Genomic DNA, 84,050 nt, shown 5'->3' on the forward strand with positions numbered 1-84,050 from the left:
CGGTTGAGTGGCCGGATGACCGTGGAATCAGTGGTCGGATACGCGTGGAATGGGTGGCCGGATCACCGTGGAATCGGTGGTCAGATGCTTATGGAATGGGTGGCCAGATGACCGTGGAATCCGCAATCAGTTGGGACGTACGCCGAGCGACGATGATAAAGCGCTGATCATCAAGTTTCTCCAGACCCTCACCGGCCAATGGGAGGGTAAACCGCTATGAGGTTGAACGCTCGGCGCAGTCTGCTGCTGTTGGCTGCGTGCGCCATATTGCTGGCTTCCGTGCTGGTCTACCTGTACTGGATGTCCAGGTCCGATGAGAGTGGCGACTACGCTCAGGCGCGCGATCTGATACGCCAGATCAAGCAGTACGATGCACAGTGGGAGGGTGCAGTGCTCAAGGCGCGCACCACTACCAATTACAACTACGACCCGCTGGTGTTGCCGTTGATTGAAATGAAGCGCCTATGGCGGGAATTCGGCACGCTGGAAGGGCGTCATCAAAAAACGGAACTGCTCGCTTGGCAAAAGGCTTTTCGCGATTACCAACAGGCCTTTGACGACAAGGTCCTGCTGGTCTCGCGCTTCAAGACGCACAATGCAATCCTGCGAAATTCCCTGGCTTTTCTCCCGGCTGCGGCTGATGTAATACAGGTGCACCTCCGGCAATTGGTCGATGCCGATACACTGCGTCTGCGTAGAGTCACAAGCGATACCTACGACTTGATGCTGAGCAGCCTTGAGTTTGCCCAGACCACAACCGATGAAAAAGCTGCCGAAATCCTTGTCGGACTGAACAATCTTTCTGTCAACAAGGAGCGCTTGCCCGGCGATTTTCAGGTGCCCATCGATACCATCAGCAAACACATAGAGTTGATTCTTCGTGAGCAACCCAAAGTCGATCAACTGCTTGAAGCGATCGAGGCGGTTCCGATCGCCGAGTACCTGGACGCCATTGCCCTGATGCTGGACCACGACGAGCAAGCAGCAGTGCTGACGGCTCAGCGATACCATTTTTATATGTTGGTGTTTTCCACCCTGCTGGTTTTGCTATTACTGTACCTGGGGATGCGGCTAATGCGTAGCTACGCCGAAATAAACCGTGTAAACCGAGCGCTGGTGAGTGCCAACGACGAATTGGAACAGCGGGTCGAACGGCGTACCCAGGCACTTACCCAAGCCAGCGCAGCACTGCAGCGCGAGGTGGACGAACGCCGGTTGCTCGAGAACCAGTTGGTCCAGTCCGAAAAGCTCGCCTCGCTCGGTCAACTGGCAGCCGGCGTAGCCCATGAAGTCAACAACCCGATTGGTTTTGTCTCTTCCAACCTCGGTGCACTGGACGACTATTTCGGCCGTTTGCAGGACATGCTGAAGGCATATGCTGACGCGGAAAATACCCTGCTTCCGAACGCGCTCGGCGCGGAGCTGGCGAAGTTGCGCACGGAAATCGAGCTGGATTACTTGCTGGAGGATATTCCGGCGCTGATCCGCGAATCCAAGGACGGTATCAGCCGCGTTGCGCGGATCGTCAAGGACCTCAAGGACTTTTCGCGAGTAGAGAGCAGCCATGACTGGCAAGTGGCAGACCTGCAACAAGGCATAGAGTCAACGCTGAACATTGTTGCCAGCGAACTCAGGCACAAGGCGGACCTTGTCAAGGATTACAGCCCATTGCCGCCGGTCGAATGCCTGCCTTCACAGATCAATCAGGTAATCATGAATCTGCTGGTCAATGCCACCCAGGCGATGGGGGCCGAGCGTGGCAGAATTACCCTGCGAACCGGTGCCAGTGACAAGTGGGTATGGATCGAAGTCGCAGACAATGGTTGTGGCATTCCTGGCGAAAGCCTGCAAAAGATCTTCGATCCGTTCTACACGACGAAGCCCATCGGCCAGGGTACCGGGCTGGGATTGTCACTTTCGTACGGAATCATCAAGCGTCATGGTGGCGAGATCCGCGTAGACAGCGAGGTGGGAGTCGGTACGACATTCAGGGTCGAACTGCCCATCCATCAGGCCCGGTCGGCCTGAGCCCGCTCCGAGCACACCAGGGAAGTGGAATGCAAATTGCTATGACCCCTTGGTGCATCGTTCATGCGGAGTACGCAGAAATGACTCAGAATGACCGCTACTACATGATCTTCGTTGTGGTTGCTGTGCTGGTTCTGGATCTAGCAGCGACATTTGTGTTTCTGAAGGTCATCGCCTGACCCCCGTTTGTGGGTCCGGTTGTACCCGAAATCGGGGACATCGGCAGAGTGAACCCGGCCCAGGCTGGCCTGTCTGGCACTTTTCCACTGATCCATGAACGTAGGTTATCTTCGCAAGGAAAACCCGCCCGGAAGCCGATATAGCAAACAAGCCTATTGCCCGGCTAACGTCGAGCAGTACCATGAGCGAACAAAAACCAAAAAAAGGCATGCGGCTTGGCAACACTTTCCCAAGTTACTCGATGGGACAGCAGGAGCGTGTCGCGTGAAAAGTCCAAGATCGGTAGCAGGCGCAATACTGATGTCCACTTTCGCCACTCTGTTCATGGCAGGCTGCGCACATGACCCCGATGTGCGTCAGGGCCATGGGTATGCGGCCGGGGCCACTGAAAGAAGTACGTCGGCGTACCTGGGGTGCGTCAAAAGCGAACTTCAAGGTAATGTGAAAACGTACCAGGTTGATGGCGATAACTCGGTCAGGCTGTTCGTTGATAGCACCGACCCCGACACGGCGGGTGGCCTGGTCGAAGTGCGGGGCACGGGGACCCAGCGCCAGTTCGCGGCCTATCAACGTGATGCCTGGTACGACCATGGCAGGCTGCTGGATGCCGCGCTGATGTGTTCGAAAGCGTGATCATCTGACCCCTTATACAAAAGGCCCGCCCTCGAGAGCGGGCTTTTTGCATTTGCCGACCCCAGCCGCAATAATCCGCTCATTTGAAGGAGAACACCAAGTTGGAAGAAAGAAGCGTTGTTGCTGAGATGTTCATTGGGATGCCGACGCATTTCTGGGTGTTGCCCGTTGCCGGCCTGATCGCCTGGTTCGGCCTGAAATGGGCCGAACAATCCGGTAGCCGCGCCAGCACATTGCGGATCGTGACCTACCTTCTGCTCATTGCGTTGGCGGTATTGCCCAATGGTTTTTATGCGCTGTTTCCCCCTTCGTCCGACATGCCCGAGCTGTTGTTGAATCGTGAGCCGCTGCCCAACTACGAGGGGCGCTTTTACCTGGATGCGTTTTACGTGTTCAGTGGGTGGGCACTGAGCAAGGTGGCCAAACTCAAGTTCAACTAGAGCGAACACGAGATTCCATTTCCGATCAAGAAATCAATTGCGACTGGCGTTCTCGCCAAAGTTGGAGCGCTCCCAAGGCATTTTGCCCCGGATGGCAGCAGCATCAGCGGTACTGCCGAGCCGAACAGGCGGCAACCGGTTCCTGCGCGGCAAGGAAGTACTGCCGATCATCCCCGGCATGGTTGCCGAGGTGGATATCCTCAGCGGCAAGCGCAGCGTGCTCAATCACTTGCTGCGCCCGCTGATCAAGGCCCGTCTCTACTGAGCTGGAGCGTCAGGCCATCAGTACGGTTGCCAGTAGCTTTATTGCCGACGTGCGGTGATGGCCGGCACTGTAGGCCAACACTATGTCGCGGCAGTACCTTGGTTCTTCGGCCAGAACCAGGGCGTTTGGCGATTGCTCCAGCAATGACGGCCATTGCGGGACCAAGGAAACGCCTTGCCCCAGGGACACCAGCAGGCTGATGGCCTCGAGTGCATCCAGGTCGCAAGCCACGTTGGGTGCGAGGCCCAGATCGTCCAGATAGCGCTGGGTTATCAGGCCTCCCCAGGAGTCGACGGCATACCGGATATAGGGCCCAGTGGCCAGCATTGCGTGTGCTTCAGCGCGGGAGGCTGTGGCAGGTGCCAACAAGCACAGCGGTTCGCTGCGCAACGTGAGCATTCTCAACGATTTTGCTGTCTTGAAGGGGGGCGTAACCAGAATTGCCGCATCCAGTTCCTGATTGATCAGCTTGTCATGGAGCAATTTGGAGTCACCGGGCGTGATGGTGAGCTTGAGGTTGGGCGCGGAGGATGACAAATGCTCCAGTGCTGCCGGTACAAGGCCGGTGAGTGCAGTTGATATGGCGCCAATGCGCAGTTCCCCGGTCAGCGTGTCGGCGTTCAGGTCATTCCTGAGCTGACTGGCATGTTCGACAATGCAACGTATCCGTGGCATCAATACCAGCAGCTTGTCTGTCGGCCTGATCGCATGGGCCTCTCTATTGAAGAGTGCACAGCCCAGGTGTTTCTCCATATTGCGAATACGCAAACTTATTGCGGCGGCTGAAACATTTGCTTTCTTTGCCGCACCCGCAATGGAGCCGCATTCGACAACGGATATGAGGCTTTCCAGATTTTGAATGTCCATAAGTAATGCTTATGCTCAGGCCAAGTGTCAGTTGGTGTACATGGATGCCGGGCGGTGTGAGGATAGTGGCTCCGTTCGAGGAGTACCATCATGTTGACACCCTTTCATCTTGCTTATCATGTCAGCGATCTGGATGTGGCAAGAAAATTCTATAAAGAAGTTCTTGGTTGCGTCGAGGGACGTAGCACTGAGACCTGGGTAGACTTCGAGTTTTTTGGTCACCAGATATCTCTGCATGTGGGCAAGCCCTTTGAAACCAGTCGCACTGGCAAGGTCGGCCCGCACCTTGTATTGATGCCTCATATCGGAGTGATATTGCCTCTGGAGCGATGGCAGGCCTTGGCTAAGCGCCTTGAAATTCTGGGCGTGCAGTTCGAAATCCCGCCGGTTGTTCGTTTTGAAGGTGAGCCTGGCGAACAAAGGACAATGTTTTTCCTGGATCCCAGTGGTAACCCGATCGAGATCAAAGGGTTCAAGAACTTTCGTGCAATCTTTGCTTCCTAGGGTTTTATAAAAACAGAGATCAATCCCGTGAGAATAAAAATAAATCTAATCACGCAAATTGCAATTGGTCTGGCTTTCGGTATATGCGTTGGCCTGCTATTGAATCATTTTCCAGATTACAAGGGCTGGTGGATCGAGCAAGTGCTGCAACCGGCGGGTGATGCGTTCATAAAACTGATGAAAATGATCATCGTGCCGCTGGTGTTTTCCTGCATGGTGGTAGGCACAGCCGGCTCCGGCAAGCGCGCCCTGGGGCGGGTGGGAACAAAGAGCCTTGTCTATTTCTTTGCCGTGACCGGGGTCGCAATCATTTTCGGCTTGTTGGTCGGTAACGTGCTCCAGCCAGGCGCCGGTGCGGGGTTCGCCGTTACACCGGCGAGTGGGGCAGTGCCTGCTGTGCAAAATGCTTCGGCAGGGCTCGGCAAGGTACTGTTGGGCATCATTCCTGATAATGTAGTGGCGGCAATGGCGGAGGCTAAGCTGTTATCGGTACTGTTCTTCGCAATCTTGTTCGGGGTGGCACTGTCTACGCTGGATGAACCCAGGAAACAGCCGTTGGTTGCAGTGCTGCAGACGGTAGTGGATACCATGTTCAAGGTCACTCATATGGTCATGGCCTACTCACCGATCGGCATCTTTGCCCTGATAGCTGTCACGGTGTCGACCTTCGGGATTGATTCACTGCTGCCGTTGGCAAAACTGATAGCCATTACTTATGTGGCGGTACTGTTCTTTGCAATTGTCGTGCTGGGCCTTGTTGCCAGGGCTGTTGGCGAGAATATCTTCGAGATCATCCAGGCCTTCAAGGGTGAACTGATACTGGCGTTCAGCAGCGCGAGTTCTGCCACCGTCATGCCGCAATTGATGGCCAAGACCGAAGCACGGGGTGTACCGCGTACGATCACTTCGCTGGTGATCCCGTTGGGCTATTCATTCAACCTGGATGGCGCGTCGCTGTTTGCGGGCCTGGGTACGCTGTTTATCGCGCAGGCCTACAATATTGAACTGGCCTTGGCAGACCAGGTTATGTTGGTATTCATCATGGTATTGACGTCCAAAGGCGCTGCCGGAGTGCCCGGGTTCATGTTTGTCATTCTCACCGCAACCCTGACGGCGGCAGGTTTGCCTTTGGAAGGCGTGGCCTTGATTGCAGGGGTGTATCGATTGATGGACATGCCCGTTACGGCACTGAACGTACTCGGCAATGCGCTGGCGCCGATCGTGGTCGCAAAATGGGAAAGCCGCGCTGGAACATTACCGGCTGATGTCGTGGTTATGGAGCAATCATCTCGATAGCAGATGGGCAGGCTCGTTCAGCCAGGCGTTTGGAACGGGAATTGCTGCATCCCTGAAAACCTGCTCATTTGGGGATACGGCCATGTTTCCAGAAGATCTGTACTTCATGTTTCTCTACGCCGTTGCCGTGTTGGCTCTCGATGTGGCAGCCATCATGCTCTATCGGAGTGCCAAGCCCTGACCCGGGTTTGGGGACTTCCACCCTGAACCGGGTTTTGGTCTACAGTGCTGGGACGTCTTCCGTGTAAGGAAACAGCTATGGCAAAGCGTAGATGGGCAGTTATCGCTACCTCGATTGCGCTGGCAGTGGGGCCGGCGCTCACTTATGCCGACCAGGGTAATGGTAAAGGGCAGGGCCACGGCAAGGACAAGGGGCAGCATGGTCAAGGTCACGGGGGCTCGTATGGTGGGCCGTCGATAAACCGTGGCGATGTGCTTGGCATTCTTGACGGGCACCGCAGTTACTGGAGCGCAGGGCCGGCGCTGCCCCCGGGCATTCAGAAGAACCTGGCCCGTGGCAAACCACTGCCGCCGGGTATCGCCAAGAAGCTGGATGGCAGGCTGCTGGGGCAGTTGCCTCATTACGATGGCTATGAATGGATGCAGGCGGGTGCGGACCTGATCCTGGTGGCAGTTGCTACGGGGATCATCTACGAAGTGTTGAACGGCGCACTGGATTGACGTCAGGCGCAGGTGTCAGCGAGCGCCGTCAATTGTAGGAGCGGCCTTGTGTCGCGATGGGCTGCAAAGCAGCCCCCGGCAGGCGACGCGGTGGCACCGGCTGCGCCGGTGTTCGCGGGTAAACCCGCTCCCACAGGTACAGCGCATGCTTTCGGCAGGTGGGGTCCTTGTGGGAGCGGGCATGCCCGCGAAGCAGGCGACGCGGTGGTTGGCACCGGCTGCGCCGGTGTTCGCGGGTAAACCCGCTCCCACAGGTACAGCGCATGCTTTCGGCAGGTGGGGTCCTTGTGGGAGCGGGCATGCCCGCGAAGCAGGCGACGCGGTGGCTGGCAGCGGCTGCGCCGGTGTTCGCGGGCGCGCCCGCTCCCACAGGAACGGTGCATTCTTTCGGCTGATGGGGTCCCTGTGGGAGCGGGTTCACCCGCGAAGCAGGCGACGCGGTGGCTGATACCGGCTACGCCGGTGTTCTCGATAGCGCCCGTTCCTCCAGAATCAGGTGTTTTCCTGCACGTTCAGTACTGAACCCTTATCATCCGTCGCCAGCAAGCCGCTGGAGTGCATGCCCTTCGTTGGCAGTTCGGCGAGTGGCACATCTGTAGTACGGAAAATGCTGCGACCTTGTTCACCAACCCTCAGGGTGATCAGTTTTCCATTCTGATAGAAGAATTGCGTTCTGTTGGTGTTCTTTTGCATGGTGCGTGCTCCGAAGGCTATTGGCAGGGTTCACTTTCCCAGCCTTCACGCACCCAGGCTACTGGCAGAAATATCAGGTGGGCCTGTGCTGCGAGACTTTGGTTGATTGGTAAGCCAGTACAACCCCCGTTAGAATGCAGCGTATCCTTGATGGCTAATTGCAAATGTCTATGTTTCGTATCTTTCTCTTCGCCGTGCTGGTCACCGGTGTTGCCGGCTGCGCAACCCCTGGCAAACCCACTGCCAGCAAGCTGACTCACAAATCGCCCCAGCAATACGCCGCTTGCGTACTACCCAAATGGCAAGCACTGGCGCCTCAAGCCACGCAGAAATCGATCGCCCACGGCTACCGGCTGACGGCACCCAGCCCCGTGGCATCCGATGATGTGCTGGACGTAGTCGATTCCCACGAGGGCAGCCGCGCGACCTTCTACAAGGGCAGCTTCCTGTCTGGCGACAAATTGCGCCAGGCAGCAAGGGAATGCCTGGACTGACTCAGTAACCCGATCCGCTAGAGCCGCCCATGCTGGGCAGGCGGGCCCTGCGCTGAGCATTGCTCCACTCGGCGCAGGTCATGAAAGCGGTATTGTCCACTTTGCCGGTGCCGTCGAAACTTACGCTGTAGGGCTGCCGGTTGTCGGCCTTGGTCAGCATGTAGTCGAAACAGGTGCCGGGCACCACGGTGCGTTCGGTCTCGGCATCGGGCTTGCCGCCTACCTGCATGACTTGGTCTCTGCTCATGCCGTTGGTGACTTTCGCCACCAGCGGCTGATCGTGGTACAGCGTGGAATTGGACGAACAGGCAGACAGCGCTGCCAGTGCAAGGATCAGCGCGTGAAAGGGTTTGTTCATGGCAGTGCTCCGGTAGAGGACGCCGACCGGCGATATCAATTCGCTCGGCTTTCAATCATACGCCTGCACTGCCTCACCCGCAGTAACGTGCCCCCATGTGGGAGCGGCTTTAGCCGCGAACACCGGCGCAGCCGGTGCCATGCACCGCGTTGCATGCTTCGCGGCTAAAGCCGCTCCCACAGGGTCCGCGGACTGCTTGCGAATTCAGTTCTCTACGTGGAAGCGCAGCCCAAAGGGTTGGGCGATCTCCCACAGGGATCGAGCAGGGCTATTGCGTGTGCGATCAGCCTGCATCACCGCGCTTGTTCATCTGCTCACACTGCGTCTGCGCAGCCGTCCTGCTTGGATAACTGGGCTTGAGCCGCTCCTTCGCTTGGTTATCGTAGATGTCGAAACCTCCACATACGGTAGCGGCGTAATAGCGGCTACCCACGCGGAACGACTCCTTTTCGATCGGCACAGCGGGAACGATAACGAATCTTGGTTGCATTTTTCGTGCCTCCCCAGGCAGAGACTTAAGTATTAGTCTGACCATTGGCAAGCATCAAGGAGGCTCATGAATAAAACACGGTTTTCGTGATCGGCATGTCTACGCTCGTACTGTCATCAAATGAAAACCCTCTGTCGTCCGATGCGAAGCACCCCACACACCAAGGGCATACAGTCCAATTACCCAGAACTGACGCCATGCGTCCAGATCGATGATTGGAGAGACAAGCATGTCCAAAGTCGTACGTTTCCATCAGACCGGTGGCCCTGAGGTGCTGCGCTACGAGGACGCCGAGGTCGGCGAGCCCGGCCCGGGGCAGGTGCGTTTGCGCCAGGTGGCTGTGGGCCTGAACTACGCCGATACCTATTTCCGCAACGGCACCTACCCGATCCCGCTGCCCAACGGCATTGGCGTGGAAGCGGCCGGGGTGGTCGAGGCACTGGGCGAGGGTGTGACCCAGGTGGCAGTCGGTGACCGGGTCACCTACACCGGTTTCCTCAACACCTTGGGCGCCTATTGCACCGAGCGCCTGATCCCCGCGGCCGCGCTGATCAAGCTGCCCGATACCATCGCCTTCGAAACCGCCGCTGCCATGACCATGCGCGGCCTGACCGCGGCCTATCTGCTGCGTCGGCTGCATGACTTCAAACCCGGCGACAGCGTGCTGCTGCATGCCGCTGCTGGCGGGGTCGGCCTGATCGTCGCGCAGTGGGCGCAGCTGCTGGGGCTTAATGTGATCGGCACGGTGTCCACCGAGGCCAAGGCCGAAGTGGCGCGCGCCCATGGCTGCAACCACGTCATCAACTACAGCGTCGAGGACGTTGCCACGCGCGTGCGTGAGCTGACCGACGGGGTAGGGGTGAACGTGGTGTTCGACAGCGTTGGCAAGAACACCTTCATGGGCTCGCTCGATTCGCTCAAGCGCCGCGGCCTGATGGTGTGCGTCGGCACGGCGTCAGGCACGATCCCGCCGTTCGACCCGCAGTTGCTGGCGATCAAGGGCTCGCTGCAGCTCACCCGCCCGGCACTGGCCGACTTCATCGCCGACCCGGCGGAAAAGGCCGACCTGGCCGGTGAGCTGTTCGATCACGTCGGCAGCGGGCGCATCCGTATCGAGATCAACCAGCACTACGCACTGCAGGATGCCGTCCAGGCCCACCGTGACCTGGAAGCGCGCAAGACCACCGGCTCGTCGATCTTCGTCATCTGAAGAGGACAACAGCATGCACATCGAACAACTGACCTGCGCGATCGGTGCCGAGGTAAGTGGGGTCAACCTGGCCGACGCGATCCACGACGACGACCTGTTCGCCCAGCTTCGCGCGCAGTTGCTCCGGCACCGTGTGCTGTTCCTGCGCGACCAGCACTTCAGCCGCGCCGAACACGTGGCGTTCGCCCGCCGCTTCGGCGACCTGGAGGACCACCCGGTGGCCGGTAGCGACCCGGAGCATCCGGGCCTGGTACAGATCTACAAGCGCCCGGACCAGCCCAACGACCGCTATGAAAATGCCTGGCACACCGACGCCACCTGGCGCGAGGCCCCGCCGATGGGCTGTGTGCTGCGCTGCATCGAATGCCCGCCGGTGGGCGGTGACACGATGTGGGCGAACATGGTGCTGGCCTATGAAAACCTGCCAGGCGATGTGAAGGCCAAGATCGAAGGCCTGCGCGCCCGCCACAGCATCGAAGCGAGCTTTGGCGCCGCCATGCCGCTGGAAAAGCGCCTGGCGCTGAAGGCGCAGTTCCCCGATGCCGAGCACCCGGTTGTGCGCACCCACCCGGAAACCGGCGAGCAGGTGCTGTTCGTCAACGCCTTCACCACCCATTTCAGCAACTACCACACCCCGCAGCGGGTGCGCTTCGGCCAGGACGCCAACCCCGGCGCCAGCGACCTGCTGCGCTACCTCATCAGCCAGGCCTACCTGCCGGAGTACCAGGTGCGCTGGCGCTGGAAGCCCAACAGCGTGGCGATCTGGGACAACCGCAGCACACAGCATTACGCCGTCATGGACTACCCGCCGTGCCATCGCAAGATGGAGCGCGCCGGGATCAAGGGCAGCCCCACGTTCTGAGTTCGTCGCCGTCGCTGGCGGCAACCGCACAATAACAATAGCGAGGACTACAGCATGCAATTCTTCGACGATTCGTTGCACCCGGAAAACATGGAAAAGGTGGTGATCACCGTGGCCCCCTATGGCCCGGAGTGGATGCCCGAAGACTTCCCTGAAGACATTCCCCTGACCATGGACGAGCAGGTGCAGAAGGCTGTCGACTGCTTTGATGCAGGTGCCACCGTACTGCACCTGCACGTGCGCGAACTGGACGGCAAGGGCTCCAAGCGCCTGTCCAAGTTCAACGAGCTGATCGCCGGGGTGCGCGAAGCGGTGCCGGACATGATCATCCAGGTTGGCGGATCGATTTCCTTTGCCCCGGAAAGCGAGGGCGAGGCGGCCAAGTGGCTGTCGGACGACACCCGGCACATGCTCGCCGAGCTGACGCCACGCCCCGACCAGGTGACCGTGGCCATCAACACCACGCAGATGAACATCATGGAGTTGCTGTACCCCGAGTACCTGGAAGGCACCTCGCTGGCCAGCCCGGCGATTCATGCTGCCTACAGCGAAATGACCGTGCCGGCCGGCCCGGCCTGGGTCCGCGAGCACCTGCGCCGCCTGCAGGCCAGCAACATCCAGCCGCATTTCCAGCTGACCGGCATGCATGCCCTGGAGACGCTCGAGCGCATCGTGCGTCGCGGTGACTACATGGGCCCGCTGAACCTGACCTGGATCGGCATCGGCGGCGGTTTCGACGGCCCCAACCCGTTCAACTTCTTCAACTTCATTCACCGCGCGCCGGACGGCTGCACCCTGACCGCCGAATCGTTGCTGAAGAACGTGCTGCCGTTCAATACCATGGCCCTGGCCATGGGCTTGCACCCACGCTGCGGCAACGAAGACACCATCATCGACCAGCATGGCAAGCGCTTCACCTCGGTGCAGCAGATCCAGCAGACCGTGCGTGTGGCCCATGAACTGGGCCGCGAGATTGCCAGCGGCAAGGAAGCACGCGCCATTTATCGCATCGGGCAGCAGTACGACAGCATCGAGCAGACCCTCGAGGCCAACGGCATGGCGCCGAATCGCCAGCCGGGTGTGAAGGGCGTGCCGCAGCGCGGCTGATGCTGTTACGGCAGGCCCGGCCTCTTCGCGGGCATGCCCGCTCCCACAGGTGCGGCACTGGCCCAAAGGTCGACGCAGTCCCTGTGGGAGCGGGCGAGCCCGCGAAGAGGCCCGCAAAAGCAACATGAATGTTGGCTGTAGTCCATAACAACAAGAACAACCTCACGCCCCGCACCCAAGGAGGCAACATGGCCACCTATCTCGCCAGTGCCGAAGATTCCGGCACCGACACCGCCCACAGCGTCCCTCGGCGCTATGCCTGGGTGGTCTTCGCCCTGACCTTTGGCCTGTTGATCTCCGACTACATGTCGCGCCAGGTGCTCAATGCGGTTTTCCCGCTGCTCAAGGGCGAATGGGCATTGAGCGACAGCCAGCTCGGCCTGCTCAGCGGTATCGTCGCGCTGATGGTCGGCCTGCTGACCTTCCCGCTGTCGCTGCTGGCCGACCGCTTCGGCCGGGTGCGCAGCCTGGTGCTGATGGCAGTACTGTGGAGCCTGGCCACCCTCGGCTGCGCCCTGGCGGAAAACTACCCGCAAATGTTCATCGCGCGGTTTCTGGTCGGGGTAGGCGAGGCGGCCTACGGCAGTGTCGGCATCGCCGTGGTGGTCGCCGTGTTCCCCCGCGACATGCGCTCGACCCTGGCCGGCGCGTTCATGGCCGGTGGCATGTTCGGCTCGGTGCTGGGCATGGCCCTGGGCGGTGTACTGGCCCAGCACCTGGGTTGGCGCTGGGCATTTGCCGGCATGGCGCTGTTCGGCCTGGTGCTGGCGATGCTGTACCCGCTGTTCGTCAAGGAGGCGCGTATTGCGCCTCGGTGCGCGCAGCAGTCGCAAGGCAAGGCCGGGCGCCCGCTGCGCACCCTGTACGGCAGCCGTTCGGTCATCGCGGCCTACGTCGGCAGCGGGCTGCAGCTGTTCGTCGGCGGCACCGTGATCGTGTGGATGCCAAGCTACCTGAACCGCTATTACGCCATGGGCACCGACCGCGCCGGGGCGATTGCCGCAGTCATCGTGCTGTGCAGCGGCATCGGCATGATCCTCTGCGCCATGCTCTGCGACCGCCTCGGGCGGCAGCGCCCGGACCGCAAGATCAGCCTTGCCATCGCCTACTGCCTGGGCAGTTGCGCGCTGTTGTCCATCGCCTTCGCACTGCCGGCCGGCACCGCCCAACTGGTACTGATCTGCCTGGGCATGATGATCGCCGCCGGCACCAACGGCCCGTCCAGTGCCATGGTCGCCAACCTCACCCACGCCTCGGTGCACGGCACCGCGTTTGCCACCCTGACCCTGGCCAACAACCTGTTGGGCCTGGCGACCGGGCCGTTGATCACCGGGCGCGTTTCCGACCTGATCGGCTTGCATGCCGCCTTCCAGCTGGTACCGCTGATGAGCATCGGCGCGGCGGCGGTGTTTTTCCTCGCCAAACGTCATTACCACCGCGACATGGAGCGTCTGCATGCACCGGCAGGCGACGCTGCCGCACCCCGGGAGTTGAAACCGTGAAACAGCTGTTGTCCGTCGAAGTGTTCTTCGATTTCGTCTGCCCGTGGTGCCTGATTGGCCAGCGACACCTGCAGGCCGCGCTCTTGCACTTGCAGCGTGAACAACCGCAAGTGCAGGTACAACTGCAATGGCGAGGTGTGCAGTTGTTGCCGGGCTTGCCAGCCAGTGGCGTGCCGTTCCATGCCTTCTATCTGCAACGCCTGGGCAGCGAGGAAGCGGTACGTGAGCGCCAAGCCCAGGTGCGCGCCGCTGCCCGTGTGGTAGGCGAGGACATCGACTTCTCGCGTATTCGCCGCATGCCCAACACCGGCAATGCCCATCGGCTGCTGCAACGGGCTGCTCAGTTGCTCGAAGCAGCGCAACTGGAAGCCTTGCTGGCACAGCTGTTCATCGCCTATTTCCACCAGGGGCGCGACCTGGGGGATAGCCGCACCTTGCTCGACATCGCCCAATGTTGCGGGCTGGATGCCGCGCAGGTTGTCGACTGCCTGCGTGACGACGGCAGCCCGTTCCTCGATGGGGCAGGGCGCGCCGGCAGTGCAGTGCCTCGTTTTCGTTTCAATCAAGGGCCGCTCATGGCAGGTGCGCAGCCTGCCGAGGTGCTGTATGCGGCCATGACCGAAGCGCTGCAAGAGGTTGAGAGGGCATGACCCGGCGCATTGTATTGGCCCCCCATCAGGTGCCGGAGCGTGACGGCCGTGTGCTGTTAGCCTGCGAAGGGCGCAGCGTGGCGCTGTTCAACGTTGCCGACTCGCTCTATGCCATTGACGACAGCTGCCCGCACCAGGGCGCGTCGTTGTGTGGCGGCCGGCTGGAAGGCCGTGTCATCCAGTGCTGCGCGCACGGCCTGCGCTTTGACCTGGCCAGCGGCTACCTGGTCAATTCCAGGGCCTTGAAGGTTGCCAGCTACCCGGTCGAGCAGCAGGGCGGGCAGGTTTACATCGTGTTTGACTGTGAGGAAGCGGGGCAATGAATACACTGGCACTTGGCGCTACCCATCAGCGTATCCGCACCCTCGCCCCGGGGGTGGTGGTCAGCCTCATCGTCGGTGCGGCCGCCAGTTTCCTCAGTGAGCATTACGCAGCGCCGGTCATGCTGTTTGCCTTGTTACTGGGGATGGCGCTGAACTTTCTCGCGGTCGATGGCCCCTGCAAAGCCGGTATCGAGTTCACCGCCCGCACGGTACTGCGCCTGGGCGTGGCGCTACTTGGCATGCGCATCACCCTGGACCAGATTGCCAGCCTGGGCTGGAAGCCCGTGGCCCTGGTCGTGACCCTGGTGGTGGTGACCATCCTGGTTTCGGTGGTGGTGGCCAAGGCGCTGGGGTTTTCACGGCTGTTCGGCATGCTCACCGGCGGTGCCACGGCCATTTGCGGTGCCTCGGCGGCGCTGGCGCTGGCAGCTGCCTTGCCCCAGCACCCGCGCAAGGAGCATGCAACGCTGTTTACCGTGATCGGCGTGTCGGCGCTGTCGACCCTGGCGATGATCCTGTACCCGATGATTGCCCAGTGGCTGCACCTGTCCCCAGCGCAGGCCGGGGTGTTCCTCGGTGCGACCATCCACGACGTGGCGCAGGTGGTGGGCGCGGGCTACAGCATGTCTACCGAGACCGGCGACATCGCCACGGTGGTCAAGCTGATGCGGGTGGCCATGTTGTTGCCGGTCATTGTCTGCGCGGCCATGATCACCCGGCGCCAGGGCCTCGAGGCAGGCGGGCAGCGGCCGCCCTTGTTGCCATGGTTCGCGGTCGGCTTCCTGCTGCTGGCGTGCGTCAACAGCACAGGCTGGGTACCCGCCGCGGTGCAGGGCGGTATCAACGACCTGTCGCGCGGCTGCCTGGTGGTGGCGATCAGTGCCCTGGGCATGAAAACCCAACTCAAGGCGCTGGCCTCGGTCGGGGTGAAACCCATTGCGCTGATGGTGGGGGAGAGCGTGTTTCTTGTGCTTTTGGTTCTGGCGTTGATGCATTGGGTGGGTTCGGCTTGAGATGTGTGGCGCCTGTGAGATCGAGCGCCGCCCGCGCGGCGCTTCGCAGCACAAGGCTGCTCCTACATCTGTTTCGGGCCAATAACGCCTGTTCCAATGCACGCGACCGCCTTGTTTGCCCGGCACAATATCTAGGTGGGCACCAAGGGCCCGCGCGCGTCTGCCTCAGGAATAACTGGCCCGAAAACAGATGTAGGAGCAGCCTTGTGCTGCGAAGCGCCGCGCGGGCGGCGCTCGATCTCACAGGCGCCGCAAATCCAAGCTCAGGCGCCTGGCGGCCCTGACGCGATCTGATCAGAATTCTGTGCCCGCCAACTGGCCGGCGGCATGCCGAACTGGGCGATGAACCAGCGGGTGAACGAGCTGGGCATCGAATAACCCAGCATGTCGGCGATACGCCCCAGCGAATAGCCGGGGTTTTCCAGGTAGCGCATCACCAGGTCACGGCGCACGCTGTTGATCAGGTCCTTGAAGGTCAATCCGCTTTCTTCCAGGCGCCGCTGCAGGGTGCGCACGTTCATGCCCTGGGTCTGTGCCACCTGTTCGATGGTGGCGCGGCCCATGGGCAGCAGCAGGTAGATGGTCTTGCGCAACTCCAGCTCCAGGGACGGCGTGCCGCCCGCCGGCAGGCTGTCCAGATAGCGCTGCGCCAGGCGCGCCATGGCCTCGTTGGCCTGCGGGCTGGCGCTGTCGAGGTCGGCGGCCGGGCAGACGATACCGTTGAACTCGCTGCCGAACACCAGCGTGCAGCCGAAAATGCGCCGGTGGGTGGCCAGGTCGGCGGGAGGCGCGTGGGTGAAGTTGGCGCTGATCGGGTGCCAATGCGCACCTAGCAGCGCCGCGCACAGGCGCATCATCACGCCGATCGCCAGCTCGGTGGCCTGGCGGCTGCAGGGCGCGCGTTCGTTGATCACCTCCTCGCGAATGACCACGGTCTTGCCGGCTTCCTCGATATGAATGGCCAGGGCGTCATTGAGCAGGTGACGGTACTGCACGATCACCTGCAGCGCATCACGCAGGGTGCGCTGGTGGCTGAGCAACAGGCTTATTTCGCCGAAGTCCGACAGTTGCCGCAACTCGGCCATGCGCAGGCCGAAGCTTTCGCAGCGGGTGGCGCTGGCGGAGGCTTCCAGCAAGGCGATGACGCTGGCAACCGGAATACGCCGATTGGGGTCTTCGAGCAACGCGGCGCTGAGGCCAACCTGTGCCAACAGTGCATGGGGATTGAGGCCGAGGTGGCGGGACACCTCAAGGTAATTGGTCAAGCTGGCGGCACGGACTAGGGCAGGCATTTTTTGTTGTTATCCATGTTTTCCAGGCTATCTGCTGCTCCTACAAAAAGTGAGCGGCTGATTGATTTTATAGCCTGCGTGTCATGAATTGAAAAGCAAAGCCCTGTGTTGGCCATTGTCATCAAATGAAAAGCCCCTGACGCCCAATGTGAAGCACCCGGTGGGTGGGCTGTTTACTGTGAACCTCAAGAGCTACACCGCACACGAGGTTCACCGTGGAAAAACTGCAAACCACTGCCACCGTGCTGATCGTCCCCGGCCTGCGCGACAATGTCGCCGAACACTGGCAGACCCTGCTCGCAGGCCGCCTGGCCAAGGTGCGCAGCGTACCGCCGCTGCAGGTCGACGGCCTGAGCTGCACAGCCCGGGTCGAGGCGATCCAGCGCGAACTGGACCAGATCGATGGTGAAGTGATCCTGGTGGCGCACAGCGCCGGCGTGCTGATGGTCGCCCACTGGGCGGCGCGCTACCGGCGGCCGATCAAGGGTGCATTGCTGGCGGCGCCGCCCGACCTGAACGCGCCATGGCCGGCCCACTACCCAAGCCCGGCCAGCCTGGCCGAGCACGGCTGGTCGCCATTGCCCCAGGCGCCGCTGCCGTTCCCCAGCATTGTCGCGGCCAGCAGCAACGACCACCTGGCCAGCTTTGCCGCAGCCAGCGCGCTGGCCCATGGCTGGGGTAGTGAACTGGTCGCACTGGGGGCCGTCGGCCACCTCAACCCGGCCTCCGGCTTCGGCCCCTGGCCGCAGGCCGAGGCGTTCATCCAGCGACTGGACCAGCCCAACCTGCAATAGCGCATGGACGCCCCAGCCACGCTCGCAAAAGACGGGCGGCGAAAAAAACAATAACAATACGTGGAGCCATCGTAATGCCAGAACACCGCATTTACCGTGCTGTGAAACCACAGCGCTGCCTGCTCGCCTGCGCCATCGGCCTGCTCACGCTGCCCGCCGCCCAGGCGTTCGAAGTCGATACCGGCAATGAAAACTGGGCCGTGCGCTTCGACAACACCGTCAAGTACAACTACGGCGTGCGCACCGAAAGCGCCGACAAGCGCATGCTGGGCACGCCCAACAGCAACGACGGTGACTACAACTTCCGCAAGGCCGGCACCAACATCACCAACCGGGTAGACCTGCTGACCGAACTGGATGTGGTCTACCAGGGCAACACCGGGTTCCGCGTCAGCACCGCCAGCTGGTACGACAAGGCCTATGACAACACCGGCTCCAATAGCAACCCGTTCGTCAACGGCAATGGTGACCAGTCCGGCATCAACCCCAGCCTCAATGGCCTGCCCGGCACCGGTGTGCCGCTGGGCAGCCCGCACCTGAGCAACTACGCCCAGCGTTACTACAGCGGCCCGTCCGGTGAAGTGCTGGATGCCTTCGTGTTCTTCAGCCGTGAAGTCGGCGAGGCCTCGCAGGTCAGCGCCAAGCTGGGCCAGCACAACCTGTTCTGGGGTGAAACCCTGCTCAACCCGGTCCATTCGCTGAGCTACGGCCAGTCGGGCCTCGACCTGGCCAAGCTGGCCGCTTCGCCGGGCACCGAGGCCAAGGAGCTGTTCGTGCCGCGCAACCAGCTGTCGACCTCGTTCCTGGTCAACTCTGAACTGACCCTGGGCGCCCAGTACTTCTTCGACTGGGACGCCGCCCGCCTGCCCGAAGCCGGTACCTATTATGGCGGCTCGGACGTGGTAGGCGAGGGCGCCCAAAGCTTCCTGCTCGGCCACACCGGCACCCCGGGGCTGATCCCGGTGCGCGGTGCGCTGACCACCATCCGCCGTGGCCATGACCTGAACCCAGGCAAGAGCGGCGACTGGGGCATCATGGCCAAGTGGTCGCCCGAGTGGCTGGGCGGCACCCTCGGCTTCTACTACCGCAAGACCTCCGAGATCCTCCCGCAGGCCTGGCTCGACGCGCGCGGCATGACCGTCGCCAATGGCCCGTTCGGCAACCCGCCGGGCAGCCGCCAAGGCGCAGTCGGCAACCTGTACAACTCGCTGCAAAGCACTACCTACCAGTTCGCCTACTCCGACGACATCGACATCTATGGCCTGAGCCTGTCCAAGGATGTGGGCGGCATCAGTGTCGGCAGCGACCTGAACATCCGCCACAACATGCCGCTGGCGAGCATCCCGGCAATCGTCAGCGCCCCCGGCCAGGGTGGCCTGGGCGGCGGCTTCGGCCTGCTGCCGGCACGCCTGCCCAGCAGCGGGGTGATCTACGACGTGCCCAAGGATGGCGACGGCCTGAGCGCCACCGGCGACACCTTGCACTGGACCTTGAACGGCCTGATGACCATTGGCGATACGCCGCTGTTCGATTCGGCAACCCTGCTTGGCGAGCTGTTCTACAGCAACCTGCTCAAGCTCGATAGCCACAACGAGGCCTTGTACAAGGGCAAGAGCAGCTACCGCGGCATCGACAAGGCCACCCGCGACAACTGGGGCATCGCCGTCAACTTCACCCCCACCTGGTACCAGGTGCTGCCGGGCATGGACCTGAGCATGCCGCTGTCGGTCAACGTCGGCCTCGACGGCGTGTCGCCGGTGCAGGGCGGTGGCGCCGAGAACACCGGCAACTATGCGGTGGGCGTGAGCGCCGCGATCTACAACCAGTACTTCGTCGACCTCAAGTACGTCGACAGTTTCGGTGAGACCAAGGCCTGCAAGGACGGCCAGACCGACGGCAGCACCCCCAACGCCCTGGACGGCGAACAGGATTACACCTGCTACGGCGGCGGCTACGCCTCCTTCTCCGGCGGTGGTGCCACCACCGAGGACCGTGGCGCCCTGTACCTGACCGTCAAGACGACCTTCTGAGTCATGTTTCCTACAGCCTACACAGGAAGACAACCATCATGAATTTCGTACGTACCCTGCTGGCCTCGTGCCTGTCACTGGCCGCCCTGAACGCTGCCCAGGCCGCCGTTTCCACTGACCAAGCCGCGCGCCTGGGCACCAGCCTGACCGTCATCGGCGCGGAAAAGGCCGGCAACGCCGATGGCTCGATCCCGGCCTACCAAGGCGGCCTGCTGACGCCGCCAGCCAGCTACCAGAGAGGCGCCAGCATGCGCCCCGACCCGTTCGCCAGCGACAAGCCGCTGCTGGTCATCGATGGCAAGAACGCCGAGCAGTTCAAGGGCCAACTGACCGCCACCACCCTGGAACTGCTCAAACGCTACCCCAGCTACCGCGTCGATGTGTACCCGACCCACCGTAGCGTGGCGCTGCCGCAAGCGGTACTGGACAACACCCGCAAGAACGCCACTGCCGCCAACAGCAAGGAGGGCGGTACGGCGGTGGACAACGTGCTGCCGGGTATCCCGTTCCCCATTCCGCAGAACGGCGCCGAGGCCATGTGGAACTTCCTGCTGCGCTATCAGGGCGTGAGCATGACTGCCAAGTACGACTCTTGGAACGTCGACGCTGCCGGCAAGCCATCGCTGTCGACCACCGGCCAGGCCAATATCAGCTACCCGATCTACGAGGACATGGCCAAGCCGATCGGTGCCAAGGACACCTACTACCAGATGAAACTGGTGTACACCGGGCCCGCACGCCGTGCAGGCGAAGCGATGATGCTGCGCGATGCCGCCAACCCGCTGGTGCAGCCACGCAGTGCCTGGCAGTACCTGCCGGGCCAGCGCCGGGTCAAGCTGGCACCGAACCTCGCCTACGACACGCCCAACCCGGGCACTTCGGGTTCGGGTACCTACGATGACGTGTTCGTCTTCAACGGTGCGCTGGACCGCTACGACTGGACCCTGGTCGGCAAGCAGGAAATGTACGTGCCGTACAACACCTACCAGCTGACCTACAACACCGACGTCAAGCAGGTGATCACCCCCAATCACCTGGCGCCGCAGTTCGTGCGTTGGGAGAAGCACCGGGTGTGGGTGGTGGAAGGCAAGCTCAAGGACGGTGCGCGCCATATCTACCACAAGCGCCGCTTCTACCTCGACGAAGACAGCTGGATCGCCCTGGCCTCGGACCAGTACGACGCCCGTGGCCAGCTGTACCGCGGCTCGTTCGCCTTCCTCACCCAGAGCTATGACAAGCAGACCCCGGACGCCACGCCGTTCATGATCTACGACCTGATCGGCGGCACCTATAACCTCAATGGCGTGGTCGGTGCCTACGGCGGCATCCGCTATATCGACCCGCTGTCGAAAACCCAGTGGTCGCCCGAGTCGCTGGCCGGCAACGGCATTCGCTGAACGCACGGAGCAGAGGTGGCAATGTCTGTCTTCAAACGATGCAGCGTGGTGGTTCTGGCTTTGGCCGCGCTGCAGGGCGCGGCCCAGGCTGCGCCCTTCACCGATGTGCTGGACCTGCCCGCCAGGCCCAGCGCCCTGGTCGCCAGCAGCGCCTTGCGCGATGTCACCCTGGCCGGCCAGCGCCTGGTCGCGGTGGGCCCGCGAGGGCACATCCTGTACTCCGACGATCACGGCGCGCACTGGCAGCAGGCCCAGGTGCCGGTCAGCGCCGACCTGAATGCCGTGAGCTTCGCCACGCCCGAGCAGGGCTGGGCGGTTGGCCACGATGGCGTGGTGCTGCACAGCCGCGATGGTGGCGTGCACTGGCAAAAGCAGCTGGATGGCCGGGCACTGGCCGAACAACTGCCGGGCACGGGTAGCGACAATGCCTTGCTCGACGTGTGGTTCAGCGATGCCCGCAATGGCTATGCGGTCGGCGTGTTCAACCTGCTGTTGCGCACCGTTGATGGCGGCGAGCACTGGCAGCCCTGGCTCGACCACAGCGATAACCCGCAAGGCCTGCACCTGACCAGCCTCGCCGCGGTGGGTGACGAGCTGTACATCACCGGCGAGCAAGGCCTGCTGCTGAAGCAGGACGGTGAGCGCTTCAGCCGAGTCGAGACACCCTACGCCGGCACACTGTTCGGTGCTGTCGGCAAGCCTGGCGTACTGCTGGTCTACGGCCTGCGTGGGCATGCCTACCGCAGCACCGATGGCGGCCGGCAGTGGCAACCGGTCAGCACGGGTGTGAACACCAGCCTCACCGCCGCCGGTGTCGACCGTGACGGCCAGCTATGGCTGGCCAGCCAGGCTGGCGACCTGCTGCTCAGCCGGGATGATGGCGCCAGCTTCAGCCCGGTGCCGCAAAGCGCCCGTGGCCCGGTGACCGCGCTCGCCACCGATACCGGCAACGGCCTGGTACTGGTCGGCGAGCGGGGCGTGCGCAACCAGCCCGGTAACCCCACGCTGCACCCATAACAAGAGAAGACCCTGATGGCCGCTACCCGCCAAGACACCCTGCCGGTAATCCGCAACCTCGACGATTTCGACCCACGCTCGGGCAATTGCCTGGAGCGCCTGGTGTTCAACCATCGCCTGCCGTTCCTGCTGTGCATGCTATTGGCGACCCTGGTGCTGGGCTACATGGCGCTGACCCGCCTGGAGCTGCGCCCCAGTTTCGACAAGATGCTGCCGCAGAGCCACCCCTACATCCAGAACTACCTGGAAAACCGCCCATCACTGCGTGGCTTGGGCAACGCGGTGCGGGTGGTGGTGGAGAACACCCAGGGCGACATCTTCGACCCGGGCTACCTGCAGACCCTGCGCCACATCAACGACGAGCTGTTCCTCAGCCAGGGCGTGGACCGGGCCTGGGTGAAGTCGCTGTGGAGCCCGGCGGTGCGCTGGACCGAGGTGACCGAGGAGGGCTTCCAGGGCGGCCCGGTGATGCCCGACAGCTACCAGGGCGCTGCGGGTGACATCGAGCAGCTGCGGCAGAACATCGAGCGCGCCAACATTGTCGGCAGCCTGGTGGCGCGCGACTTCAAGTCGAGCATGCTGGTCGTGCCGCTGCTCGACCAGGATTCGGCTACCGGCAAAGGCCTCGACTACCACGCCTTCTCGCAGAAGCTCGAACAGCTGCGCAGCCAGTACCAGGCCAGCGGCCAGTACCGCATCCATGTGATCGGCTTCGCCAAGCTGATGGGCGACCTGATCGACGGGCTGATCCAGGTGATGGCGTTCTTCGCCCTGGCAGTGCTGACCAGCCTGCTGATCATCTACTGCTACACCCGTTGCGTGCGCAGCACCCTGCTGGTGGTGTTGTGTTCGCTGACCGCGGTGGTGTGGCAGCTGGGCATCGTCGCCTGGCTGGGCTATGCCATCGACCCGTATTCGATCCTGGTGCCATTCCTGATCTTTGCCATCGGCGTATCCCACGCGGCGCAGAAGATGAACGGCATCCTTCAGGACATCGGCCGTGGCACCCACCGCCAGGTGGCAGCGCGCTATACCTTCCGCCGCCTGTTCGTGGCCGGGGTGACTGCGTTGCTGGCCGATGCGGTGGGCTTTGCCGTGCTGATGCTGATCGACATCCCGGTGATCCAGGACCTGGCGATCACCGCCAGCATCGGCGTGGCGGTGTTGATTTTCACCTCGCTGCTGCTGATGCCGGTGGCGCTGTCTTATGTTGGTGTTGGCCGCAAGGCTGCCGAGCGGGCCCTGCATATCGACGCCCGCGCAGCCCAACACCGAGGTTTCGGCCGGCTGTGGGACCTGCTCGACCGCTTCACCGAACGCAAATGGGCCAGCGCCGCACTGCTGGTGGCCCTGGCCCTGGGCGCCCTCGGCATCTGGGGCAGCCTGCAACTGAAAATCGGCGACCTCGACAGCGGTGCCCCCGAGCTGCGCGCCGACTCCCGCTACAACCTCGACAACGCCTACATCACCCAGCACTACGCGCTGTCCAGCGACACCTTCGCGGTCATGGTCAAGACCGCGCCGGAAGGCTGCCTGCAATACCAGACACTGGTCCTTGCCGACCGCCTGGCCTGGGAGCTGCAGCAATTGCCGGGTGTGCAGACCACCGTGTCGCTGGCCAATGCCGTGCGCCAGATCACCGCCGGCACCTATGAAGGCAACCCGCGCCTGAACAGCCTGCAGCGCAACCAGGACGTGCTCAACTACGCCGCCCAGCAGGCCTCGGTCAACGCCCCCGAGTTGTTCAACAACGACTGCTCGCTGATGCCGGTAATCGCCTACCTCAAGGACCACCGCGCCGACACCCTGGCCCAGGTGGCCGCCGTGGCCGAGCGTTTTGCCCAGGCCAACAGCAGCGCCGAACAGCAGTTCCTGCTGGCCGCCGGCAGCGCCGGCATCGAGGCCGCCACCAACGTGGTGGTCCGCGAGGCCAACCACCGCATGCTGTTGCTGGTGTACCTGGCGGTCACGCTGTTCTGTCTGTTCACCTTCCGTAGCTGGCGCGCCACGCTGGTGGCGATCCTGCCGCTGATGCTCACTTCGGTGCTGTGCGAAGCGCTGATGGTAGCCATGGGCATTGGCGTCAAGGTCGCCACCTTGCCGGTGATCGCCCTGGGCGTAGGTATTGGCGTGGACTACGCGCTGTACCTGCTCAGCGTGCAACTGCACTACCAGCGCGCCGGGTTGAGCCTGGCCCAGGCCTACCAGAAAGCCGTGGCCTTCACCGGCCGGGTGGTCGGGCTGGTCGGCATTACCCTGGCGGCCGGTGTGGTCGGCTGGGCCTGGTCGCCGATCAAGTTCCAGGCCGACATGGGCCTGCTGCTGACCTTCATGTTCCTGTGGAACATGCTCGGTGCGCTGGTGTTGATCCCCGCGTTGTCGCATTTCCTCCTGCGTGGCCAGGCCGCCCCGGCACCTGCCGAGACCCAGGTCACGTCGCTTCCGCAAACCCAAGAAACCGAGTGTTCGCCTCATGTCTGATTACCTTCCGCCACTGCGCGACATGGATTTTCTGTTCAACGAAGTGTTCGACATCCCGGCCTGGTGGGCGCAAACGCCCGCGCTGGCCGAGCAGGTCGATGGCGACACAGCCCGGGCCGTGCTCGAACAGGCCGGCCGGCTGATTGCCGAGGTGGTGGCGCCGCTCAACCGCAGTGGCGACGAGCAAGGCTGCCGCTGGGAGGCCGGCCAGGTACACACCCCCGATGGCTTCGCCGATGCCTACCGGGCATTTGCCGCGGATGGCTGGGTGGGTGTGGCCGGTGCCCCGGAATATGGGGGCATGGGCATGCCGAAAGTGATCGGCGCCCAGCTCGAAGAAATGCTCAATGCCGCCAACCTGTCGTTCGGCCTGTACCCGATGCTGACCGCCGGGGCCTGCCTGGCGCTGCTCAACCATGCCAGCGAGCCGTTGAAGGCGCTGTACCTGCCGCCCATGTACCAAGGGCGCTGGACCGGTTCGATGTGCCTGACCGAGCCGCACGCTGGCACCGACCTTGGCCTGATTCGCACCCGCGCCGAGCCGGTTGCCGATGGCCACTACCGCATCAGCGGGACCAAGATCTTCATCACTGGCGGTGAGCAGGACCTGACCGAGAACATCATCCACCTGGTGCTGGCGCGGCTGCCGGATGCGCCCGCCGGGCCCAAGGGCATATCGCTGTTCCTGGTGCCCAAGGTGCTGGTTGACGCCGACGGCGTGCTGGGCGAGGCCAATGCGGTGAGTTGCGGGTCGATCGAGCACAAGATGGGCATCAAGGCCTCTGCCACCTGTGTGATGAACTTCGACGGTGCAATCGGCTACCTGGTCGGCGAGCCGAACAAGGGCCTCAACGCGATGTTCACCATGATGAACTACGAGCGCCTTGGCGTAGGTATCCAGGGCCTGGCCCTGGGCGAACGCTCGTACCAGGGCGCCATTGCCTAAGCCCGTGATCGCCAGCAGGGCCGTGCGCCGACGGGGGCCGAAGCGCCGGGGCAACCCGCTGACCCGATCGTCGTCCACCCGGATGTGCGGCGCATGCTGCTGACCATGAAAGCGCTGAACGAAGGCGGGCGGGCCTTCTCTACCTATGTGGCACTGCAGCTGGACCTGGCCAAATACAGCGAGGCCCCGGTCGCACGCGCCCAGGCCGAGGCCAAGGTGGCATTGCTCACGCCAGTGGCCAAGGCCTTCCTAACCGACATGGGGCTGGAAACCACCGTGCACGGCCAGCAGGTGCTGGGCGGTCATGGCTATATCCGCGAATGGGGCCAGGAGCAGTTGATCCGCGACTGCCGCATTACCCAGATCTACGAAGGCACCAATGGCATCCAGGCCCTCGACCTGGTGGGGCGTAAACTGTTTGCCGATGGCGGCCAGGCCTATCGCAGCGTGTCCGATGAAATTACTGCCTTTGTCGAGACGCTGCCCGCGGCGTGCGCCGAGTTCGGCGCGCCGCTGCTGGCTGCCGTGCGCAACCTCGACGAGCTGACCGCCTGGTTGCTCGATCGGGCCCAGGGCAACCCGCGTGAGCTGGGCGCGGCGGCGGTGGAATACCTGCAGGTGTTTGGCTACACCTTCTACGCCTACCTGTGGGCACGCATGGCCGTGGTATGCCAGTGTCATGCGGCTCCCGAGCCGTTTCACCTGAGCAAGCTGGGCACCGCGCGTTTCTACTTTGCCCGCCTGCTGCCACGCATTCATTCGCTGAGCGCCAGCGTCAGGGCCGGTAGCGACAGCATGTACCTGCTCGAGGCCGGGCAACTGTGAAGGCCGCCGACATGATCACCACTCGCATCATGCCTGCGGCCGAGCAGGCCTACGCCTATCCGCTGCTGATCAAGCGCCTGCTGCTGTCGGGCGTGCGCTACCAGCCCAACCAGGAAATCGTCTACGCCGACAAGCTGCGCTACACCTACACCACGCTGCTCGAACGCATCCAGCGGCTGGCCAATGTACTGACCGCCGCCGGGGTCAAGCCTGGCGACACCGTGGCCTTGCTCGACTGGGACAGCCATCGGGCCCTTGAATGCTTCTTCGCCGTACCGATGCTGGGTGCGGTGCTGCACACGGTAAACGTACGGCTGTCCACCGAGCAGGTGCGCTACACCATGAACCATGCCGAGGACCGCCTGGTACTGGTGCATGACGACTTCCTGCCATTGATGGCGCAACTGCGCGATGACTTGCCGACGGTCGAGGGTTTCATTCGCCTCGGCGAAGGCGGCCCGGCAACGCAAGATGTGCCGTTGCTGGGTGAGTACGAAGCGCTGCTGGCGGCTGCCGAGCCACAGTTCGACTTCGCCGATTTCGACGAGCACTCACTGGCCACGCTGTTCTACACCAGCGGTACCACCGGCAACCCCAAGGGCGTGTACTTCAGCCACCGGCAACTGGTGCTGCATACCCTGGTCGAGCAGGGCACCCTGGCTGCCTGCGGCGAGGTGCCGCTGCTGCGCAGCGGCGACGTGTACATGCCCATTACGCCGATGTTCCATGTGCATGCCTGGGGCGTGCCCTATGTGGCCACGGCACTGGGCATCAAGCAGGTCTACCCGGGGCGCTACGAGCCCAACCGCCTGGTGCGCCTGTACCGCGACGAGGGCGTGACGTTCTCCCATTGCGTGCCCACGGTGCTGCAGATGATGCTCGACAGCGAGGAAGGGCGCCGCGCCGACCTGAGCGGTTGGAAGATGCTGCTGGGCGGCAGCGCCCTGACCCTGGGCCTGGCGCAGCGTGCCAGCGAGCGCGGCATCAGCGTGCATTGTGGCTACGGCATGTCGGAAAGCTGCCCGCTGCTCAGCATCACCCACCTGAGCGCCGAGCTGCTGGCACTGCCCATGGCGCAACAACTGCCGCTACGTATCGATGCTGGCGTGCCGATCGCCCTGGTGGACCTGCGCATCGTCGACGCTGAAGGCATTGATGTGCCCCGCGACGGCGAGAGCCTGGGTGAAATCGTGGTGCGTGCCCCGTGGCTGACCCAGGGCTATCTGCACGAACCGGAGCAGGGTGCCGCGTTGTGGCTGGGGGGCTGGATGCATACTGGCGACCTGGCCTGCATCGACCCTGCGGGTGTGGTGCGCATTCGTGACCGGATCAAGGATGTGATCAAGACCGGAGGCGAGTGGGTCAGCTCGGTGGCGCTGGAAAACCTGATCAGCCAGCACCCGGCAGTCGCTTCGGTGGCAGTGATCGGCATCCCGGACCCGCAGTGGGGTGAGCAACCCTTGGCCTTGGTGGTCCGTTGTGACGGCATGCAGTTCGACCAGGCGGCATTGGCAGGGCATCTGCAGCCGTTTGTCGACAGCGGGCACCTGAACAAATGGGCGATACCGCGGCATTTGCGTTGCGTGGACGAGATCCCCAAGACCAGCGTTGGTAAGATCGACAAGAAGCAGATCCGGCAGGCATTTCTCTGAATGCTGGCAGCGCCGGCTGATGGCACCGGCTACGCCGGTGTTCGCGGGCGCGCCCGCTCCTACAGGTACGGCGCATTCCTTCAGCTGATGGGGTCCCTGTGGGAGCGGGCATGCTCGCGAAGCAGGCGACGCGGTGGATGGCACCGGCTACGCCGGTGTTCGCGGGTAAACCCGCTCCCACAGGTACAGCGTATTCCTTCAGCTGGTGGGGTCCCTGTGGGAGCGGGCATGCTCGCGAAGCAGGCGACGCGGTGGATGGCACCGGCTGCGCCGGTGTTCGCGGGTAAACCCGCTCCTACAGGTATGGCGTATTCCTTCAGCTGGTGGGGCCCCTGTGGGAGCGGGTTCACCCGCGAAGCAGGCGACGCGGTGGAGGGCATCTGGTCCGGGCAATATGCCAACGCCGATGTTCCGCTTGCGTGATTGCCTGAGCAAGAAAGCGGATGCAGGCAGAACTGGGGATGCGTACAGTAGGTTGATCGCAACCTGGCAGGGGCCTGCTTATGTCCAGCGCATTCACCTTCATGCAGTCACCCGTCGGCACCTTGACCCTGGTAGCCCGTGGCGAGTGCCTGACAGCCGTACTGTGGGAAGAGGAGCGGGAAAACCGCGTGCGCCTTGGCGCCCTGCACCGTGATGACCAGTGCCCGGTACTGCTGGAAACCGCTCGCCAGCTTGGCGAGTACTTTGCCGGCAAGCGCCAGCGCTTCGATCTGGCGCTGGATTTTGCCGGTACCGAATTCCAGCGTCAGGTGTGGGCTGCGCTGCTGGCGATACCGTTCGGTGAAACCCGCAGCTACAGCGACATCGCCCGGCAGATCGGCAACCCTAGCGCGGTGCGCGCGGTAGGCGCCGCCAATGGCCGCAACCCGATTTCGATCATCGCCCCGTGTCATCGGGTAATCGGTGCATCTGGCAGCCTGACCGGCTTTGCCGGTGGCCTTGCGGCAAAGCAGTACCTGCTGGCGCTGGAAGGCCGGCAAAGCCTGGCACTGGACCTGTAGGTGTCAGCAGAACCAGCTAGCGGCCAGGCAGACCAGCAGGGCCAACGCCGAGCCGGCCATCAGGGTGTACTGCCGATGGGCCCGGCGCGCATGTGGCTTGACTGCACGCAGATACTCGCCGGGTGTCGGCGCATCAGGCCGGTGGCGCAAACCCTCGGCTACATCGGCCAGTTGCCCATGGATGAGCAGCCCCGTCAGGTAATAGGTACAGGCGTAGCTCAGCAACGCCAGGAACAGATAGATCATGACGGGTGCGGGGCCAAGGGCACCGCCATGGCACTGGCGCTGGCGGTGTCCAGCACGATCAGCCCTTCGCTGTGGTCGTCCAGGCTGGCCAGCAAGCGCCCCTGGCTGTCCCAGGCCGCCGAGCCGCCAGCGCCGATGAAGGTGTCGGCCGGCCCCACGCAGTTGGCCAGCAACACTGGCATGCCCAGCTCTCGAGCCACCTCGGAGTAGTGCAGGTAACCCTCGCGAATGCCCTTGGCAGTTTTAGCCACACTGACCAGGTACAGGTCGGCGCCGTGTTCCCGCGCGGCTGTCGCATGCGCCATGAACATCGATTCGTAGCAGATCGCAGGCGCTACCCGGTGCGCGCCCACCTGCAGCAGCAAGGCTTGATCGCCTGGGGTGAACCAGGGCAGTTCATCATCATGCAGGCGTCGCTTGGCATAGGCCTGGCGCGGTACACCGGGGCTGAGGATTGGCATGCCGATACGAATGCCATCAGGGGTCGGCAGTGGCAGGCCCGCTGCGACAGTGATACCAAACCGGTCGCAGGCTGCCTGCAGCGGGTCCAGCCGTGCCGAACTGACTGGCAGGGCGGCCTGGCGCGCGAGGGTTGGCTCATAGCCGGTCAGCGACAGTTCGGGAAATACCACCAGTTCGGCACCAACGGCCGCGGCCTGTTCGATGCAGGCCAGGTGGCGTTCGAGGTTGGCTTGCACATCGCCCTTGAGCGACGCCAGTTGCACGGCGCACAACTTCATGAAAAACCCTTCCCTGGTACAGGTTGAAGGGCCGAGCATACTACCGGTACCAACGCCTGTACCAGTGAAGGGATTTTCAGGATGCCGGGCGGACGGCGAAACGCTGGCGGAACCAGTCGTCGAGCATGGCCTTTTCGGCATACAGGCGGTCGCTGCTGCTCGTGACCCGGCCCGGGCGGCTGAGGTACATCTTGTCGCTGACCCTTTCCTGCGCCTGCTGGTCGGGTTTGCCCGGTTGGCTGAGGGTGTAGCTGAGGTCGATGGTCGGCCAGGTGATTTCGCGCATGAAGCGTACATCGTAGGCCTGGCTGTGCCAGGGCTCGAAACGCCCGGCCAGGTCGATGTCGCGGATGTCGATGACCAGTTGCTGGCCAGGTTGCAGGTAGCGCTGGCCAAGCTTCTGCAGGTACTGGGTCAAGGTTTTCATCACATAGGCGTCGGCGCCACGCGCGTACCCGTGGCTGTCGAGGCTGGCATCGCGGAATTTTTCCGGATGGTCGAAACGTACCTCGACCTGCGCGGCCGGGGCACCTTGTGCCATGCTGTCCAGTGACAGCGCAATGAGCACGGCACACGCGAGGGCGGTACGCATGATGCACCTCCGGGGCAGATTGTGTGTGCCTCCATTTTACCCCTGGCATGGCGGCACCAGCAGAGGAAGATTGTAATGGCACGGTTTCGGCGTCTGATTGCCAACCTGCGGGGGCGTGACCTGGCGGTGGGCGATATCCATGGTCACTTCCAGCGCCTGCAGCAATGCCTGGATGGGGTGGGGTTCGATCCGGCCGTGGACCGCCTGTTCAGCGTTGGGGACCTGGTCGACCGTGGCCCGGACAGCGAGGCGGCGCTGGATTGGCTGGCGCAGCCCTGGTTCCATGCCGTGCAAGGTAATCATGAGGCCCTGGCGATTACCCGCGTGCGCGGCGGGCGGCTCGATCTGGACATGTACCGCGCCGCCGGGGGTGGCTGGTTTCTGGACCTGCCGAGGGCTCGGCAGTTACGTTTCGTCGAGCGCTTCGAGCAGCTGCCGATCGCGATAGAGGTTGAAAGCGCGGCCGGCCTGGTAGGCCTGCTGCATGCCGACAGCCCGTACGCCGACTGGACGGTGTTGAGGACCTGGCTGGAACTGGATGACGACCCGCAGGTACGGGAGGTGTGCCAATGGTCGCGGCGGCGCCTGAAGGTAGGCGATACCGCGCCCGTGCAGGGCCTGCGTGCCTTGTTGGTGGGCCACACACCGGTGCTGGAGGCCAAGCTGCTTGGCAACGTCTGGCACCTGGACACTGGCGGCTGGGCCAGTGGCCATTTCACCTTGATGGACATGCGCACCCTGCAACTGGTCAGCCCCAGGCCAGGTGAAACAACAGTGCCATAGCCAATAGCACCAGCATGGCCCCGGAGGCCCGTTCCAGCCAGGGCAGGCTGCGGGCGAAGCGCCGCAGCAATAGCGGGTTGCCGATGGCCACGGCAATCAGCAAGTCCCACAGCAGCACGATGCTGAACATCCACAGGGCACAGGTTGCCTTCCAGGCAATGCTGGCGCTGGCGACCATGCTGACCAGGCTGGCATAGAACAGCGCATTCTTGGGGTTGAGGATGCCGGACAGGAACCCCATGCCCAATCCCCGCCACCACCCTTGGGCGGTCTGCTTGCCAGCGACTGCGCCCAGGCTGGTTTGCCCGGCATGGCTCAGGAACAGGGTGCCGATGTACAGCAGGTAGCCGGCGCCGGCCAGTTGCAGGGCGGTGAACAGCAGGCTGCCTTCCTGCAGCACCGACAAGCCGGTGAAAGCCATGGCGATGAACACGCCATTGGCCAGGGCGATACCCAGGCAGGCGCCGCTCGCGACGCGCCAGCCGGCGTTGACCGAAGTGCGTGCGACCAGGAAGAAGTCCGGGCCGGGAGAGAGCAGGGCGAGGAAGTGGGCAAGGGCGATGATCAGGAACTGTTGCATTGGGGTGTGGCTGCTCTGGCGGAAAAGCCTGACTCTGCCCCTCAGCGCAAATGCCGTATTGAACAATATTGCAGGCCCCTGTAGGAGCGGCCTTGTGTCGCGATGGGGCGCGAAGCGGCCCCAGGTTTTCAGCTCCGCAGCACAGATTGCCGGGGCTGCTGCGCAGCCCTTTCGCGACACAAGGCCGCTCCTACAGAGACCGCGCAGGCCTTCAGTCTCCCCGATACTGCCCCGGCGTCACCCCCACATGGGCCTTGAACACTCGCTGGAAATGGCTTTGGTCGGCGAATCCGAGCTGATAGGCCACCTCCGCCAGTGGCTGCCCTTCACTCAACAATTGGCGCCCACGGTTGACCCGGGCATTGAGCAGGTAGGCATGCGGCGTAAAACCGGTAGCGGCGCGAAAGGCGCGAATCAACTGGTAGCGCCCAAGCCCGGCCTGCTGCGCCAGTACCGCCAGGCTCAGCTGCGCCGGGTCCTGACCTTCGATGTGCGCGATCAGCCCACTCAACGCGGTCGCCGCCAGTGCCGGTGCCGGCGCCAGCGGCGCGTGTCTGGCAAAGTCCATGTCACCCAGAAAGGCGATCAGCGCCGCATCCTTCTCGCCATTGCTGGCGCTGGAGAACAGCAGGCTGTTCAGTTCGCAGAACTGCCGATACACCTCCGGCACCTGGCAGATACGTGCCGGCTCGCCGGGCCCGGCACCATCCAGCCCGGACTCCAGGTGCAACTGTGCCAGCCAGTCGGCATCCACATGCAGCATCTGGTAGCTCCACGCCTGCCCGGGCTCGGGGTTGCAGGCATGTACCCGGCGGGCCGGGACCAGCACCAGAGTGCCAGGCGTCAGGCGTTGCTGGCCGTTGCCGGCACCGGTGAAATGACTGTGGCCGGCATCCACCACACCGATGGAAAACGTTGGGTGGCTGTGGGCCTTGTAGCAGGCGCGGCTATGGCAGGCGCGGCGGCTTTCGACATGCGGCAGGGCCGGGTCGCGCCACAGCGCGGCATGGGAACGGGGCATCACAGGGTCCTCGATATGCCCGGCAGCTTATCAGGCGCCGCGCACCCATACAGTTTTTTCCGCTGGCTGTAACTTGACCACCAGGCCAGCTAACCGCCGAAATAGGCGCCTGTTGCCAAAGGAAAACGATAATGGACCTTTCAAGCCTGCTGCTTTTCATCCCCGCCTGTTTCGCCCTGAACATGGCGCCGGGGCCGAACAACCTGCTGTCGCTGCACAATGCCAGCCGTTACGGCCTGCGTACGGCCTGCGTGGCCGGTGGCGGGCGCATCGTCGCCTTCAGCGGCATGATCGCCCTCGCGGCGATGGGCCTGGCAGTGGTGCTGCACACCAGCGAATACCTGTTCCTGGCCATCAAATTGGCGGGGGCGGCCTACCTGTTCTATATCGCCTGGCAACTGTGGCGGGCACCGGTGGGCGAGGCCGCGGTTGCAGGTGATCAGCCGCACGGCACCTGGCGTCTGGTACGCCAGGAGTTCTGGATGGCTGCTGGTAATCCGAAGGCTATCCTGATCTTCACCGCGTTCCTGCCGCAGTTCGTTTCGGTCGGCAGTACCACTCCGGTGAGCGAGCAGTTCCTCTGGCTGGGTACGTTGTTCCTGTTGCTGGAATGGGCCGCCATCGCCATCTACGCCGGCCTGGGGGCGTACATGCAGCGCTGGTTCAGCCAGCCCGGCCCACGCCGGTTGTTCAACCGGGTCAGCGCCTCACTGCTGGGCTGCGCCGGCCTCGGGCTGCTGGCTGCGCGGCGCGCTTAATCGCGGTAGAACGTCTGCACCAGGTGATAGCCGAACTTGCTCTTGATCGGCCCGTGCACCACGCGCAGGGGCTTCTTGAAAATCACTTGGTCGATGGCGCCGACCATCTGCCCTGGGCGGATTTCACCCAGGTCGCCGCCACGCTTGCCCGAAGGGCAGGTGGAGAACTTTTTTGCGAGCACGTCGAAAGCCTCGCCATTGGCGATGCGCTGCTTGAGCTTTTCGGCTTCGTCAGCGGTCTTGACCAGGATGTGGCGGGCTTGGGCTTTCATGGGGTACCTGTGCTTCGGGGGCGAAAAAGGTCGGCATTATGCCTGATCGAGTCGAGTGGAGGCCATTGTGGGAGCGGCCTTGCGTCGCGAAAGGGCCGCAAAGCGGCCCCAGAAATCTATGCTTCGCTGCTGAAATCCCGGGGCTGCTTTGCAGCCCTTTCGCGACGCAAGGCCGCTCCCACAATGACGGTGAATACCTTCATTACGGGGTGCGCAACTCCTCGCGATCCCGAAACTGCTCCAGCGCCTCGGGGTTGGCCAAAGCGTCGGTGTTCTTCACCGGCAAGCCATGCACCACATTGCGAATCGCCAACTCCACCAGCTTGCCGCTGATGGTACGCGGGATGTCATCGACCTGGGCGATCACCGCCGGTACATGGCGGGGCGTGGTGAACTGGCGGATCACCTGGCGGATGTGCTGGCGCAGGGCCTCATCCAGCTGCAGGCCGTCACGCAGGCGAACGAACAGCACCACCCGCACATCGCCTTGCCAGTCCTGGCCGATGGCCACGCTTTCCAGCACCTGCTCGACCTTTTCCACCTGGCGGTAGATCTCCGCCGTGCCAATGCGCACGCCACCGGGGTTGAGCACGGCATCGGAGCGGCCATGAATCACCAGTCCGCCGTCGGCACGCTGTTCGGCGTAGTCGCCCTGAGCCCACACTCCCGGAAACTGGCTGAAGTAGGCGTCGTGATAGCGGCTGCCGTCCGTGTCCTTCCAGAACCCCAGCGGCATGGACGGGAAGTTGCGCGTGCACACCAGCTCGCCTTTTTCGCCCAGCACCGGCTGGCCATGCTCGTTCCACACCTCCACCGCCATGCCCAGGCCCTTGCACTGGATCTCGCCACGGCGCACTGGAAGGGTCGGGTTGCCCAGCACGAAGCAAGAGACGATATCGGTACCGCCGGACATCGACGCCAGGCACAGGTCGGCCTTGATCTTGCGGTACACGTAGTCGTAGCTGTGTGGCGACAGTGGCGAGCCGGTGGACAGTAGCAGGCGCAAGCGCGCCAGGCGGTGGCTTGCCGCAGGCTCCAGGCCCGCCTGCTCCAGCGCCGCCAGGTACTTGGCGCTGGTACCGAATGCCTGGATATCCTCGGCGTCGATCAGGTCCAGCAGCCGCTCGGGGCCGGGATGGAAGGGCGAGCCGTCATACAGCACCAGCGTGGCGCCCACCGCCAGGCCGCTGACCAGCCAGTTCCACATCATCCAGCCGCAGGTGGTGTAGTAGAACAGTACGTCATCGGCTTTCAGGTCATTGTGCAGGCCATGTTCCTTCAGGTGCTGCAACAACACGCCGCCAGCGCGGTGGACAATGCACTTGGGCACGCCGGTGGTGCCGCTGGAATACAGGATGTACAGCGGGTGGTCGAAGGGCAGCGGGGTGAAGCGGGGCTCGCCGCCGGGCTGATAGAACTCGTCCCACAGGCTGACATTGGCGGCGTGGAATTCGTCGACACGCGTTCCGCTGCGGGTGTGGGGTACCACGATCAGCTGTTCCAGCCCGGGCAGCTGCGCGCACACCTGGTTGACCTTGTCCACTTGGTCGATGGCTTTGCCTGCGTACTGGTACCCGGCGCAGGCGATCAGCAGCTTGGGCTCGATCTGGCCGAAGCGGTCGATGATGCCGTGTACGCCAAACTCGGGCGAGGAGCTGGACCACACCGCACCGAGGCTGGTGCAGGCAAGCATGGCGACCAGTGTCTGCCAGGTATTGGGCATGATGGCGGCTACGCGGTCGCCGGGGACGATGCCGGTGGCCTTCAAGGCTGTTTGCAGGCCGGCCACCTGGGCGGCCAGCTGGGCATGGGTGAACAGCTGACGCTGGCCGTCTTCGCGCACGGCGACCAGGGCCGGGCGGTCGTCACGGCGGCGCAGCAGGTGTTCGGCAAAGTTGAGGGTGGCGTTGGCGAACCACTGGGCATCGGGCATCTGCGGCCCTTCGCTGAGCACCTGGCTTGGCGGGTTATGCCAGTGAACGTGGAAGTAGTCGGCAACGGTTTGCCAGAAGGCAGGGCGCTGCTCGATGCTCCAGCGGTGCAGCGCGTGGTAGTCGTCGAGTTGCAGGTTGTAACGCAGGTTGACCCGGCGGCGGAAGGCATCCATCCGGCTGGCCTCGATCTGCGCCGTGGAGGGGCGCCAGAGCACATCGTTCATGCCGAACCTCCTGTTGCCTGCAAGGGCCCCATCGCCGGCAAGCCAGCTCCCACAGGGACCTCACAGGTCTTGAGTGCAGTGACCAACCTGTGGGAGCCGGCTTGCCGGCGATGAAGGCATCATCAAGGCCAAAGGCTTGCGCTTTACTCTACTTTAGCCTTTTGCACGTCCTGCGACGCGGTCCAGACGCGGTAGCGCACTTCGACGTCCTTGGGTACATACACCACCACCGGCAGCTTGCTGTTGTAGCGCAGCATGAAGCCTTCACCGACCACTGGCACGAAGGCCTCGGTCTTCTTGCCATCGGGGCAGGCCATCAGTGTGCTGGCCGGGCCGCTGACCTTGTCCAGGCGGTAGTAGCTGTAGCCCCAGCCTTCCAGGGTACGTTCCTCCAGGCTGCCGCCCAGGCGCTGGCGATTGCAGTCCACCTTCAGGGTCTTGCCGGCGAGGATTTCCAGTTGATAGGCCGACTCATCAGCCTGGGCCGGCAGGTGGATGACCTGCCGGGTGAAGCCTTTTTCCGCCTCGGGGTAGGGCGCGACGTCCTTCAGGCTGGCTGCCATCGCGGGTGCGGCGGCAGCCAGGGTCAGGGCCAGAATCGCGGTCATCGGGGTTGGGCGCATAGGGCCTCCTTGCATATAAACGAATGCAAGACCGCCGCCAGGCCCAGGCCGCCCGTCACTGGGCCAACCAGCCACCATCGACGTTCCAGGCGGCACCGCGAACCTGGCTACCGGCCTCGCTGCACAGGAATAGTACCAGCTCACCCAGGTGCTCGGGGGTGACGAAGGCCAGCGATGGCTGTTTTTCTGCCAGCAGATCGTGCTGCGCTTGCAGCGGATCGCCACCGTTGGCAGCACGATCGTCGATCTGCTTCTGCACCAGCGGGGTCAACACCCAGCCAGGGCAGATGGCATTGCAGGTGACGTTGCTTGTGGCGGTTTCCAGGCCCACCACTTTGGTCAGGCCGACCACGCCGTGCTTGGCCGCTACATAGGCCGCCTTGCCGGTAGAGCCGACCAGGCCGTGCACGGAAGCGATGTTGATGATGCGCCCCCAATTGCGCGTGCGCATGCCGGGCAGGGCCAGTCGCGTAGCGTGGAACACGGCCGACAGGTTGAGGGCGATGATCTTGTCCCAGCTTTCCAGCGGGAACTGTTCCACTGGCGCCACGTGCTGGATACCGGCGTTGTTGACCAGGATGTCGACGTCGCCGAACTCGCGCACGGCCACGGCGAACAGCGCTTCGATCTGGGCTACGTCCGAGAGGTCGGCCGGGTGATGGACTACCTTCACCCCGTGCCGGGCGATCTCCGCCAACGCCGGTGCAGGGTCGCCGAAGCCGTTGAGCACGATGTTGGCGCCTGCGCGGGCCAGTACCTGGGCAATGCCCAGGCCGATGCCGCTGGTGGAACCGGTGACGAGTGCGGTCTTGCCTTTGAGGGTCATGCAAAGCTCCTTAGACGATGCCGGTGGCGTAGAACGTGGCGATGACCACGAACACCGCCAGGGTCTTGATCAGGGTAATACCGAAAATGTCCTTGTAGGCCTCGCGGTGGGTCAGCCCGGTCACGGCCAGCAGGGTGATGACCGCACCGTTGTGCGGCAGGGTGTCCATGCCACCGCTGGCCATGGCGGCCACGCGGTGCAGTACTTCGAGCGGGATGTTGGCGGCATTGGCGGCGGCGATGAAGGTGTCGCCCATGGCCGCCAGGGCGATGCTCATGCCGCCCGAGGCAGAGCCGGTGATGCCGGCCAGCAAGGTCACGGTAATCGCTTCGTTGACCAGTGGGTTGGGGATGCCGCGCAGGGCGTCGGCCAATACCAGGAAGCCCGGCAGCGAGGCGATCACCGCGCCAAAGCCGTATTCCGAGGCGGTGTTCATGGCCGCCAGCAAGGCGCCGCCCACGGCGCTTTTGGTGCCTTCGGCCAGGCGGGCACGGATGGCGCCGAAGGCACACACCAGCACCATCAGGATGCCCACCAGCAACGCTGCCTGCACCGCCCAGATGGCCGTGAGCTTGGCCACATCGCTTTGCACCGGTGCGCTCATGCCGGGCAGTTGCAGGCTGTGACTTGGGCCGTACCACTGCGGGATCCAGTGGGTGAACAGCAGGTTCATCACCCCCACCAGCAGCAGCGGTGACAGGGCCAGCCAAGGGTTGGGCAGCGCCAGGTCGGCAGCGGTCTCCGGTTCGTTGCGCAAATCGCTGCCATAGCCTTCACCGGCGCGCTGGGCCTTGTTGCGCTGGCGCTGCAGGTAGGCCATGCCGGCGCAGAACACGAACAATGTGCCGATCAGGCCCAGCCATGGCGCGGCCCAGGCGGTGGTGTTGAAGAAGGTGCTGGGGATGATGTTCTGGATCTGCGGGGTGCCGGGCAGGGCATCCATGGTGAACGAGAACGCGCCCAGGGCGATGGTTGCCGGAATCAGGCGTTTGGGGATATTGCTCTGGCGGAACATCTCGGCGGCGAACGGGTACACCGCGAACACCACCACGAACAGCGAAACGCCGCCGTAGGTGAGCAGCGCGCAGACCAGCACGATCACCAGCATCGCCTGGCGGGTGCCGAGCACGCGGATGGCGGCGGCGACGATCGAGCGCGAGAAACCGGACAGCTCGATCAGCTTGCCGAACACGGCGCCCAGCAGGAACACCGGGAAGTAGAGCTTGATGAAGCCGACCATTTTCTCCATGAACACCCCGGTGAATGCGGGGGCCACGGCGGACGGGTCGGTGAGCAGTACCGCACCGAGGGCGGCGATGGGGGCGAAGAGGATTACGCTGTAGCCGCGGTAGGCAGCCAGCATCAGCAGGGCCAGAGCGGCGAGGGCGATGAGCACGGTCATCGGGGTGGGTCTCCTGGGTGAGTCTTGTTTTTATCGGTGAGCAGGAGATAGCGGGAATCGTGCCAGTTTTTAACTCATTGATTTATATGGGTATTTTGTTTTCTTCTGAATTTTTGTCTCTGTCTTGAGATTTTGGGGCCGCTTTGCGGCCCATCGCGACACAAGGCCGCTCCTACAAGTGCACCGCGATCTCCTGTAGGAGCGGCCTTGTGTCGCGATCGAGGGCAAAGCCCTCGCGGCAATCTCGAAATGGAAACAAAAGTCTCCAATCAGAGACCAAGCGCTACCATCTTCTTGTACAAGGTCGATCGCCCCAACCCTAACGCTGCCGCAGTCTCTGGCACATTTCCCTCATGCTCAGCCAAGGCTTCGGCAATCAGCCTGCGTTCAAACTGCTCGCACGCTTCTCGGTAAGTCTGACGCCCGGGTTCTGCCGCCACCGGGCTCAACGGCCCCAATGCCGCCCGAAGATCCGCCACCCCCAGCCGCGGCTGATCCGCCAGCAACGTGGCCCGCTCCAGCACATTGCGCAGCTCGCGAATGTTCCCCGGCCATGCATGCCGCGCCAGTAGCTGCTGCGCTTCGGCCTCGAGCTCATACTGGCTGCCCAGTTCGCCCAGGATGGCCTCGCACAGCGCCGGCAGGTCCTCCAGCCGTTGCCGCAGTGGTGGCACCTCGATCGGCAGCACATTCAGCCGGTAATACAGATCGGCGCGGAATGCCCCGCGGGCGATGGCGCCCTGCAGGTCGACGGAAGTGGCGGCAATGATGCGCACATCACTGCGCAGCATCTGGTTCGAGCCTACCGGCTCGTACTCTTTCTCCTGCAACACCCGCAGCAGCTTGCTCTGCAGGGTCAGCGGCATGTCGCCGATCTCGTCGAGGAACAGCGTGCCGCCTTCGGCCAGTTGCAGCTTGCCGCTGCGGCCCTTGCGGTCGGCGCCGGTAAAGGCGCCGGGGGCGGTGCCGAAAAATTCGGCTTCCAGCAGTGTTTCGGGGATCGCCGCACTGTTGATGCTGACAAACGCCTTGTGCGCCCGCGCCGACGCCGCATGGATGGCATGGGCCAGCAGTTCCTTGCCGGTGCCGGTTTCGCCCAGCAGCAACACCGGCGAATCACTGCTCGCGCCACGCCGGGCGCGGCGCTTGGCCTCCAGGCTGGCGGCGCTGCTGCCGACGAACTGGGCGAAGCTGTACTTGGCCTGGCGAGCGCGCAACTGCGAGCGGGTCGAGGCCAGTTCCTGCTGCATGCTGGAGTAGCGTTTGAGCAGCGGCGACAGGCTGCGCAATTCATCGAACAGGGCAAAGCCGATGGCACCGATCAGCGCGCCCTGGTCGTCGTGGATGGGTAGGCGCATAACTACCAGCGGCTCGTTAGGGGTATCGAGCATGTCCAGCAGGATTGGCCGGCCATTGTTCACCACCTCGCGCATCAGGCTGCCTGGGATCACCGCCTCGCACGGTTGGCCGATGGCGCTGGCGGCGTCGGCCAGGCCAAAGCGCCGGGCGTAGCGCTCGTTCATCCAGACGATGCGCGCCTGGCGGTCGACGATTACCGTGCCCTCGCTGGACTGCTCGATGATCTCGAACAGCGAGCGGATCGCCAGTTGCCGTACCTGGGGGTAGTCCTTGAGGCTGTCGCTGTCGTGCATGGGTAGAAATCCTGAAATCTGTGTAAGCAGGGCTGGCCTCTTCGCGGGTAAACCCGCTCCTACAGGGTCACCACAAACCTTGAGGCGGGTTTACCCGCGAATGGGCCAGACCTGAAAACCTATCCCCTGGGGTCGAACGCCTCGCGCAAGGCATCCCCGATAAACACCAGCAGCGACAGGATCACCGCCAGCACAAAGAACGCGGTAAAGCCCAGCCACGGCGCCTCCAGGTGCTGTTTGCCCTGGGTCACCAGCTCTCCCAGCGAAGCACTCCCGGCCGGCATGCCGAAACCGAGAAAATCCAGCGCAGTCAGGGTGGTGATCGCCCCGGTCAGCATGAATGGCACATAGGTCAGGGTCGCGTTCATGGCATTGGGCAGGATGTGCCGCAGCATTACCTGGCTGTCTGGCAACCCCAACGCTCGGGCGGCCTTGACGTACTCCAGGTTGCGACCGCGCAGGAACTCTGCGCGCACCACGTCGACCAGCGTCAGCCAGGAGAACAGCGCCATGATCCCCAGCAGCCACCAGAAGTCCGGCTCGACGAACCCGCTGAGGATGATCAGCAGGTACAGCACCGGCAACCCCGACCACACCTCCAGCAGGCGCTGGCCGACCAGGTCGACCCAACCACCGTGGTAGCCCTGCAGGGCTCCGGCCGCCACCCCGATCAGCACGCTGACCACGGTCAGGGCGAAGGCGAACAGCAAGGATACTCGCGTGCCATATAGCACCCGGGCCAGCACGTCGCGGCCCTGGTCGTCGGTACCCAGCCAGTTGCTCGCGCTCGGCGGGCTGGGGGTGGGCACCTGCAGGTCGTAGTTGGGGGTATCGGCGCTGAACGGGATGGGGGCGAACAGCATCCAGCCACCTTGCTGCTCGATCAACTGGCGTACATAGGCGCTGCGGTAGTCTGGCTGGAACGGCAGCTGGCCGCCGAACTGCTGCTCGGTGTAACGCTTGAGCGCCGGCACGTACAGGTCGCCCTTGTAGCCCAGCAGCAGCGGTTTGTCGTTGGCCACCAGCTCGGCGCACAGGCTCAGCAGCAAAAGGGCGGTGAACAGCCACAGCGAAACCCAGCCCAGGCGGTTACGGCGAAAGCGTTGCAGGCGGCGACGCGAGATCGGCGAAAGCATCAGTGTGCCCTCGCGTCGAAGTCGATACGCGGGTCGAGCAGGGTGTACGACAGGTCACCGATCAGGCGGATCAGCAGGCCCGCCAGGGTGAAGATGAACAGCGTGCCGAACACCACCGGGTAATCCCGCGATACGGCCGCCTCGTAACTCATGCGGCCCAGGCCATCGAGCGAGAAGATCACCTCGATCAGCAAAGAGCCGGCGAAGAACACCGTGATCAATGCCTGCGGCAACCCGGCTACCACCAGCAGCATGGCATTGCGCAGCACGTGGCCATACAGCACCCGGCGTTCGCTCAGGCCCTTGGCTCGGGCGGTAACCACGTATTGCCGGGAAATCTCGTCCAGGAAGGCGTTCTTGGTCAGCAGCGTCAGAGTGGCGAAGCCGCCGATCACCAGGGCGCCGACCGGCAGCACCAGGTGCCAGAAGTAGTCGGCGACCTTGCCCAGCAGGCTGAGCTCATCGAAGTTGTCCGAGACCAGGCCGCGCACCGGGAACCAGCTGAGCGAGGTGCCGCCGGCGAACAGCACGATCAGCAACAGGGCGAACAGGAACGAGGGCAGGGCATAGCCGACCACGATCAGTGCACTGCTCCAGGCATCGAAGCGGCTGCCATGGCGCACCGCCTTGCGGATGCCCAGCGGGATCGACACCAGGTAGGTGATCAGCGTGGCCCAGAAGCCCAGCGACAGGGTTACCGGCAACTTGTCGAGGATCAGGTCGGTGACCTTGGCGCCGCGGAAGAAGCTGTTGCCGAAGTCCAGCCGGGCGTACTGGCCCAGCATCAGCCACAGGCGCTCGGGGGCGGACTTGTCGAAGCCGTACTGGCGCTTGATCTCCTCGATCAGTTTCGGGTCCAGGCCACGGGTGGCACGTGACTCGCCGTGCATCACCTCGGCCCGGGCACCGGGAGCGCCACCGCCGATACCTTGCAGGCGTGCCACCGCCTGCTCCACCGGGCCTCCCGGTGCGGCCTGGACGATCAGGAAGTTGACCAACAGGATCGCCAGCAGGGTCGGGACGATCAGCAGCAGGCGGCGCAGTATGTAAGTGGTCATGGCGAGGATTTCCGGCGTTCGGCCATTTGCGCGTTGGTCAACGCGGCAGGGCTGACTTCCCACCAGGTGTCCAGGCCTTCGTCATAGGCAGCCTGGACCTTGGGCAGGCCGAAGCGGTTCCACCAGACAGTGGAGCTGCCCGGTGGGTAGTAGTTGGGGATCCAGTAGTAGTTCCATTGCAGCACCCGGTCCAGGGCATGGGCGTGGTACAGCATGTCGGCCTGGGTGTCGGCGCGCACCAGGCCGTCGATCAGGCGGTCCACGGCAGGGTCCTGCAGCACCATCAGGTTGTTCGACCCAGGGTCGTGGGCCGCTGCCGAGCCGAAATAGTTGTACAGCTCGGCGCCAGGCGACAGGGTGACCGGGTAGCCGGTGACGATCATGTCGTAGTCACGTGCCATCAGGCGGTTGACGTACTGGGCCGAATCGACGTTGCGGATGTCCAGGGTCACGCCAATCTGGGCCAGGTTGCGCTTCCACGGCAGCAGCAGGCGCTCCATGCCTGCCTGGCCGTTGAGGAAGGTGAACGCCAGCGGCGTGCCCTGGCTGTTCACCAGGCGGTCGCCTTCGGGGCGCCAGCCGGCTTGTTCGAGCAGCGCCAGTGCCTGCAGCTGCTGCTTGCGGATGATCCCCGAACCATCGGTGACCGGGGCGGTGAACACGGTGTTGAAGACTTCGTCCGGCACCTTGCCGCGCAACGGTTCGAGCAGTTTCAACTCGCCGGCATCCGGCAGTTGGCGGGCGGCCAGCGGGGTATTGGAGAACACGCTCTGCTGGCGGATGTACATGTTGCGCATCATCTGCCGGTTGCTCCACTCGTAGTCCCACAGCATGCCCAGCGCCTGGCGCACGCGACGGTCCTTGAACTGCGGCCGGTCGAGGTTGAACACGAAGCCTTGGGCCACCTGCGGTTTGGCCGGGCCCAGGTGGGCGCGCTGCAGGCGGCCGTCGTCCAGTTGCGCGCCGTTGTAGCCCAGGGTGTAGGCGGTGGCGGAGAACTCGCGGTTGTAGTCGTAGCCGCCGCCTTTGAGCACCTGCCGCGCCACTTCGGTATCACCGAAGTACTCGATGCGCAGCTTGTCGAAATTGTAGCGGCCACGGCTGACCGGCAGATCGCGCGCCCACCAGTTGGCGTCGCGCTGGAAGGTGATGCTGCGGCCGTTGTCGATGCTCCCGATACGGTACGGCCCGCTGCCGACCGGCTTGTCGAAGCCGGCGCCGTTGGCAAAATCGCGCTGCTGCCAGTCGTGTTCGGGTAGTACCGGCAAGCTGGCGAGGTCGAGTGGCAGGGTGCGGCCGTGGTCAGGCTTGAAGTCGAAGCGCACGCTGTGTGGGCTTTCCACCACGACGGCGGCAACATCGGCGAACTGGGTGCGATACCTCAGGCTGCCCTTGCTCATCAGCAGCTCGAAGGTAAAGCGTACGTCCTCGGCGCGCACCGGCTTGCCATCGGCGAAGGTGGCGCGCGGGTCGATCTCGAAACGCAGCCAGGCATCCTCCGGGCCGCGCTCCATGCGCCGGGCGATCAGGCCGTAGACGGTGTAGGGTTCATCGAACGAGCGCACGGCCAGTGGCGCGTACAGCAGGCCATCGACCTCGCTGACACCGATGCCTTTGTCGATGTACGGCAGGATATGGTCGAACTGGCCGATCTCGATGGCCGAGCGGCGCAGGATGCCGCCTTTGGGGGCGTCGGGGTTGACGTAGTCGAAATGCTGGAAGCTGGCGTTGTAGCGCGGGGCTTCGCCGTAGACGGTGAGGGCGTGGGTGGAGCCGGCGTGGGCGTTGAAAGCCAGGCAAAGCAGGAACAGGCACCACAATCTCTGTAGGAGCGGGCGTGCCCGCGAATGCGTCAGCTCAGGCAACGAGGCTGCATGCTCGGACGCATTCGCGGGCACGCCCGCTCCCACAGGGGATCTCATCACCTGAACAGGTGAATCAGTCCTGGCGGCTGGTCACTTCCAGCAGGTGGTAGCCGAACTGGGTCTTCACCGGGCCTTGCACGGTATTGATCGGGGCGCTGAACACCACGGTGTCGAACTCCTTGACCATCTGGCCCGGGCCGAACGAGCCCAGGTCACCGCCCTGGCGGCTGGACGGGCAGGTGGAGTTGGCTTTGGCGATTTCAGCGAAGTCGGCGCCTGCTTCGATCTGGGCTTTCAGTTCGTTGCATTTATCGATGCTGCTGACCAGGATGTGGCGGGCGGTTGCACGGGCCATGGGTACTGCTCCTTGGGGTAAAAAAGGCAAGCCTAGCGTACTTGTCCAGGGTATGTCTCGCCAGGCTTGCGTCCCGCTGCCTAGAGTTTTTGTGCCGCCTCGCGCAACAGGGTTTCGGTCGAGGCCCAGCCCAGGCAACCGTCGGTGATCGACACGCCGTATTTCAGCGCGCCCTTGCCCAGCGCCTGGCAGCCGTCGAACAGGTGCCCTTCGATCATCACGCCGACGATCGAGCGGTCGCCGGCCAGGCGCTGCGCCAGCACATCGTTGAAAACGGCCGGCTGACGCGCCGGGTCCTTGCCGCTGTTGGCATGGCTGCAATCGACCATGATCCGCGCCTGCAACCCGGCCTTGGCCAGCGCCTGGCGGGCCATGGCGATGCTGTTGGCGTCGAAGTTCGGGCCCTTGTGGCCGCCGCGCAGCACCAGGTGGGTGTCCGGGTTGCCCAAGGTCTCGATGATGGCCGGGTAGCCCTGCGCATCCATGCCGAAGTGGCGGTGCGAGTGGGCGGCGCTACGCATGGCGTCGCTGGCGATGGCGATGCCGCCGTCGGTGCCGTTCTTGAAGCCGACCGGCAGCTCCAGGCCACTGACCATTTCGCGGTGGATCTGCGACTCGGTGGTGCGCGCGCCAATCGCGGCCCAGGCCAGAAGGTCATCGAAGTAGCCGGCGACCATTGGCTGCAGCAGTTCGGTGGCAACCGGCAGGCCGCGTTCGATCATGTTCAGCATCAGCCCGCGGGACAGGGCGATGCCGGCGTGCATGTCGTCGCTGCCATCGAGGTGCGGGTCGTAGGCCAGGCCCTTCCAGCCGACCGTGGTGCGGGGTTTTTCGACGTAGGCGCGCATCACCAGCAGCAGCTTGTCGTCGACTTCGCGGCTGAGGGCTGCCAGGCGGTCGGCGTATTCCAGGGCCGAGCGCAGGTCGTGGATCGAGCACGGGCCAACGATCACCAGCAGGCGCTGGTCGCGGCCTTCGAGGATGTCGCGGATGGCCTGGCGGTGGGCATGGACTTGCTGGGTAAGTTCGCTGGACAGCGGCATTTGCTGCTTGAGCAGGTGCGGGCTGGGCAGGCGCTGGCTGACGGTGGTGTTGGCTGCTTGCGGCTGGGTCAGGGCGAGGCTGGAAGCGTGCATGGCGTTTTTTCCCTGGGCGGACGGCGGGTTCTGGCCCGCGTCGTCGGCCCTATCGAGGTGTTCGACAAATCGTTGAATTCGTATTGGCTGCTGCATTGCCACCTGTGGAAGACCGAACGGAGGCGGCAGGCTGGCCCGAACGGGATTGGCTAAATCGCCAGGCGTAGGTGTTTGCGTAGTAATAAGTGGCGTAGTTCATGAATCTGTCCTCAATGTGAATCGGTGTTGTTCAAAGGCCTGAAAAGCAAAACCCCCGGTCGGGAAGCCGACCGGGGGTTTGAGTATTCTCATGTTCGGCGGCCCCTCGAAGGTGGGCGCCGTGTGGGTATCGGCGCCTAGTGGCTAAACCAATACCCAAAGTAATAGCTGGCAGGTGCCACGCAGCCGGCAACGGCCAGCACAGGGCGCAGGGTGCGACCGGTGTGGTTGGCGTGGTTGCGGGTGTGTTTCGGCATGTTGCTCTCCAGTGAATGAGCCCGAGCTTACTTCAGTTCGACTGGGCCATTCAATGGATAAATGCTATGGGGGTGTTTAATTGTTCCGGTACGGCCAGGCTCAGTGGCCATAGCGCCCGACCAGGCTCTGCGCCCCCAGCGCGTGGCCTTGCAGCAGTTGCAGCAGGCCGCTGCGGTCCAGGCCTTCGGGCAGGGTGCCCAATGGCAGGTCGGTGGCGATCAGCGTCAGCGCGTAGTGGTGCGGGTTGTCGCCGGCGGGTGGGCAGGGGCCGCGGTAGCTGAGCGTGCCCCGCGAGTTGCGCCCCACGGTCACGCCTTGCCCGGTCAGCCCGGCGACGCCTTCCTTCAGCCCATCCTGGGCCGGGTCGATGTTGTAGGCGATCCAGTGGACCACGCCAATACCCTTGCCGCCGTCCGGATCGAACATGATCAGTGCCAGCGACTGAGTGCCTTCGGGGAGGTTGTCCCAGCTCAGTTGCGGGGTGCGCTCTTCGCCAGCACCACAGGCCGGGTCCGGGCCAACCTGCTGCAAGGCGATCACGCCGCCATCGGTGAACGACGATGAGCTGATCGACATCGCGCCCTGGCTGCCAGCGACGGCCAAGGCGCTGCACGGCAGCAGGGCGGCGAGCAGCCAGGGTTTGAGGTTCATGGTGAATCCTTGGCAGGGCGTTCCGGCGCAGTGTAGCCCAGGCCGGCCTCAATGGCTGTCCTGGTCCTCGGCGGTGCCACCGGTGTGCCCGGCGCCGGAGCCGGTTGCTTCGCCGGTGCTGTTGGAGCCACCAGCGGCGCCGTCGGCGGCATCGCTGTTGCTGCCGGTGTCGCTGCTGTCATTGGTTTTGCTGCTACCTGGGCTGTTTACGCTGCTGTCTTCACCGGCGGTCTTGCCACCGTGCTGGTCGGTTTGCGGGCGGCTGTCGGTGTCTGTGTCGGTGGCGGCGAAGCTGGTGCCAGTGACGCTGACCAGGGCGAGGGCAAGGCACAGTGAAAGTGGGCGAATGCGGATCATGGAACCTCTCCTTTACGGATGATCTGTCATTCGTTGGGCTGGGGGCGGGGAGTGGGGTGCCGTCTGGGCGACGGATGGTCATTGTTGCGGGCTGCCGTGCAGCCCGCTCGATTGCAAGGGGGCCGCGCAGGCCCCTAGGAAGGCGATCAGCGGCAGTTGCCCGCCTTGCGATAACCCGCTGCCTGCGCCTCACCCTCTGTGGCGAAGGTGGCCTGGTTCTTCGCGGTAACCTGGGTATAGCCCGGGCAGCCAACGGAAAGGTGATAGACATGGCTGTTGCGGTTGCCAAGCACCGCCCCCACCGACCCGGCACTGGCCAGGCTCGGCTTGGATTCGGGCTTGGCGGCCTTTTCCGGCACCGCCTGCACCACGCCACTGCCGACCGGCTTGTAGTTGGCGGTCCATTTGCGTTCCCCGGTCACGAAGGGGTTGGCATGCCCCATGATCGCGGCAATGCGCCGGTCACGCTCTTTCTCCCAGGCCGACACCGGGTGCTGTTTGTCCCAGGCCATCAGCAACTGCTGCTGTTGGCGCGACATGTTCAGCTTGTAACGGTCGTACATGTAGAAGGTGGTACGGGCGACCAGGCCTTTCACTTCGTCGCGTGGTTCGGCAGCACGCTGCACGAAGTCCACCTTGGTGGTGCACTGCCCGTATTGCCCTGCATTGCCAGCAACCATGCCGTAGTTGAAATTGCTGCGATCACCGTTTACCTCGCCCACTGCCGGGTACAGGTTGAACAGGTCGGCCTCCATGGCGCGGAACACCGGGTCGTCATCCACGCAATGCTCGCGGCCGCCATTTTTCCAGCACTGGCGCTGGTTGCCGAAGGTGTAGGCCGGCACGATGTGTTCCCATTCGGTGCGTTCGGCGCGGTTCTGCTGCTTGCGGGTCTGGTAGCCGCACGAGGCGGCATCGATACGCCCGCCAGACTTGCCCACCCAGGCCCATTTGCAACCGCAGTACAGGTCGCCCATGGCACTGCTGGCCTGGTCCATGTACACCTTCTGCTTGGCCACCACCTTGGCCTCGGTGAAGGTCGCCGGCGGGCTGGCCAGGGCAGGGAGGGTGAAGGAAAACAGTAAGGATACGGCGTAAAGCAGTGATTTCATGGGAAAAACATATTTCAGGTTGGGGCATGCATTGTAATCATTTCCTTGGGGCTGGCCAGCTCGCTGATCCACACCAGTGGGCGGCGCGGGTCGTCGCTGCCCATGCTGCTGAACGTGGCCGAGTCGTGCATCGCCTTGAGCTGGGTGGCCATGCGCAGCAGGCGCTCGATGAAGCCGGTACCGACGGCGCCCAGTACCACGGTGAAGCGAGGGCTAAGCTGCCCGGCCAGGCGCTCCTGGACCAGGTCGAGTAGCGCGACCGGGACTTCGTCGGGGCGCAGTGAAGTGGGGAAGCATGGTGTGAAGGGTGGCATGGGCATGTCCTGCTAGGCGGGGGTACGAGTCCTGGGCAGCTTAAGCAAGGTCACTGTCAAAGGGGTAAAAGCGGGTAATGCTCAACGCCAGCTCGGTGCGGTCTCTGTAGGAGCAGCCTTGTGCTGCGAAGAGGCCAATCATGCCTCTACATTTCCGTCGGCCGTGCTGGCCTCTTCGCAGCACAAGGCTGCTCCTACACGGAGTCAGGCATCAGAAGGTCTGTCCCAGCGAGAACTGGAAGATCTGGGTTTCTGCCCCATCCGGCTTCTTAAGCGGTGCCGCCGGGACCGCACAAATTTCAGGCATTGTGCGGTCTCTGTGGGAGCTGGCTTGCCGGCGATGGGCTGCATGGCAGCCCCGTTCACGCTATCTGTCAGGCCTCAACCTTAGTGCCCACCCTTCATCCGCCGTGCCACCAGGTAGATCCCCAGCCCGACCAGCGCCGTAGCCGCGCCAATGTACCCGGTGCTGGTCCAGCCCATACCTGCGGTAATCGCCATGCCACCCAGCCACGGCCCCAGCGCATTGGCCAGGTTGAACGCCGCATGGTTGGACGCCGCCGCCAGGCTTGGCGCTTCATGGGCAATGTCCATCAGGCGGATCTGCAACGGCGCCGCCAGGGCAATCATGGTGCCGACCAGGCCAATGCCCAGCAGCAGGCTCCACAGCGCCTGTGCGGCAAAGCTGAAGAACAGCAGCACGGCAATCGACCACACCAGCACCAGCCCGACGGCGCGGAACTGCAGGCGGTCGAACAGCTTGCCACCGGCGATGTTGCCGACGATGCCGCCGACGCCGAATGCCGCCAGGCCGAATGGAATCCACTGCGGCGACACCTGGGTCACCTGCAACATGGTCGGCGCCAGGTAGCTGAACACACAGAACATGCCGGCAAAGCCGATCGAGGCGATGCCCAGCGCCATCCACACTTGCGGCAGGGTGAAGGCTTGCAGTTCCTTGCGCGGGTCGCTGCGCACTTCATCGTGGCGCTGGGGCACGAAGCGCCAGACCAGGGCGATGGTGCACAGGGCGATCACGCCGACCAGCACGAATGCCGAGCGCCAGCCGAAGTACTGGCCCAGCAAGGTGGCAACCGGGTTGCCGAGCAACATGGCCACGGTCAGCCCCATCATCACCCGGGCCACGGCCCCCGCCCGCTGGTCCTTGGCCACCATGCTCGACGCCACTACCGCCGCGATGCCGAAGTAGGCGCCATGGGGCAGGCCGCTGATGAAGCGGAAGGCGACCAGGCCTCCGAACGAGGGGGCAAAGGCGGTAGCCAGGTTGCCTATGGCATACAGCGCCATCAACAGCAGCAGCATGTGCTTGCGCAACAGCCTGGCACCGATGATCGCCAGTGTCGGGGCGCCAACCATCACCCCCAGCGCATAGGCGCTGATGGCATGGCCCACCTGGGGCTCGCTCAATTGCAGATTGCTGGCGATATCGGGCATCAGGCCCATGATGGCGAACTCGCCGGTGCCAATGGCAAAGCTGCCCAGTGCCATGGCGGCTTCCATCTTCGCGACGGTACTTTTGCTAGGGAGAGGGGGTAATTCCTGAACTGACATCTGGATCCTTGTTGAAACATGCTGAAACGTTCAAGGCGGGATCATAGTCAATCCGTGCTGGTGACGTCGAGGAAGCTGGCCAGCTTCCTGAACCTGCGGCATAAGCAGCACCTGTGGGAGCGGGCATGCCCGCGAAGAATCCAGCGCGGAGGATGGCACCGGCTGCGCCGGTGTTCGCGGGCACGCCCGCTCCCACAGCAGATCTGCGTAATGACTGTGGCAGCGGAGCAGGGTGGGGTCAGCGCTCCAGGTAATGAGTCTGCGCGGCAAAATCGATGAAGCGCTTGCTGGCCAGCGACAGGTATTCCCCCGAGCGCCAGCACAAGCGGAAGCTCATCTGCTGCGCTGGCTGGAACGGTACGCCGACGATGCCCGGTGTGCGCTGTTGCACCGAGCGCAGCAGGGTCGCCACGCCCATGTTGTCCAGCGCGGCCTGTACCACCAGCGATACGAAGTTGCTTTGCAGCGCTACCCGGTAGGTGATGCCATGTTCGGCAAAGAACGCATCCAGCAGGTGGCGCTGCACGAAGGTGCGGTCGAATACCACCATGTCGGTATTGCGCAGGTCCTCGGCCGTGAGGAAGGCCTTGCCGGCATAGGGATGGTCAGGGTGCATGCACGCCAGCATCTCGTCGCTGCCCAGCAGGATCGATTCCTTGTCGGGTGGCACGCGCCGGGACTCCAGCAACGCCAGGTCGATTTCCCGTTGTTCCAGGCGATGGCCGATGTCCTCGGCACTGCCTTCGAACACGGTCATGCCAATACCCGGGTACAGCTGGCGGAAGGCGTTCATCAGGCCGGGCACATAGTGCAGGCCGAACATCGGCGGGATACCCAGGCGCACTTCGCCGCGCTTCAGGTCGGCCATGTCGCGCAGTTCTTGCCGGGCCACATCCATTTCGCGCAGGGCCGATGCGATACGTGGCAGGAAGCGTTCGCCCTCGGCCGTCAGTATCACTTTGCGCGTGGTGCGGTTGAACAGGGTGACGCCCAGTTCTTCTTCCAGGCGGGTAACGGCCATGCTAAGTGCCGGCTGGGCGATATGCAGGTGCTGCGCGGCTTTGGTGAAGCTGCCTTGGCGCACGATCTCGACGCAGCAGCGCAATGCCTTGAGGTTCATTGAGGGGGGTTACCGTTCATAACAAACTGTGATGCCAAGCATCATAACAATATATTTATTATTATTAACCAGAGGGCCTACGATGCGCGCCACTGAGACATCCTGCAACATCTCAGTCACGCAGCTTAATAAATCTGCAATCCCACAAAGATTTTGAGGTAGTACCCCAAATGGCCAAGGCCGCCGATGTCGTTGTGCAATGCCTGGAAAACGAAGGTGTCGAGTATGTGTTCGGCATTCCTGGTGAGGAAAACCTCGACCTGCTCGAATCCCTGCGCAAGTCGAAGATCAAGCTGGTACTTACCCGTCACGAGCAGTCCGCAGGTTTCATGGCTGCCACCTATGGTCGCCTGACCGGCAAGACCGGCGTCAGCCTGTCGACCCTCGGCCCTGGCGCTACCAACCTGGTCACCGCCAGTGCCTACGCCTACCTGGGCGGCATGCCGATGATGATGATCACCGGCCAGAAGCCGATCAAGAAGTCCAAGCAGGGCCGCTTCCAGATCATCGACGTGTGCGGCATGATGGACCCCATCACCAAGTACACCCACCAGTTCGCCTCCGCCGACAACATCCCTTCGCGCATGCGCGAAGCCTTCCGCCTGGCTGAAGAAGAAAAGCCGGGTGCCGTGCACCTGGAGCTGCCGGAAGACATCGCCGCCGAGCAGACCGACGCACTGCCGATCCCGCCAAGCCTGCACCGCCGCCCGTTGGCCGAGCACGTGGCGATCGACGCAGCTGTACAAAAGCTGCTGAACGCCCGTAACCCGATCCTGGTGATCGGCGCCGGTGCCAACCGCAAGATGACCGCCAAGGTCCTCAAGCAGCTGATCGACAAGACTGGCATCCCGTTCATCACCACCCAGATGGGTAAAGGTGTGGTCGACGAGCGCCACCCGCGCTTCCTGGGCAACGCCGCACTGTCGTCGGGTGACTTCGTGCACCGCGCCGTCGAAGCCGCCGACCTGATCGTCAACATCGGCCACGACGTGATCGAGAAGCCGCCGTTCTTCATGGTCCGTGGCGGCACCGAGGTCATCCACATCAACTTCCGCTCCGCCGAAGTCGATGCCGTGTACTTCCCGCAGGTTGAAGTGATCGGCGACATCGCCAACGCCGTATGGCAGATCAGCGAAGCGCTGAACGACACTTCGCACTGGGACTTCACCCGCCTGATGGCGATCCGTGAAGCCAACGAAGCACAGATCGCCGAAGGTGCTGACGACAACCGCTTCCCGGTCTACCCGCAGCGCATGGTCGCCGACATCCGTCGCGTGCTGCCGTCCGAAGGCATCGTTGCCCTGGACAACGGCATCTACAAGATCTGGTTCGCTCGTAACTACAAGGCGCACAAGCCGAACACCGTGCTGTTGGACAACGCCCTGGCAACCATGGGAGCCGGCCTGCCATCGGCCATGGCCGCGCACCTGGTGCACCCGGACCGCCCGGTGATTTCGGTTTGCGGCGACGGCGGCTTCATGATGAACAGCCAGGAGCTGGAAACTGCGGTACGCCTGGGCATGCACATCACCGTGGTGATCCTGCGTGACGACGGCTACGGCATGATCCGCTGGAAGCAGGCCAACATGGGCTTCACCGATTTCGGCCTGGACTACGGCAACCCGGACTTCGTCAAGTACGCCGAAGCCTACGGTGCCAACGGCCACCGCGTGGAAAGCGCCGAAGGCCTGCTGCCGCTGCTCGAGCACTGCATCAAGACCCCGGGCGTGCACGTGATCGACTGCCCGGTCGATTACAGCGAGAACGACCGCATCCTCAACAGCGAGCTGCGTGAGCGCGCGCTGGCGGTGTAAGGCCTGACAGGATCGGCGCCACCTCAAGGCTGGCGCCGATCCGACCTGCCTCAGAATCCGCAACCGCAAACACCGGCGCCGCCGGTGCCATCCAGAGCATCGCTCAAAGCGCCGTATCGACCTGAGTGGACAGCTCAGGCTTCCTCGAAGTGCATCTCCGGGGGCTTGCGCTTGAAACCACGGGTAATCACCGTCAGGTAGAGCACGCCGAGGCAGAGCCAGCCTGCCCCCAGGTAGATCGCCAGGTGATCAAGACTTGCCATCAGCCACAACGTGGATGCAAAGCCCACCAAGGGGAACGCGAGGTACATCAGTAGCGCGTTCGCACCACGCTGCTGCATGGCGACCCAGTAGTGGAAGATCACAGCCAGGTTGACCAGGCTGAACGCGAGAAATGCACCGAAGTTGATGAACGAGGTGGAGGTCGTCACGTCCATGCGCAAGGCAAGCAGGGCGACCACCCCGCACAGGATGATGCTGGGCACCGGCGTGCTGAAGCGTTCGCTCAACCTTCCGAAGAATGACCTGGGCAGCACTCCGTCACGCCCCATCGCATACAGCAGCCGGGAGGCGCTGGCCTGTGCCGACAGGCCAGAAGTGAACTGGCCGACGATCAGCCCCAGCAGGAAGATGCTGACGAAGATGTCGCCACCGATGTTCTGGGCGATTTCATAAGCCGCCGCGTCGGCGTTGGCAAAGTCGGTGGACGGGTGAGCGAGCTGAACGAAGTAGCTGCAGGCGATGAACAGCCCGCCACCGATCAGGGTGATCAGCAGGATGGCTTTCGGGATGTTCTTGCGTGGTTCCTTGGTTTCTTCGGTCAGGGTGCTGACCGCGTCGAAGCCCAGGAATGAATAGCAGGCAATCGCCGCACCGCTCATGATCAGCGGCAACTGGGTGCCTTCCTTGTAGAACGGCTCGAGTGTCCACAGCGGTACCGTGGGGTCGCCCCAGACATAGTGCACCGCCAGTGCAACGAACGCAGCCAGCACCAGCAGCTGAATGAACATCAACAGGCCATTGACGGTCTTGGCCAGCCGCAGGCCGATCACATTGATCGCTGTGGTGATGCCGATGAATGCCAACACCCAAATGGCTTGTGGCACGCCCGGGAACGCCGAGTGCAGATAGGCCGCGCCAATGAGCCAGATCGCCATGGGCAGGAACAGGTAGTCGAGCAACACCGCCCAACCGGTGATGAAGCCCAGCTGCGGGCTGATCGATTTGCGCACGTAGGTATAGGCGGACCCGGCGACCGGGAAGGCGCGTGCCATGTGGCCGTAGCTCAAGGCGGTAAAGAGCATGGCGATGGCTGCAGCGAGGTAGGCTGCAGGTACCCTCCCTCCCGTGGTCTCGGCCAGGATACCGAATGTGCCCAGGACGATGATGGGGGTCATGTAGGCGATGCCGAAAAGCACCACCGAGCCCAGCGAAAGCGTTCGCTTGAGTGTGGCCATTACTGCTTGCTCCAGCTTGTGATTGTTATTCAGAGTCGAACACGCTGCCGTCCCTGGCGGCCTTGCATTCCAGTAATAGAGCCTGGAAGGGTGGAATTTTCAGGAGGGGATGATCAGTTCGCGAAGGCCGTTGGCGTGCTCGACCTGTTCACCCGGCAGCTGGATGCGGCGCTGGGCGATGTAGGTGTAATCGCGCCGTGACTGCTGCAGTTGGTCCATGGCCAGCTCGACGGTTATCCGGCACTCGCCACGGCCGGCTTCGCACAGCAACTGGCCGTACGGGTCGACGACGGCACTGCCGCCGGCGAAGACCAGGCCGGCATCACCATCACCCACGCGGTTGACCATGACCGCAAAGGCCTGGTTTTCCATGGCGCGTGCGGTGATGGCGGTTCTGTGGGTGGGCCCGTACGGGTCCATGTTGCCGTTGGTGACGATGATCAGTTCTGCGCCCAGCTGCCCCAGGGCACGGGCGGTTTCGGGGAACTCGATGTCAAAGCAGATCAGCAGGCCGACACGGATGCCTTTGAACAGGGCTGTCGCAAAACGGTCGCCTGGGGTGAAAACCCCGCAGTCCGATGCCCAAAGGTGGGTCTTGCGGTAGGTGAGCGCTACGCCTTCAGGCGTGACAAGCACGGTGGTGTTGTAGAAACGGCCGTCGTCTGCGGCTTCGGCCATCCCGACGACCACGGCAACATTCTGCGCTTGTGCGGCCTGTTGGACTGCCGTGATGCTCGGGCCATCCAGTGGCTCGGCGATGCGGCCGATGTTTTCTTCGGTTGGGAAGCCCATCAGTTGGGTTTCCGGGAAGACCAGCAGATCGGTATCGGCGCCGCAGTTGCCGATCGCCTCGATGGTACGCTGCAGGTTGTACGCGGTATCGCCATCGCGACCGGCCAGTTGGACAAGCTCTACCTTCATTTCCAATCCTCGACTAACAGCTTCGACCGCCATGCCCTGGCGGCATGGGGTGTAAAAAACGATCCCGGTACAGGTTCGCTCAGCGTAAGCTAGCCCGGATTATGGGGTGGTCATCATGGCGGGGGGTATTACGCCCACGTGGTAACCCAACAGGGGTAGAGGATGAATTTTACGCTGCACGACATCGCCTGGCACCGATCGGTAGGCCAATTGATCGAAACCCTCGACAAGGACCACTTCTGGACAGCCTTGGTGCGGTTGCTGAACGAGTACGTTGCCTGCGACAGCTGGGTTGCGCTGCTGTTTTCCGCAGGGCGCCCGCAGGTGTTCGCCGAATGCCCCAGTGCAGACGGCAACCCTGACCCGCTGTTCCAGGACTACCTGAAGGGCTTGTACCTGCTGGACCCTTTCTACGTGGCCAGCCGAGAATCCGGGGGAACTGGCCTGGTACGCCTGTCGGATGTGGCCCCTGAGTGTTTCGAGCAGACGGACTACTACCAGCGCTATTTCCGACTTAACGTGGTTGCCGATGAAATTCAGTTCAACGTGCAGCTGGATGCGCAGCGCACGCTGTGCCTGTCGTTGGGTAGCAAGCGCCGGTTCAGCATCGAACAGGTCACCCTGCTTGAACTGTTGCGGCCGTGGGTCACTGCGCTGATGCGCCAGCGGATGACGTTCGAGCGGGAGTTGCTGGAAGAGGCCACCAAGCCTGCGCCGCACTGGCAAAGCCGCATGGAGGACAGGGTCGAGCAGATGGAGTCGCCGCTGACCGGGCGTGAGCTGGAGGTGGGGCGGCTGATGCTGAGCGGGTGTTCCAGCAAAGAAATTGCGCGCAAGCTTGAAATCTCCGTGGAGACAGTGAAAGTGCACCGCAAGCATATGTACAGCAAGTTGGGTATCAAATCGCAGTCGGAGCTTTTTTCGCTGTTTCTCCAGGCCCAGCTGGGTTGAATCAGGCTAGCTGCATGGCTCCACTGGCTTGTGATGAATACTGTGGCACCCAGGCCTGCGCTGCATCTTCAGATTCGACTGGTAATTAAAAATGACCCGCCCGCTGTTTGTTTCCATCGATGGGCCCAAGGGCACCGGCAAGACCACGCTTCTGGAGGCGGTTACCAAGGCCTTGCGGGCTGACAACAAGAAAGTGATCCGGCTTTGCGAGAAAAAAAGCGACCCCTACCGGGGGGAAACCATGGCCCTTGTCAATCAACTGGTCAGAAACCCCTCCCGGGACCTGGAATTGAGGGTATGCGAGCGCTTCGCCGAAAGCCGTGCCTGGATTTCCCGACACGTGCTGCCCAGGCAGCCAGCGGGCAGCATCATACTGATCGATCGCTGGTACCCTTCTGATGCCGCATTTCGCCGCAGCGTGGCGTTCGACGAGATCCTGCGCCTGAACCTCGAGCGAAATGTACAGGTGCCCGATTTGCATGTCGGGGTCGTCACGGCCCCCGATACTTCATGGGCAAGAGCCGCGGCAAGGACGCGCGGGCTGGGCAGTACGGTGATCCATAGCCTGGTCGAGCAGGTTGCCTGTACCGAAGCGTTCGAGCGTGCGGTTGCGGAACACGGCTGGGTATTGTGCCGTAATGAAGGGGCCATCGAGGATGCAACGCGGCAGATAGTGGCCGAGATCGATGGCGTGCTTCGACCACGCCATCGACCGCAGTGCGATCAGTGCTGAAACATCAGCGAGTACTGGTTACTGCTTCATGGGCATATCCATCATCGACGACTGCTGATCCATCATCTTCATCATCATGTCCATCATTCCGTCGCCCATACCCATGCCACCCTTGGCTCCCGACATTCCCATGCCCGAACCCATGCAGCCCGCAGCATGTTGCTGGTGCAGCATGGCCATGCTCTCCTTCATTGTCTTCATGCCCTCGCGCATGGCGGCCTGGCGCTCGGCAGGGGTCTTCGCGGCTGCGGCTTTGTCATGAGCAACCTGCATCTTATGCATTTGCTCGCTCATCGCCTTGTGCATGGGCGACTCGGAAGTTGTACTGGCGGCTGGGGCGCTGGTGGAGGCGTCGGCAGCCTGATTTTTGGCTTCGGCATGCGCCATGAATGCACTACCGGCCAGAACAACAGCAAGAACCAACTTCAATTGCGTTTGCATGGCGAACTCCACTTTTATGGATATATACGACGTGCCTCGAGGCCTTGGTATGCCTGGATGATTGCAGTCTAGGCGGCCATCTGGTCGCGAATTTGACCTGCATCAAACAAGTGCAGCTTCATGTACTTTGAATAGGCTGGCTAATCTCATTGAAGTTGTCGGCATAGGGTCGTGGTATTTTTCAGCTTTCTTACTGAACCGTTAATTGTTCTCTTGTTCATGTTCCGGGAGAAATACGATGGCAATTGATTGGCTGGCCTTTACACCATGGTCCGCGCTGGCTGGTGGTGTGTTGATCGGGCTGGGGGCTGGGCTGTTCGCGGTGGTGAATGGCCGTATTGCAGGAATCAGTGGTTTGCTCGGTTCGATGCTGCAGCGAGGCGGGGAAGGGCGCAGAGAAAAGCTTGCCTTTCTTTTGGGGCTGCTGGCAGCCCCGTTGCTTTGGGGGATATTTGCCACGCTGCCGTCAGCCCGTTTCACCACGGCATCGTGGACGCTCATCGCGGCGGGCCTTCTGGTAGGGCTGGGGACGCGCTACGGCAGCGGTTGTACCAGCGGCCACGGCGTCTGTGGCCTGTCGCGCCTGTCACCCCGTTCGGCGGTGGCAACGCTGTGCTTCATGGCCACCGGTTTTGCCACGGTGTATGTGGTCCGCCATCTCGTACAAGGGGCCTGACATGCCAGTGTTCAGTGGTTTCATCGCCGGGCTGCTGTTCGGCGTGGGGTTGTTGCTTGCAGGCATGGCCGACCCTGCCAAGGTGCTCGGTTTCCTCGACATTGCCGGGCAATGGGACCCTTCATTGGCGCTGGTGATGATCGGGGCGATTGCCGCAGCATGGATACCGATGCGCTGGGCGAGCGGTCATCCAACGGCCCTGCTGGGTGGGGCGATGCAATTGCCTGGCCGACGTGATGTGGACCGCCGCCTTATCGGCGGCAGCCTGGTATTCGGCATTGGCTGGGGGCTTGCGGGCATCTGCCCGGGGCCGGCCCTGGTGCTGCTGCCTGCAGGGTACTGGCAGGCCTGGCTGTTCGTAGCTGCGATGCTGGTTGGCATGGGGTTGTTCCAGTGGCTTGAGGCGCGTCGTGGTAGCTGACATCCAGCTTTCCAGGCCAGACCGCTGTATGTACGCACCTTGGTGGATGCTGCATCATGCCTGGCCATTTACCGTCCCACGGAGAAAACGATGATCAAGACCGGCGATACACTGCCCGACGTTACGCTTTACCAGTACAGCAACGGCGAGGGCGGCTGTGCAATCGGCCCGAACGCGTTTTCCCTGCACGAGCGCTGCAAGCAGAAAAAAGTGGTGATCTTCGGCTTGCCTGGTGCCTTCACGCCTACCTGTTCGCAGCGGCATGTACCGGGCTACGTGGCCGCGGCCCAGGACCTGTTCGCTGCCGGGGTTGCCGAAATTCTCTGTGTTTCGGTCAATGATGCATTCGTCATGAATGCCTGGGGCGCGAGCCTGCAGGTGGGCGAGGCGGTCAGGATGATTGGCGATGGCAATGGTGAATTCAGCGAGGCGCTGGGCCTGATCCAGGACCTATCGGCACGCGGCATGGGTCGGCGTTCGCAACGCTATGCCATGTTGGTCGACGACTTGGTGGTCAGGCACATTGCGGTCGAAGCACCCGGCAAGTTCGAGTGCAGCGACGCTGCGAGCATGTTGGCCTTGCTGCGTTAGTTCGTGAGCACTGAAGGCATGCGCTGTCTCGCTGAAAACTGAGCATGCGGGTGTTTCGCGTACCGCTGTGGGAGCGGGTTTACCCGCGAAGAATCCAATGCGGTGCTTGGCACCGGCTTCGCCGGTGTTCGCGGGTGAACCCGCTCCCACAGGGCCCTGCTAAATCAATGATTCATGTGTTGTTCTATGAGAACGGGTACTAAATAGGCCCATCAACCTCCGCTGGGCGCCTCACTCCGGGATGGCTTCAACTGACCCCCCTCCCAACGGGCAATCACCAGTGGTGCGATTGCATTGCCTAGCACGTTCAGCGTGGTAGTCCCGCTTTCAATCACTCGGAAGATGGCTGCGCTACGATCGCTCGTCATTTGGTGGGCGCCAGGTCGACCGCTTCATTGGCCTGGTTCACCCTGCAAACGTTGCCTTGAGCGTGCAGGTTACGCTCCTGGTCCAGCTGATTGTCGAGGCGGCTGTTCAATGCCACTGACAACCTGAACCGGCGCCCCCGGTTCAGGTTTGGCACGCCAGCGACGGCTACGCGGCAAAGTCGGTAGAGAGCGACAGGTCCCGCCACTGGGCCAGCTCTTGCTCTACCGCGCTGTTCTTGGCCTCGATGCGCGCGACGGCATCGCTGCCCAGCGCCAGGCGCAGTGGCGGGTTCGCTGCATTGACCAGGGCCAGCAGGGCTTCGGCCAGCTTCGCAGGGTTGCCGGGCTGGGCATGGTTGGCCGCCTCGGCGTGGTGGCGCATGACGCCGACGGTGGCTGCGTAGTCAGGCAGCTCCAAGGCTGTCTTCACCAGCGATTGGTCATCCAGGAAGTCGGTACGGAAGAAGCCCGGCTCGACCACGGTCACCTTGATCCCCAAGGGGGCCAGCTCCTGATGCATCGCTTCGCTGATGCCTTCGACCGCGAACTTGGTCGAACCGTACACCCCCCAGCCCATGTAGGCCTGGTAGCCGCCGAGCGACGAGATGTTGATCACGTGGCCGCTGCGTTGGCGACGCATGTGGGGCAGTACGGCGCGGGTTACGTTGAGCAGCCCGAAAACGTTGGTGGCGAACAGCCTTTCGGTTTCGCTGGCGCTGGTTTCTTCTACCGCGCCGAGCACGCCATAACCGGCATTGTTGACCAGCACGTCGATTTGCCCGAAATGCTTGATGCCAGCAGCGACCGCCGCATGGGCGTCCTCTTCGCGGGTCACATCCAGGCGCACGGCCAACAGGTTCGGGTGCCGGCCAAGGCGAGCCTCGATGTCTTCCGGGTTACGCGCCGTTGCGATGACGGCGTCACCCGCTGCCAGGGCCTGTTGGGCGATCAGGGTGCCGAAACCGCGGGAAGCGCCAGTAATGAGCCAGGTACGCATGTCAACTCCTCCTGTATCCGACCCTGCACCATGCGGGCCTTCTCGATGAGTTGAGCGAACTTTAAAATCTGCGGATTGCTGTGATAATCCAATGAATATTACATTGGCCTTTGAGTAGCTTTCAGTAATGAAGCCAACCAGCACCGCCGATCTGTCCCTGTTCCTGTGCATTGCCCGCCACCTGAACTTCAGCCGCGCGGCAGTCGAGCTGGGCCTTACGCCCTCGGCCCTGAGCCATGCGCTGCGGGCTCTGGAAACCCGTCTTGATGTTCGCCTGTTCAACCGCACCACGCGCAGTGTGGCGCTTACCGAGGCCGGGGAGCGTCTTTACCAGAGGCTGCAACCGGCCTTTCGGGACATCGCCGACGCGCTGGAGGACCTCAACAACTTCCGCGACAAACCGTCAGGCAACCTGCGTATCACTGCCGGGCGCGCCGCAGTAGAGCTCGCCCTACTGCCACTGGCCAATCGCTTTCTGCTGGCGTATCCGGATATACGCCTGGAAATCGTCAGTGACGATGCGCTGGTGGACATGGTGGGCACCGGCTTTGATGCTGGCGTGCGCCTGGGGGAGCGACTCCAGGCGGACATGGTTTCGCTGCCCATCGGCCCTTACCTTCGTTCGGTGGTGGTAGCGGCGCCCGCGTTTTTCGATCGATATCCTGTTCCACAGCACCCGCAAGACTTGAAGCAACTACCTTGCATCGGGCACCGCTTCCCTGGTGGCGCACTTTATCGATGGGAGTTCGAGCGCGGGGGTGTGCAACTGGAGGTCGATGTCCAGGGGCCCTTGGTATTGGGTGACGTCAGCCTGATGCTGGCGCCTGCCTTGCAAGGGCTCGGCCTGGCCTATGTGTTCGAAGACATGGCCAAGGAGCACCTGGAGCGTGGCCATCTGCAGGAGGTGCTGGGGGACTGGTGTCACTACTACCCGGGGCTGTATCTGTACTATCCGAGCCGCCGCCAGGTGCCTGCGGCGTTGAGGGCCTTCATCGAGTTCGTACGGGAGCAGCGCTAGCGTGAGCGTGGCTTTTGGAGGCAGGTTGGGAAGGGCTAAACTGGCGCCAGTTCCAGACGTTCGCTTTGCCGCCGCTGCCTGCATACCCCGGAGGTAACTCATGGCTTCTGCACCTGAAAGGCTCTTTTTCGAGGACTTGCAAGTAGGTGAGTCCTTCATGAGCGGCTCGTATGAAATGACCCAGGAGCGGATCCTGAGTTTCGCCTCGGAGTTCGACCCCCAGCCATTCCATACGGACCCCGATGCTGCCCAAGAAACCTTTTTTGCTGGGCTGGCTGCTAGCGGCTGGCATACATCCGCAGTCACGATGCGGTTGTTGGTAGAGAGTGTTCCAGTGGCTGGAGGGCTCATCGGCGCCGGCAGCGAAATCAGCTGGCCAAGGGCCGTGCGACCAGGTGACCTGTTGCGAGTGACCACAACCATAAGGGAGCTTGCCGCGTCGAAGTCCAAGCCTGACCGGGGCTTCGCTGTCCTTGAGAGCATCACGCTCAATCAGGACGATGCCGTATGCCAAACCACTGTTTCAAGGGTATTGGTGTTTCGCCGGGCAGATGTGTAAGGCCCCGAACTGTCCACATCATTCAATGCTCATGGGCATGCGAGTGAACGGTCAGGGCACCCGGCACCTTGGTCCGTTCGAGCCCGCCGTGGTCCAGCCACCGAAGCGTCTGCTCATAGGCCCGCTCCAGCAACGACTCGGTCTGGTCGAAGTTGAATACCGAGACATCGACCGGGCACAAGGGCGGAACGATATGCAGGCTGGTGAGCGTGCGGAAGTGTTCGATGTCACTCACAAGCTGGCGCATGCTCATCAGGTTGACAGTGTGCAAGGCCAAGGCGACAAGGCCGCGGGGCGGTTGAGTCAAGGCGCAGCTGAGCCCGGTGGGGATTACCACGACATTGCTGGCGCCCAGCGCTACGGCAGTCGAAATAGGCGTGTTGCTTGCCACACCGCCATCCACCAGGAACTGGCCGCCGATCTGCACGCAAGGGAACACCAGCGGTATCGCGGCGCTGGCCAGTAGCGCTTGCTCGAGCTCGCCATTGGACAGCACTGTCTCGGCACCACTTAGCAGGTCGGTGGTGACGATATGCAGGGGCAGTTTCGCATCCTCGATGCGATGGATCGGCAGCGCCTTGCCAAGCAATCGATGCAAGGCCGCTGGTTGCAGCAGGAAACCACGACGTTTGAGCAGGCCTCGGCAGGTATCGAGCCAGGACAAGGGAAAGATGTCGGTTCTGCTCAGGCCTCGCCAGAATTCGGCGAGTGTCTCGACACCCTGAGCGTTGGGCCTCGCTGCAAAGTAGGCACCGTTGATGGCGCCTACCGAGGCGCCAACCACCATGTCGAACTGGACTTCGGCTTCGACCAGGGCCCGCAGCATCCCCACCTGGACTGCACCCAGACTGCCGCCGCCAGCGAACACGATTGCGGTTTGCGTAGGCATGATTGCTGTCTCTGCGCAGACGTGTGTCGACTGAGTGTAGTTGGCCGGGTGCCGGCGGGGCTGGTTGCTGCCAGTGCCGCCCACCTATCATTTCTTGCCCGGCAATACCGAACCGAGAACTTGCCTGGCCGTCTGCACGATGACCCCAGCCTGGTCCGGGTCGCCCTTGATCAGGCTGCTGGCGAACTTCTTTGCCTGTTCAAGCTTGATGTGCGCCGGCAAGGGAGGAACGTCCGGATCGGTCTTGAACTCGATCAACACCGGTCGGTCAGCCGCCAGGGCTCGCTCCCAGGCGCCAGCAATGTCTTCTTCGCGTTCCACATAGATGCCTTGCAAGCCGATGGAGATGGCGAACAGATGGTAGGGCACATCAGGAATCGCCTGTGAGGCCTCGAACTTGGGGTCGCCCTCCATTACTCGTTGCTCCCAGGTCACTTGGTTGAGGTCTTCGTTGTTGAACACAGCGCAGATCCACTGGGGGTTTTCCCATTGGCGCCAGTACTTGGCGACGGTGATCAGCTCGGCCAGATTGTTCATCTGCATCGCCCCGTCACCCACCAATGCCACCACGCTGCGCCGCGGATGGGCGAACTTGGCGGCGATGGCATAGGGTACCGCCGCGCCCATGCTGGCCAGGCCGCCGGACAACGAGCACTGCATGCCCTGGCGTATCTGCAGGTCGCGGGCAAACCAGTTGGCGCAGGACCCGGAGTCGCTGGTGACGATGGCGTGGTCGGGCAGGCGAGGGGAGAGTTCGTGCACCACGCGCTGGGGGTTGATCGGGTCGGCCTTGACCAAGGCGCGTTTCTGCAGGGTCTTGTCCCAGTCTGCGCGCCAGCCTTCAACCTTGTCGCGCCAACGGCGCTCGGTCTTGTGTTCGAGCAATGGCAGCAGTGCCCGCAGCGTTTCGCTGGCGTCACCGACCAGGTTGACCTCCATGGGGTAGCGCAGACTGAGCATGTCTGGCTGCAAATCGATCTGCACGCCACGGGCCTGGCCTTCCTCAGGCAGGAACTCGGCGTAGGGGAAGCCGGAACCGATCATCAGCAAGGTGTCGCATTCGCTCATCAACCGATAACTCGGTTCGGTACCTAGCAGCCCGATGGCGCCGGTGACCCATGGCCGGTCGTCTGGCACTACGGCCTTGCCCAGCAGCGCCTTGGCCACGCCTGCACCAAGCGTTTCAGCTACCGCGATCACCTGTTCGAAGGCTTGCAGTGCACCGGCACCGACCAGGATCGCCACTTTTCGTCCGGCGTTGAGTACCTCGGCGGCACGTTGCAGGTCCTGCTCGAAAGGCACCACCCTGGGCCTGCTGTAGCCGATGCCGGAATGCACCGTGCCATGGGCTTTCGGTGGTTCGTGGTAGGGCAGGTCCTGCAGGTCGTTGGGCAGGATGATGGCGGTGACCCGGCGTTCGCCGACGGCGGTACGTACAGCGCGATCGAGCAAGTGGCGCACCTGTTCCGGGGTCGAAGCCTGCTGGACGAAGGCACCTGCGACGTCCTTGAACATCGACAGCAGGTCCAGCTCCTGCTGGTAATGCCCCCCAAGCGCTGCTCGGGCCTGCTGACCGACGATGGCCAGCACTGGCTGGTGATCCATGCGCGCGTCATACAGGCCGGTGAGCAGATGTGAAGCGCCGGGGCCGGAGGTGGCAATGCACACGCCCAATTCGCCGGTGAACTTGGCATGGGCGCTGGCCATGAAGGCCGCCATTTCCTCGTGGCGTGCCTGGATGAACTGGATCTTGCCCTCGGCCCGGCTCAACGCCCCGAATACTCCGTTGATGCCGTCGCCGGGGTAGCCGAAGATGCGCCGCACCCCCCATTGATACAAGCGTTCCACCAGAAAGTCGCCTACCGTGCTGGTCATTGCCTTCTCCCGTCCTGTGACCGATAGGGGTCTGGACTTGGCTCGGATCGGGAAAGTTTCAAGCGTGTGCGCACTGGTCTACCGACTGGAACCTTGCATGAGCCATCGGGTTCGCAAGTGAACGGACAACAGGATCAGGACGCTCGACATGAATGCGACAGACACTGCGGGTGCCACCGTGCAGACCTTGTATTTCAAGGACGACGGTGCAACACCGAACAGCCGTTTCCCGGTATTGCTGTACCGCTTGCAACTCAACCCGTCGCAGGACTGCGCCAGTGCCTTCGAGGCGCTGTTCACCGCACACCAGTGGGTGCCGCTGTGGCGCGGCGGGATCTTCGATTACCATCACTTCCACCCCAATGCTCATGAAGTTCTGGGCATCGCATGCGGCCGGGCGCGGGTGACGCTGGGCGGCGAAGCGGGGCAGACAATAAGCGTGAAGTGCGGCGACGTACTGGTACTGCCGGCAGGAACTGGCCATCGCTGTGTCGAGAGCAGCGATGATTTTCTGGTGGTCGGCGCCTATCCCAAGGGGCAGGAAAACTACGATATCCAGCGCCCAGAAAGCGCAGCGCACCATCAGGCGCTGGCGCGAATCGCTTCCGTGCCCGGCCCCGCACAAGACCCGGTCAACGGCACGCGTGGCGTCCTGATCACCGCCTGGCGATGAGTTCCTGAGCCGGTCGTCGTCGCTGCTGAACGGCTGCACTCAAGCCAGGATCAATCGAGCTGAGTCGTCCGATTTCATTCAGCCAGCAGGAGTTACAGCGATGGCCCAGTACCTGTACCTGATCAGCTACATCCTCGACAACCAACCCGGCACCTGCGAGTTGCGCAGCGACCAGGAGGACCTGAGCCGCGAAGCAGCGCGCGATTACCTCCAGGGCCTGCACCGCAACGAAGCGTCATCTTTCACTGACGTGCAGGTGCAGCGTCTGGAGCACGACCATGAGCCAGGCACATCGCCGGGGCATTATCAGCAGCCATGAAAAGGTGAGGGCTGGCAGATGAAACGAAGAGGTGAAACCTACAGACAGTGGTGCGACCCGATCCTGCACCATCAAACCCATGAGGAAACGCTCGGCACCGGCACCTGCCTGGAGGTGCAGACACGCTTGTCACGCACAGGCGCCACGCAGTTGTTCATCGGTGTCTATCGCACCGACGGTTCGGTGCTATACGAACGGATCTACGACCAGCGCGCAGGGGAAACCATGAGGCGGGCGCTGCTGTGGGGTGTTGGGTATGCCCGGCGCGTCGCGGGTGAGGGCGAGGCGTTGCGTGGCGAACCAGCAGGTAGTTGAATGATTCATCTGGGTTGCGCTGGCTGGAGCCTGTCGAGCCGTTACGTCGAGGCATTTGCGCAGCCCGGCAGCCACCTGCAACGCTACGCCAGCCGCTTCAATGCGGTGGAAATCAACAGTTCCTTCTACCGACCCCATCGCCCCGAAACCTACGCCCGTTGGGCTGCGTCCGTACCAGAGCATTTCCGCTTTGCGGTGAAGGTGCCCAAGGCCATCAGCCATGAGCAGCGGCTCTGCGGGTGCGAGGAGGCGCTGGACAGGTTTCTTGCTCAATGCGGTCAGTTGGGCGACCGCCTGGGTTGCCTGCTGGTACAACTGCCCCCATCGCTTGGCCATGACCCCCAGCATGCGCGACGTTTCTTCGAAAGCCTGCGGCAACGGTATGACGGGCCGGTAGCGCTGGAGCCCAGGCACGCCAGCTGGCAATCGGCGCAGCCGATGCTGGTCGATTTGCGTATCGCCCAGGTTGCCGCGAGCCCGTCGCGCTTCGTTACCGATGCGCAACCGGGAGGTTGGCCGGGGCTGGTCTACTGGCGCCTGCATGGTGAACCGAGGATCTACCACAGCGAGTATCCCGACGAATATCTGCAGCGTCTGGCTGAACACTTGCGGTACAGCCTTGCCGCCGGAGTGCCCACCTGGTGCATTTTCGACAACACCGCCTCCGGTGCTGCGACAGCCAATGCACTGGCTCTGGAGCGGCATTTGCGCTGAGGAAGTGATGGAAGCATGGCGATGGAAAAGAGCGATGACCAACCAGTCAAAATTAATGAATCTTTTTACACGTTGCTCGCTCCATTAGTCTGAATTGGTGAAGGAGAGTGCAATGGCTGGACAGCAGTTGTATGTGATCGAGTACGAGCTTCATGGGGAATTTCGCACCTTCATCATCCGGCTCGAGCGTATGGACAACGCCGAAGCCTGGCACTGGGCAAGTTGCGATGCCGGCGTGGGTATCATTCCACGGTTCGGCCAGCACAAGATCAAGAAGGTCAGCCGGCCGATGGCTGAGCGCTACGGCATCAACAATGTGCGCTGGCGGGTATCGGGCGACGGGCCGGAGTTCGTCGCACCGACCATTGATGTAAAGAAGTTCTCCAATAGCGGTACCGGCAATACCTGAAGCTTGTTGTGCGCAAGCCTGCCTGAAATCTTCAGGCAGGCTTGCGCTCATGGGTTCGCTTCTCAAGTTTCGAGACACGATCATCCTCACTTTCTTTCAGGAGCCAGCACGTGCCGCGAATCATCACTCCCGCCACCCCTGAACACGAAATCAGTGAGCAGAACGCCCGCATGTTCGGTTCGCCGAAAGAGCGCCTGGATTTCTACCGCTGTGAAATCCAGTACGAGACCAGCATCCTCGCCAACCGCACAGACGCCTATCTTGCCGCGCAGTCGTTTCTGGTGATCGCCTTCGTATCGTCGATGGGTAACCTCAACCAGAGCTGGGGGGAGATGTTCACGCTGGTGGTTCCGCCGTTTCTTGCCTTGCTGGGCGTATTGAGTTCACTCAATGCCTGGCCGGGTATTCGCGCGGCCTACAAGATCATCGAGCATTGGCAAGTGAAACAGAGCCACCTGCTGCGCAGCGAGCCATTGATGGGGCTGGCGTATGACGAATCGCCATTGTTCAGTGAGGCGGAAATTTCAGAGGCCGGGCACCGCAAGTCGTTGTTGTTTTCGCTGCGTACGCCTTGGATATTCCTGGTCTTCTGGATGGTTCTCGGTATCTACGCGGTCTTCATCCAGCTGGCGTGAGCAGCACAGCCGCACCCCGTTACAAGGCGGTGCTGCGATCGTTGTCAACGCTGATTACCGCCACATGCAAAGCCTTTGCTCCGGTACCAGCAACCAAGATTGATTGCGCTATTTTCTTTGGTCCTCCGGACAAATGTCATAGATCACAAACGCTGAACTCCTGCCGCCTTACCTGCGTCCCTCGAATGAATGCCCCAATAAAAGTGGCACTCACCCAACATTCAGCTTCGAGGGCGAAACGATGGACAAGACCAATCAAAGTTCGACATCTCCACCCGGTAGCACCCAGGAGCATGCCTTTATCGATGACGCCGGTGCGCTGCTTGGCGAGGCCAGGCACAAAGGCAGCGAGCAGTTCGAACATTACCGCGATAACGCAGCCGATCAGCTTGATTCGCTCGAGGAAGGTGCGCGTTCGGCGGCAGCTGCACTGCAAGGCAAGGACAGTCTCGGGCTGTCGCAGTACCTGAACCAGGCAGCAGAGTGCGTGGGTGAGTTTGCCGAACAGGTACGCCATGAAAGTGCCGAAAGCCTGCTGCAGCGTGGTGCTCAGTTGGCCAGGAGCAACCCGGCGCTATTCCTGGCCGGTAGCGTCGCCATCGGGTTTGCCGTATCGCGTTTCATGCGAGCCAGCACCAGCCATGAGTCCACCACCCCTACGTCGTCCGGTGATTGGCAACAGTCCCGCCCCGCGCAGCCAGTGCCTGATCGTGGTAGCGACGTATCCACCCGTGAACCTTTCACCCCAGTCGACCCAGTCGGCCCTGGTGCAGGCACGCCGGTCAGTGGCAGCCCGTTCGAACGCGATCCACTCAAAGGAGGAGAATGATGAACAAAGAACCCTTGCATACCACCCCGAGCTTGCACACGGCGGAAGACGACGCCGTCGGTGTTGGCGGTTTGTTGCGCCAGCTGATGCGGGAAGTACCGGACCTGTTCACCAAGGAGCTGGCGCTGGCCAAGGCAGAGCTGCAGCAGAACCTCGCCACCCTCAAGGCCGGCACGGCTGCGGTGGCAGCGGGTGCGATCGTGATGCTGGCGGGCTTCGTCATCCTGTTGCTGGCGGCAGTCTACGCCTTGGCGATGGTGCTCGAACCCTGGCTGGCAGCCCTGATCGTGGGCGCGGTCACCTTGGTAATCGGGTTCATCATGTTGCAGTCGGGCAAGAAACGGTTCGAACCCACGCATCTGGCCCCTGACCGCACCTTGCATGCCATGCAGCAGGACAAGGACACGCTGAAGAGGAAACTGCCATGACCACTTCCTTCGAACATGAAGCGCACAAGGACCCGGACTTGCTCGAGCAGGAAATCAACGCCAAGCGCGAGCACATCAGCGATCTGGTGGACGCCCTCGAACAGCGCCTGAGCCCGGGCCAGATGGTCGACCGGGTCCTGGCCTATGCCAAGGGCAATGGCGGCGAGTTCTTCGAGAACCTTGGCACCACCCTCAAGAACAACCCCGTACCCGCAACCCTGACGGTATTGGGCCTGGCCTGGCTGGGCCTGAACCAGAACCGCCCCTTCAACCCCGGGCCTGCGCACCATGGGCCTGGGTTGGGCGAAAAGCTCGGCGACGCGGTGGACACGGTGAAGGGCGCTTTCGCGCAGGCGGGGGAGGCAGTGCACGACGCCAGCCAGAAGGTGCGCATGAAAGCCCATGACATGCGCGATCGGGCCAGCGACCTTGGCAGCGGCGCCCGCGACTCCGTGGGGGCTTCCGCGGATACCCTGCGCCATTCGGCACACAAGGCCGCAGATCAGGCCACGGCACTGAAGGGCCAGTTCGATCACCTGCTTCAGGAGCAACCTCTGGTATTGGCCGCTTTGGGCATAGCACTGGGTGCGGCATTGGGGGCCGCATTACCCACTACCCGCAAGGAAGACCAGCTGATGGGCGCCAGCAGTGATCGTTTGACCGACACACTCAAGGCCAAGGGCCGCGAGGTGAAGGCGTCGGTCGAAGAGTCGTTCGATCAGGTGGGTGGTAAAGCGTCTACACAGGCAGAGCGCAAGCCCGGAAACTCCGACCTTTCCTCAGGGTTGGGCTTCAATTCCTGATCCCGTGGGATGTGCGTCGCCGGCCCCTCTGCCTGCGCAGAGGGCTGGCGGCTCATCACGAATGTTGTAGGCCCAGGCTGGGAATGGCTGCGCAATGTCGCTACGCTTTGGCCTACGCGCCAGGTCAAGAATTCGCCACAGTGAAGAAAACAGTTCGGTTTGATGATCTTCAGGTCTTCGTCACAACAGCCTTTGCCGGCAGCTTCTCGGCAGCGGCCAGGTTGTTGGATATTTCACCGGCCTTGGCCAGCGGGGCTGTCCAGCGACTGGAAAGCAGCCTGGGTGCCAGGTTGTTCGTGCGCTCCACGAGGCGTTTGCGGCTCTCGGATGATGGTGAGCGATATCTGCCCCATGCCCGTCAGGCCTTGGACGCACTGGACGCCGGTGAGGTGGCGCTGACCGAAGGGCGAGATGAGATCGCGGGTACACTTCGCCTGTCCATCCCTTCGGATATTGGCAGGAATCTGTTGCTGCCCTGGCTCGACGATTTCCAGCGGTTGAACCCCAAGGTGACGCTGCAACTGCGGGTCAGCGATCAGGTGGCCGACCTTGTCGGCCAGCAACTGGATGCGAGTATCAGGTATGGGCAACTGGCAGACTCCAGCCTCGTTTCACTGATGCTCGCCCCAGGGAATCGCAGAACGGTCTGCGCCTCACCTCGATACTTGGCACGACATGGGGCGCCAGACGCTCTGGAAGACCTGGGCAGGCATAATTGCCTGCGCTATGTGATGGGCGAGCAGACTTACGAGCGATGGAGCTTCCATTTGCCCGATGGAATCAAGACCGTCCAGGTTACAGGCGACCGCTTGAGCGATGACGCCGATGTCGTTCGGCGCTGGGGTGTTGAAGGATTGGGGATCGTTTACAAATCAAGGCTGGACGTTCTGGCGGACATACGCGCTGGGCGGCTGGTCGAGTTGTTTCCTTGGGATTACGGCCAACCTGCGCCGTTGCAACTGGTGTGCGCTCATCGAACCTCGCTCACACCTGCCGTGCAGGTGCTCAGAGCGTTTCTGGCGGAGCGATTCGAGCAGCTCATCGCTGCTGATGGATAAGCTGACGGGGCTCATGGCCCCGCCTTGGTTACCTTGACTGGATGAATGCTCAGAAGCCTTCCAGGACAATCTTGCCTTTTGCCTTGCCGCTTTCGATCAGGGCATGGGCGCGTTTGAGGTTGCTGGCATTGATGCTGCCGAAGTGCTCGCCAACGGTGGTCTTGATGACCCCTTCGTCGACCAGCGCCGAGACTTTTTCCAGCAGATGGTGCTGCTTGATCATGTCCTCGGTCTGGTACAGCGAGCGTGTGAACATCAGCTCCCAGTGCACCGACAGCGATTTGCGCTTGAACGGCACGACATCAAGATGCTCAGGGTCATCGATCAGCGCGAGCTTGCCCTGTGGGCGCAGGACTTCGACGATCTGCGCGAGGTACGCATCGGTGTGAGTCAGGCTGATCACGTAATCCACTGGGTTGAGCTGGAGTTGCTCCAGTTGCAGCGCAAAGGATGCCGAATGGTCGATGACGTGATGTGCCCCGAGTTCGCTGACCCAGGCCTGGGTTTCAGGCCGCGACGCGGTACCGATCACCTTGAGCTGGGTACGCTTGCGTGCAAGCTGTACCAGGATCGAACCAACCCCGCCGCCGGCACCGATGATCAGCAGGCTCTTGCCAGCGCCGCCATTTTCCTCAACACCCAGGCGGTCGAACAGCAGCTCCCAGGCGGTGATGGACGTCAGCGGCAAGGCTGCGGCACTGGCATTGTCCAGAGTACGAGGCTTGTGCCCGACGATGCGTTCGTCGACCAGGTGAAACTCGCTGTAAGTGCCCGGGCGGTCGATCGCGCCGGCGTAGAACACTTCGTCGCCAGGCTGGAACAACGACACCTCGGCGCCGACCTCGCGAACGACGCCCACGGCATCCCATCCCAACACCTGGGGATGGGCGCCGCCGCGGCTGGCTCTGACCTTGGTATCGACCGGGTTTACTGCGATAGCTTTGACTTCCACCAACAGGTCCCTGGCGCCGGGCGTGGGTTTGGGCAGTTCGTGCTCGTACAACGATCGGGAATCCTGGATCGGGAGGCCGGGGGTGTCGTAGACGATTGCTTTCATTGGGATGTGACCTTTCAGGTAAACAGTGGTAACAGGCTAATCGTGTCGGCCCCCCTGAAAAACCGGGCTATTGCCGGAACACTTTCCGCGTTTCGCTGAAAATCGGCTAGCTGCCGCCCGGGTTGAAAGGGCTCCCTTGGACCGGGCGGCAGCAATCGGCAGCCTTGTGGTGGAACGTTGCCAACAGACTGCGCAACGTTGTCGGGATTCGGGAATTGGGTTCAGGCAACAGGGATCGGGTTCTCAACCAGCGCCAGGTTGAACTGGTGAATCAGTTCGTGTTCGTTCAGGCCCTGGTTGGCACGCAGCGGGACGACACGATCCACCAGGACTTCCGTGGTTGCGGATTCGAGCTTGACCAAGGTTTCCTGGATAAAATCATCCAGCGGCATGGCGCGCTCATCACCGCTCTTGTGAATCAGATCGGTGTCCACCCAAGGTGGCGCAATTTCCAGTACCTTGACGCTGGTGTCACGCAGGCTGAACCGCTGCGACAGTGAGTAGGAGTGGATGGCAGCCTTGGTCGCCGAATACAAGGCGGTGGCCGCCAGCGGCAGGTAGGCCAGAACCGAACTGTTGTTGATGATGCAAGCATCCGGTTGGCGCTTGAGGTGCTCGACGAAGGCTGCGCTGACGCGCACCGGGCCGAGCAGGTTGGTCTGCAGCAGGCTCACTGCTTGTTCGTCGTCGAGGTCCCCGGAAGCCGGATTGTCGAACGGCATGACGCCGGCATTGTTGATGATCACGTTCAATGCAGGATGGCGGCGGATCACATCCTGGGCCACCTCCTTGATCTGCTGCGGATCATTGATGTCCAGGCGCACTGTATCGATCCCCGGGTTGGCCTGGGCGATTTCATCCAACAGTGCCTGACGGCGCCCCGCAACGATCACTTTATTGCCACGTTGGTGGAATGCCTCGGCCAGGGCGCGGCCGATGCCTGAGGTACCGCCGGTAATGAAAATGGTGTTTGCGCTAAGTTTCATGATCCGTCTCCTTGCATTGTTCAGTTGGCGTTGTAGCGAGGGGCAAGCTGATTGCTGGACAGCTGGCCGAACAGGGCTTGCCGGCTGGCCTCGTAGCGTTCGAAGGACTTCAGGTCATGCATCGAGGGGATAGAGATCAGTACCTCGTCGTCAAAGTCCTGCAGGGCACCGTCCACCAGGTCCTGGGCCGACATCACGATACCCGGATCAAGGTTTTCGACCGGCAAGCCGCCGATCTGCCAGAAGTCGGTGGCGGTGGCTCCTGGCAGCACTGCCTGGATCCTTATGCCTTTGTCCGCAAGCTCCTTGTGCAGGGACTGGGTAAAGGCGGTGACATACGCCTTGCTGCCACCGTACACACCATTGAGCAGCTCCGGCGCCAGGCTGACAACGGACGAGATGTTGATCACGGCGCCTTGCGCACGGGCGACAAATCCGGGGATGGCCGCGTAGGTGAGGCGGGTGAGGGCGGTGAGGTTGAGGGTGATCATTTCAGCCATGCGCTCGACATCACTTTCCAGCAGGCTGGTGTGGGTGCCTATGCCTGCGTTGTTCACCAGCAGGCTGATACTGGCGTCCTCGCGCAATTTGCGTTCTACCTTGGCCAGGTCATCCGTGTTTGCCAGGTCTGCCGGAAACACCTCCACGTTCTGCCGGGTTTCCGTAGTCAGCCGGCTGGCCAACGTATTGAGGCGCTCCCGGTTGCGGGCCACCAGCACCAGGTCGTAACCCCGACGCGCCAAGCGTTCTGCGTAGATCGAACCGATGCCGGTAGAGGCGCCAGTGATGAGGGCAGTGCCTTTGAATTGCTGCTTCATGGTCATGCTCCGTTGTTGGATGTGGAGCCCATGATGCAGAAGGTCGCCTTTGTCTTAAACGACACATATGGTACGTTTTCAGGACATCCAATGTGGAGCTCCAACCATGCACCGGGTCGGCTATCTCATCACCGAAGGTTTCCAGATCATGTCGCTGGCGACGCAGGCCGTGTTCGAGTTCGCGAACATTGTCGCGGGCGAAACGGTTTACAAGATCCAGAATTTTTCCATCGGCGGCGGCACGGTGCGTTCTTCCCTGGGCATGTACATGGACACGCTGCCGTTGGGCGCTCCTGGTCTGGCTGATACCTGGATGATCACGGGAACCCTGACGCCGCTGACTCCGCCAGGCGAGGAAGTGCTGGCCAGCGTCAGAGGCTTTGTCGATGGCGCTCGACGCACTGCCGGTCTGTGCACCGGCTGTTTCGTGTTGGCCCAGGCAGGCGTGCTGGACAACCGGCGGGCCACGACACATTGGGCCTATGCGAAAAAGTTGCGTGAACTGCACCCGAAGATCGAAGTGGAAGAAGACCGAATCTTCATTGTGGACGGGCAGATCTGGACGTCCGCCGGGATGACCGCCGCCCTGGACATGGCACTGGGTATGGTGGAAAAAGACCTGGGAACCGAGATGGCCAGGTCAGTGGCACGCAAGCTGGTGATGCATCAGCGCCGCTCCGGAGGGCAATCGCAGCATTCCGAGTTGCTGGCGCTTTCGCCGAAGTCTGATCGGATACAAAACGCCCTGGATTACGCGCGCAAGCATTTGAGCCGTCCATTGAGTGTCGAAGAGCTCGCCGAGTCCGTGCATTTGAGCCCCCGACAATTTACCCGCGTTTTCACTGCCGAGACAGGTCAGTCACCCGCCAAGGCTGTGGAAAGCCTGCGTCTCGAGGCTGCCCGCCTGATGATCGAGCAGAGTCGCCACAGCCTGGATGTGGTGGCGAAGGAAACCGGGTTCAGGGACCGTCGGCACATGCGGGAGGTGTTCATTCGTGGTTTTGGTGTCCCGCCTCAAGCCGTGCGAAGAGATGCCCGGCGGGTCGTATTGGTTGAATGACAACGCACGGAGCCCTGTGGATGTGCGCTTTCTGGCTCCGATCCACTACACAGGAAGCAGGTGCTCTCGTTCAAGCAACTCGATGTTGGACGGCTTGACCCGAACTTCGTGAAGCTCTGGGGCAGTGAACCAGCGGCACTCGACTATCTCGTGATCTGCAGCAGGCTTTGCTCCCGCTTCAACAGGCAGCTGATAGAGGTAGTGCTCCTCACCTGCGAGCACGTAATGGTTGAGGAATCGAGCACCATTGAAGGGTAGGCAAGTTTCCTCCATCAGCTCGCGCTGCGCTGTATCCAGGTGGTGCTCGCCTGGGTCAATCTTCCCGCCTGGCAACGCCCATTCAGCGCCTTGCTTGCGCACGAAAAGGATGCGTCCTGCTTGCAGGCAAATGACGGTCGAGTGTCGTTCTCTGGCGTTGTTCATCATGCCCCTCCCGTACCATGGAGGTGGCATCAGGGCAGCAATCACCCTGATGCCTGCTGCTGATTATCAGCGCTCTTTATCCCACTGCTGCTGATCATCTGCCTGGTTTTGCTGACCACCCATGCGGTCCTTGTCTTGCAGGTTCTGGTTCTGCTTGTCGGTTGTACCCTGGCCGCCCTGGCTGCCCGTATCACGGGAACGTTCCCAGTCCTTGTTCATCTTGTCCTCAGGTTTTTGGCCGGATTGGCTGCCACCTTGCTGCTGACCGGGCATCCGCCCCCCCGAACCTTGGCCGCCTTGCTGGCCAGCCCCGGCAGTATTGTTGCCCATGCCGGTGTCAGCATTGCCCTGGTTGCCACCTTTGTCTTGATTGTTTGCCATGATCGCTTACCTCGGGTCAGACACAGGAAGATCTGTGTGTACTGTTATGACCGAGGCCCGTTCGCGCGGTATGCAAGGAATATTTGGCTAGCTGACTAAACGCATGAATTTCAGGGGTACGAGATTTTGGTGTGTGAACAGGAAGGTGCCTGAAGGGCAGCGCCATCTGCGAATCCCTGTTCGGGGCGATCGGTGATCGCCCCTTTTACGGTTCAGGGGCGGTCCTTGAGGGTTTCGAAGGCTTTGACGCTTTTGATCAGGCTTTTGTTGCTGGCGGAGCCGGCACTGTTGAACAGGAAAGAGAAATCCGAGGCCAATGACGGGCTGCCGGCAATCGTCGCGTACTGATGGCACTGATTGCAGTCATCACCCTGCACGTAGGTCTCCATGGTGGTGTTGGCCACCGGCACGTTGCCCTGGCTGATGAACGGCCCGTACGACAGCGGCACTTGCGCGTTGGCGCCCGGTTCCGGGCTGGGCGGATTGGGGGCGAGGGTCCAGAGTACGTTGATCAGCTTGTAGTACTGAAACACCGACTTGCCTTGGCTGTGCTGCGCGAAGTTGGCTTGTACCGCGCTGTTGAGGGCTTGCAGGTCGCCGGGCACGGGGTGTACGCGGGTGGTCTGTACCGGCTGGTCGCGTGGGAAGAGATCGGTGCAGTCCTTGTCGGGATGCGTTTGCTTGCACTGGATACGGGCTTGGTTCGGTGTGCACTCGGGGCCGTCGCCACAGTCAGGGTTGTTGAAGGCAAACCCGTTTGGCGGGGTTTGTTGCGGCGGGACCTGGGCCGGTTCGGGCACGTTGTCCACCTGCTCGAAGGTGGTCCAGATGAAGTTGGGCGAAGCCTGGGTCTTGTTGATGATATGCAGGCCCACCAGCCCCACCACCTCCTGGGTGCACTCCAGCGTGTCGGGGCGTTTGAGCCAGGCGACGGTAGTCAGGTAGCGCCCGAACAGCTCGGGTTTGCCGGTCAGCACCCGCCAGGCGGCCTTGAGCTCGATCGCGCCCAGTTGCTCCTGTGGCACTGGGGAGGTCGGCAGTGAGCGCATCGGTTCGCCGATGGGCAGCGACAGGCCCTCCGGTGTCTGGCCGTCGAGGTTTTGCGCGACCTTCAACTGGTTGGCAGCGTCGTAGAGCCCCTTGTCGACGATGTAGTCGAACTCGGCCTTGCCCACCTTGCGCTCAAAAAATACCAGTTTTCCCGCCTGGTCCGTCAGCCAGCCGCCGGACGCCTCCATGACCGGGTCAGGAATGGACGCAAGTGTCCCGGTCGACAGGTGGAAACCGTGCAAGGCATTGATCGCGCCTTCGGAGGTGGCGTTCATGAACTTGCGTGCGCCCACCTTGAGCGCCTTGAGGCTACCCTGGGTGCTGCAGCCGGACGGCACCAGGGTTTGCACGCCCCAGCCGGTAGGCGTGGGTGCGCCGGGCAGGAAGATGTCGTTGGCGTCCTTGTAGCTGGCCCATACCGGGGCCACGCTCATGGGCTGACCCGGTGCAGAGGGGACCCCGAACTGCGCCAGCGTGCTTTGCATGTCGGGTTCACCCGCCAGGCTGGCGGTGGCTGGCCAACCGGGGTTCACCGGCCAGTTCAAGGCAATGAACAACTGCCAGCCAAAGCAGTTCATGAACGCCTGGCTGGTGGCATTGAAGTTGTTGACCGGCAGGAATCCCCCGCTGGCCGGGTTGAACACCAATTGCTGCTGTACACAGGTATCGGCGTCCGACAGCGTGGCCGCCGTGGCGGGTTGCGGGGTCGACAGGCACAGTAGAATGCCGCACAGCAGCGACAGAAGACTCAAGCGTGACCTGGACATCATTGCGCTCCTTGCAAGCTGTGAAGCCGCACCCGAAGGTGCGGCGGTAGAAGGGCGTAAGTGGCGTAAGTGGCGTGGCTCAGGCGCCAGGCACCAGTGCCAGGCCAGACTCCCAAGGGTGGTCTGTCGCGCTCACGTTAACGTCTTCACCTGGGTTGAGGGCACGCACTGCCACCAGGCCGGGTGCTGCGGAGGGGCTGACCGTGATGGTCAGAATGTAGGCCTGGGTGCCGCCCGAGTTGGTCTGGCCAGGAATGGCCGATGCGTCGGGCAGGTACTGGGTGACCTGCGCCGTCACCCCAGGGTTGGAGAATTGCACCCTTGCATTCTGCGCCGTGGTAGTCGGGTCGGCACCTTGCACCACCAGCACGAACTGGTTGCTGCTACCCGGTGCAAGCCAGGCGGGCAGGTCGGTGGGGGATTGCCCGTAGAACAGGTCCAGCGGCAGCAGTTGCACTGGCCAGGGTTGCAGGCCGGCCACCCGGTCCTGCACGCATGGGAATGCTTGTGGCGTGGCGCTGAGCGGCTTGACGGTGACGCTCAGGCCGACCAGCAGTTGTTGGGCGATGACCCACACATAGTTGACCTTCTGGTTGTTGATGGTGATGTCATTGATCGAGAAGCCGGCGCTTTCCGGCACCTCGAACACCGCCTGCAGGATCTGGTCGGAACCGTTGGCAGCCGACTTGGCCGTACCACGCGTGATGCGCCAGTACTGGCTCACGTCCTGGCCTTGCGGGCCCTTCCAGGCGCTGAAATCGGTGGGCTGCTGCAAGTACAGGCCAATGGGGTTGGTCAGCGACAGTCGGTTGTTCACCGCCGTGGTATTGGCCATGAAACCGATGTGCGGATCAGAGTTGCGATAGTTCTGCCCGTACTGCGCGCAGCAGATCAACGACTGGGCGTTCTGGCTGCTGCTCACCGGGCGCAGGATGGTGGCGGCGGCGGCCAGGTACACCTCGGCGCTGAGGGTATTGGGGCCGGAGGTCAGGTGCATCGCACCGCCGTACTGGCCGGGCACACAGGCCGTTCCGGCGTTCCATTTGTTGACGGTGTCATAGGCCGGCTTGCCGGTGGTGGGGTCGATGACCGGGTCGCCGGCCTTGCCGGTCGGGCAGTCGACGGTGTAGCGCAGGTACAGGTCTTCGAGTTGCACGTTCGGGTCGATGTAGTCGCGGTACAGGCCCAGCACTGCGTTCGGGTCGATGCGCCACATGGTCAGGAAGTACGCGGGGTTTTCGCAGGTGAAGGTGATCTTGCGCATGTTGCCGTTGGCATCGCGTACGATCGACCACTCGCAGTACTCGTCGAGCCAGCCCCGCGGGCCGGAAGGCGAGAACGCCGTGTACTTGCCGTTCCAGTCGATGCTCGGGCAGCGCTTGGCCGGCAGTTGCAGCACGGTACCTTGTTTGTTGGGGTCGTAGAGCATGTAGAGGGTGTTGTCGAGGGTGATCTGGCCGTGGTCGGTCAACTCCATCACCTGGTCCAGGGTCATGGCCTTGCCACCCAGCTGGGGAATGACCGCCGCACCGTTGTTGTAGAAGAACGTCCAGAGCCGGTTGGGGAAGGGCGCCCAGGTGATCGCCGGGGCGGTCACGTCGCCGAAGCCTTCCACCAGCGGGTTGTAGTAACCCGAGCGGGGGGCGTCGTTCAGGCCCGACCAGGGGTTGCCGATGATCGACGATTCGGTCCAGCCGGTGAGGTTGTTGTTCCAGTCGGTTTCAAACTGCGGCAACTGGTCTTCCAGGCCCAGCTTGTTGTAGTCCTTGGGGGCTTGGCCGGCGGGAGAGGTGAACTGCTTGAAGGGCGTGCTCATGTCGGTTCTCCTGATGTGCGTGAGGTGGAAGCAGAGCAGCAGCCGGCGACCGGGGGCGGGCCGGCGAGGGTCTGGCGCGGGTCGTCCCACACCAGTTGGGCGATGAAACCGGGCAAGGTCATGTATTCGTCAGGCGTCAGCACGCGGCCGCTGTCGAGGTGGGTCACCACCAGCGACAACTGCACCGCGTCGCCGCGGGCAAGGCCCAGCGCAGCGGCGTTGCGGGCCGCATTCAGTGCGCGGGACACGCCGTGGGTGATGCATCGGCCCTTGTCGTCCACCAGCCCCATGCCGATACGGCTGAAGCGCCCCACGTAATGGGGGTTGTCGGCGCTGATGTGCTGCGTGGCAGCGTCGGGCTGGTCGAGAAAGACATCGATCAGATAGGTGTCATGGGTGCAGCGCACATGATCGAACACCACCCACGGCCCGGGCCCTGCGGCGTTGCCCGCGGCAGGCCCGGCTGTTGCGCTGTGCTTGCAGCAGGCGCCGGTGGCCGCCTTGGGCGCACCGAACTGTGGGGCCACCGGCACTCCGTAGTCGTAGCCGATGTGCCGGCTGTCCTGGGCCATGTCGCCGATGGTGGTGTAGCGCCAGGCGTCGGCGCTGGTGAATGTGAGCTGCGTGGCATCGTGACCGGAGAACGGCTGGAGCAGGCACTGCGTGGTGAATTGCGCCCCGGGGTTGGCCCTGATCCATACCTCGAGCATGCGATCGATGTTGGCGTGGTAGGAGCAGAACACCGGGTCGAAGGCGGTGTAGGCGTTGTCGGCCATGTCGCCGCCGATCCAGCCGTGATAGTTGTCGTGGGGTTGCTCGTACAGGCCGTCGAAGTTGAGGGCACGATTGGGGTACAGGCTGTCCTTCTGGGGCGGGTCGAACACCGGGATGTTGGCCCACGGATAACCGGGCACACCCTGTGGTTGGCTGAAGGTGGTGAACTTCAGGGCATCCACCACCTGTTGCTGGAAAATCCGGCTCATGCCGAACAAACGGGTGCGCTCCGAACGCGAGTCGTCACCGTGGGTGTAGAACAACCGGTCGCGCTGCACATACCGGCAGTCCACCCCTTTGACCGCACCGCTGGCGCACACTTTCGAACAACCATCCTTGGCGGCCGCGTAACGCAGGGGGTTGGGCCGGGTTTCGCCGGTGTGGGGGTGCACATAGGTTTCATCGAGAAAAGCCTGGGGCAGGCCGGCCTGGGGGCTGCCGTCGACGCTGGCGTCTTCGGCCATCCAGTCCCAATAGGGAATGGCACAGTCGATCAGTTGTTCCAGATACAACAGGTAGGCCCGGTGCCAGAGGGCAAACGCCTCCTGATAATGCAGGCACCAGTTGGTGTGGATGTAGGCGTAACGTTGCCAGGGCGAACCACTGTCGGGGTCGCCCACCTGCATTACATCGTCCAGGCGGGCGCGGTACAGGTTCAGTTCCTCAAGGGTCAGGGCGCGGATGTCCTTTCTCACCCGCCTGACCGATTGGGGCAGGTCCGGTGGTGGGATGCGTTCGGCCAGATCGAAGGGAGAATCGGCGTTCAGGCGCCAGCCCTGGTTGACCCACAACCTGAAGGTTTCCAGCGCATCGATCGGCCAGAACTGTTGTTGGTCGAGGGTCAGCGGCATGTTGCGCGAGGCCAGGTGCTGGTAGATGGTTTCTGACCAGGTTTTGACCGAGTCCGGGTCGTCCAGGTAGACGAAATAGGCGTTCATGCACCCGGTCCAGGAGGCTGCCACGGCCGCGCGCTGCGCAGCGGGGATCCAGTAGGGAGCGGTAAAAAGGCCGTGGATGTCCGCGGTCCATGTCGGTTTCGCGATGATCATAAGGTCCCTCTCATGCGCCCCGCAGGCCATATTCGGCCGGGCTGCTAAGCTCAGTTGATGGTAAAGAGCTGGCGCGCAGGGAATCGTGCAAATTGGCGCGTCCTTGCGGCGGATTCATTGCAGTTTTTCAGGGAAGACACGTGAAAAATGACAGACGCCATGGATCTGAAGATTCTGGGAAAGCTGCAAAAGGATTGCAGCCAGAATCTGGAGTTGCTCAGCGACAGCGTTGGGCTGTCTTCCACCAGTTGCTACCGGCGTATCAGGCGCCTGGAGAGCGCAGGCATCATCAAGGCCAAGGTCGCGATACTGGACGAGCGCAAGCTTGGCATTCAGGTGACTGCCTTCTTTCTGGTGAAGCTGGACCGCGACAGCAACGACATTGACCGCAAGATGCAGCACATCCTGGCCAGCCACCCGGAGATTCAGGACTGTTACCTGATGACGGGCGAGTTCGATTTCGTGATGGTTGCCAAGTTTCGCGACGCCACCGAGTACACCGACTATATCTACCGGTTTCTCGACACTTACCGGGATATTCCGATTCGCACTTATTCCTCGACGTTGGTGGTGCGTACGGTGAAGAAATCATATGAATTGCCGCTGGGAGGAGGGCTGCAGCAGGCTGTCGATGCCTGACAAAGCTAGCGCGGTACCGCTCGTGATACTCAGCATTTATTCAGAGGTAGATTGCTGCCGTACCGTCGGAAGAGTACAGATGTGCTCCTTGATTGAGCAAAGACTCAGTTTGAATGGACGCTTGTCGCTGCCAAGCCTGCGGCGACATCCCCTCGGCCTTCACGAATGTGCGACAAAAGTGGGACTGATCGCAGAAACCGCACTCCAGTGCGATCTCAGCGAGCATCATTCCCGAGCCCCCCAGTAGTTCCTTGCTTTTGCGCAACCGTTGTTCACGCATCCACTGCTGCGGGGGCACATGCAGGGTATCCCTGAACATTCGTGTGAAATGGCTACGCGACAGCGAGCAGGCTTGGGCGAGTTCCGTAACCGTTATGCCGGTGTCCAGGTTCTCCAGCATCAACCTCTTGGCAGTCGTGACCTGCCAGGGCTTGAGGAGCCCGGTCGTTTTCAGTGCGACAGTCGCCAGCACAGTGCAGTGATCGCTGTTCATACAAATCCATTAATCAATGAAGTGGGCACGCACGTATCGAGTGGGCAGGGCAGGCCAATGCAGCCTCGGGCGGGCTACAGACGATAACGCTCGATTCGATGGCCTGGCTCAGCCAGCCGGCGTATCCATCAGCGGGTCAATGAACAGCCCCTGGAGGCAGGGGCTGGCAATGGTCAGACAGCAGCAACCGGGGCGAGGGTTGGGCCGTGTTGAACGCGCTCTGGTGCTTTGTGCACCATGGTGTAGGCATAGTCGACACCCATGCCGTAGGCGCCGGAGTGTTCTTTCACCAGTGCCATGACGGCATCGTAGGTATCGCGGTTTTTCCAGTCGCGCTGCCACTCCAGCAGCACTTGTTGCCAGGTCACCGGAACCACGCCTGCCTGAATCATGCGCTGCATGGCGTAGTCGTGGGCTTCCTTGGTGGTGCCACCGGAGGCGTCGGCAACCATGTAGATTTCATAGCCGGCATCGTTCATCGCCGACAGCGCGAAGGTGGTGTTGCACACCTCCGTCCACAGGCCGGAAACGATGATCTTGTTGCGCCCGTTTTTCTTCAGCGCGTCACGCACCTTCTGGTCATCCCAGGAGTTCATGGAGGTTCGCTCCAGCAGCGGAGCGTCGGGGAAGACGGCGAGCAGCTCGGGGTAGGTGTGCCCAGAGAAGCTTTCAGTCTCGACCGTCGTGATGGTGGTGGGCACATTGAAAATCCTGGCTGCCTTGGCCAGGCCCACGGTGTTGTTCTTCAGCGTCTGGCGGTCGATGCTCTGGACGCCGAAGGCCATCTGTGGCTGCTGATCGATGAAGATCAGCTGGCTGTTGAATGGGGTCAGTACTTCAGTTTTCGGATTGTTCATTTGTGTTCCCTGTCAGCTGGATGATGGTCATCGCACAAGTTGCGGATTCCACGCCATCCGGCCACCCAGTCCGCTCTCATCTGGCCAGGCATTCCACGGCCATCTGGCCACCTGTTCCACGGCCATCCGGCCGGGCAGTCGGAGCGCAGCGACGCAGGGGGGGCATT

At 62.6% G+C, this 84,050-nt stretch carries 87 protein-coding genes and 3 pseudogenes; 47 read left to right on the top strand and 43 right to left on the bottom strand.

Annotated features, from left to right (window positions below):
- Nucleotides 1-127: 127 nt before the first annotated feature.
- The 6 genes and pseudogenes from WM94_RS30775 to WM94_RS30130 form a co-directional block, all read left to right on the top strand.
- A pseudogene (locus WM94_RS30775) lies at nt 128-220 on the top strand (cytochrome B6); the annotation flags it as partial.
- Entirely contained in the window at nt 217-2,028 is a 1,812-nt protein-coding gene (locus WM94_RS13935; protein ID WP_061551443.1) for a DAHL domain-containing protein, read from the top strand. The pseudogene WM94_RS30775 and the gene WM94_RS13935, both read left to right, overlap by 4 nt.
- Before the next feature lie 29 nt (nt 2,029-2,057).
- Nucleotides 2,058-2,207 (top strand): hypothetical protein, encoded by a 150-nt coding sequence (locus WM94_RS30125; RefSeq protein WP_156485970.1) that lies wholly within the window; start codon nt 2,058-2,060, stop codon nt 2,205-2,207.
- Between the two features lie 301 nt (nt 2,208-2,508).
- A complete protein-coding gene (locus WM94_RS13940) occupies nt 2,509-2,841 on the top strand; it encodes a hypothetical protein (protein WP_061551444.1) in 333 nt (110 codons plus the stop codon).
- Nucleotides 2,842-2,969: 128 nt separating this feature from the next.
- Nucleotides 2,970-3,281 (top strand): hypothetical protein, encoded by a 312-nt coding sequence (locus WM94_RS13945; protein ID WP_024087046.1) that lies wholly within the window; start codon nt 2,970-2,972, stop codon nt 3,279-3,281.
- Between the two features lie 145 nt (nt 3,282-3,426).
- Nucleotides 3,427-3,546 (top strand): annotated as a pseudogene (locus WM94_RS30130) (hemolysin D); the annotation flags it as partial.
- Nucleotides 3,547-3,555: 9 nt separating this feature from the next.
- On the opposite strand, the gene WM94_RS13950 reads toward WM94_RS30130, so the two are convergent.
- Complete coding sequence (locus WM94_RS13950; RefSeq protein WP_061551445.1) at nt 3,556-4,413, bottom strand: LysR family transcriptional regulator; 858 nt, start codon at nt 4,411-4,413, stop codon at nt 3,556-3,558.
- A gap of 90 nt (nt 4,414-4,503) precedes the next feature.
- Between WM94_RS13950 and WM94_RS13955 the strand changes: the two genes are divergently transcribed.
- The 3 genes from WM94_RS13955 to WM94_RS13965 all read left to right on the top strand — a co-directional run bounded on the left by WM94_RS13955 (nt 4,504) and on the right by WM94_RS13965 (nt 6,894).
- The gene (locus WM94_RS13955) at nt 4,504-4,917 is read left to right on the top strand and encodes a VOC family protein (protein ID WP_061551446.1); all 414 of its coding nucleotides are present in this window, start codon (nt 4,504-4,506) and stop codon (nt 4,915-4,917) included.
- Nucleotides 4,918-4,944: 27 nt separating this feature from the next.
- Entirely contained in the window at nt 4,945-6,213 is a 1,269-nt protein-coding gene (locus tag WM94_RS13960) for a cation:dicarboxylate symporter family transporter (protein ID WP_061551447.1), read from the top strand.
- Nucleotides 6,214-6,471: 258 nt separating this feature from the next.
- Nucleotides 6,472-6,894: an anti-virulence regulator CigR family protein gene (locus WM94_RS13965; RefSeq protein ID WP_061551448.1), complete on the top strand. Its 423-nt coding sequence runs from the start codon at nt 6,472-6,474 to the stop codon at nt 6,892-6,894.
- A 492-nt stretch (nt 6,895-7,386) separates the two neighbouring features.
- Here the strand turns inward: WM94_RS13965 and WM94_RS13970 are convergent, their stop codons facing one another.
- Nucleotides 7,387-7,587 (bottom strand): hypothetical protein, encoded by a 201-nt coding sequence (locus WM94_RS13970; RefSeq protein WP_061551449.1) that lies wholly within the window; start codon nt 7,585-7,587, stop codon nt 7,387-7,389.
- Nucleotides 7,588-7,751: 164 nt separating this feature from the next.
- Between WM94_RS13970 and WM94_RS13975 the strand changes: the two genes are divergently transcribed.
- Nucleotides 7,752-8,081, top strand: a complete 330-nt coding sequence (locus WM94_RS13975) for a hypothetical protein (protein WP_038409613.1) — start codon at nt 7,752-7,754, stop codon at nt 8,079-8,081.
- A 1-nt stretch (nt 8,082) separates the two neighbouring features.
- Here the strand turns inward: WM94_RS13975 and osmE are convergent, their stop codons facing one another.
- Both osmE and WM94_RS13985 read right to left on the bottom strand, forming a co-directional pair.
- Complete coding sequence (osmE, locus tag WM94_RS13980; RefSeq protein WP_003258803.1) at nt 8,083-8,439, bottom strand: osmotically-inducible lipoprotein OsmE; 357 nt, start codon at nt 8,437-8,439, stop codon at nt 8,083-8,085.
- A gap of 283 nt (nt 8,440-8,722) precedes the next feature.
- Nucleotides 8,723-8,929: a hypothetical protein gene (locus WM94_RS13985; RefSeq protein WP_003258802.1), complete on the bottom strand. Its 207-nt coding sequence runs from the start codon at nt 8,927-8,929 to the stop codon at nt 8,723-8,725.
- Between the two features lie 229 nt (nt 8,930-9,158).
- On the opposite strand from WM94_RS13985, the gene WM94_RS13990 reads away from it, so the two are divergent.
- From WM94_RS13990 to WM94_RS14020, 7 genes are all read left to right on the top strand, one after another.
- A complete protein-coding gene (locus WM94_RS13990) occupies nt 9,159-10,139 on the top strand; it encodes a quinone oxidoreductase (protein WP_061551450.1) in 981 nt (326 codons plus the stop codon).
- 13 nt (nt 10,140-10,152) lie between these two features.
- On the top strand, nt 10,153-11,001 hold the full coding sequence (locus WM94_RS13995) for a TauD/TfdA family dioxygenase (protein ID WP_013972530.1): 849 nt from the start codon (nt 10,153-10,155) through the stop codon (nt 10,999-11,001).
- Between the two features lie 54 nt (nt 11,002-11,055).
- Nucleotides 11,056-12,108: a 3-keto-5-aminohexanoate cleavage protein gene (locus tag WM94_RS14000; protein WP_024087049.1), complete on the top strand. Its 1,053-nt coding sequence runs from the start codon at nt 11,056-11,058 to the stop codon at nt 12,106-12,108.
- 188 nt (nt 12,109-12,296) lie between these two features.
- Entirely contained in the window at nt 12,297-13,610 is a 1,314-nt protein-coding gene (locus tag WM94_RS14005; RefSeq protein ID WP_061551451.1) for an MFS transporter, read from the top strand.
- Complete coding sequence (locus WM94_RS14010) at nt 13,607-14,260, top strand: DsbA family oxidoreductase (protein WP_061551452.1); 654 nt, start codon at nt 13,607-13,609, stop codon at nt 14,258-14,260. The genes WM94_RS14005 and WM94_RS14010 overlap by 4 nt, the downstream gene beginning before the upstream one ends.
- Nucleotides 14,257-14,583 carry a Rieske 2Fe-2S domain-containing protein gene (locus WM94_RS14015; protein WP_061551453.1) on the top strand — a complete coding sequence of 109 codons (327 nt, stop codon included), beginning with the start codon at nt 14,257-14,259 and terminating at the stop codon, nt 14,581-14,583. The genes WM94_RS14010 and WM94_RS14015 overlap by 4 nt, the downstream gene beginning before the upstream one ends.
- Nucleotides 14,580-15,596 carry a YeiH family protein gene (locus tag WM94_RS14020; protein ID WP_039613495.1) on the top strand — a complete coding sequence of 339 codons (1,017 nt, stop codon included), beginning with the start codon at nt 14,580-14,582 and terminating at the stop codon, nt 15,594-15,596. Before WM94_RS14015 ends, WM94_RS14020 begins: the two co-directional genes overlap by 4 nt.
- A 263-nt stretch (nt 15,597-15,859) precedes the next feature.
- Here the strand turns inward: WM94_RS14020 and WM94_RS14025 are convergent, their stop codons facing one another.
- Nucleotides 15,860-16,888 (bottom strand): AraC family transcriptional regulator, encoded by a 1,029-nt coding sequence (locus WM94_RS14025; RefSeq protein WP_061551454.1) that lies wholly within the window; start codon nt 16,886-16,888, stop codon nt 15,860-15,862.
- A gap of 215 nt (nt 16,889-17,103) precedes the next feature.
- On the opposite strand from WM94_RS14025, the gene WM94_RS14030 reads away from it, so the two are divergent.
- From WM94_RS14030 to WM94_RS14065, 8 genes and pseudogenes are all read left to right on the top strand, one after another.
- Nucleotides 17,104-17,682 (top strand): alpha/beta hydrolase, encoded by a 579-nt coding sequence (locus WM94_RS14030; RefSeq protein ID WP_061551455.1) that lies wholly within the window; start codon nt 17,104-17,106, stop codon nt 17,680-17,682.
- A gap of 74 nt (nt 17,683-17,756) precedes the next feature.
- Complete coding sequence (locus WM94_RS14035) at nt 17,757-19,712, top strand: DUF1302 domain-containing protein (protein WP_025338999.1); 1,956 nt, start codon at nt 17,757-17,759, stop codon at nt 19,710-19,712.
- Between the two features lie 38 nt (nt 19,713-19,750).
- A complete protein-coding gene (locus tag WM94_RS14040) occupies nt 19,751-21,109 on the top strand; it encodes a DUF1329 domain-containing protein (protein ID WP_061551456.1) in 1,359 nt (452 codons plus the stop codon).
- 21 nt (nt 21,110-21,130) lie between these two features.
- The gene (locus WM94_RS14045) at nt 21,131-22,126 is read left to right on the top strand and encodes a YCF48-related protein (protein WP_061551457.1); all 996 of its coding nucleotides are present in this window, start codon (nt 21,131-21,133) and stop codon (nt 22,124-22,126) included.
- Between the two features lie 15 nt (nt 22,127-22,141).
- Nucleotides 22,142-24,607 carry an RND family transporter gene (locus WM94_RS14050; protein WP_061551458.1) on the top strand — a complete coding sequence of 822 codons (2,466 nt, stop codon included), beginning with the start codon at nt 22,142-22,144 and terminating at the stop codon, nt 24,605-24,607.
- Nucleotides 24,600-26,378 (top strand): annotated as a pseudogene (locus WM94_RS14055) (acyl-CoA dehydrogenase C-terminal domain-containing protein). Before WM94_RS14050 ends, WM94_RS14055 begins: the two are co-directional and overlap by 8 nt.
- A gap of 11 nt (nt 26,379-26,389) precedes the next feature.
- Nucleotides 26,390-28,030 (top strand): fatty acid--CoA ligase, encoded by a 1,641-nt coding sequence (locus WM94_RS14060; RefSeq protein WP_061551491.1) that lies wholly within the window; start codon nt 26,390-26,392, stop codon nt 28,028-28,030.
- 503 nt (nt 28,031-28,533) lie between these two features.
- Nucleotides 28,534-29,034 carry a methylated-DNA--[protein]-cysteine S-methyltransferase gene (locus tag WM94_RS14065; protein WP_003258793.1) on the top strand — a complete coding sequence of 167 codons (501 nt, stop codon included), beginning with the start codon at nt 28,534-28,536 and terminating at the stop codon, nt 29,032-29,034.
- 3 nt (nt 29,035-29,037) lie between these two features.
- Here WM94_RS14065 and WM94_RS14070 read toward each other — a convergent pair whose 3' ends face one another.
- The 3 genes from WM94_RS14070 to WM94_RS14080 form a co-directional block, all read right to left on the bottom strand.
- Complete coding sequence (locus WM94_RS14070; protein ID WP_013972544.1) at nt 29,038-29,280, bottom strand: hypothetical protein; 243 nt, start codon at nt 29,278-29,280, stop codon at nt 29,038-29,040.
- Nucleotides 29,277-30,020 carry a carbon-nitrogen hydrolase family protein gene (locus tag WM94_RS14075; protein WP_061551459.1) on the bottom strand — a complete coding sequence of 248 codons (744 nt, stop codon included), beginning with the start codon at nt 30,018-30,020 and terminating at the stop codon, nt 29,277-29,279. The genes WM94_RS14070 and WM94_RS14075 overlap by 4 nt, the downstream gene beginning before the upstream one ends.
- 76 nt (nt 30,021-30,096) lie before the next feature.
- Complete coding sequence (locus WM94_RS14080; protein WP_061551460.1) at nt 30,097-30,612, bottom strand: DUF3016 domain-containing protein; 516 nt, start codon at nt 30,610-30,612, stop codon at nt 30,097-30,099.
- Nucleotides 30,613-30,687: 75 nt separating this feature from the next.
- On the opposite strand from WM94_RS14080, the gene WM94_RS14085 reads away from it, so the two are divergent.
- Nucleotides 30,688-31,395: a metallophosphoesterase gene (locus tag WM94_RS14085; protein WP_013972547.1), complete on the top strand. Its 708-nt coding sequence runs from the start codon at nt 30,688-30,690 to the stop codon at nt 31,393-31,395.
- Here WM94_RS14085 and WM94_RS14090 read toward each other — a convergent pair.
- Nucleotides 31,361-31,975, bottom strand: coding sequence for a LysE family translocator (locus WM94_RS14090; protein ID WP_061551461.1), 615 nt, complete (start codon nt 31,973-31,975; stop codon nt 31,361-31,363). The two genes, WM94_RS14085 and WM94_RS14090, sit on opposite strands and share 35 nt — an antisense overlap.
- A gap of 211 nt (nt 31,976-32,186) precedes the next feature.
- Nucleotides 32,187-32,996 (bottom strand): AraC family transcriptional regulator, encoded by an 810-nt coding sequence (locus tag WM94_RS14095; protein WP_061551462.1) that lies wholly within the window; start codon nt 32,994-32,996, stop codon nt 32,187-32,189.
- A 131-nt stretch (nt 32,997-33,127) separates the two neighbouring features.
- On the opposite strand from WM94_RS14095, the gene WM94_RS14100 reads away from it, so the two are divergent.
- A complete protein-coding gene (locus WM94_RS14100) occupies nt 33,128-33,754 on the top strand; it encodes a LysE family translocator (RefSeq protein WP_061551463.1) in 627 nt (208 codons plus the stop codon).
- Here WM94_RS14100 and WM94_RS14105 read toward each other — a convergent pair.
- From WM94_RS14105 to WM94_RS14185, 17 genes are all read right to left on the bottom strand, one after another.
- Entirely contained in the window at nt 33,751-34,026 is a 276-nt protein-coding gene (locus tag WM94_RS14105; protein WP_013972552.1) for a peptidylprolyl isomerase, read from the bottom strand. The genes WM94_RS14100 and WM94_RS14105 overlap by 4 nt on opposite strands.
- Nucleotides 34,027-34,228: 202 nt before the next feature.
- The gene (locus tag WM94_RS14110) at nt 34,229-36,184 is read right to left on the bottom strand and encodes an acetoacetate--CoA ligase (RefSeq protein WP_061551464.1); all 1,956 of its coding nucleotides are present in this window, start codon (nt 36,182-36,184) and stop codon (nt 34,229-34,231) included.
- A 143-nt stretch (nt 36,185-36,327) separates the two neighbouring features.
- Complete coding sequence (gene eco, locus WM94_RS14115) at nt 36,328-36,807, bottom strand: serine protease inhibitor ecotin (protein WP_015270251.1); 480 nt, start codon at nt 36,805-36,807, stop codon at nt 36,328-36,330.
- A gap of 55 nt (nt 36,808-36,862) precedes the next feature.
- A complete protein-coding gene (gene hbdH, locus WM94_RS14120; RefSeq protein ID WP_061551465.1) occupies nt 36,863-37,633 on the bottom strand; it encodes a 3-hydroxybutyrate dehydrogenase in 771 nt (256 codons plus the stop codon).
- Between the two features lie 10 nt (nt 37,634-37,643).
- Nucleotides 37,644-39,035, bottom strand: a complete 1,392-nt coding sequence (locus WM94_RS14125; RefSeq protein ID WP_039613441.1) for a GntP family permease — start codon at nt 39,033-39,035, stop codon at nt 37,644-37,646.
- 269 nt (nt 39,036-39,304) lie between these two features.
- Nucleotides 39,305-40,687, bottom strand: coding sequence for a sigma-54-dependent Fis family transcriptional regulator (locus tag WM94_RS14130; protein WP_061551466.1), 1,383 nt, complete (start codon nt 40,685-40,687; stop codon nt 39,305-39,307).
- Between the two features lie 119 nt (nt 40,688-40,806).
- A complete protein-coding gene (locus WM94_RS14135; RefSeq protein ID WP_013972558.1) occupies nt 40,807-41,823 on the bottom strand; it encodes an ABC transporter permease in 1,017 nt (338 codons plus the stop codon).
- The gene (locus WM94_RS14140) at nt 41,823-42,881 is read right to left on the bottom strand and encodes a microcin C ABC transporter permease YejB (RefSeq protein ID WP_061551467.1); all 1,059 of its coding nucleotides are present in this window, start codon (nt 42,879-42,881) and stop codon (nt 41,823-41,825) included. The genes WM94_RS14135 and WM94_RS14140 overlap by 1 nt, the downstream gene beginning before the upstream one ends.
- Nucleotides 42,878-44,806 carry an extracellular solute-binding protein gene (locus tag WM94_RS14145; protein ID WP_061551468.1) on the bottom strand — a complete coding sequence of 643 codons (1,929 nt, stop codon included), beginning with the start codon at nt 44,804-44,806 and terminating at the stop codon, nt 42,878-42,880. Before WM94_RS14145 ends, WM94_RS14140 begins: the two co-directional genes overlap by 4 nt.
- 13 nt (nt 44,807-44,819) lie before the next feature.
- Complete coding sequence (locus WM94_RS14150; protein WP_015270259.1) at nt 44,820-45,101, bottom strand: peptidylprolyl isomerase; 282 nt, start codon at nt 45,099-45,101, stop codon at nt 44,820-44,822.
- A gap of 80 nt (nt 45,102-45,181) precedes the next feature.
- On the bottom strand, nt 45,182-46,237 hold the full coding sequence (locus WM94_RS14155; protein WP_061551469.1) for a 3-deoxy-7-phosphoheptulonate synthase: 1,056 nt from the start codon (nt 46,235-46,237) through the stop codon (nt 45,182-45,184).
- A 555-nt stretch (nt 46,238-46,792) separates the two neighbouring features.
- The gene (locus tag WM94_RS14160) at nt 46,793-47,344 is read right to left on the bottom strand and encodes a YbhB/YbcL family Raf kinase inhibitor-like protein (RefSeq protein WP_061551470.1); all 552 of its coding nucleotides are present in this window, start codon (nt 47,342-47,344) and stop codon (nt 46,793-46,795) included.
- A gap of 48 nt (nt 47,345-47,392) precedes the next feature.
- The gene (locus WM94_RS14165) at nt 47,393-47,701 is read right to left on the bottom strand and encodes a hypothetical protein (protein WP_039613437.1); all 309 of its coding nucleotides are present in this window, start codon (nt 47,699-47,701) and stop codon (nt 47,393-47,395) included.
- Between the two features lie 146 nt (nt 47,702-47,847).
- A complete protein-coding gene (locus WM94_RS14170; RefSeq protein ID WP_061551471.1) occupies nt 47,848-48,813 on the bottom strand; it encodes an endonuclease in 966 nt (321 codons plus the stop codon).
- A gap of 14 nt (nt 48,814-48,827) precedes the next feature.
- Nucleotides 48,828-49,127 (bottom strand): hypothetical protein, encoded by a 300-nt coding sequence (locus WM94_RS14175; RefSeq protein WP_061551472.1) that lies wholly within the window; start codon nt 49,125-49,127, stop codon nt 48,828-48,830.
- Nucleotides 49,128-49,514: 387 nt separating this feature from the next.
- Nucleotides 49,515-50,699, bottom strand: a complete 1,185-nt coding sequence (locus tag WM94_RS14180; RefSeq protein ID WP_039613429.1) for an MFS transporter — start codon at nt 50,697-50,699, stop codon at nt 49,515-49,517.
- 238 nt (nt 50,700-50,937) lie between these two features.
- A complete protein-coding gene (locus tag WM94_RS14185; RefSeq protein WP_013972566.1) occupies nt 50,938-51,819 on the bottom strand; it encodes a LysR family transcriptional regulator in 882 nt (293 codons plus the stop codon).
- Nucleotides 51,820-51,989: 170 nt separating this feature from the next.
- On the opposite strand from WM94_RS14185, the gene WM94_RS14190 reads away from it, so the two are divergent.
- Entirely contained in the window at nt 51,990-53,633 is a 1,644-nt protein-coding gene (locus WM94_RS14190) for an acetolactate synthase large subunit (protein WP_013972567.1), read from the top strand.
- A 134-nt stretch (nt 53,634-53,767) separates the two neighbouring features.
- Here the strand turns inward: WM94_RS14190 and WM94_RS14195 are convergent, their stop codons facing one another.
- A complete protein-coding gene (locus tag WM94_RS14195) occupies nt 53,768-55,090 on the bottom strand; it encodes an APC family permease (RefSeq protein WP_061551473.1) in 1,323 nt (440 codons plus the stop codon).
- A gap of 99 nt (nt 55,091-55,189) precedes the next feature.
- Complete coding sequence (locus WM94_RS14200) at nt 55,190-56,011, bottom strand: carbon-nitrogen hydrolase family protein (RefSeq protein WP_061551474.1); 822 nt, start codon at nt 56,009-56,011, stop codon at nt 55,190-55,192.
- 162 nt (nt 56,012-56,173) lie between these two features.
- Here WM94_RS14200 and WM94_RS14205 point away from each other — a divergent pair, with 162 nt between their 5' ends.
- Together WM94_RS14205 and WM94_RS14210 are read left to right on the top strand one after the other, a co-directional pair.
- Nucleotides 56,174-56,962 (top strand): LuxR C-terminal-related transcriptional regulator, encoded by a 789-nt coding sequence (locus WM94_RS14205; RefSeq protein ID WP_015270268.1) that lies wholly within the window; start codon nt 56,174-56,176, stop codon nt 56,960-56,962.
- Nucleotides 56,963-57,053: 91 nt separating this feature from the next.
- Nucleotides 57,054-57,695, top strand: a complete 642-nt coding sequence (locus WM94_RS14210; protein WP_013972571.1) for a dTMP kinase — start codon at nt 57,054-57,056, stop codon at nt 57,693-57,695.
- Between the two features lie 18 nt (nt 57,696-57,713).
- Here WM94_RS14210 and WM94_RS14215 read toward each other — a convergent pair whose 3' ends face one another.
- Nucleotides 57,714-58,136 (bottom strand): hypothetical protein, encoded by a 423-nt coding sequence (locus tag WM94_RS14215; RefSeq protein ID WP_061551475.1) that lies wholly within the window; start codon nt 58,134-58,136, stop codon nt 57,714-57,716.
- A gap of 238 nt (nt 58,137-58,374) precedes the next feature.
- Here WM94_RS14215 and WM94_RS14220 point away from each other — a divergent pair, with 238 nt between their 5' ends.
- The 3 genes from WM94_RS14220 to WM94_RS14230 all read left to right on the top strand — a co-directional run bounded on the left by WM94_RS14220 (nt 58,375) and on the right by WM94_RS14230 (nt 59,824).
- A complete protein-coding gene (locus tag WM94_RS14220; RefSeq protein ID WP_003258763.1) occupies nt 58,375-58,812 on the top strand; it encodes a YeeE/YedE family protein in 438 nt (145 codons plus the stop codon).
- A gap of 1 nt (nt 58,813) precedes the next feature.
- Entirely contained in the window at nt 58,814-59,233 is a 420-nt protein-coding gene (locus WM94_RS14225) for a DUF6691 family protein (protein ID WP_024087109.1), read from the top strand.
- A 90-nt stretch (nt 59,234-59,323) separates the two neighbouring features.
- Complete coding sequence (locus tag WM94_RS14230) at nt 59,324-59,824, top strand: peroxiredoxin (protein WP_039613423.1); 501 nt, start codon at nt 59,324-59,326, stop codon at nt 59,822-59,824.
- A 534-nt stretch (nt 59,825-60,358) separates the two neighbouring features.
- On the opposite strand, the gene WM94_RS14235 is transcribed toward WM94_RS14230, so the two are convergent.
- Nucleotides 60,359-61,189: an oxidoreductase gene (locus WM94_RS14235; protein WP_061551476.1), complete on the bottom strand. Its 831-nt coding sequence runs from the start codon at nt 61,187-61,189 to the stop codon at nt 60,359-60,361.
- Between the two features lie 127 nt (nt 61,190-61,316).
- On the opposite strand from WM94_RS14235, the gene WM94_RS14240 reads away from it, so the two are divergent.
- Nucleotides 61,317-62,207, top strand: a complete 891-nt coding sequence (locus WM94_RS14240; RefSeq protein WP_061551477.1) for a LysR family transcriptional regulator — start codon at nt 61,317-61,319, stop codon at nt 62,205-62,207.
- A 100-nt stretch (nt 62,208-62,307) separates the two neighbouring features.
- Entirely contained in the window at nt 62,308-62,766 is a 459-nt protein-coding gene (locus WM94_RS14245) for a MaoC family dehydratase (RefSeq protein WP_061551478.1), read from the top strand.
- A 22-nt stretch (nt 62,767-62,788) separates the two neighbouring features.
- Here WM94_RS14245 and WM94_RS14250 read toward each other — a convergent pair whose 3' ends face one another.
- Nucleotides 62,789-63,655: a patatin-like phospholipase family protein gene (locus tag WM94_RS14250; RefSeq protein WP_061551492.1), complete on the bottom strand. Its 867-nt coding sequence runs from the start codon at nt 63,653-63,655 to the stop codon at nt 62,789-62,791.
- Nucleotides 63,656-63,742: 87 nt separating this feature from the next.
- On the bottom strand, nt 63,743-65,530 hold the full coding sequence (locus WM94_RS14255) for a thiamine pyrophosphate-requiring protein (protein ID WP_061551479.1): 1,788 nt from the start codon (nt 65,528-65,530) through the stop codon (nt 63,743-63,745).
- A gap of 148 nt (nt 65,531-65,678) precedes the next feature.
- Here WM94_RS14255 and WM94_RS14260 point away from each other — a divergent pair, with 148 nt between their 5' ends.
- The 10 genes from WM94_RS14260 (at nt 65,679) to WM94_RS14305 (ending at nt 71,713) form a co-directional block, all read left to right on the top strand.
- Complete coding sequence (locus WM94_RS14260; RefSeq protein WP_061551480.1) at nt 65,679-66,203, top strand: cupin domain-containing protein; 525 nt, start codon at nt 65,679-65,681, stop codon at nt 66,201-66,203.
- 100 nt (nt 66,204-66,303) lie between these two features.
- Nucleotides 66,304-66,522: a hypothetical protein gene (locus WM94_RS14265; RefSeq protein ID WP_013972583.1), complete on the top strand. Its 219-nt coding sequence runs from the start codon at nt 66,304-66,306 to the stop codon at nt 66,520-66,522.
- Nucleotides 66,523-66,540: 18 nt separating this feature from the next.
- Nucleotides 66,541-66,837, top strand: a complete 297-nt coding sequence (locus WM94_RS14270) for a hypothetical protein (RefSeq protein WP_061551481.1) — start codon at nt 66,541-66,543, stop codon at nt 66,835-66,837.
- Nucleotides 66,838-67,551, top strand: coding sequence for a DUF72 domain-containing protein (locus WM94_RS14275; protein ID WP_061551482.1), 714 nt, complete (start codon nt 66,838-66,840; stop codon nt 67,549-67,551). It begins immediately after the preceding gene.
- Between the two features lie 112 nt (nt 67,552-67,663).
- Nucleotides 67,664-67,960, top strand: a complete 297-nt coding sequence (locus WM94_RS14280; RefSeq protein WP_024087113.1) for a DUF6555 family protein — start codon at nt 67,664-67,666, stop codon at nt 67,958-67,960.
- Nucleotides 67,961-68,070: 110 nt separating this feature from the next.
- Nucleotides 68,071-68,595: a hypothetical protein gene (locus WM94_RS14285; protein WP_061551483.1), complete on the top strand. Its 525-nt coding sequence runs from the start codon at nt 68,071-68,073 to the stop codon at nt 68,593-68,595.
- A gap of 241 nt (nt 68,596-68,836) precedes the next feature.
- Nucleotides 68,837-69,424, top strand: a complete 588-nt coding sequence (locus WM94_RS14290) for a hypothetical protein (protein ID WP_061551484.1) — start codon at nt 68,837-68,839, stop codon at nt 69,422-69,424.
- Nucleotides 69,424-69,852, top strand: coding sequence for a phage holin family protein (locus tag WM94_RS14295; protein ID WP_003258743.1), 429 nt, complete (start codon nt 69,424-69,426; stop codon nt 69,850-69,852). Before WM94_RS14290 ends, WM94_RS14295 begins: the two co-directional genes overlap by 1 nt.
- Nucleotides 69,849-70,655 carry a DUF3618 domain-containing protein gene (locus WM94_RS14300; RefSeq protein WP_023663296.1) on the top strand — a complete coding sequence of 269 codons (807 nt, stop codon included), beginning with the start codon at nt 69,849-69,851 and terminating at the stop codon, nt 70,653-70,655. The genes WM94_RS14295 and WM94_RS14300 overlap by 4 nt, the downstream gene beginning before the upstream one ends.
- Before the next feature lie 83 nt (nt 70,656-70,738).
- Nucleotides 70,739-71,713, top strand: a complete 975-nt coding sequence (locus WM94_RS14305; RefSeq protein ID WP_082810573.1) for a LysR family transcriptional regulator — start codon at nt 70,739-70,741, stop codon at nt 71,711-71,713.
- A 49-nt stretch (nt 71,714-71,762) separates the two neighbouring features.
- On the opposite strand, the gene WM94_RS14310 is transcribed toward WM94_RS14305, so the two are convergent.
- From WM94_RS14310 to WM94_RS14320, 3 genes are all read right to left on the bottom strand, one after another.
- Nucleotides 71,763-72,770, bottom strand: a complete 1,008-nt coding sequence (locus tag WM94_RS14310; protein WP_061551485.1) for a zinc-binding alcohol dehydrogenase family protein — start codon at nt 72,768-72,770, stop codon at nt 71,763-71,765.
- A gap of 221 nt (nt 72,771-72,991) precedes the next feature.
- Nucleotides 72,992-73,756 (bottom strand): SDR family oxidoreductase, encoded by a 765-nt coding sequence (locus WM94_RS14315; protein WP_015270282.1) that lies wholly within the window; start codon nt 73,754-73,756, stop codon nt 72,992-72,994.
- Nucleotides 73,757-73,776: 20 nt separating this feature from the next.
- Nucleotides 73,777-74,574 (bottom strand): SDR family oxidoreductase, encoded by a 798-nt coding sequence (locus WM94_RS14320; RefSeq protein WP_061551486.1) that lies wholly within the window; start codon nt 74,572-74,574, stop codon nt 73,777-73,779.
- Nucleotides 74,575-74,680: 106 nt separating this feature from the next.
- On the opposite strand from WM94_RS14320, the gene WM94_RS14325 reads away from it, so the two are divergent.
- Entirely contained in the window at nt 74,681-75,634 is a 954-nt protein-coding gene (locus tag WM94_RS14325; RefSeq protein WP_023663297.1) for a GlxA family transcriptional regulator, read from the top strand.
- A 45-nt stretch (nt 75,635-75,679) separates the two neighbouring features.
- On the opposite strand, the gene WM94_RS14330 is transcribed toward WM94_RS14325, so the two are convergent.
- The 5 genes from WM94_RS14330 to WM94_RS14350 all read right to left on the bottom strand — a co-directional run bounded on the left by WM94_RS14330 (nt 75,680) and on the right by WM94_RS14350 (nt 81,894).
- Entirely contained in the window at nt 75,680-76,057 is a 378-nt protein-coding gene (locus tag WM94_RS14330) for an NUDIX domain-containing protein (protein WP_024087115.1), read from the bottom strand.
- A 66-nt stretch (nt 76,058-76,123) separates the two neighbouring features.
- Nucleotides 76,124-76,438 carry a hypothetical protein gene (locus WM94_RS14335; RefSeq protein ID WP_061551487.1) on the bottom strand — a complete coding sequence of 105 codons (315 nt, stop codon included), beginning with the start codon at nt 76,436-76,438 and terminating at the stop codon, nt 76,124-76,126.
- Between the two features lie 212 nt (nt 76,439-76,650).
- Nucleotides 76,651-78,255: a hypothetical protein gene (locus tag WM94_RS14340; protein ID WP_061551488.1), complete on the bottom strand. Its 1,605-nt coding sequence runs from the start codon at nt 78,253-78,255 to the stop codon at nt 76,651-76,653.
- A 79-nt stretch (nt 78,256-78,334) separates the two neighbouring features.
- Complete coding sequence (locus tag WM94_RS14345) at nt 78,335-80,071, bottom strand: hypothetical protein (protein WP_039613408.1); 1,737 nt, start codon at nt 80,069-80,071, stop codon at nt 78,335-78,337.
- Nucleotides 80,068-81,894 (bottom strand): tyrosinase family protein, encoded by a 1,827-nt coding sequence (locus WM94_RS14350; RefSeq protein WP_177328653.1) that lies wholly within the window; start codon nt 81,892-81,894, stop codon nt 80,068-80,070. Before WM94_RS14350 ends, WM94_RS14345 begins: the two co-directional genes overlap by 4 nt.
- Before the next feature lie 159 nt (nt 81,895-82,053).
- On the opposite strand from WM94_RS14350, the gene WM94_RS14355 reads away from it, so the two are divergent.
- Nucleotides 82,054-82,533: an Lrp/AsnC family transcriptional regulator gene (locus WM94_RS14355; RefSeq protein WP_003258733.1), complete on the top strand. Its 480-nt coding sequence runs from the start codon at nt 82,054-82,056 to the stop codon at nt 82,531-82,533.
- A gap of 40 nt (nt 82,534-82,573) precedes the next feature.
- Here WM94_RS14355 and WM94_RS14360 read toward each other — a convergent pair whose 3' ends face one another.
- Both WM94_RS14360 and WM94_RS14365 read right to left on the bottom strand, forming a co-directional pair.
- Nucleotides 82,574-83,026 (bottom strand): helix-turn-helix domain-containing protein, encoded by a 453-nt coding sequence (locus WM94_RS14360; protein WP_061551489.1) that lies wholly within the window; start codon nt 83,024-83,026, stop codon nt 82,574-82,576.
- 173 nt (nt 83,027-83,199) lie between these two features.
- Nucleotides 83,200-83,883, bottom strand: a complete 684-nt coding sequence (locus tag WM94_RS14365; RefSeq protein ID WP_061551490.1) for a hydrolase — start codon at nt 83,881-83,883, stop codon at nt 83,200-83,202.
- Nucleotides 83,884-84,050 lie beyond the last annotated feature (167 nt).

The organism is Pseudomonas sp. ABFPK (assembly GCF_001586765.1).
Lineage (GTDB): Bacteria > Pseudomonadota > Gammaproteobacteria > Pseudomonadales > Pseudomonadaceae > Aquipseudomonas > Aquipseudomonas asiatica.

Excerpts from the sequence above, each read along its gene's own strand:
- WM94_RS14005 (WP_061551451.1), top strand. The coding sequence starts at position 12,297 with ATGGCCACCTATCTCGCCAGTGCCGAAGATTCCGGCACCGACACCGCC.
- WM94_RS14340 (WP_061551488.1), bottom strand. The coding sequence starts at position 78,255 with ATGTCCAGGTCACGCTTGAGTCTTCTGTCGCTGCTGTGCGGCATTCTA.
- WM94_RS14345 (WP_039613408.1), bottom strand. The coding sequence starts at position 80,071 with ATGAGCACGCCCTTCAAGCAGTTCACCTCTCCCGCCGGCCAAGCCCCC.
- WM94_RS14190 (WP_013972567.1), top strand. The coding sequence starts at position 51,990 with ATGGCCAAGGCCGCCGATGTCGTTGTGCAATGCCTGGAAAACGAAGGT.
- WM94_RS14310 (WP_061551485.1), bottom strand. The coding sequence starts at position 72,770 with ATGAAAGCAATCGTCTACGACACCCCCGGCCTCCCGATCCAGGATTCC.
- WM94_RS13970 (WP_061551449.1), bottom strand. The coding sequence starts at position 7,587 with ATGCAAAAGAACACCAACAGAACGCAATTCTTCTATCAGAATGGAAAA.
- WM94_RS14130 (WP_061551466.1), bottom strand. The coding sequence starts at position 40,687 with ATGCACGACAGCGACAGCCTCAAGGACTACCCCCAGGTACGGCAACTG.
- eco (WP_015270251.1), bottom strand. The coding sequence starts at position 36,807 with ATGCGCCCAACCCCGATGACCGCGATTCTGGCCCTGACCCTGGCTGCC.
- WM94_RS14090 (WP_061551461.1), bottom strand. The coding sequence starts at position 31,975 with ATGCAACAGTTCCTGATCATCGCCCTTGCCCACTTCCTCGCCCTGCTC.
- WM94_RS14255 (WP_061551479.1), bottom strand. The coding sequence starts at position 65,530 with ATGACCAGCACGGTAGGCGACTTTCTGGTGGAACGCTTGTATCAATGG.
- WM94_RS14220 (WP_003258763.1), top strand. The coding sequence starts at position 58,375 with ATGGCAATTGATTGGCTGGCCTTTACACCATGGTCCGCGCTGGCTGGT.
- WM94_RS14225 (WP_024087109.1), top strand. The coding sequence starts at position 58,814 with ATGCCAGTGTTCAGTGGTTTCATCGCCGGGCTGCTGTTCGGCGTGGGG.
- WM94_RS14125 (WP_039613441.1), bottom strand. The coding sequence starts at position 39,035 with ATGACCGTGCTCATCGCCCTCGCCGCTCTGGCCCTGCTGATGCTGGCT.
- WM94_RS14025 (WP_061551454.1), bottom strand. The coding sequence starts at position 16,888 with ATGCCTGCCCTAGTCCGTGCCGCCAGCTTGACCAATTACCTTGAGGTG.
- WM94_RS13955 (WP_061551446.1), top strand. The coding sequence starts at position 4,504 with ATGTTGACACCCTTTCATCTTGCTTATCATGTCAGCGATCTGGATGTG.
- WM94_RS14035 (WP_025338999.1), top strand. The coding sequence starts at position 17,757 with ATGCCAGAACACCGCATTTACCGTGCTGTGAAACCACAGCGCTGCCTG.
- WM94_RS14275 (WP_061551482.1), top strand. The coding sequence starts at position 66,838 with ATGATTCATCTGGGTTGCGCTGGCTGGAGCCTGTCGAGCCGTTACGTC.
- WM94_RS14020 (WP_039613495.1), top strand. The coding sequence starts at position 14,580 with ATGAATACACTGGCACTTGGCGCTACCCATCAGCGTATCCGCACCCTC.
- WM94_RS13945 (WP_024087046.1), top strand. The coding sequence starts at position 2,970 with ATGTTCATTGGGATGCCGACGCATTTCTGGGTGTTGCCCGTTGCCGGC.
- WM94_RS13990 (WP_061551450.1), top strand. The coding sequence starts at position 9,159 with ATGTCCAAAGTCGTACGTTTCCATCAGACCGGTGGCCCTGAGGTGCTG.
- WM94_RS14045 (WP_061551457.1), top strand. The coding sequence starts at position 21,131 with ATGTCTGTCTTCAAACGATGCAGCGTGGTGGTTCTGGCTTTGGCCGCG.
- WM94_RS14320 (WP_061551486.1), bottom strand. The coding sequence starts at position 74,574 with ATGAAGCAGCAATTCAAAGGCACTGCCCTCATCACTGGCGCCTCTACC.
- WM94_RS13995 (WP_013972530.1), top strand. The coding sequence starts at position 10,153 with ATGCACATCGAACAACTGACCTGCGCGATCGGTGCCGAGGTAAGTGGG.
- WM94_RS14240 (WP_061551477.1), top strand. The coding sequence starts at position 61,317 with ATGAAGCCAACCAGCACCGCCGATCTGTCCCTGTTCCTGTGCATTGCC.
- WM94_RS14085 (WP_013972547.1), top strand. The coding sequence starts at position 30,688 with ATGGCACGGTTTCGGCGTCTGATTGCCAACCTGCGGGGGCGTGACCTG.
- WM94_RS14170 (WP_061551471.1), bottom strand. The coding sequence starts at position 48,813 with ATGAAATCACTGCTTTACGCCGTATCCTTACTGTTTTCCTTCACCCTC.
- WM94_RS14205 (WP_015270268.1), top strand. The coding sequence starts at position 56,174 with ATGAATTTTACGCTGCACGACATCGCCTGGCACCGATCGGTAGGCCAA.
- WM94_RS14000 (WP_024087049.1), top strand. The coding sequence starts at position 11,056 with ATGCAATTCTTCGACGATTCGTTGCACCCGGAAAACATGGAAAAGGTG.
- WM94_RS14075 (WP_061551459.1), bottom strand. The coding sequence starts at position 30,020 with ATGAAGTTGTGCGCCGTGCAACTGGCGTCGCTCAAGGGCGATGTGCAA.
- WM94_RS14265 (WP_013972583.1), top strand. The coding sequence starts at position 66,304 with ATGGCCCAGTACCTGTACCTGATCAGCTACATCCTCGACAACCAACCC.
- WM94_RS14050 (WP_061551458.1), top strand. The coding sequence starts at position 22,142 with ATGGCCGCTACCCGCCAAGACACCCTGCCGGTAATCCGCAACCTCGAC.
- WM94_RS14230 (WP_039613423.1), top strand. The coding sequence starts at position 59,324 with ATGATCAAGACCGGCGATACACTGCCCGACGTTACGCTTTACCAGTAC.
- WM94_RS14165 (WP_039613437.1), bottom strand. The coding sequence starts at position 47,701 with ATGATCCGCATTCGCCCACTTTCACTGTGCCTTGCCCTCGCCCTGGTC.
- WM94_RS14215 (WP_061551475.1), bottom strand. The coding sequence starts at position 58,136 with ATGCAAACGCAATTGAAGTTGGTTCTTGCTGTTGTTCTGGCCGGTAGT.
- WM94_RS13975 (WP_038409613.1), top strand. The coding sequence starts at position 7,752 with ATGTCTATGTTTCGTATCTTTCTCTTCGCCGTGCTGGTCACCGGTGTT.
- WM94_RS14195 (WP_061551473.1), bottom strand. The coding sequence starts at position 55,090 with ATGGCCACACTCAAGCGAACGCTTTCGCTGGGCTCGGTGGTGCTTTTC.
- WM94_RS14140 (WP_061551467.1), bottom strand. The coding sequence starts at position 42,881 with ATGACCACTTACATACTGCGCCGCCTGCTGCTGATCGTCCCGACCCTG.
- WM94_RS14315 (WP_015270282.1), bottom strand. The coding sequence starts at position 73,756 with ATGAAACTTAGCGCAAACACCATTTTCATTACCGGCGGTACCTCAGGC.
- WM94_RS14110 (WP_061551464.1), bottom strand. The coding sequence starts at position 36,184 with ATGAACGATGTGCTCTGGCGCCCCTCCACGGCGCAGATCGAGGCCAGC.
- WM94_RS13935 (WP_061551443.1), top strand. The coding sequence starts at position 217 with ATGAGGTTGAACGCTCGGCGCAGTCTGCTGCTGTTGGCTGCGTGCGCC.
- WM94_RS13950 (WP_061551445.1), bottom strand. The coding sequence starts at position 4,413 with ATGGACATTCAAAATCTGGAAAGCCTCATATCCGTTGTCGAATGCGGC.
- WM94_RS13985 (WP_003258802.1), bottom strand. The coding sequence starts at position 8,929 with ATGCAACCAAGATTCGTTATCGTTCCCGCTGTGCCGATCGAAAAGGAG.
- WM94_RS14280 (WP_024087113.1), top strand. The coding sequence starts at position 67,664 with ATGGCTGGACAGCAGTTGTATGTGATCGAGTACGAGCTTCATGGGGAA.
- WM94_RS14235 (WP_061551476.1), bottom strand. The coding sequence starts at position 61,189 with ATGCGTACCTGGCTCATTACTGGCGCTTCCCGCGGTTTCGGCACCCTG.
- WM94_RS14245 (WP_061551478.1), top strand. The coding sequence starts at position 62,308 with ATGGCTTCTGCACCTGAAAGGCTCTTTTTCGAGGACTTGCAAGTAGGT.
- WM94_RS14065 (WP_003258793.1), top strand. The coding sequence starts at position 28,534 with ATGTCCAGCGCATTCACCTTCATGCAGTCACCCGTCGGCACCTTGACC.
- WM94_RS14335 (WP_061551487.1), bottom strand. The coding sequence starts at position 76,438 with ATGGCAAACAATCAAGACAAAGGTGGCAACCAGGGCAATGCTGACACC.
- WM94_RS14040 (WP_061551456.1), top strand. The coding sequence starts at position 19,751 with ATGAATTTCGTACGTACCCTGCTGGCCTCGTGCCTGTCACTGGCCGCC.
- WM94_RS14325 (WP_023663297.1), top strand. The coding sequence starts at position 74,681 with ATGCACCGGGTCGGCTATCTCATCACCGAAGGTTTCCAGATCATGTCG.
- WM94_RS14100 (WP_061551463.1), top strand. The coding sequence starts at position 33,128 with ATGGACCTTTCAAGCCTGCTGCTTTTCATCCCCGCCTGTTTCGCCCTG.
- WM94_RS14295 (WP_003258743.1), top strand. The coding sequence starts at position 69,424 with ATGAACAAAGAACCCTTGCATACCACCCCGAGCTTGCACACGGCGGAA.
- WM94_RS14135 (WP_013972558.1), bottom strand. The coding sequence starts at position 41,823 with ATGCTTTCGCCGATCTCGCGTCGCCGCCTGCAACGCTTTCGCCGTAAC.
- WM94_RS14270 (WP_061551481.1), top strand. The coding sequence starts at position 66,541 with ATGAAACGAAGAGGTGAAACCTACAGACAGTGGTGCGACCCGATCCTG.
- WM94_RS14355 (WP_003258733.1), top strand. The coding sequence starts at position 82,054 with ATGGATCTGAAGATTCTGGGAAAGCTGCAAAAGGATTGCAGCCAGAAT.
- WM94_RS14260 (WP_061551480.1), top strand. The coding sequence starts at position 65,679 with ATGAATGCGACAGACACTGCGGGTGCCACCGTGCAGACCTTGTATTTC.
- WM94_RS14080 (WP_061551460.1), bottom strand. The coding sequence starts at position 30,612 with ATGCGTACCGCCCTCGCGTGTGCCGTGCTCATTGCGCTGTCACTGGAC.
- WM94_RS14180 (WP_039613429.1), bottom strand. The coding sequence starts at position 50,699 with ATGTCAGTTCAGGAATTACCCCCTCTCCCTAGCAAAAGTACCGTCGCG.
- WM94_RS14015 (WP_061551453.1), top strand. The coding sequence starts at position 14,257 with ATGACCCGGCGCATTGTATTGGCCCCCCATCAGGTGCCGGAGCGTGAC.
- WM94_RS14155 (WP_061551469.1), bottom strand. The coding sequence starts at position 46,237 with ATGCACGCTTCCAGCCTCGCCCTGACCCAGCCGCAAGCAGCCAACACC.
- WM94_RS14350 (WP_177328653.1), bottom strand. The coding sequence starts at position 81,894 with ATGATCATCGCGAAACCGACATGGACCGCGGACATCCACGGCCTTTTT.
- WM94_RS14210 (WP_013972571.1), top strand. The coding sequence starts at position 57,054 with ATGACCCGCCCGCTGTTTGTTTCCATCGATGGGCCCAAGGGCACCGGC.
- WM94_RS14105 (WP_013972552.1), bottom strand. The coding sequence starts at position 34,026 with ATGAAAGCCCAAGCCCGCCACATCCTGGTCAAGACCGCTGACGAAGCC.
- WM94_RS14185 (WP_013972566.1), bottom strand. The coding sequence starts at position 51,819 with ATGAACCTCAAGGCATTGCGCTGCTGCGTCGAGATCGTGCGCCAAGGC.
- WM94_RS14175 (WP_061551472.1), bottom strand. The coding sequence starts at position 49,127 with ATGCCACCCTTCACACCATGCTTCCCCACTTCACTGCGCCCCGACGAA.
- WM94_RS14160 (WP_061551470.1), bottom strand. The coding sequence starts at position 47,344 with ATGAACCTCAAACCCTGGCTGCTCGCCGCCCTGCTGCCGTGCAGCGCC.
- WM94_RS14290 (WP_061551484.1), top strand. The coding sequence starts at position 68,837 with ATGGACAAGACCAATCAAAGTTCGACATCTCCACCCGGTAGCACCCAG.
- hbdH (WP_061551465.1), bottom strand. The coding sequence starts at position 37,633 with ATGACCCTCAAAGGCAAGACCGCACTCGTCACCGGTTCCACCAGCGGC.
- WM94_RS14305 (WP_082810573.1), top strand. The coding sequence starts at position 70,739 with ATGGCTGCGCAATGTCGCTACGCTTTGGCCTACGCGCCAGGTCAAGAA.
- WM94_RS14095 (WP_061551462.1), bottom strand. The coding sequence starts at position 32,996 with ATGCCCCGTTCCCATGCCGCGCTGTGGCGCGACCCGGCCCTGCCGCAT.
- WM94_RS14060 (WP_061551491.1), top strand. The coding sequence starts at position 26,390 with ATGATCACCACTCGCATCATGCCTGCGGCCGAGCAGGCCTACGCCTAT.
- WM94_RS14200 (WP_061551474.1), bottom strand. The coding sequence starts at position 56,011 with ATGAAGGTAGAGCTTGTCCAACTGGCCGGTCGCGATGGCGATACCGCG.
- WM94_RS14365 (WP_061551490.1), bottom strand. The coding sequence starts at position 83,883 with ATGAACAATCCGAAAACTGAAGTACTGACCCCATTCAACAGCCAGCTG.
- WM94_RS14150 (WP_015270259.1), bottom strand. The coding sequence starts at position 45,101 with ATGGCCCGTGCAACCGCCCGCCACATCCTGGTCAGCAGCATCGATAAA.
- WM94_RS14250 (WP_061551492.1), bottom strand. The coding sequence starts at position 63,655 with ATGCCTACGCAAACCGCAATCGTGTTCGCTGGCGGCGGCAGTCTGGGT.
- WM94_RS13965 (WP_061551448.1), top strand. The coding sequence starts at position 6,472 with ATGGCAAAGCGTAGATGGGCAGTTATCGCTACCTCGATTGCGCTGGCA.
- WM94_RS14300 (WP_023663296.1), top strand. The coding sequence starts at position 69,849 with ATGACCACTTCCTTCGAACATGAAGCGCACAAGGACCCGGACTTGCTC.
- osmE (WP_003258803.1), bottom strand. The coding sequence starts at position 8,439 with ATGAACAAACCCTTTCACGCGCTGATCCTTGCACTGGCAGCGCTGTCT.
- WM94_RS13940 (WP_061551444.1), top strand. The coding sequence starts at position 2,509 with ATGTCCACTTTCGCCACTCTGTTCATGGCAGGCTGCGCACATGACCCC.
- WM94_RS14330 (WP_024087115.1), bottom strand. The coding sequence starts at position 76,057 with ATGAACAACGCCAGAGAACGACACTCGACCGTCATTTGCCTGCAAGCA.
- WM94_RS14070 (WP_013972544.1), bottom strand. The coding sequence starts at position 29,280 with ATGATCTATCTGTTCCTGGCGTTGCTGAGCTACGCCTGTACCTATTAC.
- WM94_RS30125 (WP_156485970.1), top strand. The coding sequence starts at position 2,058 with ATGCAAATTGCTATGACCCCTTGGTGCATCGTTCATGCGGAGTACGCA.
- WM94_RS14360 (WP_061551489.1), bottom strand. The coding sequence starts at position 83,026 with ATGAACAGCGATCACTGCACTGTGCTGGCGACTGTCGCACTGAAAACG.